The 90,640-nt window shown below is 63.6% G+C and carries 86 protein-coding genes (1 of these 86 running past the window's edge); 50 read left to right on the top strand and 36 right to left on the bottom strand.

The window, feature by feature from the left end; genetic code table 11:
* From FNA46_RS01800 to FNA46_RS01785, 4 genes are all read left to right on the top strand, one after another.
* Positions 1–1,907: alpha-glucosidase (locus FNA46_RS01800; RefSeq protein WP_142880628.1), on the top strand; the 1,907-nt coding region annotated here is incomplete at its 5' end.
* A gap of 2 nt (positions 1,908–1,909) precedes the next feature.
* Positions 1,910–2,680 carry a TSUP family transporter gene (locus tag FNA46_RS01795; RefSeq protein WP_142880627.1) on the top strand — a complete coding sequence of 257 codons (771 nt, stop codon included), beginning with the start codon at positions 1,910–1,912 and terminating at the stop codon, positions 2,678–2,680.
* Between the two features lie 230 nt (positions 2,681–2,910).
* Entirely contained in the window at positions 2,911–4,404 is a 1,494-nt protein-coding gene (gene glpK, locus FNA46_RS01790; RefSeq protein ID WP_142880626.1) for a glycerol kinase GlpK, read from the top strand.
* Between the two features lie 93 nt (positions 4,405–4,497).
* Complete coding sequence (locus FNA46_RS01785; protein ID WP_142880625.1) at positions 4,498–5,319, top strand: HpcH/HpaI aldolase family protein; 822 nt, start codon at positions 4,498–4,500, stop codon at positions 5,317–5,319.
* Here FNA46_RS01785 and FNA46_RS01780 read toward each other — a convergent pair.
* Together FNA46_RS01780 and rocF are read right to left on the bottom strand one after the other, a co-directional pair.
* Positions 5,313–6,383, bottom strand: coding sequence for an ornithine cyclodeaminase (locus FNA46_RS01780; protein WP_210245842.1), 1,071 nt, complete (start codon positions 6,381–6,383; stop codon positions 5,313–5,315). The two genes, FNA46_RS01785 and FNA46_RS01780, sit on opposite strands and share 7 nt — an antisense overlap.
* A 21-nt stretch (positions 6,384–6,404) precedes the next feature.
* A complete protein-coding gene (gene rocF, locus FNA46_RS01775) occupies positions 6,405–7,325 on the bottom strand; it encodes an arginase (protein ID WP_142880623.1) in 921 nt (306 codons plus the stop codon).
* 121 nt (positions 7,326–7,446) lie between these two features.
* Here rocF and FNA46_RS01770 point away from each other — a divergent pair, with 121 nt between their 5' ends.
* From FNA46_RS01770 to FNA46_RS01755, 4 genes are all read left to right on the top strand, one after another.
* Positions 7,447–7,884 carry an Lrp/AsnC family transcriptional regulator gene (locus FNA46_RS01770; RefSeq protein ID WP_142880622.1) on the top strand — a complete coding sequence of 146 codons (438 nt, stop codon included), beginning with the start codon at positions 7,447–7,449 and terminating at the stop codon, positions 7,882–7,884.
* A gap of 87 nt (positions 7,885–7,971) precedes the next feature.
* Entirely contained in the window at positions 7,972–8,589 is a 618-nt protein-coding gene (locus FNA46_RS01765) for a TetR/AcrR family transcriptional regulator (RefSeq protein ID WP_185969685.1), read from the top strand.
* 58 nt (positions 8,590–8,647) lie between these two features.
* Positions 8,648–10,246: a GMC family oxidoreductase gene (locus FNA46_RS01760; protein ID WP_142880620.1), complete on the top strand. Its 1,599-nt coding sequence runs from the start codon at positions 8,648–8,650 to the stop codon at positions 10,244–10,246.
* A complete protein-coding gene (locus tag FNA46_RS01755; RefSeq protein ID WP_142880619.1) occupies positions 10,243–11,649 on the top strand; it encodes a coniferyl aldehyde dehydrogenase in 1,407 nt (468 codons plus the stop codon). Before FNA46_RS01760 ends, FNA46_RS01755 begins: the two co-directional genes overlap by 4 nt.
* A gap of 39 nt (positions 11,650–11,688) precedes the next feature.
* Here FNA46_RS01755 and FNA46_RS01750 read toward each other — a convergent pair whose 3' ends face one another.
* Positions 11,689–12,294, bottom strand: a complete 606-nt coding sequence (locus FNA46_RS01750; RefSeq protein ID WP_142880618.1) for a LysE/ArgO family amino acid transporter — start codon at positions 12,292–12,294, stop codon at positions 11,689–11,691.
* A gap of 95 nt (positions 12,295–12,389) precedes the next feature.
* Between FNA46_RS01750 and FNA46_RS01745 the strand changes: the two genes are divergently transcribed.
* Positions 12,390–13,295 (top strand): LysR family transcriptional regulator ArgP, encoded by a 906-nt coding sequence (locus FNA46_RS01745; RefSeq protein ID WP_142880617.1) that lies wholly within the window; start codon positions 12,390–12,392, stop codon positions 13,293–13,295.
* On the opposite strand, the gene FNA46_RS01740 is transcribed toward FNA46_RS01745, so the two are convergent.
* The 4 genes from FNA46_RS01740 to FNA46_RS01725 form a co-directional block, all read right to left on the bottom strand.
* On the bottom strand, positions 13,296–13,655 hold the full coding sequence (locus tag FNA46_RS01740; protein WP_142880616.1) for a hypothetical protein: 360 nt from the start codon (positions 13,653–13,655) through the stop codon (positions 13,296–13,298).
* 63 nt (positions 13,656–13,718) lie between these two features.
* Entirely contained in the window at positions 13,719–15,425 is a 1,707-nt protein-coding gene (locus tag FNA46_RS01735; protein ID WP_142880615.1) for a methyl-accepting chemotaxis protein, read from the bottom strand.
* Between the two features lie 312 nt (positions 15,426–15,737).
* Entirely contained in the window at positions 15,738–16,685 is a 948-nt protein-coding gene (locus tag FNA46_RS01730; protein ID WP_185969684.1) for a MerR family transcriptional regulator, read from the bottom strand.
* Between the two features lie 343 nt (positions 16,686–17,028).
* Positions 17,029–17,853, bottom strand: coding sequence for a p-hydroxycinnamoyl CoA hydratase/lyase (locus FNA46_RS01725; RefSeq protein WP_142880613.1), 825 nt, complete (start codon positions 17,851–17,853; stop codon positions 17,029–17,031).
* 321 nt (positions 17,854–18,174) lie between these two features.
* Between FNA46_RS01725 and FNA46_RS01720 the strand changes: the two genes are divergently transcribed.
* From FNA46_RS01720 to FNA46_RS01680, 9 genes are all read left to right on the top strand, one after another.
* The gene (locus FNA46_RS01720; protein ID WP_142880612.1) at positions 18,175–18,678 is read left to right on the top strand and encodes a MarR family winged helix-turn-helix transcriptional regulator; all 504 of its coding nucleotides are present in this window, start codon (positions 18,175–18,177) and stop codon (positions 18,676–18,678) included.
* Positions 18,679–18,720: 42 nt separating this feature from the next.
* The gene (locus FNA46_RS01715; protein ID WP_142880611.1) at positions 18,721–19,179 is read left to right on the top strand and encodes a site-specific integrase; all 459 of its coding nucleotides are present in this window, start codon (positions 18,721–18,723) and stop codon (positions 19,177–19,179) included.
* A gap of 178 nt (positions 19,180–19,357) precedes the next feature.
* Positions 19,358–20,104 (top strand): FadR/GntR family transcriptional regulator, encoded by a 747-nt coding sequence (locus FNA46_RS01710; protein WP_142880610.1) that lies wholly within the window; start codon positions 19,358–19,360, stop codon positions 20,102–20,104.
* Positions 20,105–20,140: 36 nt separating this feature from the next.
* Positions 20,141–21,115: a sialic acid TRAP transporter substrate-binding protein SiaP gene (locus FNA46_RS01705; RefSeq protein WP_142880609.1), complete on the top strand. Its 975-nt coding sequence runs from the start codon at positions 20,141–20,143 to the stop codon at positions 21,113–21,115.
* 72 nt (positions 21,116–21,187) lie between these two features.
* A complete protein-coding gene (locus tag FNA46_RS01700; protein WP_142880608.1) occupies positions 21,188–21,760 on the top strand; it encodes a TRAP transporter small permease in 573 nt (190 codons plus the stop codon).
* A 3-nt stretch (positions 21,761–21,763) separates the two neighbouring features.
* Positions 21,764–23,170, top strand: coding sequence for a TRAP transporter large permease (locus FNA46_RS01695; RefSeq protein WP_142880607.1), 1,407 nt, complete (start codon positions 21,764–21,766; stop codon positions 23,168–23,170).
* 8 nt (positions 23,171–23,178) lie between these two features.
* The gene (locus tag FNA46_RS01690) at positions 23,179–24,228 is read left to right on the top strand and encodes an L-idonate 5-dehydrogenase (RefSeq protein ID WP_185969683.1); all 1,050 of its coding nucleotides are present in this window, start codon (positions 23,179–23,181) and stop codon (positions 24,226–24,228) included.
* A gap of 10 nt (positions 24,229–24,238) precedes the next feature.
* Positions 24,239–25,465: a mannonate dehydratase gene (gene uxuA / locus FNA46_RS01685; protein ID WP_142880605.1), complete on the top strand. Its 1,227-nt coding sequence runs from the start codon at positions 24,239–24,241 to the stop codon at positions 25,463–25,465.
* Between the two features lie 2 nt (positions 25,466–25,467).
* Entirely contained in the window at positions 25,468–26,868 is a 1,401-nt protein-coding gene (locus tag FNA46_RS01680) for a mannitol dehydrogenase family protein (RefSeq protein WP_185969686.1), read from the top strand.
* Positions 26,869–26,895: 27 nt separating this feature from the next.
* Here FNA46_RS01680 and recQ read toward each other — a convergent pair whose 3' ends face one another.
* Positions 26,896–28,758 carry a DNA helicase RecQ gene (gene recQ / locus FNA46_RS01675; protein ID WP_142880603.1) on the bottom strand — a complete coding sequence of 621 codons (1,863 nt, stop codon included), beginning with the start codon at positions 28,756–28,758 and terminating at the stop codon, positions 26,896–26,898.
* A 61-nt stretch (positions 28,759–28,819) separates the two neighbouring features.
* Here recQ and FNA46_RS01670 point away from each other — a divergent pair, with 61 nt between their 5' ends.
* Positions 28,820–29,395, top strand: a complete 576-nt coding sequence (locus tag FNA46_RS01670; RefSeq protein ID WP_142880602.1) for a DUF1349 domain-containing protein — start codon at positions 28,820–28,822, stop codon at positions 29,393–29,395.
* A gap of 49 nt (positions 29,396–29,444) precedes the next feature.
* Here FNA46_RS01670 and FNA46_RS01665 read toward each other — a convergent pair whose 3' ends face one another.
* The 5 genes from FNA46_RS01665 to FNA46_RS01645 form a co-directional block, all read right to left on the bottom strand.
* Positions 29,445–30,296 (bottom strand): dipeptide ABC transporter ATP-binding protein, encoded by an 852-nt coding sequence (locus FNA46_RS01665; RefSeq protein ID WP_142880601.1) that lies wholly within the window; start codon positions 30,294–30,296, stop codon positions 29,445–29,447.
* On the bottom strand, positions 30,293–31,144 hold the full coding sequence (locus FNA46_RS01660) for an ABC transporter ATP-binding protein (RefSeq protein WP_142880600.1): 852 nt from the start codon (positions 31,142–31,144) through the stop codon (positions 30,293–30,295). Before FNA46_RS01660 ends, FNA46_RS01665 begins: the two co-directional genes overlap by 4 nt.
* Positions 31,145–31,146: 2 nt before the next feature.
* A complete protein-coding gene (locus FNA46_RS01655) occupies positions 31,147–32,055 on the bottom strand; it encodes an ABC transporter permease subunit (RefSeq protein WP_142880599.1) in 909 nt (302 codons plus the stop codon).
* 15 nt (positions 32,056–32,070) lie between these two features.
* Positions 32,071–33,075, bottom strand: a complete 1,005-nt coding sequence (locus FNA46_RS01650) for an ABC transporter permease subunit (protein ID WP_142880598.1) — start codon at positions 33,073–33,075, stop codon at positions 32,071–32,073.
* Between the two features lie 162 nt (positions 33,076–33,237).
* A complete protein-coding gene (locus FNA46_RS01645) occupies positions 33,238–34,833 on the bottom strand; it encodes an ABC transporter substrate-binding protein (protein ID WP_142880597.1) in 1,596 nt (531 codons plus the stop codon).
* A gap of 586 nt (positions 34,834–35,419) precedes the next feature.
* On the opposite strand from FNA46_RS01645, the gene FNA46_RS01640 reads away from it, so the two are divergent.
* The 7 genes from FNA46_RS01640 to FNA46_RS01610 all read left to right on the top strand — a co-directional run bounded on the left by FNA46_RS01640 (position 35,420) and on the right by FNA46_RS01610 (position 45,391).
* The gene (locus tag FNA46_RS01640) at positions 35,420–36,487 is read left to right on the top strand and encodes a LacI family DNA-binding transcriptional regulator (RefSeq protein ID WP_142880596.1); all 1,068 of its coding nucleotides are present in this window, start codon (positions 35,420–35,422) and stop codon (positions 36,485–36,487) included.
* 199 nt (positions 36,488–36,686) lie between these two features.
* Positions 36,687–37,955 (top strand): ABC transporter substrate-binding protein, encoded by a 1,269-nt coding sequence (locus tag FNA46_RS01635; RefSeq protein WP_142880595.1) that lies wholly within the window; start codon positions 36,687–36,689, stop codon positions 37,953–37,955.
* A 112-nt stretch (positions 37,956–38,067) separates the two neighbouring features.
* Complete coding sequence (locus FNA46_RS01630) at positions 38,068–38,976, top strand: carbohydrate ABC transporter permease (RefSeq protein ID WP_142880594.1); 909 nt, start codon at positions 38,068–38,070, stop codon at positions 38,974–38,976.
* Positions 38,973–39,794 carry a carbohydrate ABC transporter permease gene (locus tag FNA46_RS01625; protein WP_142880593.1) on the top strand — a complete coding sequence of 274 codons (822 nt, stop codon included), beginning with the start codon at positions 38,973–38,975 and terminating at the stop codon, positions 39,792–39,794. The genes FNA46_RS01630 and FNA46_RS01625 overlap by 4 nt, the downstream gene beginning before the upstream one ends.
* A 10-nt stretch (positions 39,795–39,804) precedes the next feature.
* Positions 39,805–42,048 (top strand): glycoside hydrolase family 2 protein, encoded by a 2,244-nt coding sequence (locus FNA46_RS01620; RefSeq protein WP_142880592.1) that lies wholly within the window; start codon positions 39,805–39,807, stop codon positions 42,046–42,048.
* 14 nt (positions 42,049–42,062) lie between these two features.
* A complete protein-coding gene (locus tag FNA46_RS01615; RefSeq protein ID WP_142880591.1) occupies positions 42,063–43,142 on the top strand; it encodes an ABC transporter ATP-binding protein in 1,080 nt (359 codons plus the stop codon).
* Between the two features lie 224 nt (positions 43,143–43,366).
* Positions 43,367–45,391, top strand: a complete 2,025-nt coding sequence (locus FNA46_RS01610) for a putative bifunctional diguanylate cyclase/phosphodiesterase (protein ID WP_246102773.1) — start codon at positions 43,367–43,369, stop codon at positions 45,389–45,391.
* A 389-nt stretch (positions 45,392–45,780) separates the two neighbouring features.
* Here the strand turns inward: FNA46_RS01610 and FNA46_RS01605 are convergent, their stop codons facing one another.
* From FNA46_RS01605 to FNA46_RS01580, 6 genes are all read right to left on the bottom strand, one after another.
* Positions 45,781–45,927 (bottom strand): DUF1127 domain-containing protein, encoded by a 147-nt coding sequence (locus tag FNA46_RS01605; protein ID WP_142880589.1) that lies wholly within the window; start codon positions 45,925–45,927, stop codon positions 45,781–45,783.
* A gap of 208 nt (positions 45,928–46,135) precedes the next feature.
* Complete coding sequence (locus FNA46_RS01600) at positions 46,136–46,795, bottom strand: helix-turn-helix domain-containing protein (protein ID WP_142880588.1); 660 nt, start codon at positions 46,793–46,795, stop codon at positions 46,136–46,138.
* Between the two features lie 159 nt (positions 46,796–46,954).
* The gene (glnT, locus tag FNA46_RS01595; protein WP_142880587.1) at positions 46,955–48,262 is read right to left on the bottom strand and encodes a type III glutamate--ammonia ligase; all 1,308 of its coding nucleotides are present in this window, start codon (positions 48,260–48,262) and stop codon (positions 46,955–46,957) included.
* An 82-nt stretch (positions 48,263–48,344) separates the two neighbouring features.
* On the bottom strand, positions 48,345–49,673 hold the full coding sequence (locus FNA46_RS01590) for an FMN-binding glutamate synthase family protein (RefSeq protein WP_142880586.1): 1,329 nt from the start codon (positions 49,671–49,673) through the stop codon (positions 48,345–48,347).
* A gap of 14 nt (positions 49,674–49,687) precedes the next feature.
* The gene (locus FNA46_RS01585; RefSeq protein ID WP_142880585.1) at positions 49,688–50,374 is read right to left on the bottom strand and encodes a GltB/FmdC/FwdC-like GXGXG domain-containing protein; all 687 of its coding nucleotides are present in this window, start codon (positions 50,372–50,374) and stop codon (positions 49,688–49,690) included.
* 1 nt (position 50,375) lies between these two features.
* The gene (locus FNA46_RS01580) at positions 50,376–51,281 is read right to left on the bottom strand and encodes a class II glutamine amidotransferase (RefSeq protein ID WP_142880584.1); all 906 of its coding nucleotides are present in this window, start codon (positions 51,279–51,281) and stop codon (positions 50,376–50,378) included.
* Between the two features lie 244 nt (positions 51,282–51,525).
* Between FNA46_RS01580 and FNA46_RS01575 the strand changes: the two genes are divergently transcribed.
* The 13 genes from FNA46_RS01575 (at position 51,526) to FNA46_RS01515 (ending at position 64,532) form a co-directional block, all read left to right on the top strand.
* Positions 51,526–53,841 (top strand): bifunctional salicylyl-CoA 5-hydroxylase/oxidoreductase, encoded by a 2,316-nt coding sequence (locus FNA46_RS01575; protein WP_142880583.1) that lies wholly within the window; start codon positions 51,526–51,528, stop codon positions 53,839–53,841.
* Between the two features lie 7 nt (positions 53,842–53,848).
* A complete protein-coding gene (locus FNA46_RS01570; protein ID WP_142880582.1) occupies positions 53,849–54,634 on the top strand; it encodes an SDR family NAD(P)-dependent oxidoreductase in 786 nt (261 codons plus the stop codon).
* A 22-nt stretch (positions 54,635–54,656) separates the two neighbouring features.
* A complete protein-coding gene (locus FNA46_RS01565) occupies positions 54,657–55,076 on the top strand; it encodes an acyl-CoA thioesterase (RefSeq protein WP_142880581.1) in 420 nt (139 codons plus the stop codon).
* On the top strand, positions 55,069–55,464 hold the full coding sequence (locus tag FNA46_RS01560; protein WP_142880634.1) for a RidA family protein: 396 nt from the start codon (positions 55,069–55,071) through the stop codon (positions 55,462–55,464). The genes FNA46_RS01565 and FNA46_RS01560 overlap by 8 nt, the downstream gene beginning before the upstream one ends.
* A 32-nt stretch (positions 55,465–55,496) precedes the next feature.
* Positions 55,497–55,922: a cupin domain-containing protein gene (locus FNA46_RS01555; RefSeq protein ID WP_142880580.1), complete on the top strand. Its 426-nt coding sequence runs from the start codon at positions 55,497–55,499 to the stop codon at positions 55,920–55,922.
* Entirely contained in the window at positions 55,922–56,770 is an 849-nt protein-coding gene (locus FNA46_RS01550; protein ID WP_142880579.1) for a fumarylacetoacetate hydrolase family protein, read from the top strand. Before FNA46_RS01555 ends, FNA46_RS01550 begins: the two co-directional genes overlap by 1 nt.
* 2 nt (positions 56,771–56,772) lie before the next feature.
* Positions 56,773–57,564 (top strand): SDR family NAD(P)-dependent oxidoreductase, encoded by a 792-nt coding sequence (locus tag FNA46_RS01545; protein ID WP_142880578.1) that lies wholly within the window; start codon positions 56,773–56,775, stop codon positions 57,562–57,564.
* Between the two features lie 179 nt (positions 57,565–57,743).
* Entirely contained in the window at positions 57,744–58,673 is a 930-nt protein-coding gene (locus FNA46_RS01540) for an ArsR/SmtB family transcription factor (RefSeq protein ID WP_142880577.1), read from the top strand.
* 123 nt (positions 58,674–58,796) lie between these two features.
* Entirely contained in the window at positions 58,797–60,308 is a 1,512-nt protein-coding gene (arfA, locus tag FNA46_RS01535) for an arabinosylfuranosidase ArfA (RefSeq protein WP_142880576.1), read from the top strand.
* A 7-nt stretch (positions 60,309–60,315) separates the two neighbouring features.
* Positions 60,316–61,386: an ABC transporter ATP-binding protein gene (locus tag FNA46_RS01530; RefSeq protein ID WP_142880575.1), complete on the top strand. Its 1,071-nt coding sequence runs from the start codon at positions 60,316–60,318 to the stop codon at positions 61,384–61,386.
* An 89-nt stretch (positions 61,387–61,475) separates the two neighbouring features.
* The gene (locus FNA46_RS01525; protein ID WP_142880574.1) at positions 61,476–62,750 is read left to right on the top strand and encodes an extracellular solute-binding protein; all 1,275 of its coding nucleotides are present in this window, start codon (positions 61,476–61,478) and stop codon (positions 62,748–62,750) included.
* A gap of 79 nt (positions 62,751–62,829) precedes the next feature.
* Complete coding sequence (locus tag FNA46_RS01520) at positions 62,830–63,708, top strand: carbohydrate ABC transporter permease (RefSeq protein WP_142880633.1); 879 nt, start codon at positions 62,830–62,832, stop codon at positions 63,706–63,708.
* Entirely contained in the window at positions 63,705–64,532 is an 828-nt protein-coding gene (locus FNA46_RS01515) for a carbohydrate ABC transporter permease (protein ID WP_142880573.1), read from the top strand. Before FNA46_RS01520 ends, FNA46_RS01515 begins: the two co-directional genes overlap by 4 nt.
* A 12-nt stretch (positions 64,533–64,544) precedes the next feature.
* Here FNA46_RS01515 and FNA46_RS01510 read toward each other — a convergent pair whose 3' ends face one another.
* From FNA46_RS01510 to FNA46_RS01450, 13 genes are all read right to left on the bottom strand, one after another.
* Positions 64,545–65,402: a F0F1 ATP synthase subunit gamma gene (locus FNA46_RS01510; protein ID WP_142880572.1), complete on the bottom strand. Its 858-nt coding sequence runs from the start codon at positions 65,400–65,402 to the stop codon at positions 64,545–64,547.
* Entirely contained in the window at positions 65,399–66,949 is a 1,551-nt protein-coding gene (locus FNA46_RS01505) for a F0F1 ATP synthase subunit alpha (protein ID WP_142880571.1), read from the bottom strand. Before FNA46_RS01505 ends, FNA46_RS01510 begins: the two co-directional genes overlap by 4 nt.
* On the bottom strand, positions 66,942–67,679 hold the full coding sequence (locus FNA46_RS01500; RefSeq protein ID WP_142880570.1) for a F0F1 ATP synthase subunit delta: 738 nt from the start codon (positions 67,677–67,679) through the stop codon (positions 66,942–66,944). The genes FNA46_RS01505 and FNA46_RS01500 overlap by 8 nt, the downstream gene beginning before the upstream one ends.
* Positions 67,680–67,691: 12 nt before the next feature.
* Positions 67,692–67,937 carry a F0F1 ATP synthase subunit C gene (locus FNA46_RS01495; protein ID WP_142880569.1) on the bottom strand — a complete coding sequence of 82 codons (246 nt, stop codon included), beginning with the start codon at positions 67,935–67,937 and terminating at the stop codon, positions 67,692–67,694.
* Positions 67,938–67,939: 2 nt separating this feature from the next.
* The gene (locus tag FNA46_RS01490; RefSeq protein WP_210245841.1) at positions 67,940–68,641 is read right to left on the bottom strand and encodes a F0F1 ATP synthase subunit A; all 702 of its coding nucleotides are present in this window, start codon (positions 68,639–68,641) and stop codon (positions 67,940–67,942) included.
* Positions 68,641–68,943 carry an N-ATPase subunit AtpR gene (locus FNA46_RS01485; RefSeq protein WP_210245840.1) on the bottom strand — a complete coding sequence of 101 codons (303 nt, stop codon included), beginning with the start codon at positions 68,941–68,943 and terminating at the stop codon, positions 68,641–68,643. The genes FNA46_RS01490 and FNA46_RS01485 overlap by 1 nt, the downstream gene beginning before the upstream one ends.
* The gene (locus FNA46_RS01480) at positions 68,930–69,250 is read right to left on the bottom strand and encodes an AtpZ/AtpI family protein (protein WP_142880567.1); all 321 of its coding nucleotides are present in this window, start codon (positions 69,248–69,250) and stop codon (positions 68,930–68,932) included. The genes FNA46_RS01485 and FNA46_RS01480 overlap by 14 nt, the downstream gene beginning before the upstream one ends.
* Positions 69,247–69,693, bottom strand: a complete 447-nt coding sequence (locus FNA46_RS01475) for a F0F1 ATP synthase subunit epsilon (protein ID WP_246102754.1) — start codon at positions 69,691–69,693, stop codon at positions 69,247–69,249. The genes FNA46_RS01480 and FNA46_RS01475 overlap by 4 nt, the downstream gene beginning before the upstream one ends.
* Positions 69,693–71,141, bottom strand: coding sequence for a F0F1 ATP synthase subunit beta (gene atpD / locus FNA46_RS01470; RefSeq protein ID WP_142880565.1), 1,449 nt, complete (start codon positions 71,139–71,141; stop codon positions 69,693–69,695). The genes FNA46_RS01475 and atpD overlap by 1 nt, the downstream gene beginning before the upstream one ends.
* 201 nt (positions 71,142–71,342) lie before the next feature.
* Complete coding sequence (locus FNA46_RS01465; protein ID WP_142880564.1) at positions 71,343–72,608, bottom strand: ABC transporter substrate-binding protein; 1,266 nt, start codon at positions 72,606–72,608, stop codon at positions 71,343–71,345.
* A 1-nt stretch (position 72,609) separates the two neighbouring features.
* Positions 72,610–73,656: an aldo/keto reductase gene (locus tag FNA46_RS01460; RefSeq protein WP_142880563.1), complete on the bottom strand. Its 1,047-nt coding sequence runs from the start codon at positions 73,654–73,656 to the stop codon at positions 72,610–72,612.
* Between the two features lie 4 nt (positions 73,657–73,660).
* Positions 73,661–74,005: a TIGR04076 family protein gene (locus FNA46_RS01455; protein ID WP_142880562.1), complete on the bottom strand. Its 345-nt coding sequence runs from the start codon at positions 74,003–74,005 to the stop codon at positions 73,661–73,663.
* Positions 74,006–74,015: 10 nt separating this feature from the next.
* Positions 74,016–74,729, bottom strand: coding sequence for a GntR family transcriptional regulator (locus FNA46_RS01450; RefSeq protein ID WP_142880561.1), 714 nt, complete (start codon positions 74,727–74,729; stop codon positions 74,016–74,018).
* Positions 74,730–74,829: 100 nt separating this feature from the next.
* On the opposite strand from FNA46_RS01450, the gene FNA46_RS01445 reads away from it, so the two are divergent.
* From FNA46_RS01445 to FNA46_RS01405, 9 genes are all read left to right on the top strand, one after another.
* Positions 74,830–75,630 carry an ABC transporter ATP-binding protein gene (locus tag FNA46_RS01445; RefSeq protein ID WP_142880631.1) on the top strand — a complete coding sequence of 267 codons (801 nt, stop codon included), beginning with the start codon at positions 74,830–74,832 and terminating at the stop codon, positions 75,628–75,630.
* A complete protein-coding gene (locus FNA46_RS01440) occupies positions 75,627–76,370 on the top strand; it encodes an ABC transporter ATP-binding protein (protein WP_142880560.1) in 744 nt (247 codons plus the stop codon). The genes FNA46_RS01445 and FNA46_RS01440 overlap by 4 nt, the downstream gene beginning before the upstream one ends.
* Positions 76,367–77,278, top strand: a complete 912-nt coding sequence (locus FNA46_RS01435; protein ID WP_142880559.1) for a branched-chain amino acid ABC transporter permease — start codon at positions 76,367–76,369, stop codon at positions 77,276–77,278. The genes FNA46_RS01440 and FNA46_RS01435 overlap by 4 nt, the downstream gene beginning before the upstream one ends.
* Positions 77,275–78,258, top strand: coding sequence for a branched-chain amino acid ABC transporter permease (locus FNA46_RS01430; protein ID WP_142880558.1), 984 nt, complete (start codon positions 77,275–77,277; stop codon positions 78,256–78,258). The genes FNA46_RS01435 and FNA46_RS01430 overlap by 4 nt, the downstream gene beginning before the upstream one ends.
* 5 nt (positions 78,259–78,263) lie before the next feature.
* On the top strand, positions 78,264–79,733 hold the full coding sequence (locus FNA46_RS01425) for an aldo/keto reductase (RefSeq protein ID WP_142880557.1): 1,470 nt from the start codon (positions 78,264–78,266) through the stop codon (positions 79,731–79,733).
* A 169-nt stretch (positions 79,734–79,902) separates the two neighbouring features.
* Positions 79,903–80,442, top strand: coding sequence for a gluconokinase (locus FNA46_RS01420; protein WP_246102751.1), 540 nt, complete (start codon positions 79,903–79,905; stop codon positions 80,440–80,442).
* Positions 80,443–80,555: 113 nt separating this feature from the next.
* The gene (locus FNA46_RS01415; protein ID WP_142880556.1) at positions 80,556–81,506 is read left to right on the top strand and encodes a DUF1403 family protein; all 951 of its coding nucleotides are present in this window, start codon (positions 80,556–80,558) and stop codon (positions 81,504–81,506) included.
* Positions 81,507–81,508: 2 nt separating this feature from the next.
* Complete coding sequence (gene scpB, locus FNA46_RS01410) at positions 81,509–82,162, top strand: SMC-Scp complex subunit ScpB (protein ID WP_142880555.1); 654 nt, start codon at positions 81,509–81,511, stop codon at positions 82,160–82,162.
* Between the two features lie 140 nt (positions 82,163–82,302).
* Positions 82,303–84,174, top strand: a complete 1,872-nt coding sequence (locus tag FNA46_RS01405; RefSeq protein WP_142880554.1) for an adenine deaminase — start codon at positions 82,303–82,305, stop codon at positions 84,172–84,174.
* Between the two features lie 96 nt (positions 84,175–84,270).
* Here the strand turns inward: FNA46_RS01405 and FNA46_RS01400 are convergent, their stop codons facing one another.
* The 4 genes from FNA46_RS01400 to FNA46_RS01385 form a co-directional block, all read right to left on the bottom strand.
* Positions 84,271–85,341 carry an ABC transporter ATP-binding protein gene (locus FNA46_RS01400; RefSeq protein ID WP_142880553.1) on the bottom strand — a complete coding sequence of 357 codons (1,071 nt, stop codon included), beginning with the start codon at positions 85,339–85,341 and terminating at the stop codon, positions 84,271–84,273.
* A 7-nt stretch (positions 85,342–85,348) separates the two neighbouring features.
* The gene (locus FNA46_RS01395) at positions 85,349–86,137 is read right to left on the bottom strand and encodes an ABC transporter permease (protein WP_425468653.1); all 789 of its coding nucleotides are present in this window, start codon (positions 86,135–86,137) and stop codon (positions 85,349–85,351) included.
* Between the two features lie 4 nt (positions 86,138–86,141).
* On the bottom strand, positions 86,142–86,969 hold the full coding sequence (locus tag FNA46_RS01390; RefSeq protein ID WP_142880551.1) for an ABC transporter permease: 828 nt from the start codon (positions 86,967–86,969) through the stop codon (positions 86,142–86,144).
* A 186-nt stretch (positions 86,970–87,155) separates the two neighbouring features.
* On the bottom strand, positions 87,156–88,196 hold the full coding sequence (locus tag FNA46_RS01385) for an ABC transporter substrate-binding protein (RefSeq protein WP_142880550.1): 1,041 nt from the start codon (positions 88,194–88,196) through the stop codon (positions 87,156–87,158).
* 538 nt (positions 88,197–88,734) lie between these two features.
* On the opposite strand from FNA46_RS01385, the gene repA reads away from it, so the two are divergent.
* Both repA and repB read left to right on the top strand, forming a co-directional pair.
* The gene (repA, locus tag FNA46_RS01380; RefSeq protein WP_142880549.1) at positions 88,735–89,922 is read left to right on the top strand and encodes a plasmid partitioning protein RepA; all 1,188 of its coding nucleotides are present in this window, start codon (positions 88,735–88,737) and stop codon (positions 89,920–89,922) included.
* Between the two features lie 72 nt (positions 89,923–89,994).
* Positions 89,995–90,640: the 5' portion of a plasmid partitioning protein RepB gene (repB, locus tag FNA46_RS01375; RefSeq protein ID WP_142880548.1), read on the top strand. 338 nt of this gene lie beyond the right edge of the window; only the first 646 of its 984 coding nucleotides appear in the window; its start codon is at positions 89,995–89,997; its stop codon lies beyond the right edge, outside the window.

Raw genomic sequence — 90,640 nt, 5'->3', positions numbered from 1 at the left:
TGTTCGTCGGTCACGGCGAAGAGCGGATGGACATGTATCGCGGCAACTTCGAGATCGAGGATTACGTGGTGGAGCGCACGGCCCTCCCCCATGTTGAGATTGAGGGCAATCGCGTCGAGTTTTCCGTGGCGCGCGGGCTTGCGCCCCGCTTCGCGCTGACGGTGGACGGTCATCACATGCTGACGCAGGCGCTTGATGCCTCGATCAATCGCCTGTGGATCCGCATCGTCGCCGAAAGCGACGAGCATGTCTGGGGTGGCGGCGAGCAGATGTCCTATTTCGACATGCGCGGCCGGAGGTTTCCGCTCTGGACCTCGGAACCCGGCGTCGGTCGTGACAAATCGACGGAGATCACCTTCAAGTCCGACGTGACGGGCAAGGCCGGCGGCGACTATTACAACACCAATTACCCGCAGCCGACCTATATTTCGTCGCGCAGATATGCGCTGCATGTGGAAACCACGGCTTACTCCGTCTTCGATTTCCGCCGCGATGGTTTTCACGAGATCGAAGTCTGGGCCGTACCGCAGCGGATGGAAGTCTTCGCCGCTCCGACCTTCGTGGATCTCGTCGGCCAGCTGTCCGAGCGCTTCGGCCGTCAGCCGCAACTGCCGGAATGGGTCTATGGCGGCGCAATTCTCGGTCTTAAGGACGGCGAGAACTCGCTTGTCCGCATGGAAAAGATGCGGGCAGCCGGCGTCAAGGTGTCCGGCCTCTGGTGCGAGGACTGGGTGGGACTTCGCCACACCTCCTTCGGCGCGCGCCTGTTCTGGGACTGGCAGGCCAACGAGACCCGCTACCCCAATCTGCGCCAGAAGATATCGGAGCTGAAGGCCGAGGGCGTGCGCTTCCTCGGCTACGTCAATCCCTATCTCTGCGTCGACGGTCCGCTCTATCCGATTGCCGATGCCAAGGGCTATTTCGCCAAGGATGAGCATGGAAAGACGGCGCTCGTCGACTTCGGCGAGTTCGACTGCGGCGTGGTGGATTTCACCAATCCGCAGGCCGCCGACTGGTTTGCAGAAGAGGTCATCGGCAAGAACATGCTGGATTACGGCCTGTCCGGCTGGATGGCCGATTTCGGCGAATATCTGCCGATCGACGTCAAGCTCGCCAATGGCATCGATGCCAAGCTGATGCATAATGCCTGGCCGACGCTGTGGGCCGAAGTGAATGCGAGGGCGGTGGCAAGCCGCGGCCAGACGGGCGACGCGCTGTTCTTCATGCGCGCCGGCTTCACCGGTGTGCAGGCCCATTGCCCGCTTCTGTGGGGCGGCGACCAGTCCGTCGATTTTTCGCGTCACGATGGTCTCGTCACCGTCATTTGCGGTGCGCTGTCCTCCGGCCTTCTCGGCAATGCCTATCACCATTCGGATATCGGCGGTTACACCAGCCTGTTCGGCAATGTGCGCACCGGCGAACTCATCATGCGCTGGGCGGAAATGGCGGCCTTCACCGCCGTCATGCGCAGCCATGAGGGCAACCGTCCGCGCGACAATCTCCAGATCGATCAGGACGAGACGGTTCTGGCCCATTTTGCCCGGATGACGACGATCTATGTGCATCTGGCGCCCTATCTCAAGACGCTCTCTGCGGAAGCGGCCAGAACCGGCCTTCCCGTTCAGCGCCCGCTCTTCCTCCATCACGAGGAGGACCGCGACACCTATGCGATCCAGGATGCCTATCTCTATGGCCGCGACCTTCTCGTCGCGCCGGTGTGGCAGGCGGGCGAGAGCGAACGGACAGTCTATCTGCCGAAGGGCGAGACCTGGGTGCATGTCTGGTCCGGCGCGGCGTTTGACGGCGGCCAGACGGTCACGGTTGCTGCGCCGCTCGGAGAGCCGCCGGTCTTCGCCCGCAAGGGTGCAGAGCAGGCGACCTTGTTCGACGCCTTGCGGACGCTCTGACCATGGCGCCTGGCAGTCTCGCCATCCTGCTCACGATCGCCGGTTTTGCCGCCTATACCCAGACGCTGACGGGATTTGCCCTCGGTCTCATCATGATGGGTGGTGTAGGCTTGAGCGGCGTCATTGCGCTTCCCGATGCGGCGGTGCTGGTCAGCATTCTGGTCATCGTCAATGCGGCGCAGGTGCTGGCCAAGGGCTGGCGGGACATCGCCTTTCGCCAGTTCGCGCCGGCGCTTGCCGCCAGCCTGCTGTTTCTCGGCCTGGGCTATGTCGTGCTGAACCTGATGGCGTCTGCCTCGCTCGATTGGCTGAAGGTGGTGCTGGGCGTGGTAATCGTGCTCTCCAGCATCCAGCTGTCCCTGAAGCCGGCGCCGCTCGAGACAATGTCCGGACCGCTTTCCTTTGCCGGGTTCGGTGCGGTGGCGGGCGTGATGGGCGGGTTGTTTTCCACGGCCGGGCCGCCGCTGATCTATCACTTCTATCGCCAGCCGCTGAGGCCCGCCTCGGTGCGTGAGACGCTGGTGGCGATCTTTGCCATCAATGCGGCGATCCGGCTTGTGATGGTGGCCGGTGCGGGGCAATGGCCCACCTCCGGTTTCTGGTGGGGCCTGCTGGCGATTCCGGTCGTGATGCTGGCCACCTGGGCGGCCAGGCGCTATCCGCCGCCGCTTTCGCCACTGGCCATGCGTCGCCTTGCCTTTCTTCTGCTGTTTCTCTCCGGTCTTTCGCTGGCGGTACCCGCCATTCTGAAGCTCGCGGCCGGGCACGGGTGAGCAGCGTTTGGACGTCTGCAAAAGGGGCTTCGAACGGGCGCCAACTGTGATACCAAGAGGCCGGATATCGGGAGGAGACTGCGAGAAAGGACCGGTGTGACCACGGGGGCGGTGAGGCCGCCTTGCGCGGATCGTCCGGCTTGATCGCCTCTTCCCGGCCTTGACATGCCGGCCGCATCGATGGCCGGCGCCCATGATCTGAATGCCATGACGGAAACGGGATCTGCCGCATGAAGGACTTCATTCTCTCGATCGACCAGGGGACCACCTCTACCCGCTCGATCATCTTCGACCGCACCTACAAGAGCCGCGGCGCTGGCCAGCAGGAATTCCCCCAGCATTTTCCGCAATCGGGCTGGGTGGAACATGAGGCCGAAGACCTGTGGACGACGACGGTGGAAACGGCCCGCAAGGCGATGGCAGCCGCCGGTGTGACCGCAGCGCAGATCGCGGCGATCGGCATCACCAACCAGCGCGAAACGGCGCTCGTCTGGGACCGCCGCACCGGCAAGGCGATCCACAGGGCGATCGTCTGGCAGGATCGTCGCACCTCCGAACGGTGTGCGGAGCTGCGCGCGGCCGGCCATTCCGATCTGGTTGCGGAACGTACCGGCCTGCTGATCGATCCCTATTTCTCCGCCACCAAGGTGGCCTGGCTGCTGGACAACGTTCCCGGCGCGCGCGTAGCCGCCGAACAGGGGCATCTCGCTTTCGGCACGGTTGACAGTTGGCTGATCTACAAGCTGACCGGCGGGCGGCGGCATGTGATCGACGTCACCAACGCGTCGCGCACCATGCTGTGCAATATCGGCACCGCCGACTGGGACGAGGACCTGCTGAAACTGTTCAACATTCCGCGCAGCATGCTGCCGGAAATCCTGAGCAATATCGACGGTTTCGGCGAGACGGATCCGGAGATCTTCGGCGGTGCGATCGCCATCCGCGGCGTTGCTGGCGACCAGCAGGCGGCAGTGATCGGCCAGGCCTGCTTCACGCCGGGCATGATGAAATCCACCTATGGCACCGGCTGCTTTGCCCTGCTGAACACCGGCGCCGACCGTGTGGCCTCGAAGAACCGCCTGCTCACCACCATCGCCTATCGCCTGAACGGCGAGATCCATTATGCGCTGGAAGGATCGATCTTCATCGCAGGCGCGGCTGTCCAATGGCTGCGCGACGGGCTGAAGATGATCGGCAAGGCCTCCGAGACCGCCGAGCTTGCCGCCAAGGCCGATCCCGGCCAGCGCGTTTATCTGGTGCCCGCCTTCACCGGCCTCGGCGCGCCCTGGTGGGATGCGGAGGCACGTGGCGCGATGTTCGGCATGACGCGCAACACCGGCCCTGCGGAATTTGCCCGCGCGGCGCTCGAATCGGTCTGCTTCCAGACCCGCGATCTGCTCGGCGCGATGCGCAAGGACTGGCCGGGCAATGCCGATATGCTGCTGCGTGTCGATGGCGGCATGTCGGCCAATGACTGGACGATGCAGCGGCTGGCCGACATTCTGGGCGTTGCCGTCGATCGCTCCGCCTCGACGGAAGTCACCGCGCTCGGGGCTGCCTGGCTTGCCGGCCACGGCGCCGGCATCTGGCCGGATCGCGACGGTTTTGCCGCCGAATGGCATCTGGAACGGCAGTTCGTGCCCTCCATGGCGTCGAGCGAGCGCGCGGACCTGCTGACCGGCTGGGATTCCGCCGTGCGCGCGACACTCGGCTTCGGCAAGTAAACGGGGGATAGGCGAGCGCCGTTCGCGGGGCTATGGTTCGCCGGTCCGTTGCCCGGTCGTCTGGCCGGGCCCGTTTGTCTGCAGGAGTGTTCGATGTTCAAGCCCAATCACCTGAAAGCCCGGCTGCTCGCTGGCGAAACCGCCTTTGGCTGCTGGGTTGGCGGCGGCACGCCGACCAATGCCGAGATCCTCGGCCATCTCGGCTTCGACTTCCTGCTTTCCGATCACGAGCACGGGGCGGGCGAAACCCGGGAAATCACCGAGGCGCTGAGAGCCATCGAGACCACCCCGACGCCGGCTGTGGTGCGCGTGCCTTGGAACGATCATGTCTTCCTGAAGCGCGTCATCGATGCGGGTGCGCAATCGGTGATGATCCCCTCCGTCGATACGCCGGAGGCCGGACGCGATGCGGTGAAGGCCTGCCTTTACCCGCCGCAGGGCATTCGCGGCTATGCGGCAAGCGTGGTCCGCGCCTCCAGCTATGGCACCGAGCCGGGCTATGTGGAAAAGGCCAATGCCAACATGCTGGTCATCCTGCAGCTCGAATCCTACACGGCGGTGGAACATGCTGCCGAGATTGCCGCCATCGAGGGCGCCGACGTGATCTTCATCGGCATCAACGATCTGGCCGGCTCTATCGGTCGGCTGGGCCAGACCGGTCATCCGGAAGTGCAGGCGCTGGCGCGTCGCGCCGAACGCGAGATTCTCGCCGCCGGCAAGGTTATGGGTACGGTACCGAATGCCGGGGCCAACGTGCATGAACTGCTGGAGCGCGGCTACCGATTCATTCCCGGCCCCTATGACGTGGCGCTGCTCAGAGACGCCGGATTTGCGGCCATGGCGGAATACCGCACCATCCAGGAGGCCCGCGCCCGCGGCGAGGCACCGCCCGTGGTGAATGCCAGTTCCTATTGAGGCGCCGCAGCCTGCTGCGTCAGCGCCTGTCGTCTGAGCAGCATGCCGAACAGATCGCGCGGCTCGTCGGGATCGGCGAGCAGGTCGAGCGTGTCGAAGCGCCCGGTTTCGCTGAGCTTGTCGCGCACATAGCGCAGCGCTGAAAAATCCTCCGTTGCGAAGCCGACGCTGTCGAACAGCGTGATCTGGTCTGCCCGCGTGCGGCCCGGCGCGCTGCCTGCAATGACCCGCCAGAGTTCGGTCACGGGGTGATCCTTGTCGAGCTGCTGGATTTCGCCCTCGATCCGGGTCTGCGGGGGAAACTCGACAAAAATGTCCGAGCGCAGCAGAATGTCCCGGTGCAGTTCCGTCTTCCCGGGGCAATCGCCACCGACCGCGTTGATGTGCATGCCGGCGCCGATCATGTTGTCGGTCAGAATGGTCGCGTTCTGCTTGTCGGCGGTGACGGTGGTCACGATGTCGGCACCTTCCACGGCCTGTTCCGCCGAGCCGCAGATCTCGATCGAGAAGCCGAGCGCGGAGAGGTTGTCGCGGCAGCGTCGGCTGGCCGCCGGGTCGATGTCATGGAGACGCAGCCGGTCGACACCGAGCAGCGCCTTGAAGGCGAGCGCCTGGAATTCGCTCTGCGCCCCGTTTCCGATCAGCGCCATGCAGCGGGCATTGCTGCGGGCAAGATGGCGTGCCGCCACCGCCGAGGTGGCCGCTGTGCGCAGCGCCGTCAGGATGGTCATTTCCGAGAGAAGCACCGGATAGCCGCTGTCGACGTCTGAGAGAACGCCGAAGGCGGTCACCGTCTGGCGGCCGCTTTTGGTGTTCTTCGGATGGCCGTTGACATATTTGAAGCCGTAGAGCCGGCCATCGCTGGTCGGCATCAGTTCGATCACACCGTCGCGGGAATGGGAGGCGACGCGCGGCGTCTTGTCGAAACTTTCCCAACGGTGAAAATCCGCCTCGATGTAACCAGCGAGTTCCCGCAGGAACCGTTCCGTGCCGATCGACAGCACAAGGTCCATCATGGCTTCGACGCTGACGAAGGGAACGAGGTTCAGGTTCTCAGGCATGATGTCTCCCAGGGGCTTCGGGTTTCAGTAACTTCGGGTGGGGCGATCCATGACCTTGCGGCCCATCAGGCTTGCGGTGAGATCCACCAGCAGGATGGCGGTGCGGCCGCGCTCATCGAGGAAGGGGTTGAGTTCCACCAGGTCGAGGCTGGTCACGAGGCCGCTGTCATGCAGCATTTCCATCACGAGATGCGCTTCGCGGAAGGTTGCGCCGCCCGGCACGGTGGTTCCGACCGCAGGTCCGACCGCGGGATCGAGGAAATCCACGTCGAGGCTCACATGCAGCAGGCCGTTGGCGGCGCTGACCTCGGCCAGGAAGCCGCGCAGCAGGGCGGCCACCCCATGCTCATCGATGGCGCGCATGTCGTGGACGGTCACCTCCGTGCGGGCAAGGGCTGCCCGTTCGGCGGGATCAACGCTGCGGATGCCGATCATGCAGACATGGGTGGCGGGTACGGTGGCGGCAAGATCCGGCAAATAGGGTGAGAAGCCGGGTTGCCCGGTGAAATAGGCAACCGGCACGCCATGCAGATTGCCGCTTCGCGTGCTGTCCAGTGTATGGAAATCCGTATGCGCATCGAGCCAGAGCACGAAGAGAGGCCGTCCCTCCTCGGTAGCCCGCCGGGCAATACCGCTGACGGAGCCCGCCGAAAGCGCATGGTCGCCGCCGAGGAAGATCGGCATGCCATCGACGCTCTCGCGATAGGCGGCCTCGGCAATGGCTTCGATCCAGCCGCGGATGAGGGGCAGGTTGCGCACGGTGGCGTTCGGGTGGGCCGGCGGATCGACGCTGAGGGGCGCGAGATTGCCGAGGTCCGACACCGTGTGGCCGAGCTCGCTCAACGCGGTGACGATGCCGGCGGTGCGCAGCGCGCTCGGTCCCATCTCGCAGCCGAGCTGCGAAGCGCCGTCCTGCAACGGAACGCCGATCAGTTTGCAATGCATGGGCAATCTCCTTCCTGAACAGGAAACCATGGTGGGGTGGCAATTCGAAGTCTGTGAATTGTCAATTTCAGCAGTATAGCTTATCAATGTGGCAGTTATTTCTGCCAGAATGGGGAACGGGTTGGACGATCTGGACACACGACTGATCACCTTGCTCCGCCATGATGCGCGGCGCAGCGTGTCGGATCTCGCGATTGCGCTCGGCGTTTCGCGCGCCACCGTGCGGGCGCGGATGGAGCGGTTGGAGGCGAGCGGCCGCATTCTTGGCTATACCGTCATCCTGCGGGCTGATGCGGTGGATCTGCCGGTGCGTGGCATCATGATGATCGAGATCGAGGGGCGTGTGACGGATCGGGTCATCAATGCGCTCGGCGGATTTCCGGAAGTGTCCGAGATTCACACCACCAATGGCCGCTGGGACCTCATTGCGGAACTGGGGGCCGCAAGCCTTGCGGAACTTGATGCGGTGCTGCGGCGTATCCGTCTGGTGCCCGGCATCACGGCAAGCGAAACCAACCTGCTTCTGGCGACGCCCCGCAGCACGCGCGCGAGACTGTGACAGGATCCCCTTTGCCAAATATTGCTGTTCCTTATAATGGATGGGAGCGCGCGGGAGAGGCGCAATCCGGCAAGGAATGAGGTCGGCATGGAGATGGAGCGCAGGTCCGGCAGCAAGCGCGAGGAGAACCGACAGCGCAACAGGGAGGCCATCAAGGCGGCGGCCTGGACCGTGTTTGCCACAAAGGGTCTCGACGCCTCCACCGTGCGCGACATCGTTGCGGCCAGCGGCGTTTCCATCGGAACCTTCTATAACTACTATGGGACCCGCGAGGCGGTCTTCCACGAAATCCTCGATGATCTCGCCGACCAGATCCGCAGCCTGAGCGGTGAAGCCCGTGCCCACGAAAGCGAGATCGAGCCGATGCTGGCCCAGAGCTATCGCGGCTTTCTCGAATTCATCCTCGGGCTGGATGGCGCGCTCGATTTCTGCGCCCTCAACCAGCACCATATCCGGTCTCGCCTGTTCACGCTCACGAGCACCGGTGGCCTGTTAAGTGATATTGAAAGAGATATGGTCCGGGTCATGCCCGCAGCGACGCTCTCGGCCAGTGAACGCACGCAAGCCGCCTGTCTCATCGTGGCGAATGCGCTGGAAGTGCTGCTGCAGTCCCGCAATGGCCAGCCGCTGGATATCGATGACACCAGCCGCTTCATCACCCGGCTGATCGTGCGTGGCATCGGCAGCTGGGACCGCCAAGATTAAAATTGACGCATCCGTCATTTTTGTTAGCCTTGCCTGTGCGTGGGAGGACGCAGGGATCATGAACGAGGCAGATTACATCATCATCGGCGCCGGACCCGCCGGGGCAGCGCTGGCTGCCCGGCTTGCGGCATCCCCATTGTCTCCAAGGATCATCCTCGTGGAGGCGGGCGGTGGACGCCCGTCACTGCTGTCGCAGGTGCCGGCCGGCATCGCGCTCAGGGTTCCCTTCCGCAACGGCGAGAATTATGCGCTGCAGACAGTTCCGCAACCGGGGCTGCAGGGGCGGCGCGGGTATGTGCCGCGCGGCCGCGGCCTGGGCGGATCGAGCCTGATCAATGCGATGATCTACGTGCGCGGTCAGCCGGAGGATTACGACCACTGGGCTAGTCTCGGTTGTGCCGGATGGTGCTTTGCGGATGTCTTGCCGCTGTTCAAGCGGGCAGAGGCCAATCTGCGCGGTGCAGACGCCTGGCATGGGGCGGAGGGCCCGCTTGTCGTCTCCGATCTTGCCTCGCCAAGTCCGGTCTCGCAGGACTTTATCCAGGCCGCCCTTGCCTGCGGCCTTGACGAAAATCCTGATTTCAACGGTCCGCAGCAGGAGGGCATCGGTCTCTATCAGGTGTTCCAGAAGAAGGGCCGGAGGCTGAATGCCGCTCGTGCCTATCTGGGCAATCCACCCTATCCCGCACATCTGGAGGTGCTGACGAAGACACGGGCGCTGCGCATCGTAATCACCGAGGGACGCGCCACCGGTGTCGTGGTGCATGGGCCGGGCGGTGAGCGCCGGCTTGAGGCCCGGCGGGAGGTGATCCTCTGCGGCGGTGCGATTGCTTCTCCGCAACTGCTGATGCTGTCCGGCATCGGCCCGGCGGCGCATCTCGTCCGCCATGGCATTCCGGTGATCCGCGATGTCCCGACTGTCGGCGAAAACCTGCAGGATCATCTGGATTATACGCTGAATGTGGCGCTGCGCGGCCGAGGCCTGCTGGGCTACACACCGACAGTGCTCGGCGAAATTCTTTCCGGCGCCCTTCCCTACCTGCGGCGGGGCACCGGCATCCTGTCCAGCAATGTTGCCGAGGCGGGCGGTTTCATCCGCAGTCGCCCGGACATAAACCGCCCCGATCTGCAGCTGCATTTCTGCACGGGACTGGTGGATGATCACGGCCGCCGCTTCCATGCCGCAACCGGTGCGGCGCTGCATGTCTGCGTGCTGAGGCCGCAGAGCCGGGGCACGGTACGGCTTGCCTCCGCCGATCCGCACCGCGCCCCCGAGATCGATCCACGCTTCCTGTCGGAACCTGCCGATCTCGATCTTCTGGCGGCAGGCGCCCGCATCGTCCACCGCATCTTTGCCGCCGAGCCGCTGGCCCGCCATCGTGGCCGCGTGCTCTATCCGGTGGATGTGCACGACGAGGCGGCGCTGAGGGCGATGATCCGGGCGCGGGCCGATACCATCTATCATCCCGTCGGCACCTGCAGGATGGGCGCCGACCCCGCCTCCGTCGTCGATCCCAGCCTGAGGGTCAGGGGCATCGCCGGGCTGCGGGTGGCCGATGCCTCGATCATGCCGACACTGATCAGCGGCAACACGCAGGCACCCACCGCGATGATTGGCGAGAAGGCGGCCGATCTCATTCTGGAAGGACAGCCATGAACGGGCAGACGACAATGCGCGCAATCTTCGACAGGCAGCATGCGGCCTCCCGGCGAGAGCCCGCGCCGGATCTTGCCGCGCGCCGTGCCGCGTTGCGGCGCCTGGAAAAGCGCCTGGTCGCCAATGCCGATGCCATTGCCGGGGCCATCGCGCAGGATTTCGGGCACCGCTCCCATGACGAGACGCGGCTGCTGGAACTGCTCCCGGCCATTCGGGCCCTGCGCCACGCCCGGCGCCATGTGGCGGGCTGGATGCGGCCGAGGCGGCGCGCCGTCGATATCGTGTTTCAGCCGGCCCGCGCGGAGGTGCGCCATCAGCCGCTCGGCGTGGTTGGCATCATTTCGCCTTGGAATTACCCGCTGCTGTTATCCGTCGCACCGCTCACGGATGCGCTGGCGGCAGGTAATCGCGTCATGCTGAAGCCGTCGGAACTGACGCCAGCCTTCTCGGCGCTGCTGTTCCGGCTGATCGACGAAACCTTTTCACCGGACGAGGTCGCCGTCATGACCGGCGGTGTGGAGGTTGCCGAAGCCTTTTCGGCGCTTCCCTTCGATCACCTGCTCTTCACGGGGTCGACGGGTGTCGGGCGTGCCGTGATGCGGGCCGCCGCCGAGAACCTGACGCCGGTCACCCTTGAGCTTGGCGGCAAGTCGCCCGCGCTCGTGGCGCCGGATTATCCGCTGGACAAGGCCGCAGGCTCGATTGCTCTTGGGAAAATGCTGAATGCCGGCCAGACCTGCATCGCTCCCGATTATGCGCTGGTGCCGAAGCATCAGGTGCAGGCCTTTGCCGAGGCGATGATCCAAGCCATGCGCCGCCGGTATCCGACGCTCGCCGACAATCCGGACTACTCTGCACTTCTTTCCGCCCGGCAGCGGCAAAGGCTGGCAGCGGCGCTGGAGGAGGCGCTGAACGCCGGCTGCACGATCCTGACGCATGGAGAAACGGTCGACGCGGCTTCGGCAAAGATGGCGCCCTCGGTGGTGATCGAACCACCCGCCGGGAGCCTGCTGATGCGCGAGGAAATCTTCGGTCCCGTTCTGCCTGTCATCGGTTATGCGGATCTGGACGAGGCTCTCCACCATATCCGCGCCCATCCACGTCCGCTGGCCCTCTATCTCTTCACCCATGACCGGCAGGTGCAGGAGACGGTCCTGTCTTCGGCGATTTCCGGCGGCGTGACTGTCAACGGCACGCTGCTGCATGTCGCGCAGGACAATCTGCCTTTCGGCGGCATCGGTCCAAGCGGCATGGGGGCCTATCACGGGGAGGCCGGCTTTCGGCGCTTCAGCCATGCGCGCGCGGTGATGACGATCGGTCCGGTCAATATGTTCGAACGGCTTGGGCCGCCCTGGGGCTTGCTGTCGCGCTGGCTGGCCCGTGTGCTGGGCGGCATCCGTTAGCAACGCCATCAACGGCGTCATGCCGCCGGTGCCCCGGTCTCACGACCCCATGACAAGCTTCAGCGCGATCAGCCACATGACCAGCCCGATGCCGGCTTCCAGCACCCGCCAGCTTGCCGGTCTCTGGAACACGGGGCGCAGCCAGCCGGCGCCGAAGCCGAGCGAGAAGAAGAAGGTGAAGGAGGCCGCCGTTGCGCCCGCAGCGAAAGCGGCTTCTGCGCCGGCAAAGCGTGTCGAGACCGTGCCAAGCAGCACCACGGTGTCGAGATAGACATGCGGATTGAGCCAGGTCAGCGCCAGACAGGTGGCAACCGTCGGGCCGAAGGCGGTCTTTGCTGCTCCCTCCGGGCGGAGAACCGAGGTGGAGTGCCAGGCCGACCACAGGCTGCGGGCGCCATAGGCCAGCAGAAAGGCTGCGCCCCCCAGCCGCATGGCCGGATCGAGCCAGGGCAGCAGGGCGGCGATCTGCCGGAAGCCCGTCACGCCGATCGCGATCAACAGCGCATCGGAGAGCGCGCAGGTGAGGCAGACTGCAAGCACGTGCTGCCGCATCAGGCCCTGACGCAGGACAAATGCATTCTGGGCGCCGATGGCGAGGATCAGGCTGAGGCCAGTGCTGAAGCCGGTAACGGCGGCAGATATCATGAGGCAGTGTCTCCGTGGTGATGCCGCCATAGCGTGCGCACGGCTTTCGCGCTACTTAATCCTCCTAATCCAGATGAAGCGGAGCTAATGACATCATGCTCGACTATCTCTCGCTGCGCGCCGTCGCCGCAGTGATCCGCACCGGCAGTTTCGAGCGTGCCGCACGGCAGCTACATGTCACGCCCTCGGCCGTTTCCCAGCGCGTCAGGCAGTTGGAGGATCGGCTGGGGACCGTGCTGGTGGTGCGGGGTACGCCCTGCACCGCGACGGAGAAGGGGGCCTGGCTCTGTCGGCACATGGATCAGGTGGCGATGCTGGAAACGGATCTTCTCGAGAAGCTGCCTGCTCTGGATGGTGGCAGCGTCGACACCCGACCGGTGACGGTGCGGATCGCCACCAATGCCGACAGCCTCGGCACGTGGTTTCTGGAGGCGGTCGCGAACTTCAGCCGCGAGACGGGTTATCTCGTGGATATCGCTGTCGATGATCAGGACCATACGGCCGCCTGGCTGGAGCGCGGCGAGGTGCTGGCGGCCGTGACGGGGATGAGCCGGCCGGTGCAGGGGTGCCGGCAGAGCCCGCTCGGCATCCTGCGCTACCGGGCGACGGCCTCTCCCACCTTTATCAGCCGCCACTTTGCAGATGGGGTGACGCGGGAGCGTCTCGCGCGTGCTCCGCTTCTGACCTTCAATCGCAAGGACGGGCTGCAGCTCCGCTGGCTCGCCGAAACAATGGACATAGACACCTCCCCACCCACGCACTGGCTGCCGTCGACGCAAGGATTTGTCGAGGCGTGCCTGAGTGGCATGGGGTGGGGCATGAATCCGGATCTGCTGACCGCCGGCCACCTTGCCTCGGGCCGTCTGGTGGAGCTTGTCGCCGGCACGCCCGTGGATGTGCCGTTGTTCTGGCAGGTGAGCCGGCTGGCGGCCGCGCCGCTGGAGGCGCTGACACGGCATGTGCTGTCTGTTGCCCGGTCGCGCCTGGTTGCGTCTGGCTGATCAGCTGAGACGCTGGAGCTGCACAGGCGATGGCAGGCCCTGCCCGCTTCGGGCGTCGCAGATTGCCTCCGCCATCGAGAGCACTCGTTCCATGGTCTTCGGCAGTTCGAGCGGACGCGTGTCGTCGGTGAAGGCGCCATGCATGGCATCCGAGATGCGCACCGCCGTGCCGCTGACTTCGGCCACGAAGCGGGATAATCCATCGCGATCGATGCGTTCTCCGGAAAACTGCTGCGCAACTGCATAGGCAGCGATGTTTTCCAGTGCCATGATCCGTCCGACGAGCAACAGGTTCTGGTTGACCAGCCGCTCCATGATCTCGCTGGCGATCTCAAGGCGCATTTCGATGTCGTTCTGCATCTCCGTCCTTCTGCCCCGCCGCCGGGTGCTGTTGACGCCTTACATGGTGACGATGGGTGGGTATTATGCAGCCCGGCTGGAATAGGGGCCGGACGAGCGTGAAAGGCTGGAGGCGCCGTCCTGCGTCAGGCGAAACTGGCCAATCATCTGGCTGAGCTTATGGGTTTCCGAGGTCAGGGTCGAGGCGGAGGCGCTGCTCTGTTCGACCATGGCCGCATTTTGCTGCGTGGACTGGTCCATGCTGTTGACCGCGCCATTGACTTCGGTGAGTCCTGTCGACTGTTCACGCGCGGCGGTAGAAATGGCCTCCACATGATCGTTGATCTCGACGATCAGCTGGCTGATCGCCTTGAGGGCCCCACCGGTATCGCTCACCAGTTTCACGCCGCTCGCCACCTCCGTCGTGGAGTTCTGGATGAGGTCCTTGATTTCCCGCGCCGCCTTGGCAGAGCGCTGTGCAAGTTCGCGGACTTCCTGCGCGACAACAGCGAAGCCGCGGCCCGCCTCGCCGGCACGCGCGGCTTCCACCCCTGCATTCAGCGCCAGAAGGTTGGTCTGGAAGGCGATTTCATCGATGACGCCGATGATTGAGGAGATCTTTCCGGAGGAATCCTCAATGCGGCTCATCGCATCGACGGCTCGCGACACCACGGCGCCGGATTGCTCGGCACTGATCTTCGCCTTGGAGGCCACGTCCCTGGCGTCCTGTGCGCGCTGGGCGGAGGAAGATACATTCTGGGTGATTTCTTCCAGCGCCGCCGCCGTTTCTTCCAGATTGGCAGCCTGGGATTCCGTCCGCTTGGAGAGGTCCGCAACGCCCTGGCTGATCTCCCGCGTGCCATTGCCGATCAGCATGACGCTTTCGGAGATGCGCTGGAAGGTTTCGCACAATTGCCGCACCGACCGGTTGAGGTCATGCCGGAGAAACTCGAACTCCGGCGCAAAGGGCTCGTTCAGCTGGAAGCCGAAATCGCCGGAGCAGAGACGCTTCAGGCTTTCCCCAAGGGCAGACACGGTGTTGACGCGCTTGGTCACGTCGGTGGCGAATTTCACAATCTTCACCACCTTGCCCTCAAGATCGAGGATCGGGTTATAGGAGGCGGCGATGATGATCTCGCGCCCGTCGCGCGTCACGCGCTTGAACTCGGCGGCCTGGTAGCGCCCTTCCACGAGTTCCTTCCAGAACGCGGCGTATTCGGCGCTGGCGGCGAATTCCCGGGTCACGAACATGCTGTGATGCTTGCCGCGGATTTCGTCCACCGAGCCGTACCCCATGGTGTCCAGGAAGTTGCGGTTGGCACCGATGATCTGACCGTCGACGGTAAATTCGATGATCGCCTGCGAGCGGCTGATTGCGGCAATCTGCGCGGCGTAATCGAGGTTCAGCAGGCGCTCCTTCGCATCGGCCCATTCCACGACGAAACCGATGGTCTTGCCACCCTTCTTCAGGGGGGTGACGAGCAGGTCAAACATGCGGTTGGCGATACGGATCGTGGCGGCGTGACGCTCCCGCAGGCTCGCCAGCATGGAGCGCTGGTGCGAGGGGTTCTTATGGAAGACGTCGATATTGCTGCCGATCAGGGTGGCAACGGAAAAGCGGGGCAGATCTTTCTTGAGATCATTCTCCGCCTCCTGAAGGAGATCGACCACGGCAGGGTTCATGTAGATGATGTTGAGCTGGGCATCGGCCACCATCACATTGGCCTTCAACGCATCAAGCGCCGAGAGCTTTGCCGTATTCCTGCTTCCGATGATCGATTCCAAACCCATGCCCTACCTCCGGCCGACCTGACGCGCACGGGCACACCTCGCCCGTCGCAGCCAGAAATATAGACAAAATGAAAACAAGTCCCTAATTTAGGTGTATCTTGTATATTTATCCGGCGGTTTTACGCCTGCGCCGGTGGAGATGCCCCGTAGCTGCGTTTCGATCCTGCAAGGATGAGATCGCGCTGGCACAGAAGGACGCGGTGCTCGGCCTGCATGGCTCTTTCCAATGGAACATCCAGCAGGCGTCGCGTCCTCCCCGAAGGAATGGCGCTGTGCCCTGGGGGTAACGCGCTGTATGCCTTGAACTGGATTTCAGTCCGTCAGCTGTGCGCGTTGCGCTGCGGCGCGCGCTGCGTCTTCGAAGCTTGCCACATCGGTGAAATGGCGAACGCCGTCCATTTGGCGAATGTCGGTAAAGCCCGGGCCGCCGATCCAGAGTTCCACCGTGTCGTCCAGCTTGCTGCGCAGCGCCACAAGCTTGGGTTCCAGCACCCTTAGCCGACCGTAAAGGCTGCTCAGGCAGATGATGCCGGCCTTCGAGGCGCAGGCGGCGCGAATGATTTCTTCGACCGGCAGGTCCGGACCAAGGTAGAGCGCGCCAATGCCGGCCTGCCGGGCGAGCAGGGTGATGAGCATGGAGCCGATCTCATGCTGCTCTCCCTCCATGGTGGAAACCACGGCCCGCACCGGCATCTGGTCCGGCGGCAACGCGTCGAGGCAGGCGGCCAGCATGGTGCGAACCTCGGCGGAGACCATGTGTTCGGAGGCAATCGACAGCGAGCCGTCGCTCCACTGGCGACCGACTTCCCGCATCAGGGGCGCGATTGTCTCCTTGGCAAACTGGGCGGGGCCTTCCGCCGCCAGATGCGCGGCAAGCTGCGCCTTCATGCCGGCGGCGTCCATCTGCAGGATGGCGTCCATCAGCGGAGCAAGTGAGGCGCGCTTTTCATGGGCGCGCACCAGCGCCGCCAGTTCCGCCGGCGGAAGATCAATGATCGAACCGATCCGGTGCCCGGCATCCGTGCACTGCTTCAGGAGCTTCAGATGTTCGACCTGCCTCGGGGTAAAGTAGCGGCGTCCGGTATCGGTGCGTTCGGCGAGCTGGCGTTCATAGCGCCGCTCCCATGCATGAAGTACAAGCTTGCTGATGCCGACCATCCGCAATGCATCCGACATGCTGATGCGGGACATCACTCTGCTGCCGTAACCGGCGGGCCGTCCCATTTCGGGCTCGTGCACGCGAATTCCCCCGAACTTCATGCTGCTTCCAGACATGCTTATTAAGATAAACGACTGATATTAAAAACGAATAATGGTAACTATCAACAGGTCTCAACCGCTGCTGGTCCCTTTGATGCGACAAGAGGCGGCAGCCATGCCGGCTTCCGAAGGCCCCAAACGCGCAAGGCCGCCGAAGGTTTCACAGCCAGTATAACTTTTTTGGATAAAATGGGCAGTGGCATGGTTCGAGACTCGGCGCGGTCCAGGCGGCGTCGAGCGGTCGGTGGCCCTGAAACGAAGATCGCCGCCGGCATGAGAACCGGCGGCGATCCATTCTGATGGGCTTCGTCAGGCTGGCCGCCATGGCGGCCGTGGCTGCGTGTCAGTTGCGCGACTTGTCGTAGGCGCCGAGGCCCGGCTTGTAGCTCTTCTCATCGATGAACTGGCGGATACCTTCCTTGCGGCCCTCCGGGTCGTAGGAATTGGCGGCTTCCTGCGCCCGCACGAGATAATCCTCGGCATCGTCATAGGTCATGACGCCGACGCGGCGCACGGCATCCTTGGTGGCCTTGAGGGCGACCGGGTTTTTCTCAAGAAGCTTTTTGGCGACCTCCGTCACCCTTGCCTCGAGGTCCGCCAGTGGCAGGCTTTCGTTCACGAGCCCCCAGTCGGCGGCTGTCTTGCCGTCGATCGGCTCGCCGAGCATGGCGTGATACATGGCCTTGCGGAAGGGAAGGAGTTCGACAGCCACCTTGGTGGCACCACCGCCCGGCAGGATGCCCCAGTTGATTTCGGAGAGGCCGAACTTGGATTCATTGGCGGCAAAGGCGAGGTCGCAGGCAAACAGCGGGCCATAGCCGCCACCGAAGCACCAGCCATTGACCATGGCGATCGTCGGCTTCTGGTACCAGCGCAGGCGGCGCCACCAGCCATAGCTTTCCCGCTGCGAGCGGCGGACGCCCTTCAGACCCTCGCCTTCGCTTTCGCGAAAATATTCCTTGAGGTCCATTCCGGCGGTCCAGGCGCTGCCCTCGCCCGTCAGCACCAGTACGCCCACATCCTCGCGGAATTCCAGTTCGTCCAGCACCTGCATCATGGTGCGGTTCAGCGTCGGGCTCATCGCATTGCGCTTGTCCGGACGGTTGAAGCGTACCCAGGCGATGTTATCGCGCACTTCGTAGGCTACGGTATCGACGTCATTGGCCATTGTCGTGTTCCTTGGTCATCTGTTCGGTTGCAAGGCATCGCTTTTCTTGCAGCGGATGCCCGGGCCGCCGGCAAAGAAGCGCGGCCCTGTTTAAGACGGACCGAAGGGCGGTAACGATGTGGCACGCAAAAGCTGCGATCGATCCGCCGGCGATCCTTGAAAATCCATTCCATCCCGTGAGACATAGGTCTCGCTATGCGTGCCGCTCCTCCCCAGGCTCGGGTCGCCCGACGCAGCTGCCATATCGGTCGCCGCGTCGATTGACTGCTATGTTGCATAACAATATTGTCGAGTAGGGAAGCGGCGTCAAGAGGAGAAACGATGGACGAGACAACTTCGCGGCCGAAGCGCGCGCTGGTGCCGGATACGAAGGCCGCTCTGGAGGATATCCGCCAGACGCTGAGCCAGCTGGTCGGCTATCACCTGCGCCGTGCCTCCGTCTATGACATGAATGGCGCAGTGGCGGCGCTGGAAGCCGTGGATGCGCGTCCGATCACCATGAGCGTTCTGGTCTCGATCGTCGAGCAGCCGGGCCGGACATCGGCCGACATCTGCCGTATCCTGGCGATCAAGCGCGCCAACATTGTCGGTCTCCTGCAGGCGCTCGAATCGCGCGGCCTGTTTACCCGTCGCGACGACCCGGCGGATCAGCGCCTCCAGCGCCTCTATCCGACGCCGGAGGGCATCGAGGCTGCGCGGCACTGGCTGAGCCTGGTGCAGGCGCATGAGGATCGTATTCTCGCACGCCTGTCGGCCGGCGAGCGGGCGGAACTGCGCCGCCTGCTGGCGCTGGTCTGGGCAGACGAGCGGACGGAAGACGGCTGAAGCGGCGAGCGCGGTGCTGCGGCACGATCAGGGGGGAGCGGAATGGCGGTCATGCACCCCGATGATTTCCTGGCGATGCTGGAGGCGCTGGACCGCGGCACGCTGCGCGGTCTGCGTGATCGCGCCATGCTATCGCTGGTCTTTGCTGGCGGCTTCACGGGTGGCGAGGTGGTGGGACTTGATGCGGGACGGGACCAGACGCGTGACGGCCGGGGCTGGATCGAGGCGCGTGACCGCGGGTTGCAAGTCACGCTTCTGGACAGACGAGGCCTGCGCCGCGTGGAGATCGCCCGCACGGCATCTGATGCCAGCTGCCCCGTTCATGCGGTTGAAAGCTGGCTGTCTTTTGCCCGCATTGCGCGGGGTCCGCTGTTTCGTCGCGTCACCGGCGAGGGCCGTAAGGTCGGATCCGAACGCCTCGGTGAACGCGAGGTGGCGCGTCTCCTCACGCGCCTGACGACTGTGGCGGGTGTCCGGATGCTGCCGCGCCCACCTTCATGACGCCTGCGACTTGCCGTGGGTGATAGGCTCTTTCATGAGCGCCGTGGCTGACGCGCCATTTCAAGTTTCATGATCGCTTGACAGAAAACCACCGGCTGGCCTACAACACGTATATTGGTATGACCACTTGGCCACCTGATGTCTTGGCCGGTCGATTGCGTGCGGGATCAAAGGGACCATGATCTTCTCTGCCGTGGAGTCGCGCCGCCTGTATCGGCAGGTGGCGGACCAGATGCGAAGCCTGATCGAGAGCGGCGAGCTTGCCGAAGGCTCGCGCCTGCCGGCCGAACGGGAGCTTGCGCAAATGCTGGGCGTATCGCGGCCGACGGTGCGTGAGGCGCTGATCGTTCTCGAGGTGGAAGGCTTCATCGATATCCGCATGGGGTCGGGCATCTATGTCAATCCGCGCAAGCGGATCGGTCTCGACGTGCCGCCGGATGATTTCGAAGGCCCCTTCGAACTGCTGCGCGCCCGTGCCGTGGTGGAATGCGCCGTGGCGGAAGAGGCCGCACGGCTTGCCCAGCCGGACCACGTGGCGGCGCTCGATGCCAATCTGGCCGCGATGGCGGCGGCGCTGGAGGATCGTCGCGAGGCCCTTGCGCTCGACCGGGGCTTCCATGTGATCGTGTCGAGCATCATCGCCAACGCCACGCTGAACCGTTTCATCGGCGACATCCACGACATGCGCATGACCCCCTATTTCGAAAAGCTGGCCAGCTATTTCGAGAACGGCGACACCTGGCGCGCCGCGATGGAAGAGCACCGGGCGATCCGCGATGCGATTGCCGCACATGATCCGGCCGCCGCGCGTGCCGCGATGCGCGCGCATCTCGACCAATCACAGATCCGTCTGTCGAAGAGTTTCGAGGAGGAAACCGTCGACAGTTCTATACCGGCCGCATGGAGGCGCGCCGGGGGCGGCTAGACCGTCCGCACGACATCACCATGGGAGGAGAGAGTGATGAAGTTCAGTCTGACAGCAGCATTGGGGGCAACCGCCGTCATCCTGGCATCCGCGTTTGGTGCGCAGGCCCAGACGGCGCTGAAATGGGCGCATGTCTATGAGACATCCGAGCCGTTCCACACGGAATCGGTCTGGGCGGCCAAGGAAATCGAAAAGCGCACCAATGGTCGCTACAAGATCGACGTGTTTCCCGCGTCGCAGCTCGGCAAGGAGGCCGATCTCAACCAGGGCCTGAAGCTCGGCACGGTGGACCTGATCATCTCGGGCTCCAGCTTCGCCGCGCGTGAATATGCGCCGATCGGCGTCACCTATTACCCCTATACCTTCCGCAGCCCCGAGCATCTGATCGCCTATACCAAGAGCGATGTGTTCAAGCGGCTGGCCGCAGGTTACGAAAAGGCCTCCGGCAATCACATCACCGCGGTCACCTATTATGGCACGCGCCACACCACCTCGAACCGGCCGATCAGCAAGTGCGCCGATCTGGCCGGGCTGAAGATGCGCGTGCCCGACGTGCCGGCCTATCTCGCCATGCCGCGCGCCTGCGGTGCCAACACCACGCCGATCGCCTTTGCCGAGGTCTATCTGGCGCTGCAGAACGGCACGGTCGAGGCCCAGGAAAACCCGCTCACCACCATCGAGGCCAAGAAGTTCTACGAGGTTCAGAAGCACATCGTGCTGACCGGCCACATCGTCGATCATCTGAACACGCTGGTCTCCAAGTCGCTCTGGGCAAAACTTTCCGACGAGGACAAGGCGATCTTCACGCAGGTGACGCAGGAGGCGGCCGAGCGCAGCACGAAGATCATCGAGGAGCGTGAGAAGGGGCTGGTTGCCACCTTCAAGGAGAAGGGCATCTCGGTGACCGAGGTCGACAAGGCCGATTTCGAGGCCAATGTCCGCGAAAAGGTTGCGCTGAAGGATTTCGGCTACAAGCAGGAGGATTGGGAAGCGATCCGCGCCATCAAGTGAGCCGTGCGTGCCGGCCGCTGCCACGTGCCGGCACGCATTTCCCTTCGATTTCCCATTTGCCGGAATTTGATCATGACCAATGAGGTTCACACGCCGGTCACGGCGGAGGAGCTGGCGCATTCCTTCGAGGACGCTGCGCCGGCGGCTGATATTTCGGGCTATGCCGTCGAGGATTGGGTGGCGCTGGCCATCTTCTGGATCATGACGGCCTGCGTCTTCCTGCAGTTCTTCACCCGCTATGTGCTGAACAATTCCTATGCCTGGACAGAGGAGATCGCCATCAACTGCCTGATCGGCGTCGTCTTCATCGGCTCGGTGATGTGCGTGCGCATCTCCCGCCATATCCAGGTGGACGTGCTCTATCATTACCTGCCGAAGACGTTTGCACGCGGGTTGTCGATCATGGTCGATCTCGTGCGCATCGCCTTCTTCGCCTATGCCTGCTGGCTGATGTGGCGTTATGTCTCGATCGTTGCCGATGAGCGCATGGTCACCGTCGATCTGCCGCGCAGCGTCGTCTTCTACAGCGTGATGGCCGGCTTCGTGCTGATGCTGGTGAGGTCCGTGCAGGTGTTCGTCGAGAACCAGCGCCGCGGCTACTCGGTGCTGGAACGGCCGGACGCCTTCCTGCCGCAGGAGGATTGAGCCATGCTGCTGCTTGTCGGATCCTTCCTGGCCTTCATGCTGGTCGGCGTTCCCGTGGCGATTGCCATGGCGGTCGCCTCGCTGCTTTACCTGGTCTTCTATGGCGTGGCACCCGACATCATCGCTGCCCAGCGCATGATCGCCGGTGTCGAAAGCTTTCCGCTGCTGGCGGTTCCCTTCTTCATCCTGGCCGGCAATCTGATGAACACGGCCGGGGTGACGGGCCGCATCTATGCCTTCGCCGTTGCCCTTGTCGGCTGGATGAAGGGCGGCCTCGCGCAGGTCAACATCATCGGCTCGGTGATCTTTTCCGGCATGTCCGGCACGGCGCTCGCCGATGCGGCCGGCATCGGCACCATCGAGATCAAGGCCATGAAGGATCATGGCTATCCGGTGGATGCGGCCGTCGGTGTCACGGCCGCCTCGGCGACGCTCGGGCCGATCTTTCCGCCGAGCCTGCCCTTCGTGATCTACGGCATGATGGCCAATGTCTCGATCGGCGCCCTGTTCATGGCCGGGATTCTGCCCGGCATCGTGATGACGGCGCTGATGATGCTGACGGTGGTGTTGTTTGCCTATCGTCGCGGCTGGGGCTCGGATGCGCCTTTCGAGCGCCGTCGGCTGTTGTCCGCCGGGCTGGAGGTCGTGGTCGTCCTCTCCTTTCCGCTCGCCGTCTATCTTCTGATGGCGGCAGGGCTTTCGATGAATATCGCGGTCGGTCTTGCGCTTCTTGCGCTTCTCGCGCTCGACTGGCACTTCGATTTCTCGGCCGTGATGGCGCTGATGACGCCGGTGATCCTGATCGGCGGCATGACCATGGGCTGGTTCACGCCGACGGAAGCGGCGGTCGCAGCCGTGCTCTGGTCGCTGTTCCTCGGGCTTGTCCGCTACCGGACCATGACGTTTGCGAGCCTTGCCCGCTCGACCTTCGACACCATCGAGACGACGGCCTCGGTCCTGTTCATCGTGACGGCCGCCTCCATCTTTGCCTGGCTGCTCACCGTCAGTCAGGCGGCGCAGCTGCTGTCCGATGCCATCCTCAGCATCACCACCAACAAATGGGTCTTCCTGCTTTTGGTGAACCTCCTGATGCTGTTCGTCGGCTGCTTCCTCGATACGATTGCCGCGATCAGCATTCTCGTGCCGATCCTGCTGCCGCTGGTGCTGAAATTCGGCATCGATCCCGTGCATTTCGGGCTGATCATGACGCTGAACCTGATGATCGGGCTGCTGCATCCGCCGCTCGGCATGGTGCTGTTCGTGTTGTCGCGCGTGGCGCGGCTTTCGGTGGAGCGGACGACCATGGCAATCCTGCCCTGGCTTGTGCCGCTTTTCGTCGCCTTGCTGCTCATCACCTTCGTGCCGTCGATCACGCTCTGGCTGCCGAAGGAAATGGGGCTGATCCGCTGATGGGAGCAATGGCGACAGAAACCCGTATCGCGCGGCTTCACGGTGTCCGCGACATTCGCGTGGAAACCATGCCGCTTGCCTCCCCCGGTCCGGGGGAGGTTCTCCTGAAGATGGCGGCCGGCGGCATCTGCGGCTCCGATCTCCATTATTATCAGGATGGCGGCTTCGGGCCGATCCGCGTGCGCGAGCCGATCATTCCAGGCCACGAGGCGGCCGGCCATGTGGTGGCGCTGGGGGATGGCGTCTCGCATCTGGCGCCTGGGGATCTGGTGGCCGTCAATCCGAGCCAGCCCTGCGGTCACTGCCGGTTCTGTGCGAAAGATCTTCCCATCCATTGCCTCGACATGCAGTTCATGGGTAGCGCCATGCGGCTGCCGCATGCGCAGGGGCTGTTCCGCGACTGGATGGTGGTGCCGGCGCGTCAGTGCCTGCCGGCCGGGACGCTGGTCAGCCCGCAGGAGGCGGCCTGTGCCGAACCGCTGGCGGTCTGCCTGCATGCAGTGTCGCGCGCCGGCGATCTCTCCGGAAAGCGGGTCCTCGTCACCGGCTCCGGTCCCATCGGCGCGCTGGTGGCGGCGGCGGCGCGGCATGCGGGGGCGGCCGAGGTCATGGCGACCGATCTTGCCGATGCGGCGCTTGCCCGGGCGGCCGCCATGGGGGCGACCGGCACCATCAACGTGGCCGAGCGGCCGGACCTCCTCTCCGCCTACGAGGCCGACAAGGGGCAGTTCGATATCGCCTTCGAGTGTTCTGCGGCCGAGCCGGCGCTGCGGTCCGCGATTGCCACGGTTCGCCCGCGCGGCACCATCGTGCAGGTGGGCGTGACGGGCGACATCCGGCTGCCGCTCAATGCGCTGGTCGGCAAGGAGATCACGATGATCGGCTCGCAGCGTTTCGACAGCGAGTTTGCCGAGGCCGTTTCCCATATCGCCACGCGCCGTATCGATGTGCGCCCCATTCTCACCCACAGCTTTCCGCTGGAAGAGGCGGATGCCGCCTTCCGGCAGGCGGGCGACCGCATGGTCGCCTGCAAGGTTCAACTGCATTTTCTCTCCTGAGGTTTTTGACATGAGACATACCTGGCGCTGGTTTGGCCCGATCGATCGGGTGAGCGTGACGGATGCCGCCCAGGCGGGGGCGGTCGGCATCGTCAGCGCGCTGCACCACATTCCGACCGGCGCGGTCTGGCCGGTCGAGGAGATCGCCCGCCGGCAGGCGGAGATCGCCGCCGCCGGCCTCGTCTGGGACGTGGTGGAAAGCGTGCCGGTGTCGGAAAGCATCAAGACGCAGACCGGCGACTGGAAGACCCATATCGCCAACTGGCAGGAAACCCTGCGCCGGCTGGGCGAGGCCGGCATCCGCACGGTTTGCTACAATTTCATGCCGATCCTCGACTGGACGCGTACGGAACTGCGCTGGAGCGCCCGGCATGGCGCCAAGGCAATGCGCTTCGACCGCATCGACTTTGCCGCCTTCGACCTGCACCTGTTACAGCGCCCCGGCGCCGAAGGCGATTACGATTCGCAGACGCGGGCGGCGGCAGCGGATCGTTTCCGCGCCATGGACGATGACCGTCGGGCCGCCCTGTCGCGCAATATCGGCGCCGGCCTGCCGGGTTCTGCCGATGGCTACAGCCTGCCGCAACTGCTCGGCCTGCTCGAAACCTATGCCGGCATCGATCGGCAGCGCCTGAAGCAGAATCTCTTCGATTTCCTGGCCGAGGTCGTGCCCGTCGCCGAACAGGCCGGCATCAACATCTGCGCGCATCCGGACGATCCGCCATGGGCGCTGCTCGGCCTGCCGCGCATTCTTTCCACCGCCGAGGATTATGCCGACATGCTGGCGGCGGTGGATCACCCGGCCAATGGCATGACCTTCTGCACCGGCTCGCTCGGTGCGCGCGCCGACAACGATCTGCCGGCCATGGCGCGCCGGTTCGCCTCGCGCATCCACTTCGTGCATCTGCGCAATGTGCGCCGCGAGGAAGAGCGTACCCCCTGCTCCTTCTTCGAGGACGAGCACCTGGAAGGCGATACGGACATGGTGGCGGTGATTGCCGAGTTGCTGGCCGAGGAGGCCCGGCGCAGGGCGGAAGGCCGCGCCGATCACCAGATTCCCATGCGCCCCGACCACGGGCAGGAAATTCTCGACGATCTCACGCGCGGCGCGCAGCCCGGCTATCCCGCTATCGGCCGTCTCAAGGGGCTTGCCGAACTGCGCGGCATCGAACGCGCCCTCTCCCACCGGACCTTCGGCCTCGCCGCCACCGGCCAAACCGCATCAGGATTGTCATGAGCATGCAGCCCCTCACCTCCGCCACGCCCCTGCCCGCCGGCGTCCTTTCCCCCGGCTTCGACCGGCAGCGCTTGAAGCCGGGCATCGTGCATCTCGGCTTCGGTGCCTTTCACCGCGCCCATCAGGCCGTCTACACCGATCTCGCGCTTGCCGAGGAATTTGGTGACTGGGGCATCATCGGGGTCAGCCTGCGCTCGCGGCAGGCGGTGGAGGATCTGCGCCGGCAGGACCATCTGTTCACCGTGACGGCGCGCGATGCGAGCGGCCCGCAGATGCGCCTCGTCGGCTGCGTCATCGGCGGTATCTCCGCAGCCGATGAGCGTGACGCGCTGCTTGCCCGCCTCGAAAGCCCCGACATCCGGATCGTGACGCTGACGGTGACGGAAAAGGCTTATGGCCTCGATCCCGTGACCGGCGGCCTTGACCTCACCCATCCTGCCATCGCCGCCGATCTTGCCCATCCGCAGGCACCGATCGGCGCGATCGGCTTTCTGGTCGAGGGATTGGCGCGGCGCCGGGCGGCGGGGCTTGCCCCCTATACCGTTCTCTGCTGTGACAACCTGCCGACCAATGGTCGTGTCGTACGGCGGCTCGTGCTGGAGATGGCGACCCGGCGCGACCCTGCTCTGGCCGATTGGATTGCCGCCGAGGGCGCCTTCCCCAGCACCATGATCGACCGCATCGTGCCGGCCGCCACCGCGGAGACGCTGTCGCGGGCGGCCGAACTGCTGGGCGCCGAGGACCGGCTGGCGCTCGATACCGAACCCTTCCTGCAATGGGTGATCGAGGACCGCTTCGCCTGCGGCCGGCCCGCCTGGGAAAAGGCCGGTGCGCTGTTCGTGGAGACGGTCGAGCCCTATGAGAAGATGAAGCTCCGGCTTCTGAATGGCGCCCATTCGATGCTTGCCTATCTCGGTCAGGTGAAGGGGCTGCCCTTTGTGCGCGACGTGATGGCGGTGCCGGAACATGCCGCGCGGGTCCGTCGCCACATGGCCGCCGCCGCCCGCACACTCGATCCGGTGCCGGGCATCGATCTCGAGGCCTATCAGGCGGAACTGATCACCCGCTTCAGCAACCCGACAATCGCCCACAAGACCAAGCAGATCGCCATGGATGGCAGCCAGAAGATGCCGCAGCGGATCTTTGCCGCCACCGTCGATGCGCTGGCGCAGGGGGATCACGCGCTGGAGTTCGCCGAGGCAACGGCCTTCTGGATCGCCTATATCCGCACCACCGACCTCCTGGAGGATCCGCGGGCGGACGAGCTTCGCGCCGCCGCTCGCCTGTCAGCCGAGACCGGATCCCCGGATGCCTTCTTTGCCTTGCCGGGCCTGTTTCCGGAGGCGCTGGTTCAGAACGCCGCCTGGCGCGCGCGCGTGGCAGAGGCGCTGAAGGCCATCTGACCACCGATCACCGACGGCGCGCAGACATCACGCGTCGTCATGCTCCCGGATCAGGTCGAGAAACGTCTCGCCATAGCGTTCCAGCTTGGAGGGGCCGACCCCGGAAATGCCGAGCATCGCCTCCGGCGTCATCGGCCGTTCCCGGGCAAAAGCAACGAGCGTGGTATCCGGAAAGATCAGATAGGGCGGCACGGCAAGTTCGCGCGCCAGTTCCATGCGGGCGCTGCGCAGCGTCTCGAACAGCGCCATGTCGTCGCCCTCAAGCGCCGAGCGGGCATGGGCGGAACTGGCAGATGCAGTGCGGGCAGCCTTGCCCTTGGTCGGGCGGTCGACGCGGAAGCGCACTTCCCGTTCCCGCTTGAAGACGGCGCGGGCGGTTTCCTCAAGCTTCAATGCGCCGAAGGCCGCGTGGTCGACGCTGATCAACCCGGCTGCCAGCAATTGTCGGAACACCGATTGCCAGGTCTTGGATGCCAGATCCTTGCCGGCGCCGAACACCGGCATGTCCACATGGCCGAAGCGGGTCGTCTTGTCGTTGACGGTGCCGAGCAGCACGTCGATCAGGTGGCCGGTGCCGAAGCGTTCGCCGGTGCGATAGATGGCGGCGAGCGCCTTGATCGCGGCCTCCGTGCCGTCCCAGGTCTCGACCGGTTTCAGGCAGGTATCGCAATTCCCGCAGCGGCCGGCATGCGCTTCGCCGAAATGCGCGAGGATCGCCTGTCGCCGGCAGCCGGGTGTCTCGCAGATGGCAAGCAGCGCATTCAGCTTGGCGCGCTCCACCCGCTTGATGTCGTCGCTCGATCCGCCTTCGTCGATCATCCGTCCGCGCTGGATGACATCGGCCATGCCATAGGCCATCCAGACTTCCGAGGGCAGTCCGTCACGGCCGGCGCGGCCGGTTTCCTGGTAATAGGCCTCCACCGAGCCTGGCAGGTCGAGATGGGCGACATAGCGTACGTTGGGCTTGTCGATGCCCATGCCGAAGGCGACGGTTGCCACGAGGCAGAGATCTTCTTCCTTCAGGAAGGCATCCTGATGCGCGTCGCGCTTCTCCCGCTCCATGCCGGCATGATAGGGCAGCGCCCGGATGCCCTGCTCGTTCAGCCAGTCGGCGGTGTCTTCCACCTTGGCGCGCGACAGGCAGTAGACGATGCCGCTCGATCCCTTGTGGCGCGACAGGAAGCGCAGCAATTGCTGGCGCGGCTGGTCGCGCTCGACGATCTCATAGGTGATGTTCGGCCGGTCGAAGGAGGTGGTGAACACCTCCGCGCCCTGCAGCCCCAGACGCTCGATGATATCCTCGCGGGTGTGCGGATCGGCGGTGGCCGTCAGCGCCACGCGCGGCACGCCGGGATAAAGCGTCGCCAGCTGGCCGAGTTCGCGATATTCCGGCCGGAAATCATGGCCCCATTGCGAAACGCAATGCGCCTCGTCGATGGCAAACAGGGCAATCTTCGTCTGGTCGAGCATCTCGCGGAAGCCCGGCGTCACCGTGCGCTCGGGTGTCACATAGAGCAGGTCGAGTTCCCGGCGATCGAGCGCGCGCCGCACCGCGACGTAATCCTCGCGGGTCAGCGAGGAATTGAGCGCTGCCGCCCGAACCCCGAGCTGTTTCAGCGCCTCCACCTGATCGCGCATCAGCGCAATCAGCGGCGAGACGACGATGCCGACGCCCTCCCGGCAGAGCGCCGGGATCTGGAAGCAGAGCGATTTGCCGGCTCCCGTCGGAAACAGCACCACGGCATCGCGACCGGCCGTCACTGTGGCCACCACCTCCGCCTGCCGCCCGCGAAAGGCCGTATAGCCATAGACCTCGCGTAGCACTGCGAGCGGATGCCGGCCGCCTTCGGTCTCGAAAAGACGGTCGGTATGGGGCATGGATCGAGGCATGGCTTCGCTTTCTTGACTAGTCAGTGTTTATCTACAGGGCAAACAGCAAGGGAGGAAAGAGATGTTTGATGCCTGCGAATGGCTGAACGCACCGCGACGGTGGTCGCTGACGGAAAAGGGTCTGCAGGTCACGACCGATGCGAAGAGCGATTTCTGGCAGAAGACCTATTACGGTTTTGCGCGCGACAGCGGGCATTTCTTCGGTCTCGCCCGCACCGGCGGCTTCACGGCCCAGATGCGGATCCGGGCGCGTTATGACCAGCTCTACGATCAGGCCGGCCTGATGGTGCGCATGGACGAGAACCACTGGCTGAAGGCGGGCATCGAGTTTTCCGATGGCGTGGCCTGCCTCGGCAGCGTCCTGACGCTCGGCCAGTCCGACTGGGCGACAGGCCCCTATGCCGGCGATCCGTCCGACCTTTATCTGCGGGTGACGGTCGATGCGGGCTGGCTGCGGCTGCAATATTCCGCCGATGGACACCACTGGCCGCTGATGCGGCTCTCGCCTTTTCCGGTGGCCGAAACCTATCGGGTCGGTCCGATGTGCTGCACGCCGGAGCGAGAGGGTCTCGAGGTTCTGTTTTCCGATTTCACGGTCACCGCGCCGTCCGGCAAGGACCTGCACGATCTCACCTGAGTGAGGGAGAAGCCGGCGGCAAAGGCCGCCGGCTTGCGAAAGGCATCGATCAGGCAATGGCCTTCTTGCGCGCGATGCGGGCGCGGATCGACTCCACGTCCGCCCTCGGCGTTGCGGCAAACAGGGTGCGTGTATAGGCGTGGCTGGGTGCCTCGAACACCGCGTCGCGGGTGCCATATTCCACCGCCTCGCCATAATACATCACCATCACCTCGTCGGCGATGTATTTGACCACCGAGAGGTCGTGACTGATGAAGACATAGGTCAGGCCGAATTCTTCCTGCAGGTCGGCGAGCAGGTTCAGCACCTGCGCCTGCACCGAAAGGTCCAGCGCCGACACCGGCTCGTCCAGCACGAGAAGTTTCGGGTTCAGCATCAGCGCGCGGGCAATCGCGATGCGCTGGCGCTGGCCGCCGGAGAACATGTGCGGATAGCGGTTGTAATGCTCCGGACCAAGGCCGACCTTGACCAGCATCTCGGTCGCCCGCTCGCGCCGTTCGGCCGCCGACATCGTCGTGTTGATCGCCAGCGGTTCCCCCAGCACGTCGCCGATCTTCTGGCGCGGATTGAGCGAGCCATAGGGGTTCTGGAAGACGATCTGCACCTTGCGGCGCATCTCGGCCGAGAGATGCCCGGGGCGGGTATCGACCGGCTTGCCCTCGATCAGCAGTTCGCCGGCCGTCGGCTGGTCGATGAAGGTAAGGATGCGCGCCAGCGTCGACTTGCCGCAACCGCTTTCGCCGACGATGGCAAGCGTCTTTCCGGCGTCGAGCTTGAAGGAAACGCCCTTCACCGCATGCACGACCTTCTCCGGTTTGAAGAGGCCCTGCGGCACGTGGTAGTCCTGCTTGATGTTGCGGATTTCCAGCATGGGAACCGCGTTGTTTTCCGTCGCCGTCATCGTGCGCCTCCGGCCAGTTCGTCTGCCGTCATGAAATCCGAGACCGTGCTCAGCCGCTTGCCGGTGGCATTTTCCGGCAGGGCGGAGAGCAGCGCGCGGGTATAGGCGTTTTTCGGCGCCTCGAAGAGCGAGAGCACATCGGCCTCCTCCATCTTGCGGCCCTTGTACTGCACGATCACGCGGTCGGCGGTTTCGGCCACCACGCCCATGTCGTGGGTGATCATGATCAGACCCATGCCGTGCTCGGCCTGCAGCGACATCAGAAGGTCGAGGATCTGCTTCTGGATCGTCACGTCGAGCGCGGTGGTCGGCTCGTCGGCGATCAGCAGTTTCGGATTGCAGGCAATCGCGATTGCGATCATCACGCGCTGGCACTGGCCGCCCGACATCTGGTGCGGGAAGTGGTTGAGCCGCTCTGCCGGGTTCGGCAGGCCGACCTGGGTGAAGAGTTCGATGGCGCGCGCGCGGCGTTCTTGTCTCCCCATCCCCATGTGGATGCGCAGCACTTCCTCGATCTGGAAGCCGACGGTGAAGCAGGGATTGAGGCTGGCGATCGGCTCCTGGAAGATCATCGCCATGTCCTTGCCGATCAGCTTGCGCCGTTCGCCATCGGAGAGCGCCCGGATGTCGCGCCCCTGGAAGAGCATGCGGTCCGCGGTGATCTTCGCGGTCCAGGGCAGAAGACCCATGACGGCGAGCATGGAGACCGATTTGCCGGAGCCGCTTTCGCCGACGATGGCCAGCACTTCGCCCTCGTCGACCGAGAGCGATACGCCGTCCACGGCCTTGAACCAGCCGGTCGCGGTTTCGAATTCGACGGTGAGGTTTTGAATGTCGAGAAGCGCCATGATCAGGACCTCTTCATTTTCGGATCGAGCGCATCGCGCAGGCCGTCGCCCATCAGGTTGATGGCGAGAACGGTGATCAGGATGGCAAGGCCGGGGAAGGTGACGACCCACCAGGCCCGCAGGATGAATTCGCGCGCTTCGGCGAGCATCGTGCCCCATTCCGGTGCCGGCGGTTGCGCGCCCATGCCGAGGAAGCCGAGCGCTGCCGCATCCAGGATGGCGTTCGAGAAGGAAAGCGTGGCCTGCACGATCAGCGGTGCCGTGCAGTTCGGCAGGATGGTGCGGAACATCAGGCGGAACGGACCCGCGCCGGAAATGCGGGCGGCAGTCACGTAGTCACGGGTCTTCTCGGCCATCACGGCGGCGCGCGTCAGACGCACGAAATGCGGCTGCAGCGTCAGCGCGATGGCGATCATGCCGTTCGTCAGGCTGGGGCCGAGGATGGCGACCAGAACGAGGGCAAGCAGCAGCGAGGGAAAGGCGAGGATGATATCCATCAGGCGCATGATGACGGTATCGACCCAGCCGCGGTAATAGCCGGCGATCAGGCCGACCAGGATGCCGCCGGTCAGCGACAGCGTCGTCACGAAAAGACCGATGAACAGCGAATACTGCGCGCCGTAGATGAGGCGCGAGAGGATATCGCGGCCCACCGCATCGGTGCCGAGCAGATAGCTGGCATTGCCCTTCTCCACCCAGACCGGCGGCACGAGGACGGCGTCGCGATATTGTTCGAACGGCGAATGCGGGGCGATGAAGGGCGCGAAGACCGCGACGATCACCAGCGCGATGAAGACGAAGAGACCGATCACCGCGCCGCGGTTTTCGGAGAAATAGAACCAGAATTCCGCGAGCATCTGGCGGCGAAGGGCCGCGCTGCTCACGGGCTGGGCCTTGGTCGTGTCTGCCATGGGATTTCTTCCTTCTTAGTGGCGGATGCGCGGGTTGATGAGGCCGTAGAGCACGTCCACGATCAGGTTCACCACCATGATGATGCCGGCGATCAGAAGCAGGCCGCCCTGGATGACGGGATAATCGCGGCGGAACACGCTATCCACCATCCACTTGCCGATGCCCGGCCAGGAGAAGATGGTTTCGGTCAGGATGGCGCCGGCGAGCATCACGCCGATCTGCAGGCCGATCGTGGTGATGACCGGGATCATGGCGTTGCGCAGCGCATGCAGGCTGACGACGCGGAACGGCGAAAGGCCCTTGGCGCGCGCCGTGCGGATATAATCCTCCGACAGCACTTCCAGCATGGCCGAACGCGTCTGGCGGGCGATCACCGCAAGGGGAATGGTGGCCAGCACGATCGAGGGGAGGATCAGGTGGCTGACGGCAGAGGCGAAGGCCCCCTTCTGGCCGGACAGCAGCGAATCGATCAGCATGAAGCCGGTGACCGGCTTGAAGAAATACATCAGCGAAATGCGGCCGGAGACCGGGGTCCATTGCAGGATGCCGGAAAACAGGATGATCAGCAGCAGGCCCCACCAGAAGATCGGCATGGAATAGCCGACAAGCGCAATGCCCATCATCGACTGGTCGATGGCCGAGCCGCGCTTGATGGCGGCGATCACGCCGGCGGGAATGCCGATCGCGATAGCGATCAGAATGGCGCAGAATGAAAGTTCAACGGTCGCGGGAAACAGCGCCATGAACTGCTTGAGGATCGGCGTCTTGGAGACGATGGACGAGCCGAAATTCCCCTGCAGCACGCCGCCGAGATAATCGAGATACTGGATGACCATCGGCCGGTCGAGGCCGAGCTGGGCGCTGATCTGCGCGTGGCGCTCCGGCGACATGACGCGTTCGCCGGACAACAGCGCGACCGGATCGCCCGGCAGCAGCCGGATGAAGGCGAAGGCGATGATCGACACCCCGATGAAGGTCGGGATCAGCACGGCGAGGCGCCGCAAAAGGAAGCCAAACATGGATGGACCTGTTCTTTTTTCTGAGAGCTGGGTCTGGCCGGCCGGCATATCGCCAGCCTTTGTCCAGCCCCGGACCGCGCGCCTTTCCCTGAGCGCCGATCCTTGCGGAAAAGCCGCGGAATGTCGCCATTCCGCGGCCCGTCTTTGTCCGGTAAAACCGGATTACTCGGTGATGTCGACGTTTTCGAAGGTGAAGTCGCCGAGCGGGCTCTGGGTGAAGCCGGTTACGCCCTTGCGCATCGGAACGACCGAGAGCGAGTGATCGAGCGTGGCCCAGGGGGCTTCGCGCTTGAAGACGACCTGTGCTTCTTCGTAGAGCTTGGTGCGTTCGGCCTGGTCGGAGGTGACCTTGGCCTTCTTCACGAGCGCGTCGAACTCCTTGTTGCACCACTGCGCGCGGTTGTTGCCGCCGACGGCATCGCAGCCGAGCAGGGTGTCGAGGAAGTTGTCCGGGTCGCCGTTGTCGCCGGTCCAGCCGAGCATGGCGGCACCGTCACGGTCTTTGGCCTTCGAACGCTGCAGGTATTCCGCCCATTCGTAGGACACGATCTCGACCTTCACGCCGATCTTGGCGAAATCATCCTGGATGATTTCGGCGGCGCGGCGCGCGTTCAGCATGTAGGGACGCGACACCGGCATCGCCCAGACCTTCATCGACAGGTCCTTCACGCCGGCATCCGCCAGCATCTTCTTGGCCGCGTCGAGGTCGTAGCTGTCGTCCTGGACCTTGTCGTTATAGGACCACATGGTCGGCGGGATCGGGTTCTTGGCGGGCTTCGCCATGCCCTGGAACACGGCGTCGACGATGGCCTTCTTGTTGATGGCCTTGTTCAGCGCCTTGCGCACTTCCGGCTTGTCGAACGGAGCCTGGGTCGTGTTGTAGGCGAGGTAGGCGATGTTGAGGCCTTCCTGCTCCATGACCTTCAGGTTCGGATCGGCCTTCATCGACTGGACGTCGGCAGCGTTCGGATACGGCATCAGGTGGCATTCGCCGGCCTTCAGCTTCTGGTAGCGAACGGCGGCATCCGTGGTGATGGCGAAGACGAGATCATCGATCTTCGGTGCCTTGCCCCAGTAGTCGGCATTCTTCTGGTAGCGGATCACCGCGTCCTGCTGGTAGCCGACAAAGGTGAACGGACCGGTACCGACCGGCATCTGGTTCAGCTGTTCCTTCTTGCCGGCCTTGTCCAGGCTGTCGGCATATTCCTTCGACATGATCGAGGCGAACGGCATCGCGATGTTGGCGAGGAAGGGAGCTTCCGGACGGTTCAGCACGAACTTCACCGTCAGGTCATCGACCTTTTCCACCGACTTGATCAGCTCCGGGAAGCCCATGCCGGCGGCATATTCCCAGGACGTGCCGGGCACGTACTGGTTCCACGGGTTGTTCTTGTTGATCTGGCGGTCGATCGAGAAGACGACGTCGTCGGCGGTCAGCGTGCGGGTCGGCTTGAAGAAGTCGGTCGTCTGGAACTTCACGCCCTTGCGCAGCTTGAAGACATATTCCTTGCCGTCCGGCGACACGGTCCAGCTTTCGGCGAGCGCCGCAACCGGCTTCGTCGTGCCCGGTTCGAATTCGAGCAGGCGGTTATAGACCGGGTGCGCCGAGGCGTCGAAGGTCGTGCCGGCGGTGTAGAGGCCGGGATCGAAGCCTTCCGGAGAGCCTTCGGAGCAGAAGACGAAGGTCTTGGCGCTCGCGGCGGTGGACAGGAAGGATGCTGCCAGCAGGGCGGCAGCGAAACCGAGTTTGTATTTCATGAAGTTGTCTCCCATCGGCCGTGGGGTACAACCCGCCCGGACCGTTTATGTGGATATTGATAGCGCGCAGCGTTCGGTGTTCTTGTTGTTTCCCTGGGTGCTGGCTCACCAAATGACTTCTTTTCAGCCATGTCTGCGTTCGAAAACCGCTCCAGGCGGACCTCCCGTTCGCTGACAGGCTTTTCTCATACGATTAGACGAGCCTTGTAAAGACGGCATGGCAGGTTCCCGCCGGCGAATAGTATTATTTTTTTGGGTACTTTCCAGATCGGAAAAAATTTGACGCTTCGAGGAAATAAAATTTCGTACTTTTCCGCGCTGCAGCAAAAACATCCTGTCCTTGATCTGCAATTGGAAATGGAAGCATGATCTCGATGCGGCTGCCGGAGGCAGGCTTTCGGGAGCGCTTCGCGTCAACCGCCTTGCGCGATGCCGGGTCCGCGGCTCTTTCCGTCCGATATCGAAATCTCCCCCCTTCTTTCAAAGCCCTCTTCCGTGGTGCCATCCTCATGCGCTATGGGAACAGCTTGGGAAAAATTTACTAAACGCGCTGCTGCCTGCCGCGTGTAGCCTGCCGGACAAGATCATGGTGACGATCAAGGAGATTGCGAAGGCTGCGGGCGTCTCGCCCGCCACGGTATCGCGCGTGTTGAACTACGATCCCTCGCTCTCCATCTCCGCAGCCAAGCGCCAGGCGGTGATCGAGACCGCGGAAGCGCTGAACTACGATACGCCGCGCAACCGCAATCGCACGCAGGCCGGGCCGCTGCAGCTGCCGAACCGCGTTCTTGCGATTCCCCGCGTGGCGATCGTCCATTTTCTCGAACCGGCCGAGGAACTGGCCGATCCCTATTACATCGGCGTGCGCCTTGGCATCGAGAACCGTTGCCGCGAGCTGCGCATCGAGCCCGTGAAGGTCTTCCACTCGCAGACGCTGGCCGCCGATGCGCTGCTGCAGAGCGTGTCGGGAGTGATTGCCGTCGGACGTCATTCGAGCTCGGAGATCGACTGGCTGACCCAGCATTGCGGGCATCTGGTATTTGCCGATTTCGTGCCGCGCCTCGCCGAGATCGACCATGTCTGCTGCGATCTCGGCCTTGCCACCCGCAAGATCCTAGACGGATTGTTTGCTGCCGGCTATCGGCGCATCGCCTTCATCGGCGCGCATGATCCCGTGAGTGCCGACGGGCGGCGCTTCGGCGAGCGGCGATGCAGCGCCTATATTGCCTGGCAGCGTGAGCATGGCCTGTTCGACGCCCGCCTGATGGCGCTTGCCGATCATGGCGACCACGGCCAGAACCTGAAACTGGAAGCGGGCTACGAACAGGCGAAAGTGGTGCTTGCCCAGCCGGAGCGGCCGGATGCGCTGATCACCGCCAACGATAACATGGCAATTGGCGCCTATCGCGCCATCCAGGAGGCGGGGCTTTCGATCCCCGGCGATATTGCCGTTGCGTCCTACAACGATATTCCGGTGGCTCAGTTTCTGAGCCCGCCGCTGTCGACCATGCGCATCCTCAGCGAAGCCATCGGCGAGACGGCGGTCGATCTGTTGATCGAGCGCATCCAGGGGCGCAGCTATCCCAAGCATGTTGTCATTCCTGCCGAAATGATCTGGCGCGACAGTTCTCGCGCGCCCTCGCAGCCGGTCTGACCGGCGCTTTCTGTTGCCTTGGTTCCTGCCTTTGGCAGCCTCTGATGCGGTGCTTCACAGGCGCCGCCGGCATCGCCGTATGCCTTCGCATCTGCAAAAAATATTTAGTAAAAGTTTTCTTGCGTCTGCTCACCTTTTGCGATTAGGTCTCGTGTGACGGGCGAAAATTCCGTCGCTGGGAGTTTTCTGGGAGGGAAACATGGACAATCTGACTTGGCGCGGCCTTGGCCTGCGCGCGGCGCTGGCATGCGCCGGCCTGATGGCGGCGGCACCGGCCTTTGCCGCGGAAATCACCATCTGGTGCTGGGATCCGAACTTCAACGTCGCCATCATGCGCGAGGCCGGCCAGCGCTATACGAAGACGCATCCGGATGTCACCTTCAACGTGGTGGATTTCGCCAAGGCGGATGTGGAGCAGAAGCTGCAGACGGCGCTGGCCTCCGGCACCACGAGCGCACTGCCGGATATCGTCCTGATCGAGGATTACGGCGCACAGAAATATCTGCAATCCTTCCCCGGCGCCTTCGCGCCGATGAGCGGCAAGGTCGATTACAAGGGCTTTGCGCCCTACAAGGTCGAGCTGATGACCGTGGACGGCAAGGTCTACGGCATGCCCTTCGATTCCGGCGTGACCGGCCTTTTCTACCGCCGCGACTATCTGGAACAGGCCGGCTTCAAGCCGCAGGACCTGCAGGACATCACCTGGGATCGCTACATCGAGATCGGCAAGGCCGTCGAGGCCAAGACCGGCAAGAAGATGACGACGCAGGAACTGAACAATGGCGGCATGACGCGCATCATCATGCAGTCGGGCAATGGCTGGTACTTCGACAAGAAGGGCAAGCTCGCCGTCAACGACAATGCCGCGCTGAAGGGTGCGCTCGAAACGCAGGCCAAGATGATCAAGGCCGGCCTCATCAAGCCGGCGACCGGCTGGAACGATTATGTGAAGGCCTTCACCTCCGGTGACGTTGCCTCCGTGGTCACCGGCGTCTGGATCACCGGCACCATCAAGGCGCAGGCCGATCAGGCCGGCAAGTGGGGCATCGCGCCGATCCCGAAGCTTGACATCCCGGGCGCCGTCCATGCCTCCAACCTCGGCGGCTCCAGCTGGTATGTGCTGGCAAGCTCCAAGCAGAAGGAGAAGGCGATCGACTTCCTCAACGAGGTCTATGCCAAGGATCTCGATTTCTACCAGAAGATCCTGACCGAGCGCGGCGCCGTTGGCTCGCTGATGGCGGCCCGCACCGGTGCGGCCTATCAGCAGGCGGATGCCTTCTTCGGCGGCGACAAGGTCTGGCAGAACTTCTCCGACTGGCTCGGCAAGGTGCCGGCCGTCAACTACGGCATCTTCACCAACGAGCTGGACACCGCCGTGACCGCCAACCTCCCCGCGCTGGTCGACGGCAAGCCGGTGGATGCCGTGCTGAAGGCGATCAACGACCAGGCAGAACTGCAGATCCAGTAAGCAAGATCCGGCGGCCTCCGTGCCGCCGGCTCCTCCCGGGACATGCGGCGCGCGCGCCGCCTGTCCCGGCCGAAGGGCAAAGATCCGGCAGGGGCGGTGACAGGACGTTTCGATGGCAATGACAGGATCCGGGACACGAGCCGGCGGCTTGAGGCGGTATTATGACGTGAACGGGTGGCTGTTCGTCGCCCCCGCCCTCCTCCTCATCGGCACGCTGATGCTCTATCCGATCGTCAGTTCGCTGATGCTCTCGGTCTATTCCGGCCGTGGCATGATGATGCGCTTCGTCGGTGCCGGCAATCTGGTGCGGCTCTACAGCGATCCCGTCTTCTGGACGGCGCTGTCGAACACCATCGTCTTCTTCGTCATCCAGGTGCCGATCATGATCGTGCTGGCGCTCGTCATGGCCAATGCGCTGAATGATCCGCGCCTCAGGTTTTCCGGCCTGTTCCGCACGGCGATCTTCCTGCCCTGCATCACCTCGCTGGTGGCCTATTCCATCCTGTTCAAGAGCATGTTTTCCGTCGATGGCATCGTCAACCGCACCATGATGGCGATCGGCGTGATGGACCAGCCGATCAGCTGGCTGACCGACCCGTTCTGGGCCAAGGTTCTGGTGATCATCGCGATCACCTGGCGCTGGACCGGCTACAACATGATCTTCTATCTGGCGTCGTTGCAGAACCTGGACCGTTCCGTGGACGAGGCGGCCCGGATTGATGGCGTGCCCGCCTGGGGGCGTTTCTTCTTCCTCACGGTGCCGATGCTGAAGCCGGTGATCCTGTTCACCACCATCACCTCCACCATCGGCACGCTGCAGCTGTTCGACGAGGTCTACAGCCTGACCGAAGGGACCGGCGGCCCCTCGAATGCAACGCTGACGCTGTCGCTCTACATTTACAATCTCACCTTCCGCTTCATGCCGAATTTCGGCTACGCGGCCACCCTGTCCTATGTGATCGTGGTGCTGGTGGCGCTTCTCTCCTTCCTGCAGTTCTATGCCGTGAGGGAGCGTCGATGAGCCCGCGTCTTCTCCGCCGCGCCGGCAGTGCCCTGCGCTATCTGCTGCTGTCGCTGGCGGCCTTCCTGTCGGTCTTTCCGTTCTTCTGGATGGCGATCGGGGCGACCAACACCACGGCCGACATCAACAAGGGCAAGGTGAGCCTCGGCTCCGCGCTGTCTGCCAATATCGCCTCCTTCGTCGCGGCCGTCGACGTGCCGCTGATTCTCTGGAACTCGGTGAAGATTGCCGTATTCGGCACGGCGCTGACGCTGCTGGTCTCGTCGCTGGCCGGCTACGGCTTCGAGATGTTCCGCTCGAAGCTGCGCGAGCGCATCTATGCGGTTGTGCTTCTGACGCTGATGGTGCCGTTTGCAGCGCTGATGATTCCGCTGTTCATGATGATGGCGTCAAGCGGCCTGATCGATACCCATATCGCGATCATCCTGCCATCGATCGCTTCCGCCTTCATCATCTTCTATTTCCGTCAGGCGTCGAAGGCTTTCCCACGCGAACTGCGGGACGCCGCCAAGATCGATGGCCTCAGGGAATGGCAGATTTTTCTGTTCATCTACGTGCCGGTGATGCGCTCCACCTATGCGGCAGCCTTCGTCATCGTCTTCATGATGAACTGGAACAACTATCTGTGGCCGCTGATCGTGCTGCAGTCGAACGAAACCAAGACGATCACGCTGGTCGTCGCCTCGCTCGCCTCCGCCTATTATCCCGATTACGGCACGGTGATGATCGGCACCATTCTCGCCACCCTTCCCACCCTTTTTGTGTTCTTCGCCATGCAGCGCCAGTTCGTTCAGGGCATGCTTGGCTCGGTGAAATAGGAATATCCTCATGCGCATGACCACGCTTTTCAACGACAACTGGATTTTCAGCCACGGTTTCGAGCCGGCCGCCCGCACTGCCCTTCTGGCGGGCGAGGCGATCCGCCTGCCGCACAATGCGGTCGACCTGCCTTTCAACTATTTCGACGAAACCATCTACCAGCGGCCCTTCACCTATCAGAAGATCCTCGCCTGGCAGCCGGAGTTCGAGGGCCGCGAGGTTTCCGTGGTCTTCGATGGCGCGATGGCCAATGCCGAAGTGTTCGTCAACGGCGAGTCCGTCGTGGCGCACAAGGATGGCTACACACCTTTCGAGGCGCGCCTGACCGGCCGGCTGCAACCGGGCGACAACCTGATTACCGTGAAGATCGACGGCAGTGAAAACCCGGAAATCCCGCCCTTCGGCGGGCGGATCGATTACCTCACCTATGCCGGCATCTATCGCGATGCCTGGCTGAAGGTCACGACGCCGGTGTCGATCGGCGCCATCAAGGTCGAGACGCAGGAGGTGCTGAGCGAGAAAAAGGGCGTGACCGTCCGCGTCGATCTCGCTCATCCGGCCGGCACGGCGCTCTCCGGCACGCTGCATGTCGCACTGAAGGATGGTGCGCGCCTCATCGCCGAGGCCTCGGCTCCGGTCGAAGGCGCGCGCCAGACCGTTGCCTTCGCCGGGCTGGAAGGGCTTTCGCTGTGGGAGCCTGAAAACCCGCAGCTCTACACGGCCGAGGTCCGGCTGGAAACGGAGCAGGGCATCGACACCCTGACCGCCACCTTCGGTTTCCGCACGGCGGAATTTACCGTCGATGGCTTCAAGCTGAACGGCAAGCCGCTGAAGATCCGCGGCCTCAACCGCCATCAGGCCTGGCCCTATTCCGGCTATGCCATGGGCCGCCGCGCGCAGGAGCGCGATGCGGAGATCCTGAAGAACGACCTGAAGTGCAATCTGGTGCGCACCTCGCATTATCCACAGTCGCCGTGGTTCCTCGATCATTGCGACCGCATCGGTCTCCTGGTGTTCGAGGAAATTCCGGGCTGGCAGCATATCGGCGGCGAGGCCTGGAAGGCCGAAGCCGTGCGCAATGTCGAGCGGATGATCACCCGCGACTGGAACCACCCCTCGATCATTCTCTGGGGTGTGCGCATCAATGAATCGCAGGACAGCCACGATTTTTACGTGGAGACCAACCGCGTGGCGCGCGAGACGGATCCGACGCGCCAGACCGGCGGCGTGCGCTTCATCACGGAAAGCGAATTCCTCGAAGACGTCTACACGATGAACGACTTCTATCTCGGCAGCGAGGAGATGCCGGGCGCCAACCATTCCCGCACGCCGCTGCGCGACCAGCAGGTCTGCACCGGACTGCCGACCAAGGTTCCCTACATCGTGACCGAGTTCAACGGCCACATGTATCCCACCAAGCGGCATGACCAGGAACAGCGCCAGGCCGAGCATGTGACGCGCCATCTGCAGGTGCTGAACGCCATGTATGGCGATCGCTCGATTTCCGGTGCCATCGGCTGGTGCGCCTTCGACTACAATACCCACAAGGATTTCGGCTCCGGCGACCGCATCTGCCATCACGGCGTTATGGACATGTTCCGCGAGCCGAAATTCGCTGCCTTCGCCTATGCCAGCCAGTGCGAGCCGGAAGACGGCGTTATCCTGAAGCCTGTGACGTTCTGGGCACGCGGCGAGCGCAACATCGGCGGCATCATGCCTCTGATTGTGCTGACCAACTGCGATGAGGTGGAATTCGTCTATGGCCCGAACATCCGCAAACGGGTCGGTCCGGATCGCGAAACCTATCCGCATCTGCCGCATCCGCCCGTCATCATCGACCGTCGCCATTTCTCAGCGCAGGAACTGGGCAGTTGGGGCATGGCCTGGGAAGGCGGCGAGATCACCGGTTACCTGAACGGCGAACCCGTCGCTTCGGTGAAATTCGCCGGCGGCGCGGTTCCCGCCACCCTTGACGTGAAGGCAGACGAGCATAGCCTTCCCGCCGCCACCAAGGATCAGGTGCGCGTCCTCGTTCGGGCGCTCGACCAGATGGGCAATCTCCTGCCCTTCCTGGATGAGCCCGTGACGGTGAGCGTGACGGGGCCCGCAAAGATCCTCGGGCCCGCCACGCTGGTTCTGACCGGCGGGGCTTCCGGCTTCTGGCTGGAATCGACCGGCGGCGCGGGCGAGATTGTGGTGACGGTAACCTCGCCGCGCTTTGCCTCGCAGGTTATTCACCTGACGGCCGCGTGAGGGAGAGACGCACCATGGCCGAGCTGTCGCTGAAGGGCATTCGCAAGACCTACGGCTCGCTCGAGGTGATCAAGGGGATCGACCTCGAGATCGAGCCGGGGGAATTCACCGTCTTCGTCGGCCCCTCCGGCTGCGGAAAGTCGACGCTGCTGCGGATGATTGCCGGTCTGGAGGATATCTCTGCCGGCGATCTGACCATCGGCGGCGCGCGGATGAACGAGGTCGATCCCTCCCGGCGCGGCATTGCCATGGTCTTCCAGTCCTATGCGCTCTATCCACACCTGACGGTGCGGCAGAACATGGGCTTTGCCCTGCGTTTCGCGGGCGTTCCAAAGTCCGAAATCGACCGGCAGGTGATGGAGGCGGCGCGCATTCTGGAACTGGAACCGCTTCTGGAGCGCAAGCCCGGCCAGCTCTCCGGCGGCCAGCGGCAGCGCGTCGCCATCGGCCGCGCCATCGTGCGCCATCCGAAGGTCTTCCTGTTCGACGAGCCGCTTTCCAACCTCGACGCCGAACTGCGCGTCCATATGCGCTTCGAGATCGCCAAGCTGCACAAGAAGCTCGGCACCACGATGATCTATGTGACGCATGACCAGGTGGAGGCGATGACGCTGGCCGACAAGATCGTCGTGCTGCGTGCCGGCGTGATCGAGCAGGCCGGCACGCCGCGCGATCTCTATGCCGATCCGGACAACCAGTTCGTCGCAGGTTTTATCGGTTCGCCCCGGATGAATTTCCTGCCGGCGGAAATCGTTACGCAGGGCGCTCAGTTTGCATTGCGGCTGCAGGGAATGGAGGCATTGTTTCCCCTGCCGGCGCTGAGCGCCTCTCTTTCTGCTGGTCAGCGCGTCACCGCCGGACTGCGTCCCGAGGCCTTCCACCGCGACGGCGACACGACGGTGTCGCTTGCGGTTGAGATGCTGGAATATCTGGGGGGCGAGACGCTGGTGCATGGGCGTATCGCCCCGACAGGCGACATCATCACGGCCAAGGCAGATGCGAAAGACATGCTGGCCGGGCAGGAACGGGTTCGCGTCGCCTTCAACGCGGCAGATATCCTGCTGTTTGACGCAGACGGCGCCCGTATCCGCTGACAGGCGTCAGCGAACCCTTACCCGCCTGCATCCACATAAAATTTAGAATGTTATGGAATAGCTGCCGATGCCACCTCTGGCCTATTGCGGGCTACGTCCTTATTGGTCACAAAATGCGTCATCGGGCTTGCTGACTGTAAACGTGGATGCGTGCCTGTGGTATAAGTTGAAATCCTGCTTCGCGCAGGACGGGAGACACGGCCGGAAGGATTGCGCAGGGCTTGGTGACACGGGGGAACCAGACGAACGGCTTTACCGCCACGTCCATTGATGAATGGGTGGACGCGCATCTTCTTCGACTGGCATTCCGCAACAATCTGGCCAACATCAGCGTCAATCTGGCTGCAGCCATCGGTCTCTTCCTGATTGTCATGCCGTCTGCAGACAAGGGTTTCGGTTTCAGTGCCAGCTGGCTTTCCGCGATCCTTGTCCTGTCCGCCCTGCGCTATGTCCATTCTCTCTGGGTCATGCGGCGTCTGCGTGAGGAGCCGCTTCTTTTCGGGGACCCGCAGCAGTTCTATCTGGCCGGCTATGCCGCGGGCCTTCTGACGGCGGTTGCCCTGTGGGGCGCGATGACCGGTGTTGCGATCAGCAGCAATGTCGACGAGATCCGCTATGCCGTGCTGGTCATCATTTCAGCGCTGGCTGCGGGTGCGACGGGCATTCTGGCGCCGCAACTGGTCATCGGCCGCATCTATATCGCGGCCATGCTGCTTCAGGGGTCGGCCGCACTCACGTTCAGCACCGCCCCGAATTACCTGCTGGCCATCCTGGGCGCGATCTTTGCAGTGGTGATGCTGATTGCCCACCGCAACAACCATCAGGTTCTGCGCCAGAGTTTCGAGCTGCAGTATCGCAACAACGAACTGGTGGCGCGGCTGGAAACCGAGCGCAATCTTCTGGAGGATCTCAACGCCACGCTGGAGACGCGCGTGCGCGAACGCACGGTCGAGCTGAAACAGCTTGCCGAGCAGGATCCACTGACCGGCGTGCTGAACCGCAATGGCCTGATGCGCTGGTGCGATGATGCCGAGACGATGGCGACCAGCGACGTCGATCCGGATCTGGTGGCGATCTTCATCGATCTGGACCGCTTCAAGCAGATCAATGATGGTTTGGGCCATACCATCGGCGATAAGGTGCTGGTCGAGATTGCCAGACGGCTGCAGGTGTCGCTTGGGGATAACGGGGCGCTCGGGCGCTGGGGCGGCGACGAGTTCGTGGCGATTGCCACCGCACCGCCCGGCCATCCGCTCGACTGGGCAAGCGAGCTTGCAAGCCGCATGCGTTATGCCGTGGAAGAGCCCATTCATGTGGCGGGCCGCCAGCTGCAGATCGGCTTCAGTGCAGGTGTGGCTGTCACGGCCAAGGGACGCATCAGCATCAGCGACGCCATCCACTATGCCGATCTTGCAGCCGGCGACGCCAAACGCAAGGGGCGCGGCCTGACGCAGGTCTACAAGGAAAAGCTGCTGGCCGAGCAGGAGCGGAACTTCGCGATCTGCCAGGCGCTGAAGACGGCCATTGCGCAGAATGAACTCTCCGTGCTGTTCCAGCCTGTGGTGGCGGCTGAGTCGCATGCGGTCGTCTCCTACGAGGCGTTGCTGCGCTGGAACAGCCGTGACTATGGCCCGATCAGCCCCGACGAGTTCATTCCGATTGCCGAGGATACCGGGGAGATCGTGCCGCTTGGCAATTTCGTGCTCGACGCAGCCCTCGGGCAGTTGGTCCGCAGCGGCTATCACGACAATCCACTCAAAATGGCCGTCAATGTCTCGCTGCGGCAGCTGATTGCGCCGGGCTTTCTCGAAGCCGTACGCAGCAGCCTCGCTCGACACGATGTCCGACCCGGCGATCTCGTTCTGGAAGTCACCGAGTCGATCTTCGACACGCGCCAGCAGCCGATCATCAGCTTCGTGCTGCATCAACTGGATTCCTACGGCGTCGAAATCCATATCGACGACTTCGGTACGGGTTATTCGTCGCTCTCGCGTCTGCACGAATTGCCCATCCATGCCCTCAAGATCGATCGCTCCTTTGTCCATGCGCTTGATACGCATGGCAAGGCGATCATCGAGGGAACGGCGCTGATTGCCCGAAAGCTCGGTATACACATCATCGCGGAAGGGGTGGAAACGCCACTTCAGGCGCGGCAGTTGGAAGAGCTGGGGATCGAATACCTGCAGGGCTACCTGTTCGGCCGGCCAAGTCCGAAGCTCATGGAAAGCCATCGCATCCAGAGCGCCTGAACGGCTCTTTTCTTCCCATGGAAAGATCTCAAAACGAAAAAGCCTGCCGCGGGAGGAGGTGCGGCAGGCTTTCCGAAAAGAACCGAACAGCGACTGGGAGGAGGAGTGTCGCTGTTCCCCGGGCGTCCCATGGGAGGAGGAGGAGTGGGTTGCCCGGACCCGAAGCGCTTCGGGAGGAGGAGTGTCGCGCTTCGTTGAAAGGAGTAATATCCCCGATCGCGCTGCTTTCCTAGGCGTAATGCTGCAGTGCAGCTATGCGTCAGGCGCAAGTCTGCTTCACTGTGTCCCGAAGCGGTACAGCGCGAGCGCCGGATGGCCCTTGGGAAACGCAAAACGCCCGCACGGGATGCGCGGGCGTCGGGCGAATGTGCGAAATGAGATGGCGCAGATCAGAAGGCGACCGAAGCGCGGGCGACACGTTGGATATCGCTGCGGGCGATGCCGAGATCGTTGAGTTCGCGGTTCGACATGCGGCCAAGTTCGGTTACGGTCTGGCGATACTTGCGCCAATTGTTCAGGGTGCGTGCTACGTTCATGATGATCCCCTTTCCTGAGGTTCGATTGACGTCAGCAACTCGTTTGGTTCCGGCGTCGTTTGATGTCCCTGATATAAACCTTTCCTGTGCCCAAAACAGACACGATCCCTCATGACACCCATGCGCAAGCTGCAACCCTTGAGACATTCCTGTCTCAATCTGCATCGCGATGCAGCAGATGCTGCCCTGTACGGGTGAGTGGAGAGGATCAGCCCTGCTGGGGATAGGAGATGATCGAGAGGTAACGCGCGGGAAGCTTCACCAGCACTTCCGGTCCATGCGGGGCATCGGCATCGAAGAACAGGCTGTCGCCAGGCTCCATGCGGTAGAGGCTCTCGCCGTGTCGGTACACGACTTCCCCCTCCAGCATGTAGAGGAATTCCATCCCGGCGTGCTGGAAGGTGGGGAAGATGTCGGATTCGGCATTCAGCGTGATGAGATAGGGTTCCACCGTGACCCCGGCCGTGTTGTTCTCCACATAGCCCAGCAGACTGTAGTGATGGCCGGCGCGGGTGCCGCGTCGCTCCAGGTGAACCCCCTCGCCCGCCTTGACGAAACTTGCGCTCTTCGGCTCCTCGAAGCCGCGGAAAAAGGCTGTGATCGGCACGCCGAGAGAGCGGGAAAGCGCCTGCAGGGTGGTGAGCGACGGTGAGATATTGCCGTTCTCGATCTTGGACAGCATGCCGGCCGACATGCCGGTGGCTGCCGCAAGATCCGACACCGTGATGCCCAGCGTCTTGCGATAGCTGCGGACCTCGTGACCGATGGCCATCTCCAGCGTATTGGCACGCGGCTCGCGCACGGCGTGCGGATCCTGCGCCAATGCGGCTGTCGCGGCAAGACCGCCGCCCTTCATGCGCTTGGCCATGCGTTTCCTTCCCCCCGAGTGTACGCCTTACGAACCTGCCCTGCTGGCACGAGCATCTTCAGAAGGCACATTCTTAAGCATGGTGCACATGCAAAGTGCAAGTCACGGTCCGATCAGACGTGATTGGGAGTGTGCGCGACCTGTGTTGGTGAGGGCTGTCTACACATCCAGCGTGTTCTCATGCTCCCAGCGGCTGAAATGGGCGCAATAGCGGCTCCATTCCTCCTGCTTGAGCCTGAGATAGGCCGCACACAGATCCCGTCCGAGAGCTGCCTGCAACGCGGTATCCGCCTCGAGCGCCCGCAGTGCATCGAGAAGGTTGAGTGGCAGGCGCGGTGCATCCGTGACCAGATGTCCGTCGCGATACATGTCGATGTCGTGGTGCGGGCCCGGATCGGCCGCACTCTCGAGGCCGCCGAGACCGGCCGCGATGATCACCGCCTGCAGGAGATACGGATTGACCGCGCCATCCGGCAGCCGCAACTCGAAGCGACCCGGGCCCGGCACGCGCACCATGTGGGTGCGGTTGTTGCCGGTCCACGTCACGGTGTTGGGAGACCAGGTGGCGCCCGAAAGCGTGCGCGGCGCATTGATGCGCTTGTAGGAGTTGACGGTGGGATTGGTGATGGCGGCCATGGCGGTGGCATGGCGCATGATGCCGCCAAGGAAGGTCTTGCCCTTGGCCGACAGGCCGAACGGCATGGCGGGGTCGGCAAAGGCATTGTCCCGGCCCTGGGCATCCCAGACCGATACATGGCAATGGCAGCCATTGCCCGTCAGTCCCTGAAAGGGCTTGGGCATGAAGGTGGCGCGCAGGCCATGCTTTTCCGCGACCGATTTCACCATGAATTTGAAGAAGGAATGCCTGTCGGCCGTCTTCAGCGCATCGTCGAATTCCCAGTTCATTTCGAACTGGCCGTTGGCGTCCTCGTGGTCGTTCTGGTACGGCTTCCAGCCGAGTTCGAGCATGTAGTCGCAGATCTCGGCGATCACGTCATAGCGGCGCATCAGCGCCTGCTGGTCGTAGCAGGGTTTTTCCGCCCGGTCGAAGCCATCGGAGATCCGGTCACCGTCTGCAGCAATCAGGAAGAACTCGGCCTCCACGCCGGTCTTGACGCTGAGGCCCAGCGCGGCCGCCTTCTTGACCTGGTTCTTCAGTGCCACGCGCGGTGCCTGTTCCACAGATCTTTCGTCCATCACGCAATCGGCGGCAACCCAGGCAACGTCACGCTTCCATGGCAGCTGGATGACGGAGGCAGGATCGGGCAGTGCAAAGAGATCCGGGTGGGCCGGCGTCATGTCGAGCCAGGTGGCGAAGCCCGCAAAGCCTGCACCGTCCCGTTGCATGTCGGCGATGGCCGCGCGCGGCACCAGCTTGGCGCGCTGGGCGCCGAACAGGTCCGTATAGCTGATCATGAAATAGCGAATGCCGCGCTCGGCGGCGAAATCTGCAAGATGCTGTGTCACGTCGTTCCCCTGTTTTTATGGATTGAGACACAATCAGCGATGAAAAAGGCCGCCTTCCCGAAGAAAAGGCGGCCGGCAGTTTTCAGAAGCCTCCCTTGCCCGGATACCAGTCGGTGCCGGCAAGCGGTACCTTCGCCATGGCGGCGGCCTCCATCGTCAGCGCACAGAGGTCTTCCGGCTCCAGATTGTGCAGCCTGTTCTTGCCGCAGGCGCGGGCAATGGTCTGCGCCTCGAGTGTCATGACCTTGAGATAGTTGGCGAGGCGCCGACCGGCGACGACTGGATCGAGCCGTGCGGCAAGCTCGGGGTCCTGCGTCGTGATGCCGGCCGGGTCCCTGCCTTCGTGCCAGTCGTCATAGGCACCGGCGGTGGTGCCGAGCGCGCGGTACTCTTCCTCCCATTTCGGGTCGTTGTCGCCGATGGCAACCAGCGCCGCCGTGCCGATCGAGACCGCATCGGCGCCCAGTGCAAGCGCCTTCGCCACATCGGCGCCGGAGCGGATGCCGCCGGAGATGATCAACTGCACTTTGCGGTGCAGGCCGAGATCCTGCAGGGCCTGCACGGCGGGGCGGATGCAGGCGAGCGTGGGCATTCCGACATGCTCGATGAAGACATCCTGAGTTGCGGCTGTGCCGCCCTGCACGCCGTCCAGCACCACCACATCAGCCCCGGCCTTCACGGCAAGCGCCGTGTCGTAATAGGGACGCGCTCCCCCAACCTTCACGTAGATCGGCTTTTCCCAGTCGGTGATCTCGCGCAGTTCGAGGATCTTGATTTCCAGATCATCCGGCCCGGTCCAGTCCGGATGGCGGCAGGCGGAGCGCTGGTCGATGCCTTTCGGCAGGGTGCGCATCTCCGCCACCCGGTCGGAAATCTTCTGCCCCAGCAGCATGCCGCCGCCGCCGGGTTTGGCCCCTTGCCCGACGACGATCTCGATGGCATCGGCACGGCGCAGGTCGCGCGGGTTCATGCCGTAGCGGGAGGGAAGGTACTGATAGACCAGCACCTGGGAATGGCCGCGCTCCTCGTCCGTCATGCCGCCATCGCCGGTCGTGGTGGAGGTGCCGGCCAGGGTCGCGCCACGCCCCAGTGCTTCCTTGGCATTGCCGGACAGCGCGCCGAAACTCATGCCGGCAATGGTGATCGGGATCTTCAGCTCGATCGGCTTCCTGGCGAAACGGGTGCCGAGCACCACCGAGGTCTCGCACTTCTCGCGGTAGCCTTCGAGCGGATAGCGGGAAATGGAGGCGCCGAGGAACAGCAGATCGTCGAAATGCGGCACCTTGCGCTTGGTGCCGCCGCCCCTGATGTCGTAGATGCCGGTTGCTGCCGCCCGGCGGATTTCCGCCAGCGTATGGTCATCGAAGGTGGCAGACTTGCGCGGCGGGGTCGGCGGATTGTGATAGCTCATGAACGCCCCTTGCCTCAGTATGCGTCGGCATTGTCGATATGGAAATTGTAGAGTTTGCGGGCGGACCCATAGCGCCTGAACTCTTCCGGCTGCACGCCGGTGACGCCCGCCTTTTCCAGAAGCCTGGCCAGCTTTTCCAGATGCTTCGGCTTCATCGGCTTCTCGATGCAATCGGCGCCGAGGCTTTTCACCGAACCGCGCACGAAAAGCTTTGCCTCATAGAGGGAATCGCCCAATGCCTCGCCGGCATCACCACAGACGACGAGATGGCCTGACTGCCCCATGAAGGCCGACATGTGACCGATCGATCCGTGGACGACGATATCGATGCCTTTCATCGAGATGCCGCAGCGGGAGGCCGCATTGCCCTTGATTACCAGCAGCCCGCCGCGCCCGGTGGCGCCCGCATATTGCGAGGCATCCCCCTCCACGATCACGGTCCCGGACATCATGTTTTCCGCCACCCCCGGCCCGGCCGAGCCATGGACCGTGACGGTTGCGCCGTCGTTCATGCCGGCACAGTAATAGCCGACCGATCCATGCACCTCGACCGAAACCGGACTGTCGATGCCGACCGCGACAGCATGATGCCCGCGCGGGTTCACCACCTCGAAGCGGGTGTCGTTCGTGCCCTGCTCCAGCCCGTGCAGCGCGCTGTTCAATGCCCGGAGTGGCGTTGCGGAGAGATCGAAAACAGGCATGTCAGGCGGCCTTCTCGTGGTCCCAGAAATAGACGGTGGCGGGCTCCGGCTCCCAGACGCGTGCGGCCTCGATGTCCGGAAGGTTGACGAGGGCCCGATATTCGGAGCCGAAGGCGACGTAACGGTCGGTTTCGGCCATCACGGCCGGCTTGCAGGCAATCGGATCGCGCAGCACGCCGAAGCCGGTCCGGGTGCCGACGACGAAGGTGAAGAAGCCGTCGAGATCGTCCAATGCGCCGGTCAGAGCTTCGCCAAGATCCTTGCCGGAGGCCATTTCGGCGGTGAGATAGGCGGCGGCGACCTCGGAATCATTGTCCGTCTCGAAGGTCATGCCGCTCCGCACAAGCTTACGGCGCAGGTTGTTGTGATTGGAGAGCGAGCCGTTGTGGACCAGACACTGATCCGGTCCGGTGGAAAAGGGATGGGCGCCAAGCGTGGTGACCGCACTTTCGGTTGCCATGCGCGTGTGGCCGATGCCGTGCGTACCGCCCATGGCCCGGACGCCGAAGCGGGAAACGACATCGCCCGGCAGCCCCACTTCCTTGAAGATCTCGACACTTTCGCCAGCACCCATGATGCGGATTGACGGCCGAAGCTTCTCCAGCAAGGCGCGGATGTCGCCCCGGCGGTCCGCGGCGATCTCGATCACCGCATGCGTGTTCTTCTCCGTCACCGTGGCGGGCAGGCCGGCTGCGGAAAGCTCTGCTGTCAGATTGGCAAAATCCGCGCCCGGTCTGGCCGATTGCACGGTGATCTTGGCGATTCCCGGCCGAGGCGTGCCGTAAATGGCGATTCCGGCGGAGTCCGGCCCCCGATCCGTCATGGTGATCAGCATGTCCGAGAGAAGATCACCCAGCTGTGGTGTAAGGCTCTTGTCCTTCAGGAACAATCCCACAATGCCGCACATCCGCGTTCTCCCTGATATCGCTGCCTGTATGCGTAGCAGCGTGGCGGACTGAAATCAATCATAGGGAATAAAAGTTGCCTTATAAGAATTATTCGGTGCTTCTGAAAGCCTCCGACGTGGCCGATCTCAGACAGTGTTCGATGGTGCGGCTGGACAGTTGACAGGCCTCGGGTCTCTAGATACTTTAACCTTAAAATAAATCGAAGCCCTTCCGCGATCGAGGGGCGCGACCACGGAGGGTTTCATGCGTATCGTCTGCATTGGCGGGGGGCCTGCGGGGCTTTATTTTGCGCTTCTGATGAAGAAGCTGCATCCGGACCACACGGTCACGGTGGTGGAGCGGAACCGTCCCTATGACACCTTCGGATGGGGGGTGGTGTTCTCCGACCAGACGATGCAATCGATGCGCGCCTGGGATGGCGAAAGTGCCGCCGAGATCGAGGACGCCTTCAACCACTGGGACGATATCGAGGTTCTGTTCAAGGGAACCCGTCAGCGCACCACCGGTCATGGTTTCGTCGGCATCGGCCGCCGCAAGCTGCTGAACATCCTGCAGGCGCGCTGCGAGGCGCTGGGCGTAGAGCTGGTCTTCGAACGGGAAGCCGAGAGTGATCTGGATTTCCCTGAGGCTGATCTGGTGATCGCCTGCGACGGCGTGAACTCCCGTATCCGCGCCCGTTACGCCGAGGTGTTCCAGCCCGACATGGTGGTTCGTCCGAACCGCTATATCTGGCTTGGTACCCACAAGCTGTTCGACGCCTTCACCTTCGATTTCCGCAAGACGGATCACGGCTGGTTCCAGGCGCATATCTACAAGTTCGATGACAAGACCTCGACCTTCATCATCGAAACGACGGAAGAAGCCTACCAGGCTCACAAGCTCGGCGAGATGTCGCAGGACGAGTCGATCCGGTTCTGCCAGGACCTTTTTGCCGAGACGCTGGAGGGCGCGGAGCTGATGACCAATGCGCGCCATCTGCGCGGCTCTGCCTGGCTGAACTTCCAGCGGCTGATCTGTGGCACCTGGAGCCATTTCAACGGCAACAGTCACGTGGTCCTGATGGGGGATGCCGCCCACACCGCCCATTTTGCCATCGGCTCCGGCACCAAGCTCGCGATTGACGATGCGATCGAACTCGCGAACCAGTTCAACAAGGCCGGCCACGGCAAGGGCAGTATTGCCAATGTCCTCAAGATCTATGAGGAGATCCGCCGCGTCGACGTCGCCCGCATCCAGAATGCGGCCCGCAATGCCATGGAATGGTTCGAGGTCGTCGGCCAACGGTATGCGGACACGCTGGAGCCGGAACAGTTCATGTATTCCATGCTGACCCGCTCGCAGCGTATCAGCCACGAAAACCTGCGCCTGCGCGACAAGACGTGGCTGGAAGGCTACGAGCGCTGGTTTGCCGCAAAACAGGGCCTCAATGTGACGGAAGGCGAGCGCTGCCTGCCACCGATGTTCACGCCCTACAAGCTGCGTGATCTCACACTGCCGAACCGCATCGTCGTCTCGCCCATGGCCATGTATTCTGCCAAGGACGGTCTGATCGACGACTTCCATATGGTGCATCTCGGCAGCCGCGCGCTGGGCGGCGCGGGTCTCGTCTTCGCCGAGATGACCTGCGTGTCGCCTGATGCCCGCATCACACCCGGCTGCCTCGGCCTCTGGAACGATGAGCAGATGGAAGGCTGGAAGCGGCTTGTCGCCTTCGTCCACGGCAATTCCAGTGCCAAGGTCGCCGTTCAGCTTGGCCATGCCGGCCGCAAGGGCGCGACCAAGCTTGCCTGGGAAGGTATCGACCAGCCGCTCGAAAGCGGCGACTGGCCGCTCCTGTCGGCCTCGGCGCTGCCGTACCTCAAGCACAGCAAGGTGCCGAAGGCGATGGACCGGGCCGACATGGACCGCGTCAAGGCCGATTTCGTCGCCGCCACGAAGCGTGCGGCGGAAGCCGGCGTCGACTGGCTCGAATTCCACGCCGCCCATGGCTATCTGATGTCCAGCTTCCTGTCGCCACTGACCAACCGGCGCGAGGACGAATATGGCGGCAGCCACGAGAACCGGGCGCGCTATCCGCTGGAAGTGTTCAAGGCGGTGCGCGAAGCCTGGCCGGCCGACAAGCCGATCTCGGTGCGCCTCTCCTGCCACGACTGGTTCGAGGGCGGCAATACGCCGGAGGATGCGGCGATCTTTGCGCAGATGTTCAAGGATGCCGGCGCCGACCTCATCGACTGCTCGTCGGGTCAGGTATGGAAGGAAGAGCAGCCGGTCTATGGCCGTCTCTTCCAGACACCCTTCTCCGACAAGATCCGCAACGAGATCGGCATCGCAACCATCGCGGTCGGAGCCATTTCGGAAGCAGATCACGCCAATTCGATCATCGCGGCCGGTCGTGCCGATCTCTGCGCTGTTGCCCGTCCGCATCTGGCAGACCCCGCCTGGGCGCTGCACGAGGCAGCCAGGATCGGTCTGACGAACGTGGCGTGGCCGAAACAGTACATGTCCGGCAAGTATCAGTACGAGGCGAACCTCGCCCGTGCCGCAACGCCTTCGAAGTGAGGCGGACGTGGCGCACTCGCTTCAGGACAGGCATGTTCTCGTCACCGGCGCCGGTTCCGGCATCGGTGCGGCCATCGCACGCCGGCTCGCGCGCGACGGCGCCCGGTTGACGCTGGCCGGCCGCCGTGCGGAACCGCTGGAGGCTCTGGCCGGCGAACTCGGCGGCGAGCGGGCCTTTCCCCTCGCCGGCTTCGATGTCACCGATGCGCAGGCCATCGCGGCGGGGCTGGAAAAGGCGCGTGCGAACTTCGGCCCCGTCTCGATCCTCGTCAACAATGCCGGCGAAGCGCCGAGTGCGTCTTTCGAGAGGACGAGCCTCGACCTCTGGTCGAAGGTGCTGGCCGTCGATCTGACCGGCGTCTTCCAGGTGACGCAGGCAGTCCTGCCGGATTTGAAGGCGCATGGGACAGGTGCCCGCATCATCACCATCGCCTCGACCGCCGGGCTGACGGGCTATGCCTATGTCTCTGCCTATTGCGCCGCCAAGCATGGGGTGATCGGGCTGACGCGGGCGCTGGCGCTGGAGCTTGCCCGCAGCGGCATCACCGTCAACGCGGTCTGTCCGGGCTTCACCGACACTCCGATCATTGCCCGTTCGATCGAGACGATCATGCAGAAGACGGGGCGCAGCGCCGAGGAGGCGCTGGCCGAATTCACCAGGTCAAATCCGCAGGGACGTCTCGTCGCCCCCGAGGAGGTGGCCGATAGCGTCGCGTGGCTTGCCGCACCGGGCGCCTCTGCCGTGACCGGGCAGGCGATCGCGGTCGCCGGCGGCGAGATCATGGCCGGATAACAGGAAAATCGGGAGAAACCCCATGCCCTTCACCATTTCAAAGCCGATGCGGTTCGGCGATTGCGACCTGACCGGGATCGCCTATCACCCCGCCTACCTGTCGATGCTGGTCGACGTCAACGAGGCAATGTTCGCCTCCTTCGGCATCACCTGGAAGGAGATCATGTTCGAGCGCAAGCTCGGTCTGCCGACCGTGACGCTGAACCTCGAATTCAAGAAGCCGGCCGTTTATGGCGACGTGCTGGATTTTGCCGTCACGGTGCGCGCCATCGGCCGCGCCTCGCTCGATCTCGAAACGGTGGTCACCGTGGACGGCGACATCATCTGGACGGTGCGCCAGCGCATCGTGATGACCTCGACGATCGATCACAAGTCCCATCCCTGGCCTGACGACATCCGGGCAGGCCTTACCCGTTATCTGGAGCCCCGTCATGATGCATGAAATCATCCAGCCCGAAGGCTGGGCCAAACCCATCGGCTATTCCAACGGCATCAGTGCCCGTGGCCGCATCGTGCAGGTCGGGGGGCAGATCGGCTGGGATGAACAATGCCAGTTCCATTCCGACGACTTTGTCGATCAGGTGCGCCAGACGCTGACCAACATCGTCACCGTTCTGGCGGCTGCGGACGCCAAGCCGGAACATCTGATCCAGATGACCTGGTATTTTACCGACCGCGACGCCTATCGCTCGCGCATGCGCGAGGTCGGCGAGGTCTACCGCGCCATCATCGGCCGGCATTTCCCGCCCATGGCCGCCGTACAGGTGGTGGCGCTGATGGAAGACCGCGCCAAGGTCGAGATCCAGGCGCTCGCCGTCGTGCCGGACTGAGCGCGATATCCATTTAACCCGAGGAGGACAACATGAACACCAAGGTTATGCCCGTCGTCACCCGCAAGGGGCAGGAAGACACCGGAACCGGCCAGTCCGGCGGCTGCGTGCGCGTCTCCGGCGTCAGCCCCCAGCATACGCCGGCCACGAAAATCTGGTTCGGCAAGGTTTCCAACGAACCCGGCTACCGCTCCTATCCGCATCACCATGGCGAGGCCGAAACCGGCGGATATGTGCTGAAGGGCAAGGGCCGCATCTACTTCGGCGAGAACTGGCAGGAATATCTCGACATGGAAGAGGGCGACTTCATCTTTGTGCCGCCGCACTGGCCGCATATCGAGGTCAACATGTCGACCACCGAAGAACTGGTGTGGCTGACCACCCGCACCCCGGACAATATCGTCGTCAACCTGCCCGACGTCGATGACAGCATCCTCGTTGGCTACAGGCGCGCCTGATGAAACTCCTCCGTCATGGCCCGGCGGGCGCCGAAAGACCCGCCCTTCTCGATGCGGACGGCAAGATCCGCGATCTCTCCGGCATCGTTGCCGATATCGCCGGTGACACGCTCTCCGACGAAGGCCTCGCACGTCTGCGGGCCATTGATCCGGCGAGCCTTCCCGAAGTCACCCCCGCGCGCATCGGCGCCTGCGTCGCGCGGCCCGGCAAATTCATCTGCGTGGGCCTCAACTATGCCGACCACGCGAAGGAAACCGGCAAGGCGCCGCCGGAGGAACCGATCCTCTTCATGAAGGCTACCTCCGCCGTGGTCGGCCCGAATGACGATATCGAGATCCCCCGCGGTTCCACCAAGGCGGACTGGGAAGTCGAACTCGGCGTCGTGATCGGTACACGCGCCAAATATGTCTCCGAGGACAAGGCGCTTGAACATGTGGCGGGCTATTGCGTCGTCAACGACGTGTCCGAACGCGCCTTCCAGTCGGAGCGCGGCGGCCAGTGGACCAAGGGCAAGAGCCATGACACCTTCGGCCCGATCGGCCCCTGGCTGGTGACGCGCGACGAGGTGGCGGACCCGCAGAACCTTGCGCTCTGGCTTGATGTCGACGGCGTTCGCCGCCAGACCGGGTCCACTGCCACGATGATCTTCGGTGTCGCTCATCTCGTCAGCTATATCAGCCAGTTCATGACGCTGGAGCCTGGCGACATCATCGCCACCGGCACGCCACCCGGTGTCGGCATGGGCATCCGTCCCGAGCCGGTCTTCCTGAAGCCCGGTCAGGTGATCACGCTCGGCATAGACGGTCTGGGCAGCCAGCATCAGGCGACCATCGAGGCGAGGGACTGACCATGACCGATCTCGCAGGCAAACTCGCCATCGTCACCGGCGGTGCACGCGGACAGGGCGAGGCGGAGGCCCGGCTGCTGACCGCCAGGGGGGCGGCCGTCATCATCGCCGACGTTCTGGCCGATGAAGGGCGCGCGCTCGCGGACGCCCTGCAGGCAGAGGGCCGCGAGGCCCGCTTCGCCTTTCTCGACGTTTCCGACCCGACGAGCTGGGATGGGATCATCGCGCTTGCCCGCGACTGGAAGGGGCGCATCGACATCCTCGTCAACAATGCCGGCATCATCAACCGCACGCTGGTGGAGACGACGGCGCTCGACGCCTGGGAGCGGGTGCTGAAGGTGAACCTCACCGGCGCCTTCCTCGGCATCCAGGCGGTGGCGCCGCTGATGGCCAAGGGCGGTGGCGGCTCGATCATCAACATCTCGTCGAACAGCGGCTTTTCCGGCCATTACGATCCGGCCTACACGGCGAGCAAATGGGGCCTGCGCGGTCTGACCCGCAGCGCTGCCATGGAGTTTGCGACCAAGGGCATCCGCGTCAATGCGATCTGCCCCGGCCTGGTGGTGACCGGGCTCAATGCCGGCAGCCCGCATCTGAGGCCGATGATCGAGATGACGCCGATGAAGCGCAGCGGCAAGCCGGAAGAAATTGCCGAACTGGTGCTGTTCCTCGCTTCGGACGCCTCCAGCTTCATCACCGGCGAGGATTTCGTCATCGATGGAGGCTTCACGGCCGGCGCCGCCTATCGCCGCGTCGCCGTCGAAACCGGCATCTACAAGGATGCGACCGACTGAAATCGAGTGCCGGCGGCTTTCCCCTGGCCGCCGGCAGCGCCTCCCCCGCCGATATCCGCGCCCTCCGTTGCGGCCATTCGAAAAATCGTCTCGCCGCGTGCACAGCTGATCGACAGCTGCCCTCCGTTCCTTTAAATCAGATAGCTCGATACACATCTGTCTGGGCCGGATAACAACGCATGACCACCAATTTTCTGCTGATCGATGCCGAGAAGGAATTCGACGTCCTGAAGGCCGCCGCCTCGCTGGTGCGCGTCCAGATCCTCAAGGTGCTGCATGAATCCAACGGCCTGAATGTCAACGAGATCGCCGATCGGCTGCAGCAGCCGCAATCCTCGATTTCCGCCAGCGTGGCGGTGCTGGAGGCGGCCGGACTGGTCCGCACCGAAACGAAAAAAGCGCGCAAGGGCAGCCAGAAGATCTGCTTTGCCACCTGTGATGAGCTGATCATCTCCTTCCACAAGCCGGAAAAGGCGGCGGATGCGAACCTGATCAGCGTGTCCATGCCGCTTGGCCTCTATACCCAAAGCTCCGTCACGGCCCCCTGCGGTATCTGTTCGCCCGATGGCATCATCGGTCTCCTCGATGTCCCCGATACCTTCATGGACCCGGACCGGATGAAGGCGGCGCTGCTTTGGTTTACCTCGGGCTATGTGGAATATCAGTTTCCCAACAACGCCAAGATTCAGGGTCGCACCATCGAGGAGATGGAGTTCTCCATGGAAGTCAGTTCCGAAGTGCCGGGCACGCACAGCAACTGGCCCTCGGATATCACGCTTTCGGTCAACGGCGTGGAACTCGGCGTCTGGACCTCGCCCGGCGATTTCGGTGACAAGCGCGGCACCTATACCCCCGATTGGTGGAAGCTTTCCGGCTCGCAATACGGCATGCTGAAGACTTGGCGGATCACCAATGACGGCGCCTTTGTCGATGGCAAGCGCATCTCAGATGTTTCTCTGAAGGATCTCGATCTGTCAGCGCATCGCTCCATCCGCCTGCGCATTGAGGTCAAGCAGGATGCCCGCCATCCGGGTGGTCTCAACATCTTCGGACGCGGTTTCGGCAATTACGACCAGGAGATTCTGCTGCGGCTGCGCACCGCCGTGTGAAATCCGACAATCGATCAAAAGTATGATTTTAGACGTTGACATCAGGTCGACCTCCGATAACAATATCATAAAATAGAGTTTGTACCAAAATTTTTGATACAAACTTGCATGGGAGGAGACCTTATGAAAACGCGTGTTTCCGTCCACCGGGATTTCCGGATTGGGCGCATTGACGATCGTCTGTATTCTGCCTTCATCGAGCACATGGGCCGCGCCATCTATGGCGGCATCTATGAGCCGGGCCATCCGGAAGCCGATGCAAACGGCTTCCGCAAGGATGTGCTGAAATTCGTGCAGGACCTCAAGATCCCGGCGATCCGTTATCCCGGCGGCAATTTCGTCTCTGCTTATCGCTGGGAAGACGGGATCGGCCCGCGCGACCAGCGGCCGATCCGCCTCGATCTCGCCTGGCGCTCCAAGGAAACCAACCAGATCGGCATCAACGAGTTTGCTGCCTGGGCCGGCATGGCTGGCATCGAGATGATGCTTGCCGTCAACCTCGGCTCGCGCGGCCTCGATGATGCGCGCAACTTCCTCGAATACGTGAATTTCCCGGGCGGCACGGCGCTGAGCGACCTGCGCCGCAGCCATGGCGCCAACGAACCGCACGGCGTCAAGATGTGGTGCCTCGGCAACGAGATGGACGGCCCCTGGCAGATCGGCCACAAGACGGCCGTGGAGTATGGCCGTCTCGCCAACGAAACCGCCAAGGCGTTCAAGGGCTTCGACCCGACCATCGAGGCGATCGTCTGCGGCAGTTCCAACGACCGCATGCCGACCTATCCCGAATGGGAGCGCGAGGTTCTGGAGGAGTGCTACGAGAATGTCGACCACATCTCGCTGCACAAATATTTCGGCAACAACAGCCGCGACACGCTGAACTATTTCGGCAAGATCGAGGAAACGGGCCGCTACATCCAGACCATCGGCGGCGTCATCGATTACGTGAAGGCGAAGAAGCGCGCCAAGAATGATGTCGGCATCTGCTTCGACGAATGGAACGTCTGGTATCATATCCGCGAGGAAGACGGGCAGCGCATCAAGAGCTGGGATTGGCCGGAAGCCCCTGCCCTGCTCGAGGAAACTTACAATTTCGAGGATGCGCTCTTTGTCGCCGGCCTGCTGAACGAGTTCATCCGTCGCTCCGATCGCGTCCGCATCGCCTGCATCGCCCAGCTCGTCAACGTGATCGCGCCGATCCGCGCCGAGAAGAACGGTCCGGCCTGGCGCCAGACGATCTACTACCCCTACCAGTTCGCCTCGCTCTATGGTCGCGGTGAGGCGCTGAACGTCGCCGTCGATTGCCCGACCTATGACTGCAGCACGGCCGATGACGTGAAATATCTGGACGTTGCCGGTGTCTACAATGCGGACGAGAGCGTGGTCACGCTGTTCGTGCTGAACCGTCACCTGACGGAAACGGCGGAACTCGATGTCAGCCTGATCGGCTATTCCAGGCCGGAACTTGCCCTGCATCTCGTCATGGAAGGCCATGATCTGCGCATCGGCAACGGCCCTGATGCGCCGGATCGCGTCGTTCCCGTCACCGGCAGCGGCGTTGCCGTCGAGGATGGCGCGCTGAAGGGCAGGCTTGCGCCGCTTTCGTATCATGTCTTGCGCGTGAAGGTTCAGTGAGGCGGCCATGGGTGTCCGCCTCACCAATGTCGCCAAGACGTTTGGCAGTTTCCACGCCCTGCGCGATGTCTCCATGGAAATCCCGACGGGCAGCTTTGCCGTGTTCGTCGGCCCTTCCGGCTGCGGGAAATCCACGCTGCTGCGCATGATCGCAGGTCTGGAGGAGACGAGCGGTGGCGAGATCGTCATCGACGACCGTGACGTGACCGCCGTCGAGCCCGCCGAGCGGCAGGTTGCCATGGTGTTCCAGAACTATGCGCTCTATCCGCATCTCTCCGTGTTCGAGAACATGGCCTTCAGCCTGCGGCTCGCCCGCCGGCCGAAGGAGGAGGTGAACAGGCGGGTGCAGGAGGCCGCGCGGATCCTGCAACTCGGGGAGCATCTTCCTAAGAAGCCCTCGCAGCTTTCGGGCGGCCAGCGCCAGCGCGTGGCGATCGGCCGCGCGATCGTGCGCCAGCCGAAGGTCTTTCTGTTCGATGAACCGCTGTCGAACCTCGATGCGGAACTGCGCGTGCAGATGCGGCTGGAACTGACACGACTGCACCGCCAGCTGGGCGCCACGATGATCTACGTCACGCATGACCAGGTGGAGGCCATGACACTGGCCGACCTGATCTTCGTGCTGAAGGGCGGCGTGGTGCAGCAGGCCGGCGCGCCGCTTGCCCTCTACGACGATCCCGACAACCGCTTCGTGGCGGGCTTCATCGGCTCGCCCTCGATGAACTTCCTGCCGACGGTGATCGCCGCGCGCGAGGGACACCGGGTGACCTTGCAGCTGGAAGGCAGCGAGCACGCTTTTACGGCCGACCTTTCCGGCCAGGCAGCCGTCGGCCAGGCGGTCGAGATCGGGGTGAGGCCCGAGCATTTCAGGATCGGCGGCGCGGGGCTGCCGGTGCAGGTGGAGGTCGCCGAGGAGCTTGGCGACGTCTCCTATCTCTATGCCCGCACGGCAAGCGGGCGGGAAATCGTGGTGCAGCGGCAGGGGTCCCGCGACCGGCTGGACGGTCAGACCGTCCAGCTTTCTGCAGAACCGCGGCACGTGCTGGTCTTCGATGGTGAAGGCCGCAGGCTTCGCTAGGGCGCGAGGAGGCGTCCGGTGAATGGGATCACCTGTCCGCATCGGACCGGGCAGAGCATGATCATGTGAGAAAAACGGGAGGAGAAACGATGAGACTGATCAAGACGATACTTCTTGGCACGGCGCTCAGCCTTGCCGCCCTGCCGGCGCTTGCCAAGCAGGATATCATCTGGTGGGACTTCCTGTCCGGCGGCGACGGCGTGCGCATGAAGGCGCTCATCGATGCCTTCAACAAGGAACATCCGGACATCCAGATCAAGGGGACGACGCTCGAATGGGGCGTGCCCTTCTACACCAAGGTCCGTACGGCCTCTGCCGTTGGCGAAGGCCCTGATGTAATGACCTACCACCTGTCTCGCGCGCCGCTCGGCCTCGAGGAGAAGGTCCTGAGCGAGATCACCCCGAAGGATCTTGAGGATGCCGGCCTCAAAACCGGCGATTTCTTCGATGCGCCGATCAAGGCCGCCACCCATGACGGCAAGCTCTATGCGGTGCCCTTCGATATCCACGCGCTCATTCTTTATTATAATGCCGACATGCTGAAGGGCTCGCCCTATCTCGATGCCAACGGCAAGCTGACCGGCATCAAGACGCTCGCCGATTTCGAGGCGGCGCTGGCCTGGCTGAAGGGCAAGGGCGTGCCGACGCCGGTGACCTATCAGTCCGGCGGCGATGCAGGCGTCTGGCGCGTCTTCTACACGCTTCTGTCGCAGCAGGGCGGTGAATTCGTCACCAATGGCAAGGTGCTGGATGGCGACAATGCCGAGAAGGCTGCCAAGGTGATCGACACCATGTCGCGCTGGCGTGAAAAGGGCTGGGCGCCGGAACAGGCGGAATACCAAGCTTCCGTGGCGCTCTTCTCGGCCGGCAAGTCCGCCTTCCAGCTGAACGGCGTCTGGGAAGTGCCGACCTACAAGGACCTGGAAAAGAACGGCAAGCTGGGCTTCAAGTGGAGCGCCGTGGAAATTCCGCCCTTCATGGGCAAGCGCGCCACCTGGGCGGATTCGCATGCCTTCGCCATTCCCAACGAGGGCGCCAAGACCGTGTCCGGCGAAAAGCGCGCCGCGGTCATGAAGGTGATCGGCTGGATGGAAAAGCATGCGATCGGCTGGGCCGATGCCGGCCATATCCCGGCCTACAAGGCGGTGACCGAAAGCGCGGACTACAAGGCGCTGCAGCCGAACGCCACCTATGCGACGCTGGCCGAGGCGGCAGCCTTCGATCCGCAGACCCGCATCACCGGCGTCGCCTCGCCCGCCTATGATGCCTCGCTCAACATCATCGCCCCGGCCATCCAAGGCTATATGAGCGGTGCGGATGCCGTCCAGCAGATCAAGACCGAGCTTCAAGGCAAGCTCAAGTGATCTGCCTTCGCCCTCCGGTTCCCTTCGCCGGAGGGCGATTTTCGCACGCCCTGACATGCTGGAGGTCGCAACCGTGGCAATGATCGAAAACCGGCGCAAGAAGTCGCTGATTGCCCTGACCATGGTCACGCCCTTTGTGGTGACCTTTTCCGTCTTCTTCCTCTACCCGATGCTGGACATGATCCGCATCAGCTTCACCGATGCGCCGCTTGTGGGCGCGGGGCACTGGGTCGGCTTCGACAATTATCTGAAGCTGTTCGGCGACCGGCTGTTCACGCTGTCGCTGAAGAACAATGCCTATTTCGTGGCGCTTACCGTCATCCCGACCACGGTGATCGCACTTCTGATCGCGCTTGCCATCAACCGCCTGTCGGGCTTTCGCCAGACGTTCGTCATGAGCCTGTTCTTCATGCCCTATGTGCTGCCTGTCTCGGTGGTGACGGAACTGTGGGCCTGGATGCTCGACCTGCAGTTCGGCGTGCTGCAGCCGGTGATCGCGCTGTTTACCGGCAAGCCGGTCGCCGTCTTCAAGAACCCCTACTGGGTAATGCCGATGGTGGCGGTGGTGACGATCTGGTGGACCAACGGCTTCAATGTGCTGCTGTTCATCGCCGGTCTGCGCAATATTCCAAGCGAACTCTATGAGGCGGCCTCGCTGGATGGCGCGACCACCTGGCAGAAATTCTCGCGCGTCACCTGGCCGCTGCTTTGGCCGGTCACGGCCCTGGTGCTGACCCTGCAGCTCATCCTGCAGCTGAAGATCTTCGACCAGATCTATCTTCTGAGCGGCGGCGGTCCGTTCAACTCGTCCTACGTGCTGCTCCTGAAGGTCTATCGCGAGGCCTTCCAGTCCAACAATGGCGGCTATGCCTCGGCGGTGGCGACGGTGCTGTTCCTGCTGATCGTGGTCATTTCCGTCCTGCAATTCCAGCTTCTGCGCATCCGGAGAGCCTCATGAGCCCGATGAGACGCCTCGAAAACATCGTGTTGACCGTGCTGACCCTGATGGCGGCGCTGGTGTGGATCTTTCCGCTCTACTGGGGCTTCCTGACCTCGATCCGCTCGGAGGAGAACGCGGCCGGCAGCGTCTCCATCCTGCCGGACGAGTTTCAGCTGAAGGCCTATCTGGATGCGATCTTCAACACCAAGCTGATGCTCTGGTATGTGAATTCCATCGGAACAGCGACCATCGTCACCGTGCTTGTCATCCTGATCTCGATGCTCTGTGCCTACGCGCTCTCGCAGATCCGCTTTCCCGGTCGGCGGCTGCTTTACGGCCTCGTGCTGGGCAGTTTCATGGTGCCGGGGCAGACGCTGGTCGTTACCCAGTTCATCCTGATGAAGGACCTGAACCTCATCAACACCTGGGCCGGCATCATCCTGCCGCAGCTGATCGCGCCGATCGTCATCATCGTCTACAAGCAGTTCTTCGACGGTGTGCCGAAGGAAATGCGGGAAGCCGTGGTGCTGGATGGCGGCGGCGAATATACGATCCTGTTCAAGGTCTTCCTGCCGCTCAACTGGGGCATCACCACCGCCATGTCGATCGTCACCTTCATCGGCGTCTGGAATGCCTTCTTCTGGCCGTTCCTGGTGGTTACCTCGGAGGACATGATGACGGTGCCGGTCGGCATCACCCAGGTCAACGATGCCTTCGGCATTCATTATGCGCGGCTGATGGCGGTCGCCATGCTGGCGGCCATGCCTGTCATCCTTGCCTATGTCATCTTCCAGCGGCGCGTCACCGATGCCATCATGATCTCGTCCGGCGTGAAGGGGTAAGGCCGGCCCTGTTCAGGCGGATGCCGAGGACAGAATGCTGGTGCTGAGTTCGCTGATTTCGTTGCTGATCTCCTCCTGCCGCTGGCGGCGGGCGGAGGCGGTGAGCGTCTCCAGCGTTTCCGAGACGTTGCGCTCCGCCGACATCATGGCGCGCATGCGCGTTTCATTTTCCGCGGCATAGGAGAGCACGACCGCCTCGCAGATTTCGGCGAAGACATATTCTTCCGCAAGGCTTTCGAACAGGGTTTCGGGAGAGAGATGAAGGAGGGGCGGCGTGCGGCCGGCCGGCCGGTCCAGCTGGCTGGCGTCGAAAGGAATGATCTGCCGTTCGATGATGTCTGCCATCGCCCCGCCCGGATGGGCGTAGAGCAGCGAGACGCGCTCCACCGGACCCTTGCCGATCCGCTCGTAGATTTCCTCCATGATGTGGTTGCTGAGGCTCGCTGCCTCGGCGGTGGCGGAAATCATCGGCGCGGACCATGAGGGCTGCAGATCGCGCTCCAGTGCCGCGAGAAGCCCGCGATCCCCGATCAGCAGCAATTTGACAGCCTGGTCCTGACTGTCGTTACGCAGGCGGACGAACCGGTCGAGGATGCGCCGGCTGAAGCCTCCCGCAAAGCCTTGCTCCGCACAGAGGGCGACGACGAGATGCGAGCCTTTGCGCCATCGGGCGGTAGCGGGCGTTTGTCGCGACGGAGCCACGCGGCCGATTGCGGCCGCAATGGTCGCGGCATAGGCCTGCACCCCGGCGAGATGATGGCTGGCCTCTTGCGCGCGGGCGGCCGCCATGCCGCGCATCGCCTCGATCACCGAAGACAGCTGCTCGACGGAGCGGATGCGCGCCTCGATATCGGTCAGCCGCTCGCTCATGCGGCCTCCGGTGTGGTCGGAGTGGCGCGCGCCAGATCGCTGCCCAGCATCCGCACGGCCTCGATCAGCTGTTTGCGGATCTCCTCCGACAGCATGCCGCTGCCTGCCAGCTGGTCGACGGCGGTCCGCGCCTGTGCGTCGAGATGGGCCGGCAGACGCTGGCAAAGATCCGGGATCACCTCGACGGGCATGGCATCCAGCACGCCATCATTGAGGGCGGCCAGCAGCGCCACCTGATCGGCCATGCGCAGGCCGCGAAAGCGTGGCTGGGTGAGCAGGGCGCGGATGCGCTTGCCATGCTCGATCTGCGGCTTGACCCGCGTATCGGACATGCCGCCGAAGCGGGTAAAGCTCTCCAGTTCGAGAAACTGCGAATAATCGAGCCGGATGCGGCCAGAGACATCCCGCAACGCCTTCTTCTGCGCCTTGCCGCCGACGCGGCTGACGCTGAGGCCGACATCCACCGGCGGTCGCTGGTCGAGCGCCAGAAGCCGGGTGGAGAGCACGATCTGGCCATCGGTGATCGAAATCAGGTTGGTGGGGATATAGGCCGACAGATTGCCGGCATCCGTCTGGGCAATCGGCAGTGCCGTGATCGATCCTCCGCCAAGCGCCGGCGACAGCTTGGCCGCGCGTTCCAGCAGCCGCGCATGGATATAGAAAATGTCGCCCGGATAGGCCTCGCGCCCAGGGGGCTCGCGCGTCAACAGCGCCAGTTCGCGGTGGGTGGCGGCATGTTTGGTGAGATCGTCGATGACGATCAGCACATGCTGGCCGCGATCGCGGAAATATTCGGCCATCGAGAAGGCGGCGAAGGGGGCGATCCATTGCAGGCCCGCCGCCGAGGAGGCCGCGGCCACCACGAAGATGCAGCGCTCCGGCGCGCCATGGGCGCGTACGGCCGCGATCACCCGTTCGACATCGGACGCGCGCTGGCCGATCGCCACGTAGACGCAGATCATGTCGGACTGCTTCTGGTTGACGATGGCATCGACGCCGATGGAGGTCTTGCCGGTGGCGCGGTCGCCGATGATGAGTTCACGCTGGCCGCGCCCGAGCGCAAAGAGCGCGTCCACCACCAGAATACCGGTCTCGGCCGGTTCGCTCACCAGATCCCGCTCGATGATGGAGGGGGCCGGCCGCTCCGCCGGCAGCATGTCGGTGGCCTGAATGGGCGGCCCCCCATCCAGCGGCCGTCCCAGCGGATCGACGACGCGGCCAAGCAGTGCCGGCCCCACCGGCACGGTCACCACCGTACCGGTGCCGCGTACCCGCGAGCCGGCTCGTACCGCCTCGCCCTCGTCCAGCAGCACGGTGCCGATGTCTCGGGCTTCCAGGGTCAGCGCGAAACCCAGCCGGTCGTTGTCGAACAGCAGCAACTCGTTCAGCCGCACGTCCGGCAGGCCGGAGACGCGGGCGATGCCATCCGCCACCTGTTCGACGCGCCCGAGCGAGGCTGCATCGGCCGACAGCGTGACATCGGCGAGTTGCTGCTGCTGGTGCGCGAGCCAGCCCTTCGTGCCTGTGGCGTCCGGCGTATCAGTCATGATGGATCAACCTTGCTTCGATGCGTTCGAGATCGGCGCGGAAACTGTTGCGCACCAGGGCATGCGGCGCCTCGAGTTCCAGCCCCGCGAGGAGCGAAGGGTCGGTCTCGGTGGTGAGGGTGACGGAGCGGCCGAGGATTCTTTCCAGCACGTCCTGGCAGGTTTGCCGTTCGGCATCCGTCAGCGGGCGCGCTGCGGTGAGGATCAGCGGCTGATCCGGGTTGCCCATGCCGGCGCGTGTCTCTTCCGGCAGATGGGCGACAGCCTCGGACAAGCCGTCGATGAAACCGGATACCAGCAGTTCGTAGGGCAGGCGGGCGAGAAGCTTGCGGGTGATTTCCAGCGAAAGCCGGCTGGCTTGCGTCGCAAGCCGTGTCATTTCCGCCTCCTTCAACGCGACGGTCGCGACCTCCGCATCCGCGCGGATCCTTGCCGCATCCCTGTTTGCATCGGAGAGGATCGCCTCGGCGGTCGCCCTCGCCTGCGCTTCCGCATCGGCCATCACACGCCCCCGCTCGGCGGAAAGCCTGTCGGCATTCACCTGCACTTCTGCCTCGTGGGCAAGGGCTGCCGTACGGCTTGCCTCGGCCTGCGCCAGCACCGCATCGGCCGCCTCCTGCCGCTTCCGCACGATGTCGGCCACGGGGCGAAAGAGGAAGCGGGAAAAGATCCACAGAAGGACGCCGACATTGAGCGCCTGAAGACCGAGCGTCCACCAGTCGATGTGCATGGGAACAACCCGTCACTTCACGAAGGGATTGGCAAACAGCACTAGCAGCGCGATGACGAGGCAGTATATCGCCATGGTTTCGATCATCGCGAGGCCGACGAACAGCGTGCGCGAGAGCGTGCCGGCCGATTCCGGCTGACGGGCGATGGCATCCATTGCTGCGGCAACCGCCCGGCCTTCGGCAAGTGCCGGGCCTATGGCGCCGAAGCCGACGGCAAGCGCTGCGGCAATGATGCTGATGGCGGGCAGGATATCCATGGTCAGTCTTCCTTCTGCGGCGGTTGGGGTTCCGGCTTGCCGCCCTCTTCGCCGCTGACGGCGGAGCCGAGGAAGACGGTCGCCAGGATGGCGAAGATGTAGGCCTGAACGGCACCGGTCAGCAGATCGAGTGCCATCAGTGGGATAGGCACCAGCAGGCCGGCGAGCGACAGCACGATGCCGATGACGAAGACGCCGCTCATCACATTGCCGAACAGGCGCACGATCAGCGAAAAGGTGCGGGTGATCTGTTCGATGATGTTGAGCGGGATCATCACCCAGCTCGGCTCGGCGAAGGTCTTGAGATATCCGCCAAGGCCGCGCACCCGGATGCCGAAGTAAAGGGTGGCGCCGCCAACAAGGGCCGCCAGCGCTGCATCCGTCTCGATATGGGCGGTTGGTGGTTCGACGCCGGGGATCAGCGACGACCAGTTGGCGATGAAAATGAACAGAAACAGCGTGCCGATCAGTGTACGGTACGGCGCGGGATCGACCTGCATGCTCTCGCGGATCTGCCCGTCGATGACCTCGACGATCATCTCCAGCACGGCTTGCACCGGGCCTGCCTTGATGGTCAGGCGGCGGGTGGCAAGCCACAGGCCGAGCGTCATGACGGCCATGATGCCCCAGGTGACCACCACGGGGTCCGAGACGGGGATCGGCCCGATATGAAACAGGACATCGGTCGAGAGCGGCGAGGAGATCATGAGGCCCGCCTTTCCCGCTTGAGGATCAGCGCACGGCTGAGCAGAAGGCCGGACAGGCAGGCGAGAAGGGCGACGGCCCCGATCTTCGCCATCACGGCCATGACCGCGATCAGCAGGCCGAAGCGGACAAGCTGCAGCAGGAAAGCCCGGCCAAACCGGCCTTGCGCGAAAAATTCGGTATTCCGCTTCAGCGTCAGAAAATGCAGGAGGCCGAGCGCCAGGCCGGCGGCGAAGCCGGTGAGGGCGGCAAGCGGGGCGGCAGCCGTCGCAAAAGATATCGGGATCTCAATCATGGCCATGCATCCATTTCCAGGCGGACCAGAGCCCGACCGCGGCGCCGGCGACGATCAGACCGGCAGAGAAGAGAATGCCGGTTGAAAGAAGGCGGTCGAGCCAGTGGCCGGCGAGAAGCCCGAGCAGGATCGGCACGACGATCGCCCAGCCGAGCACGCCGATCTGCGCCAGCCGACGGCTGAAGGGCGGCTCCGGATTGCTGTCCCCGGCCCTCTTGCGCTCCGCAGCCTGATGGGCGGCCTCGATCAGACGGTCGTCGCGCGGATCGGGACGCGCCGCCCTAGGCGCCGCCTTTTCCGGTTTCTTGCTCATGGGGCCCCCTCCCGGCTGTCGAAGGCCCCGCCCGTCTCACCCTGCGGATTGAGATAGTGCATCAGCTGACGCACCGCGCGCGCATGCACCCGCATCTGGGCAGTGGAGGCGCGGCGGGCGGCATCCCGTTCCTCTTCCACGAAGGCGGCGACATCGGCGGCCAGTGTGTCGAGCGCGGTGCCGAGCTTGCCCTGCCGGCAGGCGATCGCCACCTTGCTTCCCTGCGAAACCGTCATGATGCCGCCCCGCACGGCGCAAAAGCCCGCTTCGCCCGCCTCGGTCATCCAGCGCACCACCGAGACCGGCAGCGCGGTGAGGAAATCCACATGACCTGGCAGGATGCCGAAGCTGCCGCTCGCATCTTCTGCCCTGAGCGAGCGGATGGGGCTGGCCTCGACGAGCACGTCGAACGGCGTGCTGATGGTGAGGGCGAGCCTGCGCATCAGGCGGCCCTTTCGCCACTGGCGGATGCGGCACCGGCGGCCTGTCGCCCGGCCTCCTCCTTCTGCCGGGCTTCGTCGATGGTGCCGACCATGTAAAGCGAGTTTTCCTGCCAGTCGTCGCAGACACCGGAGAGGATCGCCTTGCAGCCGGCGATCGTATCGGCCAGGCTGACGGAGCGTCCGGGAATGCCGGTAAAGGCCTCTGTCACCACGAAGGGCTGGCTCAGGAAGCGCTGCAGCCGGCGCGCCCGCTGCACGACCTTGCGGTCGGCAGCGCCCAGCTCGTCCATGCCGAGCAGAGCGATCACATCCTGCAGTTCGCGGTAATGTTCGATGGCGCGGCGCACCGCCACCGCCGTATCCGCATGCTCCTTTCCCACCACATCCGCCTCCAGCAGGGTGGAGGATGAGGCGATCGGATCGACGGCGGGATACATGCCCTCGGCCGCCATGGCGCGCGACAGGACGACGGTGCTGTCCACATGCGCGGCAATGGTGGTGACGGCCGGATCGGTGAAATCGTCGGCCGGCACATAGACGGCCTCGATGGCGGTGACGGAGGCATCGCCGACCGATGCGATCCGCTCCTGCAGGGCGGCGACTTCACTGGCAAGTGTCGGCTGGTAGCCGACGCGCGACGGCAGGCGTCCGAGAAGACCCGAGACTTCCGCCCCCGCCTGGACAAAGCGGAAGATGTTGTCCATCAGCAGCAGCACGTTCTGCTGCTTCTCGTCGCGGAAATATTCTGCGATTGACAGCGCTGTCATCGGCACGCGCCAGCGCGCACCGGGCGGTTCGTTCATTTGCCCGTAGACGAGGGCCGTGCGCTCCAGCATGCGTGAGGCCGTCATGTCCAGCAGCATTTCGTGGCCTTCGCGCGAGCGCTCGCCGACGCCGGCAAAGACGGAAATGCCCTTGTAGCTTTTCACCATGGCCTGGATCAGTTCCATGACGAGAACCGTCTTGCCGACACCGGCGCCGCCGAACATGGCGGCCTTGCCGCCGAGCGGCAGCGGGGCGAGCAGATCCAGCACCTTGATGCCGGTGACGAACAGGGTGGTCTTGCCGGTCTGGGCCGACAGCGGCGGCGCGGCGCGATGGATGGGGCGACGGATCGTCTCGGGACCGAAGGCCGCGCCGTTGTCGCGCACGGTGCCGGTCACGTCGATCAGGCGGCCGAGCACGACATCGCCAACCGGCACGGTGACCGGACCTTGCGTGTTTTCGACCCGGCTGCCGCGCTTCAGGCCCATGGTGGCCTGCAATGCGATGGCGCGCACGGCAGTATCGCCGAGATGCGCCTGCACTTCCGCCAGCACGGGTTCTCCGTCGGTTTCGATGCGCAGCGCGTCATTGATGCGGGGGAGATGATCCGCCGGGAAGGCAACGTCGATGATGGCGCCGCGCACCGCGAGAACCTTGCCGTCGATGGATGCTGACTCTGCCATCCTGCCGCGTCTCCGCCACGTGAGCGATGCGTGGAAGGACCTCACGCATCAGATTGCCCGGTTGTGATGGCCTACCTTCCGCCGATGGGAGGACGTCGACATTGATGCATGTCAAAACTGACGGTGCATCGGATCGGTGCAAAGCGCGGAAACGAAGCGGGGGCCTTTCGGCCCCCGCTGGAGATCGGATGATCGGCGTCCTTACTTGGTGAGCTGTGCCTTGATCTTGGAAACCTCGTCGGCGCTCATCTCGCCGATGGTCGTCACCTGGCCGTCCTTGATCTTCCACAGACGGAAGGGGCCGGTGATGTCGCCATACTTGTCGAAGGAGACCGGGCCAATGACGCCTTCATACTTGACCGGCTTGCCGTCCTTGATCAGCTTCAGCGCCTTTTCGAATTCCGCCTTGCCGGCATGGATCGGCGTGCCGCCTTCGGCCACCACCTCGGAAATCGCGGTCTTGATGGCGGCCTTGTCCGCCTTGCCGGCCTTGGCGATGGCGAGCGCCACGATGGCACCGGCATCGTAGGAGCGGTCGGCGGCCGGCGCGCCCGGCGAAATGCCGCCGGAGAACTTTTCGTAATTGGCGTTGAAATACTCCGTCGAGGCCGTCGGGCTGGTGCCGGACGAAGTGCCGTAGGCATCGTTCAGATACTGTGCGCCGACGCTTTCGATGAAGTCCTTGGAGTTCATGCCGTCATTCAGCAGGAATTTGGCAGCGCCACCGCCGGAAAGCCAGGCGCGGGCGATCGTTGCGCCATCGACCGGCGTGCTGACGAGGTAGAGAGCGTCCGGATCGCCCTTCATCGCGGCACTCGCTTCAGAGGAATAGCTTGCCTGCTTTTCGTTGTAGGGCGTGGTGGAGGTGATCGTGCCGCCGAGCTTGGCATAGGCGGCCGTGAATTCCTTCACCATGTTGACGCCGAAGTCGTTGTTGACGTGGATGATGGCGATCTTCTTCAGGCCCTGGTCGAGAGCGTATTTCGCCGCCGCCGTGCCCTGCAGCGCATCCGACGTGATGGTGCGGAAGAACACGCCATTCGTCTTGCCGTCGCGGCCAAGCGCCGTCAGCGTCGGCGAGGACGAGGCGGGCGACACCTGCACGACGCCCGCCGGCGCCGTCACCGAGGTCAGGATCGGGATCGACACCGACGAGATGATGCCGCCGATGATGACCGGCACCTTCTTGATGTTTACGAGCTGGGTGGCCTGGTCGACGGCCACCGTGCCCTGGCTCTGGCTGTCGCGGGTGTCCATCACCAGCTTGCAGCCGCCGACGCCGCCGGCATCGTTGAAATCCTTGAAGGCCATTTCGACGGACTTGGCGCCCGCCTTGCCGTATTCGCCGGCAGGGCCAGTCAGTTCCATGACGACGCCGACGGTGATGTCGCAATCGGCGGAGAAGGCCGGGAGGGCCGAGACGGCAAGCCCAGCCAGCATGGTGGATGCAAGAACGAGTTTTTTCATGTCATTCCCCTTTGTTCAGATTGTATTTCATGATGCTGCCGTGACGTCCGTTGCGGTCGCGTTCGAGCGTGTAGACGTCACCCTCCAACTCCTTCGCCTCGGCCATCACGGCCTCGATATCGGAGAGATCCTTGTCCGACAGGGTGATGTCGGAAATGGCGAGATTTTCTGCCAGATGATCGCGGTTGCGCGCGCCGACGATGACGGCGGCCACACCGGGACGCCGCAGCATGGCGGCGCTGGCGATGGTTGCGATATCGGTCTGGTGGCGGTCGGCGATGCGCCGCAGTGTGCCAAGCAGCGCCTGGAACAGGTCCCAGCCGCCGATATCGTCGATGATCAGCTTGTATTTGGTGAGCGACCGGTTCTCGAGCGGATGCGCAGGCTCGGCAATGCCCAGCCACTTGTCGCTGAGGAAGCCGCCGGCCACCGTGCCGTAGCAGAACAGCGCGAAATCATACTGGGCGGCGAGCGACACCATGCGCTTTTCCGGCCGCCGGTCGAGCAGCGAATATTGCAGCTGCAGCGAGGCAAGCGGAATGCCGGCGGCGATGAGCGCTTCGATATGGTCGCTGTCGAAATTGGTGCCGCTGACCTTGTCGATCTTGCCGGCCTGCTGGAGCTCCTTCAGCCAGCCTGCCGTCTCCAGCCAGCCGTCGATGTCATAGGCCCACCAGTGGAACTGCACGAGGTCCAGCCGTTCGAGGTTGAGCCGCTTCAGCGAGGTATCGATGACGCCCTCGACGTAAGCCTTGCTGATGGTGGGCAGCACCGTAAGGTCCGGCACGAACTTGGTATGGACGCGAATGCGGCGCAGCGCCTCTTCACCGCGAAGGTCGCGATAGGCCAGGCGGAACTTGCCGATCAACTCCTCGACACCGGTATAGATATCGGCGCAGTCGAAGGTGGTGATGCCGGCATCAGCGAAGGCCACCATGTCGTCCACGGCGACGGCCGGATCGACGGCGCCGTGCCCGCCGGCAAGCTGCCAGCCGCCGCGGATGACGCGGGAGATTTCATAGCCGGGGGCGAGCGTGATGCGTTGCATGGGATCAGTCTTCTCTCAAGGGAACGGCAGTGGTTTCGGCATGGCTGAAGCGGCGAAGCCCGGTGCGGCGAATGCGCAGGCGCGTCGCGCAGTTCGGATCGGGACATGCGATATCCGCGTCCGTCGTCATCCAGTCATGCGGATGGGTGGGGCGCTGTTTGGCGGCCAGGAGCGGCAGCACGGAAGCGAGCGAATAGATGGAGATCCCCTGCCCCGGCGGCAGATACAGCATCTCGCCCTTCAGCTCGAAATGATCGCCGGGCTTGGCACCGCAATAAACGGGTCCGTCTTCCGGGACCACGACCTCGACATGCAGGTCGAAGAGTTCGAAGCTGTCATCCTTACTCATCGGCTTTTCCTCATGCGGCCTGATCGCCGGCATCGAGCCGGGCGCGTACGAGATCGAAGGAACGGCCGATATCGTTGGCGAGCGCCTGCATGGCCGTCTCGGCATCGCCGTTCTCGATCGCCTCGATCATCGCCCAGTGATGATCGGTCGCGGCAAGGCCACCCTGTTCGTCATGGATCTGCGCGGCGGCGCGAACCACGGGACCCGATTGCAGCCACAGGCTTTCGACAATCGGAATCAGCACATGCGAACCGGCGGCGCGATAGATGTGGAAGTGGAAGCGCTGGTTGAACTGCGAGGTGACGGGGCCGATGTCCTGACCATGCTCTTCGAAGGCATGATCGCAATCGTGATTGATCTGTTTGAGGATTGCGATGTCCTCGGCGCTGAGATTGGGCAGGGCAAGCTGGACGAGGCGGCCTTCGATCAGCACGCGCGCACGCTCCAGATCGTCCAGCCGCTGGCGGGTGATCAGCGGCACGCGCACGGTGCGGTTCGGCATGGCCTCGAGCGCCTGTTCCGAGACGAGGCGGCCGAGCGCTTCGCGCACCGGCATGGTGCTGGTCTGCAGCCGTTCGGCCAGATCAACGATCCGCAGCGGATCGCCGGCGGCAAAGCCGCCATTGATCAAGGTCTGGCGCAACTGGCCATAGACGCGATCCTGAACGGTTTCCCGTCCGACCGGCGTCAGCGCCTCGACGCTGTTCATCTGTGTTTCCGTCATCCCTGCCTCATGCATCAGCCGTTCAATTTTCCGGTTGATTTTCTTTTAGGCTTAAAGTTTGATCAAACATCATACATCAAATCAAGACCCAATTTTCATGATGACCGCAAGCGCAATTCCACAAAGCTCTGCCCACCCTCCCCCGATGATCGAGGCGAGACGCCTGACAAAGCGGTTTTTCGGCATGACGGCGGTGGACGGCATGTCGCTGACGGTCGGGCGTCAGGAGATGGTGGGTCTGATCGGCCCGAACGGGGCCGGCAAGACGACGATGTTCAGCCTGATTGCCGGCAGCATGCAGCCGACCTCCGGCGAATTGTGGATTGCCGGCCGCGAAGTTTCCCGCGAGGCGCCCGAAAAGCGCATCGGCCATGGGTTGGCCCGTACTTTCCAGATTCCAAAGCCCTTTGCCGAAATGAGCGTGCTGGAAAACCTGCTGGTTGGCGGGCAGCGCCAGCAGGGGGAAGGGTTGATCGCCAACTTTCTGAAGCCGGCGACGGTGCGTGCTGAGGAAAAGGCGCTGATCGAAAAGGCGCGTGGGCTTCTCGACTTCGTCACCCTCTCCCATCTCGAACACCAGCCGGCGCGGGTCTTGTCCGGCGGCCAGCGCAAGCTTCTGGAACTCGCCCGCGTGCTGATGGCCGATCCGGACGTGATCCTGCTCGATGAGCCGGCCGCCGGCGTCAATCCGGCGCTGCTGGAGGTCATCATCGAGCGCGTCATCGCGCTCAACAAACAGGGTAAGTCGATCCTGCTGATCGAGCACAACATGGACATGGTGTCGCGGCTCTGCACCCGCGTCGTTGCCATGGCGCTCGGCAGGCTGCTGGCGGAAGGCACGCCTGCGGACGTTGCCTCCAATCCGGCGGTCATCGAAGCCTATCTCGGAGGCGGCGCATGACGGCCCCCATTCTTTCGACCCACGGACTTGTGGCCGGCTACGAGCCGGACCTGCCGATCGTACGCGGCATTGATTTTTCCGTGTCGAGCGGCGAACTGGTGGTGCTGCTCGGTCCGAATGGTGCGGGCAAATCCACCTTCGTCAAGGCGATTGCCGGTCTGGTGCCCATCCATGCCGGCACGATGATGCTGAACGGACGCGACATCACCCATGTCAGCCCGCACCGCAAGGTGGCGGAGGGGCTGGCCTTCGTCCCGCAGACGGAAAACGTCTTTGCGACCATGACCATTCTGGAAAACCTGCAGATCGCGGTTGCGCATCTTCCGAAAGCAAAACGTGGCGCCGCCATCGAGGCGCTGTTTGCCCGCTTCCCGGATCTGGCTGCCCGGCCCTCGCGTCTGGCAGGCGCGCTGTCCGGCGGCCAACGGCAGATGCTGGCGGTGGCGCGCGCGCTGGCGCTCGATCCGCCGGTCATCATCCTCGACGAGCCCTCGGCCGGCCTTTCGCCCAAAATCGTCAGCGAAGTCTTCGACATGCTGAAGGCGATCAATGCCGGCGGCGTGACCGTGCTGCTGGTGGAGCAGAACGTGAAGGCAGCACTTGCGATTGCCAGCCGCGCCGTCATTCTTGCCGAAGGCCGCATTGCCCATGAAGGCCTGCCGGAGGAACTCGCCAGCGATCCGCTGGTCGGAAAGATCTATCTCGGCACCGCGCATGGCCATCAGGGGGCGCCCGCATGAACCCGCAATTCATCATGGACGGCCTGATTGCCGGTGCGATCATCGGCCTTGGCGCTGTCGGCGTGACGCTGACCTATTCCATTCTGCGCTTCTCGAATTTCGCCCATGGCGAGCTTTTGTCCTGGGGCGCCTATCTGGCGCTTGCGGTTGCCGGTGCGCTCGGCTTCCTGTCGGCAGGCCTGACAAAGCCCATCGCGCCCTTCTCCTTCGGCTGGGCGCTGCCCATCTCGGCCGTGATTGCGATTGGGCTGACGGGCCTTCTGGCGCTGGCGGTGGATGCCCTCCTCTTCTCCAGCTTCCGCCGTCGCGGCAGCGCGATCATCATCATGGTGATGGCAAGTTTCGGCGCGTCGCTGGCGCTGCGCAGCCTTCTGGAATTCCTGTTTACCTCGAAGCCCGCCTATTTCACCAAGGCGCTGCAGATTGCCATGAAGCTCGGCGGCGGTCTTCGCGCTACGCCGGACCAGTTGCTGATGCTGGGGGTGGCGCTGGTGGCCGTCGTCACCGTGCATCTTTTGATGACGCGCACGGATATCGGCCGCGCCATGCGGGCGGTCAGTGAGAATCCGGCACTCGCCAGCATTGCCGGCATCGATGTGCGCCGGGTGATCCGTACCGTCTGGTTCCTCGGTGCTGCCCTCGCCTGCGTCGCCGGCATCATGAGCGGGCTCCTGATCCAGATCCGCCCCTATCTCGGTCATGACCTGCTGCTGCCGCTGTTTGCCGCAGCCATCCTCGGCGGCATCGGTTCGGTGCCGGGCGCGATGCTGGCCGGCCTCATCATCGGGCTCTGCGAGGCGCTTGCCGTGCAGGCGGTGGGGGCGGAATGGCGCGCCGCCGTCTCCTTCGTCATCCTCATCGCCGTCCTCCTCGTGCGTCCGCGCGGCCTGTTCGGGAAAGCGTCATGACCCTCGATATCCTCGCCTATGCCGCCTTCTTCCTGTCGATGGCGCTGACCTATGCGATCATCTGCCTCGGGTTGAACGTGCAATGGGGCATGACCGGCCTGTTCAATGTCGGCATTGCCGCCTTTGTCGCCGTCGGCGCCTATACCTCGGCGCTGCTCACCACCCCGCCGAGCCCGGACCGTTTCGGCGGTTTCGAGCTGCCGATCTTCGTCGGCTGGCTGGGGGCGGCTGTGACCTCCGGTCTGCTCTCCTGGGCGGTCGGGGCGCTCACCATCCGGCTGCGGTCCGATTATCTGGCGATCGCCACCTTCGGCATCGCGGTTACCGTACAGCTCTGCATGCTGAACCTGCAGCCATTGACCGGTGGCCCCTTCGGCATCGGCTTCATTCCGCGCCCTTTTGCCGAGCTGCAGGACAATGCGCTTGCGTTCAGCCTCGCCAATTTCGCCGTCATGGCGATCGTGGTGATTGCTCTCTATTTGGCGCTTGAACATCTGGCGAAAAGCCCGTGGGGCCGCGTGCTGCGGGCCATCCGCGAGGATGAGATGGCGGCGCAGGCGCTTGGCAAGCGGCCGATCCGCTTTCGCCTGCAGGCCTTTACGCTGGGCGGCGCCATCATGGGGCTTGCCGGTGCGGCGCAGGCGCATTTCATCGGCTTCATCGCGCCCGACAACTACATGCCGATCCTCACCTTCCAGGTCTGGGCCATGCTGATCGTCGGCGGCTCCGGCAACAATCGCGGTGCGATTGCCGGTGCCATTCTCGTCTGGGGGCTCTGGGCGCTGTCTGCCGCTGCCGTCTCCACCTTCGTCCCGGCAGAACAGCAGGCGCGCGCCGCCTCGCTGCAGATCGTCGCCATCGGCGTCGGCCTCTGCCTCATGCTTCTCTGGCGCCCGCGCGGCCTGTTCGGCGAGGTCAGTCCGCTGACCCGCCTGAAATCGCTGCGCAGCGCCCCATCCAAGGCCCCATCCAAGGAATGACCCTCATGCACGCCCGTCCCGAACGCACCCTTCTTGCCCCCGGTCTGGAGATCAGCCGTCTCGTCTGCGGCCTCTGGCAGGTGGCCGATATCGAGAAGGATGGCACGACCATCGATCCCGAACAGGGCGCCGATGCGCTGGAGGCCTATACCCGCGCCGGCTTCGACACGTTCGACATGGCCGATCATTACGGCTCTGCCGAAATCATCACCGGCCATCTGCTGAAGCGGTTTGCGGCAGGCAGTGGTAAGCCGCGCGCCTTTACCAAATGGTGCCCCGAACCCGGCCCGATGACGCGCGACATCGTGCGGCGCGGCGTGGAAGAGCGGTTGCAGCGCCTCGGCGTCGATAAAATCGACCTCTTGCAGTTCCACTGGTGGACCTTCGAGCATCCGGCCTGGCTGGATGCGCTCCACGAAATGCAGGCGATGAAGCAGGAAGGCCTGATCGGCGCGCTCGGCCTCACCAATGTCGATGCGGCGCATCTTTCGCTGGCGCTGGCCGATGGTATCGAGATTGCCAGCAATCAGGTTTCTTTCTCGCTGGTCGATCGTCGCGCCGCGGGCACCCTGTCGGATCTCTGCGCCAAAAGCGGCGTGAAGCTTCTCGCCTATGGCACGCTCTGCGGCGGCTTTCTTTCGGAAAAGTGGCTCGGCCAGCCGGAGCCGGCCTCCATTCCCGACTGGAGCCGCTCGAAATACAAGCGCTTCATCGATACGGCCGGCGGCTGGGAGCCCTATCAGTCGATCCTGCGCGCCGCCTCCGAGATTGCGAAAAGGCATGGCGTCTCGCTGTCGAATGTCGCGAGCCGTTGGGTGCTGGAGCATCAGGCGGTGGCGGCCACCATCATCGGCGCGCGGCTTGGCGAAAGCGAGCATCGCGACGACAACCTCAATGTCTTCCGGTTCGCGCTGGATGCGGAGGATCACGCCCTGCTGGATGCGGCTTTTGCAGGCACGAAGCCGATCCCCGGCGATTGCGGCGACGAGTACCGCAAGCCTCCCTTCCTGACGGCCTCCGGCGATCTCAGCCATCATCTCGATGCCATTCCGTCCGTCTATCAGGCCGAGCCGGTGCCGGGTCGCCCGGGTCGCCTGCGGGTTTCCTCAGGCAGCATCTGGGAGCCGATCGCCGGCTACAGCCGTGCGGTCCGGATCGGTAACCGCGTGCTTGTCTCCGGCACAACGGCAACCCACGGAACCGACCGTTGCGTGGCGCCCGGCGATGCAGGCGCGCAGGCGACCTATATCCTCGACAAGATCGCGGCCTCCCTTAATCCGCTGGGCGCCAAGATGGAGGATGTTGTCCGTACCCGCATCTACCTGAAGGACGCCGAAAAATGGGAGCCGGTGTCCCGCGCCCATGGCCGCGTGTTCGGCACGGTGCTACCGGCCAATACGCTGATCGAGGCCGGCAACCTGATCGGCGATTATGAGGTGGAGATCGAGGTGGAGGCCGTGATCGACGAGGCCTGACCGTCTCGTCTGCCGCGCACCGTTGTCCTTGGCGCATCCTGCCATATGTTGACCCCTGCCATGACAGCGGGCGATGCCTGCCGTCGAGCGAAGACAGATCGCAGAGAGGATCGGAACCGCCGTCTCCAGACGGTGGAGACCGACCGTAGCAGGAAGGACATCAAGGCCGATGACGACGACGGACGAAGGACAGGCTGTTGAGCTTCCCCTGCGCATGGTGCTGATGGGGGTGGCGGGTTCGGGCAAGTCCAGCGTTGGCGAGGCGCTCGCCCGGCGCACCGGTGCGCTCTATTCCGATGGCGATGATCTGCACCCCAGGGAAAACATCGAGAAGATGAGCCGCGGCGAGGCCCTGACCGATACGGACCGCTGGCCCTGGCTGACCCGGGTCGGCGAGCGGTTGGCCGGTGCCACGAAGCCGCTGATCGTCGGCTGCTCGGCGCTGAAGCGCATTTACCGCGACCATATCCGGCAAGAGGCTGGAGGCCCGGTGGTCTTCGTGCATCTCTCCGGATCGCGAGCGGTGATTGCGGCACGCATGGGGACCCGCACCGGCCACTTCATGCCAACCACCCTGCTTGACAGCCAGTTCGCGGCACTTGAGCCGCCGGGGCCGGATGAAAATGCCGTAACCATCGATATCGATCAGCCGCTGGACGCTGTGGTGGATGCCATCCTGGCGGCCTTGCGCGATCTACCGCGGGCCTGAAAGACGCCATTGCCTCTGTCTTTGTCGGAGGTCACACTGTTTCCGGTGCATGACGGCTGATGGTGGTCTTGCACGGACTGGCGCCTTCCCCGAAGCCGTCTATGCTTCCTGTCATGAGTCCAGCAGCCGATGTGCGCCCCGTCCCTGACCCTTCCTTCCAGCTGCCCGGCTGGGCGGGCCGGCGCGTTGCCGTCACCTCGGAAGCGGAGGCCGCCTTTCTGGCGGGGGCAGCCCTTCTCGCGCTCGACCGGGTGGTCCGGGCCGATTATCCCTGGGCCGGCGCATGGCGGCAACGTCTTGCCCTGCGCTCTGCCGTCTCTGCCGTGCGCCTGGCCGGGCGCCGCGAGGATGAAGCGGCCCTGCGCGACGGCTGGGTGCTGCGCCGTCCGGCCGACGAGCCCGGGCCTTCCGGCAATCTCTATGCCGCCTGGAAGCGGCTTGCGTCCCGCCCTCCGACACTGAACGAAGCGAACCTGCGGCAGGTGGTGTCGCTGCTCGATCTCCCATGGATCGATGAACTTTCGGGATTGCCCGCGCTTTGCGAAAGACTGCGTGTTGAAACGGCAAGCGCGCCCTCCGCCATGGCCCAAGGGATGGCCAGGGTTTCGGCACTGGGCGTCCCTTACGAACTGCTCGGCTGGTGGCTGGCGGATGCGCTGCTGGCCGAGATGATGCAGTGGCCCGCCGCGGTGCCGCTTTTGATGGCGGAGCGTTTTTCGCCCCGGCTGCGCAGCGAAGGCAGCCAGCGCCGCCTCCTGCCCGGAGAGGCGAATTTCGCTTCCGCGCTCTCGCTCGTTCTCGCCGATGCCGTGCGCCATGCTCTGACGCTGGCCGGCGAGATGGATCGGCGCGCCACGCGCCTGCTGGCGGTGGCACCCAAACTGCGCGCCAAGGGGGCAGGCGATGCCATCGACCTGCTGCTTGGCGAGGATGCCGTCTCTGGCTCGCTCACCACCCCTCGCCTCTCCCGCTTCGCCTCGCGCCGACTGTTTGACCGCCTGCTCGATCTGGAGGCCGTGCGGGAGCTTTCCGGCCGGCCCAACTTTCGCATCTTCGGGATCTGACCATGGCACGCACGCCTCGTCCACCCGATGTGCTGGATACCGACCTTCCCGGTCTGTCTCCAGAGGCGCGCTGGCGTGAATGGATGAACCGGGTGGAGGCGGTGATTTTTGCTTCCTCCGAACCGGTCGGCCGGGCGATGCTGGCACGCGTCGTTGGGCGTGACTGCGATCTCGACCGCCTGATCGAGGACATCCAGGCAGGACTTGCCACGCGGCCGTTCGAAATCGTCAGCATCGCCGGCGGCTTCCAGTATCGCACCCGGCCGGCTTATGCGGCGGCGGTGCGTGTCTCGGGTGCGCCGGTGTCGGCATCGCCGGGGCTTTCCCAGCACGAGGCAACGGTGCTGATGGTGATCGGCTACTTCCAGCCAGTGACGCGCAGCGAGCTCTCCCGCATCTTCGGGCGGGAGGTGAGCCGTGACACCATTGCCGCGCTCCGTCGGCAGGATTTTATCGCCGCCGGTCCCCGCAGCCCCCTTCCCGGCGCGCCCTACACCTATGTGACGACGCCGGCCTTTCTGGCCGCCTTCGGTCTCTCGAACCTGCGCGATCTGCCGGATCTCGAAATGCTCGAGGATGCCGGGCTTTTGAGCCGCCATCTGATGCGCAAGGATGCTCTGTCCGATCTTCTGGAAGGAGAGGTCGAGGAGGAATAGGATTCTTCACGGCCAACGGGAAGAAGCGGTTGCGACAGGCGTGTCCGGCCTTTATGCCGGAAGGCGAACGTGCCCGGACGACATTTTCTCCGTCGTCCCTTCCGGCTTCCCGCCATCCCGCCTGATCAGAAGAGGTCGCCATGCGCCCTGACGTTACTCCTGTCGATATCAATCCTGACTCCGCCACTGAAATCGCTATCCGCCAACAGTTGACGCTCGTTGCGCTTGGCAAGGCGCCGGCGGATGTGGCGCTTCGCGTCGGGCGGTTGCTGGATGTCGCGACCCGCTGTTGGTCCGAGGATCAGGAGATCGTCATCAAGGATCGGCGCATCGCCTATGTCGGGCCGGCCGGCAGCTATCCGGGCGAAGTCGCCCTGCGGGTGCACGAGCCGGACCTTGCGGCCGTGCCGGGGCTTGGCGAGGTGCACAAGCATATAGAAAGCTCGCATCTGACGCCGGAATGGGAGGCGGCGCTGGTGCTGCCGCGCGGCAATACCTGGACCTGCGAGGCGAGCCACGAGTTTTCCAATGTCAACGGCGGCAAGACGCTGGAGTTCTGGCTGAAGGCCCGCGAGGCGGGCTCGCCGCTGAAGATTTTTCCCCTGCCCGGCTCGGCCGTGCCGCCAACCGGCTACGAGCATGGCGGCGGATATCTCGGCTATGACGAGCAGAAGGCCTTCCTGAAGCAGAGCCTGATGGTGGCGGGCCTCGACGAGGTGATGGACTGGCCGGCGGTATGGAACCGCGACAACCCCTCCTATGACCGGCTCTGGGGCATGATCCGCGCCACCTTCGAGCAGCGCGGTGTGGTCGAGGGGCATGCTGCCGGCATTCGCGACCTGCCGACCATCAATGCCTTTGCCGCAGCGGGCCTTGCCTCCGATCACGAGGCCTGGACCTTCGAGGAGTTCTGGGACAAGCTTTCGCATGGCCTGTTCATGGAACTGCGACCTCACAGCCTGCCGGACGTGATCACGGGGCTGCTTCAGCGTGGTCTTTCCGACTGGTCGCAGATCGCCTTCACGACGGATGATCGCAGCGCCTCCGATACGCTGAAGCTCGGCGCGACGGATTACAATGTGCGGCTTGCGATCGAGTCGGGGCTTGCCCCTGAAATTGCCATCCAGTGCGCGACGATCAACCCCGCGCGCCACATGCGCCTCACGCCCTGGGTCGGTTCGATCGCTCCCGGCCGCTATGCCGATATCGTGTTGCTGTCGAATGTCGAGCGCTTCGAGATCGCCAAGGTCTGGGCGGATGGGCGACAGGTTTCCGAGGACACGCGTTATCTGCCGGATGTGCCGCGCATTGACTGGCCGGACTGGGCGACGAAGACGGTTAATATCGGCCGGCCGCTGGTCGCTGCCGATTTCGCCATCGCCGCCGAACCCGGTCGTGCCACCATGCAGGCCGCCGTGCTGCGCCCCTTCCACTGGGCGGATGATTTTCTCGTTTACGAGCTGCCGGTTGAGGACGGGCTGGTGCAGCGGGATGCCAGCCGCAACATTACGAAATTCTCGGTAGTCGATCGCTTTTCCGGCCAGGCTGCGGTGTCGAAGATGTTCTGGATCGGCTGCGGCCCGCGGACGCCCGATACGGCGCTTGCCTGCTCCATGGCGCATGACAAGCATAACATCTGGTGCGTCGGCTCCTCCGATGCGGCCATGGCGCTCGCCGTCAACGCGATTGCCGACAATGATGGCGGCTGGGCACTGGTGCGGGAAGGCCAGGTCGTCGCGACCGTGCGCTATGAGGTGGCCGGCCTGATGACCTGCCGGGCGCCGGAAGCTCTGCATGCCGAGATGCAGGCGCTTTATGCCGAGGGCGACAAGATCGACTGGATGTACGAGCCGACCTTCAGTCCGCGCTGGTTCCCCGGCTTTCCCGAGCGGCTGGCCTTTGCCACGCTGACCTGCGCCCCCTGGCGCTGGGTTCTTGTGGCGCCCTCCGACTACGCACCGCAAGGTCTCGTCAACGTGCAGACCGGTGCGGTTCAGCCGGTGGTGTTCTGACCATGAAAAATGGCCCGTGCGCTTTCAAGCAAAATCGATGCTTGAAAGCGCACGGGCTGTCGACTGCGAAAATGACGGCGGATCAGCCGCCCGGACTCAGTCTTCTGGCGGCAGAATGCAGCACTGTTCCGGCACCGGCGAAAGGATTGCCGAACTGCCCGGTTCCAGCGGTTCGGTCAGCGGCCCGTTGCCGAGATAATCCCCGCCCGGCGTGCTGCATTGATACTGATAGGCGCGGCCGAGATAGGTGCGGATGCCGAGCGTGACGGGGATCCCCGCCGGCCTCCCCTCCCCTGCCCGTGTGACGGCAAGACCATCCGGGCGGGCCGCCAGCACGAAACGATCCGGGATTGCCCCGAAGGCATCCTGCGACAGCGTCAGCGTGGCGCCGGCATCGGTTTGCGCCGTCACCGCCCCGCCGTCGCGCGCGCTCACCCGCATCGGGATCAGGTTCTCGAAGCCGACGAAACGGGCGACAAAGCTGTTGGCAGGGCGCTGGTAGAGCACTTCCGGCCGGTCGAGCTGCATGATGCGGCCGGCATTCATGATCGCCACGCGGTCGGAAATCGAGAATGCCTCTTCCTGGTCATGCGTGACATAGAGCGAGGTCGTGCCATTGGCGCGCTGCAGCCGGCGGATCTCCACGCGCATATCGACGCGCAGCTTGGCGTCGAGGTTGGAGAGCGGCTCGTCGAACATCAGGAGCGGCGGTTCGATGACGAGTGCGCGGGCAAGCGCCACCCGCTGCTTCTGCCCGCCGGACAGCGCGGCCGGCATGCGCTCGGCAAAGCTTGCCAGTCCGACGCGCTCCAGCATCGCATCCGCCTTTTTCAGCCGCTCGGCGGCGCCGAGGCCACGCTGCTTCAGGCCGAAGGCCACGTTGTCACGCACGGACAGATGCGGAAAGAGCGCATAATTCTGGAAGACGAGGCCGATATTGCGCTGGTGGGCCGGAAGGCGGGTCAGATCCCGCTCGCCGAGCCGGATGCTGCCGCTGGTGGGCTCGAGAAAGCCGGCGACGAGACGCAGCGTCGTCGTCTTGCCGCAGCCGGAGGAGCCGAGCAGCGAGACGAGTTCGCCGGCTGCGACGGCCAGCGACAGGTCCTTCAGAACCTGCGTGGACCCATAATGGGCGGTTACGGAATCAAGGGTCAGCGATACGGTCACGGTCAGGTCACTTTGTCAGGAAGGTCAGGCCGAGGGTGGCTTCGACGATGGCCATGACGCCGACCGTCAAAACCATCAGGAGCACGGAAACGGAGGCGATGGTGGGATCGAAGAACTGTTCCATATGGGCAAGAATCTGGATCGGCAGGGTGGAAATCCCCGGCCCGGTCAGGAACAGCGAAACGGAGACGTCGTTCATCGAGGTGATGAAGGCAAGGATGAAGGCGGCGATCACGCCGGCGCTGATATTGGGCAGCACCACGGTGAAGAAGGTCTTGAGCGGCGGGCAGCCGAGGCTGATCGCGGCTTCCTCGATCGAAAAATCGAAGGAGGCGAGGCTCGCCCCCACCACCCTCACCGCATAGGGCAGCACCAGCAGTGCATGGCCGAGCAGCAGGACGAGAAAGACCGGAAGTCCGAGGCTGATGGTGACGGATTTCAGCAGTGAAAAGCCCAGCACGATTTCCGGCACCAGGATCGGCAGCACGAAGACATTCGCAAGCCAGGACGGCAGCCGGATGCGGAAGCGGTTCAGCGCATAGGCGGCGGGAATGCCGATCAGCAGCGCGAGTGCTGTTCCAAGCATGGCGATCTGCAGGCTGGTGATCGCCGTGGTGCGAAAGGCGCTGATCTCGAAGATGTTGGTGAACCAGCGCAGGGTAAAACCCTGCGGCGGAAAGGTGAGATAGCTGGTATCGCTGACGGCAGCGCCAAGGATGATGAACAGCGGTGCCACGAGGATCGCGAAGATCAGGCTGGCGGTGATGGTCAGGGCAGGATGCAGGCTGGTGCGCATAATGTCAGGCCGCCAAGGGGTTCAGGCGGCGTGCAAGCCGCGTCATGACAAGAACGATCGCGATGGTGACCACCACCATGATCGCGGCAACGGTGGAGGCGCCTGTCCAGTCGAAGGTCACCATGGCGCGCTGGTAAAGCAGCGTGCCCATCATCATCTGCCGTTCGCCGCCGAGCAGCTGCGGCGTGGCGTAAGAGGTGAAGCTGCCGGTAAAGACCAGCACCGCGCCGACAATCAGGCCCGGCATGGCCAGCGGCAGGATCACCTGGCGGAATACGGCAAACGGAGCCGCGCCGAGCGAGCTTGCCGCTTCCAGCACATCCTTCGGAATGCCTTCGAGAACGCCGGACAGGGTGAGGATCATCAACGGGACGAAGAGATAGACCATGGCGGCAATCACCGCGCCTTCGGTGTAGAGCATCGAGATCGGCTCGGCGATCACCCCGAGTGCCAGCAGCGCGCTGTTGATGATGCCGTTCTTGCCAAGCAGGATCAGCCAGGCGAAGGAGCGCACCACCACGCCCGTCAGCAGCGGAAAGACGGCGGCGATGATCATGATGCTTTTCAACCGGCCCGGCATCTGCGCCACCACATAGGCCGCAATGAAGCCGAGGACGACCGAGATCACCGTGGTGATGAGCGAGACTTCCACCGTTCGCCACAGTACCGTGCGACGAAAGCCGCTATTGAAGAAGGCAAGATAGGGGGCTGCCCAGCCCTTCGCATCGGCAAAGGTGGCAAGCAGCGTGGCGCCCACCGGCAGGATCAGCAGAAGAAGGACCAGAAGGCTCGCCGGAACGACGAGGATCCAGGGGGTTAAACGTTTCACCATCGCTTGCTCGGATGGCTCATCCAGGATCCCTTGCGGACGGATGCAGCCTTGATTGGAATGTGGAATGAACTTTGGTACGCGCCCTGCGGCGGCTTTGCGACACAATGGCGCAATTGACTGCGTCATTCAAGCAGGCGGCCCGGCTTTTGCCGGGCCATCCCGTGGGCAAATCGGGCTTTTGCACGCTCAGCGGCTAAAGATTTCGTTCCAGCGGTCGAGCCAGTCGGTCTTGGCTTCGTTCAGCTTCTGGTAATCGAGACGGTTCAGTTTGCCGATCATCTCCGGGCCGTAGGTCCACAGCTTGGCCTGATCCGGTGTCAGCCTAACCTTGGTGGAAACCGGGGCGTCGACCCCCTGCTCCGCTTCGATCTGCTGGACATCCTTCGACAGGATGAAGTTGATGAACTGGTGGGCGAGGTCGACATTCTCCGACCCCTTGGGAATGTTGACCGTATTCAGCGTTGCAATGTCACCGTCGGACAAGGCGGCCCAGGTCATGGTCGGCACGGCGGCCTTCATCGAGGCAAGCGTGAAGTCCTGGGCGATGGCAACCTTGGCCTCGCCGGTGGAAATGAGGTTCACCAGTTCGGAGCCGGTGTTGTAGTTCTTGGCGACATTGGTCTTCAGCCCGCCGACGGCTTCGAAAGCCTTGTCCGCATTGGTGAAGGGATCGACGCCGGCATGCTTGGCAGACTGCAGCACAACCATCGGGCCTGCCGTCGTGGTAATGCCGGGCAGCGTGATGGCCGACTTCAGGTCCGCGCGCCACAGATCATTCCAGGCCGTGATCGGCGGATTGACCTTGGCCGAATCGTAGACGATGCCGACGCGGCCGATGGTGTAGGCCGGACCATAGCCGCCCTGCGGATCCTTGGCGAGATCATAGAGATCGGCAAGGTTCGACAGCTTGGCAGCGTCGACCTTCTGGAACAGACCTTCGGCAATGCCGATCTGCGAATAGCTGTCGGTAAGATAGATGACATCGACGCCCTTGCCACCACGCAGCTTCAGCTTGTTGAGGCGATCGGCATTGTTGCCGGTCTCGAAAACGATGTCGCAGCCGCAGATCTTCTTGAAGGGCTCTACGATATTGGCGTTCAGCTTGTCACCGTTATAGCCCCACCAGGAGATGGTCAGCGTCTTGGCTTCAGCCATGCTGGAGGTCGCGGCAGCCAGCGCGACACCGAACGCCAGGGCCGAGGCGCGCAGGCGGGTCTGTTCAATCATGTGCGTGTGTCCTTCTAAGGGAATAAACCAAAAGGCTCGCGGATGCTCTCTTGCCCTCGGCGGCGCAATCTTAACGGGGGGCGTACCAATTTCAAGCTCAAGAAGAAGGCATGCATAATTATCATGCACTCATTCCGTTTTGCGACCAAAGATCTGTGGCTTGTCATGAAGGGGCCTGTCAGGAAAGAGCGTCGCTGACCGGCCAGGGCGCCTTCGTACAGGCCGACTGCTTGAATGGTGTGAACGTCTTGAAGTGGCCCCGCAGACTGGCCCATTCTGAGCTCAGCTTCCAGGCGAATCGGTGCCGACTGATTCTCTCGATTGCACGTGCGATTCGGCGCCTGATACCAACTCAGTGTGGTCCGAGGTGCCGTTTGCAGCGCAAAGGGGGGGTGATTCCGGCTCGGATTCCTGTGTGAGTCCGTCTCCCGGTCTTGATTCCCCGGCGCTTCGTCTTGCGCCGCCAATGGAATCGGCTCACAGTGACGATAATTGGTGGCTTATCGCCATATTATCGTGACTAAGGGCGAGCTGGACAATGAACGTGACTAAGCCGATGCGCGATCCTGTCGTCAGTTTTGCGGACACGATCCTGGATCAGGGCAGCGAGATTTCGACGAAACTTGACATGCTGCGCATCGAGAAGTTTCCGCCGAACGCGCAGAAGACGCTCCGGCAGTTTTCTCTGGCCGAGGTCGCCGATTTCGTCGGCGTCTCGCAGAGCTATCTGAAGAAGCTGCACCTGCAGGGCAAGGGCGTCGAGCCTTCCGTCACGTCGACCGGTCGACGGTATTATACGGCCAGCCAGATGAACGAGCTGCGCACGCTGCTTGATCGCGTTCCCCATCGCCGGCCCGGTGACAAGCTGCAGGTTATCGCGGTTGTCAATTTCAAGGGTGGATCAGGCAAGACCACGACCTCTGCGCACCTTGCGCAATATCTGGCATTGCGCGGTTTCCGGACGCTGGCCGTTGACCTCGACCCGCAGGCCTCGATGACGGCGCTCTATGGCATCCAGCCGGAACTGGACGAGAAGCCGTCCTTCTATGAGGCGCTGCGCTATGACGAGCAGCGGCGTTCGCTGTCGGATATCATCCAGCCGACCAACTTTCCCAATCTCGATATTGTGCCGGCCAATCTCGAACTTCAGGAATATGAGTACGAGACGCCGCTGGCCATGCAGCGCAAGGACTCCAGCGAAGGCAAGCTGTTCTATACGCGCATCGGCGCGGCTCTGGCCGAAGTGGAAGAGGATTACGATGTCGTGGTCGTCGATTGTCCGCCGCAGCTTGGCTATCTCACGCTGACGGCCCTGACGGCTGCCACCTCGGTGCTGATCACCGTGCATCCGCAGATGCTCGACATCATGTCGATGTCGCAGTTCCTGCTGATGCTGGGCGATATTCTGAAGAGCGTCGAAGGCGCCGGTGTTACCGTGACGCTCGACTGGTTCCGCTATCTCATCACGCGCTATGAACCGATGGATATTCCGCAGCAGCAGATGGTCGGCTTCATGCAGTCCATGTTCGCGCCACAGATGATGAAGAACCACATGCTGAAATCGACGGCAGTCTCCGATGCGGGCCTGACCAAGCAGACGCTGTATGAGGTGGAACGGTCGCTTTTTACACCGGCAACCTATGACCGTGCGCGCGAAGCGATGGATCTCGTCAATGCGGAAGTGGTTGATCTGATGCTGCAGGCGTGGGGTCGGCGCGTCGCGTGACGTTGTCAGCCGTACAGATGAGGGATTTATCGTTGTCGATCAACGATTTGCAGACGAAGTGGATGAGATGTCATGGCGCGTAAGGATGTCTTCGCCAACATCAACAGTGCAGAAAGCCCGCGTCCCGAGCGAAAGGCGACGCCTGGTTATGCCACGCGCGGTGCGTCGCGCTCGATGATCAGCTCGCTCGGCGAGCTTGCGGAGAAGGCGGCCAAGGCCGAGCAGATCCTGCAGGGCGAGGCGGTGGTGGAACTCGATCCGTCGCTGGTCGATGCCTCCTTCGTCTCTGACCGCATGGAAGATGACGAGGTTGCCTTGGCCGAACTGGTCGATGCGATCCGCGAGCGCGGGCAGGACACCCCGATCCTGGTGCGCCCTCACCCTTCCGCCGATGGGCGCTATCAGGTGGTGTTCGGCCATCGGCGCCTGCGGGCCGCCGCCTTGCTCGCCCGGCCGGTTCGTGCCGTCGTCAAGCCGGTGGTCGATGTCGATCACGTCATCGCGCAAGGCCAGGAAAACTCGGCGCGCGAAAACCTGTCTTTCATCGAACGGGCCACGTTCGGGCAGCAGCTGCTGGATCTCGGCTACGAACGCCGAACGATCCAGCTGGCGCTCTCGGTCGATGCGCCGATGCTGACGCGCATGCTCTCCGTCACCGGCCGTGTTCCGGCCCGCGTCGTCGCCGCCATCGGCACAGCCAAGGCCATCGGCCGCGATC

The organism is Affinirhizobium straminoryzae, assembly GCF_007004135.1.
Classification (GTDB): domain Bacteria; phylum Pseudomonadota; class Alphaproteobacteria; order Rhizobiales; family Rhizobiaceae; genus Neorhizobium; species Neorhizobium straminoryzae.
The sequence above is the reverse complement of the archived record's forward strand: the minus strand, read 5'-3'. Positions and strand labels throughout refer to the sequence as shown.

What these genes read in the sequence shown, in the direction of transcription:
- FNA46_RS01795 (WP_142880627.1), top strand. Translation starts at nt 1,910, where the DNA reads ATGGCGCCTGGCAGTCTCGCCATCCTGCTCACGATCGCCGGTTTTGCC.
- FNA46_RS01445 (WP_142880631.1), top strand. Translation starts at nt 74,830, where the DNA reads ATGACCGCAAGCGCAATTCCACAAAGCTCTGCCCACCCTCCCCCGATG.
- FNA46_RS01640 (WP_142880596.1), top strand. Translation starts at nt 35,420, where the DNA reads ATGGTGACGATCAAGGAGATTGCGAAGGCTGCGGGCGTCTCGCCCGCC.
- FNA46_RS01660 (WP_142880600.1), bottom strand. Translation starts at nt 31,144, where the DNA reads ATGGCGCTTCTCGACATTCAAAACCTCACCGTCGAATTCGAAACCGCG.
- FNA46_RS01450 (WP_142880561.1), bottom strand. Translation starts at nt 74,729, where the DNA reads ATGACGGAAACACAGATGAACAGCGTCGAGGCGCTGACGCCGGTCGGA.
- FNA46_RS01520 (WP_142880633.1), top strand. Translation starts at nt 62,830, where the DNA reads ATGATCGAAAACCGGCGCAAGAAGTCGCTGATTGCCCTGACCATGGTC.
- FNA46_RS01665 (WP_142880601.1), bottom strand. Translation starts at nt 30,296, where the DNA reads ATGACGGCGACGGAAAACAACGCGGTTCCCATGCTGGAAATCCGCAAC.
- FNA46_RS01760 (WP_142880620.1), top strand. Translation starts at nt 8,648, where the DNA reads ATGAACGAGGCAGATTACATCATCATCGGCGCCGGACCCGCCGGGGCA.
- FNA46_RS01425 (WP_142880557.1), top strand. Translation starts at nt 78,264, where the DNA reads ATGCACGCCCGTCCCGAACGCACCCTTCTTGCCCCCGGTCTGGAGATC.
- FNA46_RS01385 (WP_142880550.1), bottom strand. Translation starts at nt 88,196, where the DNA reads ATGATTGAACAGACCCGCCTGCGCGCCTCGGCCCTGGCGTTCGGTGTC.
- FNA46_RS01655 (WP_142880599.1), bottom strand. Translation starts at nt 32,055, where the DNA reads ATGGCAGACACGACCAAGGCCCAGCCCGTGAGCAGCGCGGCCCTTCGC.
- FNA46_RS01690 (WP_185969683.1), top strand. Translation starts at nt 23,179, where the DNA reads ATGGCGACAGAAACCCGTATCGCGCGGCTTCACGGTGTCCGCGACATT.
- FNA46_RS01730 (WP_185969684.1), bottom strand. Translation starts at nt 16,685, where the DNA reads ATGAAGTTCGGGGGAATTCGCGTGCACGAGCCCGAAATGGGACGGCCC.
- FNA46_RS01545 (WP_142880578.1), top strand. Translation starts at nt 56,773, where the DNA reads ATGACCGATCTCGCAGGCAAACTCGCCATCGTCACCGGCGGTGCACGC.
- FNA46_RS01765 (WP_185969685.1), top strand. Translation starts at nt 7,972, where the DNA reads ATGGAGATGGAGCGCAGGTCCGGCAGCAAGCGCGAGGAGAACCGACAG.
- FNA46_RS01745 (WP_142880617.1), top strand. Translation starts at nt 12,390, where the DNA reads ATGCTCGACTATCTCTCGCTGCGCGCCGTCGCCGCAGTGATCCGCACC.
- FNA46_RS01650 (WP_142880598.1), bottom strand. Translation starts at nt 33,075, where the DNA reads ATGTTTGGCTTCCTTTTGCGGCGCCTCGCCGTGCTGATCCCGACCTTC.
- FNA46_RS01555 (WP_142880580.1), top strand. Translation starts at nt 55,497, where the DNA reads ATGAACACCAAGGTTATGCCCGTCGTCACCCGCAAGGGGCAGGAAGAC.
- FNA46_RS01430 (WP_142880558.1), top strand. Translation starts at nt 77,275, where the DNA reads ATGACCCTCGATATCCTCGCCTATGCCGCCTTCTTCCTGTCGATGGCG.
- FNA46_RS01540 (WP_142880577.1), top strand. Translation starts at nt 57,744, where the DNA reads ATGACCACCAATTTTCTGCTGATCGATGCCGAGAAGGAATTCGACGTC.
- FNA46_RS01420 (WP_246102751.1), top strand. Translation starts at nt 79,903, where the DNA reads ATGACGACGACGGACGAAGGACAGGCTGTTGAGCTTCCCCTGCGCATG.
- FNA46_RS01725 (WP_142880613.1), bottom strand. Translation starts at nt 17,853, where the DNA reads ATGGCCAATGACGTCGATACCGTAGCCTACGAAGTGCGCGATAACATC.
- glpK (WP_142880626.1), top strand. Translation starts at nt 2,911, where the DNA reads ATGAAGGACTTCATTCTCTCGATCGACCAGGGGACCACCTCTACCCGC.
- FNA46_RS01460 (WP_142880563.1), bottom strand. Translation starts at nt 73,656, where the DNA reads ATGCAACGCATCACGCTCGCCCCCGGCTATGAAATCTCCCGCGTCATC.
- FNA46_RS01435 (WP_142880559.1), top strand. Translation starts at nt 76,367, where the DNA reads ATGAACCCGCAATTCATCATGGACGGCCTGATTGCCGGTGCGATCATC.
- FNA46_RS01600 (WP_142880588.1), bottom strand. Translation starts at nt 46,795, where the DNA reads ATGGCCAAGCGCATGAAGGGCGGCGGTCTTGCCGCGACAGCCGCATTG.
- FNA46_RS01755 (WP_142880619.1), top strand. Translation starts at nt 10,243, where the DNA reads ATGAACGGGCAGACGACAATGCGCGCAATCTTCGACAGGCAGCATGCG.
- FNA46_RS01485 (WP_210245840.1), bottom strand. Translation starts at nt 68,943, where the DNA reads ATGGCCATGATTGAGATCCCGATATCTTTTGCGACGGCTGCCGCCCCG.
- atpD (WP_142880565.1), bottom strand. Translation starts at nt 71,141, where the DNA reads ATGGCAGAGTCAGCATCCATCGACGGCAAGGTTCTCGCGGTGCGCGGC.
- FNA46_RS01740 (WP_142880616.1), bottom strand. Translation starts at nt 13,655, where the DNA reads ATGCAGAACGACATCGAAATGCGCCTTGAGATCGCCAGCGAGATCATG.
- FNA46_RS01785 (WP_142880625.1), top strand. Translation starts at nt 4,498, where the DNA reads ATGTTCAAGCCCAATCACCTGAAAGCCCGGCTGCTCGCTGGCGAAACC.
- FNA46_RS01515 (WP_142880573.1), top strand. Translation starts at nt 63,705, where the DNA reads ATGAGCCCGATGAGACGCCTCGAAAACATCGTGTTGACCGTGCTGACC.
- FNA46_RS01735 (WP_142880615.1), bottom strand. Translation starts at nt 15,425, where the DNA reads ATGGGTTTGGAATCGATCATCGGAAGCAGGAATACGGCAAAGCTCTCG.
- FNA46_RS01700 (WP_142880608.1), top strand. Translation starts at nt 21,188, where the DNA reads ATGACCAATGAGGTTCACACGCCGGTCACGGCGGAGGAGCTGGCGCAT.
- FNA46_RS01390 (WP_142880551.1), bottom strand. Translation starts at nt 86,969, where the DNA reads ATGGTGAAACGTTTAACCCCCTGGATCCTCGTCGTTCCGGCGAGCCTT.
- FNA46_RS01695 (WP_142880607.1), top strand. Translation starts at nt 21,764, where the DNA reads ATGCTGCTGCTTGTCGGATCCTTCCTGGCCTTCATGCTGGTCGGCGTT.
- FNA46_RS01550 (WP_142880579.1), top strand. Translation starts at nt 55,922, where the DNA reads ATGAAACTCCTCCGTCATGGCCCGGCGGGCGCCGAAAGACCCGCCCTT.
- FNA46_RS01605 (WP_142880589.1), bottom strand. Translation starts at nt 45,927, where the DNA reads ATGAACGTAGCACGCACCCTGAACAATTGGCGCAAGTATCGCCAGACC.
- FNA46_RS01575 (WP_142880583.1), top strand. Translation starts at nt 51,526, where the DNA reads ATGCGTATCGTCTGCATTGGCGGGGGGCCTGCGGGGCTTTATTTTGCG.
- arfA (WP_142880576.1), top strand. Translation starts at nt 58,797, where the DNA reads ATGAAAACGCGTGTTTCCGTCCACCGGGATTTCCGGATTGGGCGCATT.
- FNA46_RS01480 (WP_142880567.1), bottom strand. Translation starts at nt 69,250, where the DNA reads ATGAGCAAGAAACCGGAAAAGGCGGCGCCTAGGGCGGCGCGTCCCGAT.
- rocF (WP_142880623.1), bottom strand. Translation starts at nt 7,325, where the DNA reads ATGCATTGCAAACTGATCGGCGTTCCGTTGCAGGACGGCGCTTCGCAG.
- FNA46_RS01565 (WP_142880581.1), top strand. Translation starts at nt 54,657, where the DNA reads ATGCCCTTCACCATTTCAAAGCCGATGCGGTTCGGCGATTGCGACCTG.
- FNA46_RS01645 (WP_142880597.1), bottom strand. Translation starts at nt 34,833, where the DNA reads ATGAAATACAAACTCGGTTTCGCTGCCGCCCTGCTGGCAGCATCCTTC.
- scpB (WP_142880555.1), top strand. Translation starts at nt 81,509, where the DNA reads ATGGCACGCACGCCTCGTCCACCCGATGTGCTGGATACCGACCTTCCC.
- FNA46_RS01635 (WP_142880595.1), top strand. Translation starts at nt 36,687, where the DNA reads ATGGACAATCTGACTTGGCGCGGCCTTGGCCTGCGCGCGGCGCTGGCA.
- FNA46_RS01680 (WP_185969686.1), top strand. Translation starts at nt 25,468, where the DNA reads ATGCAGCCCCTCACCTCCGCCACGCCCCTGCCCGCCGGCGTCCTTTCC.
- FNA46_RS01715 (WP_142880611.1), top strand. Translation starts at nt 18,721, where the DNA reads ATGGCGGTCATGCACCCCGATGATTTCCTGGCGATGCTGGAGGCGCTG.
- FNA46_RS01615 (WP_142880591.1), top strand. Translation starts at nt 42,063, where the DNA reads ATGGCCGAGCTGTCGCTGAAGGGCATTCGCAAGACCTACGGCTCGCTC.
- FNA46_RS01415 (WP_142880556.1), top strand. Translation starts at nt 80,556, where the DNA reads ATGAGTCCAGCAGCCGATGTGCGCCCCGTCCCTGACCCTTCCTTCCAG.
- FNA46_RS01590 (WP_142880586.1), bottom strand. Translation starts at nt 49,673, where the DNA reads ATGAGCTATCACAATCCGCCGACCCCGCCGCGCAAGTCTGCCACCTTC.
- FNA46_RS01495 (WP_142880569.1), bottom strand. Translation starts at nt 67,937, where the DNA reads ATGGATATCCTGCCCGCCATCAGCATCATTGCCGCAGCGCTTGCCGTC.
- FNA46_RS01455 (WP_142880562.1), bottom strand. Translation starts at nt 74,005, where the DNA reads ATGAGTAAGGATGACAGCTTCGAACTCTTCGACCTGCATGTCGAGGTC.
- FNA46_RS01500 (WP_142880570.1), bottom strand. Translation starts at nt 67,679, where the DNA reads ATGCACATCGACTGGTGGACGCTCGGTCTTCAGGCGCTCAATGTCGGC.
- FNA46_RS01395 (WP_425468653.1), bottom strand. Translation starts at nt 86,137, where the DNA reads ATGCGCACCAGCCTGCATCCTGCCCTGACCATCACCGCCAGCCTGATC.
- FNA46_RS01560 (WP_142880634.1), top strand. Translation starts at nt 55,069, where the DNA reads ATGCATGAAATCATCCAGCCCGAAGGCTGGGCCAAACCCATCGGCTAT.
- FNA46_RS01465 (WP_142880564.1), bottom strand. Translation starts at nt 72,608, where the DNA reads ATGAAAAAACTCGTTCTTGCATCCACCATGCTGGCTGGGCTTGCCGTC.
- FNA46_RS01510 (WP_142880572.1), bottom strand. Translation starts at nt 65,402, where the DNA reads ATGAGCGAGCGGCTGACCGATATCGAGGCGCGCATCCGCTCCGTCGAG.
- repA (WP_142880549.1), top strand. Translation starts at nt 88,735, where the DNA reads ATGAACGTGACTAAGCCGATGCGCGATCCTGTCGTCAGTTTTGCGGAC.
- FNA46_RS01475 (WP_246102754.1), bottom strand. Translation starts at nt 69,693, where the DNA reads ATGCGCAGGCTCGCCCTCACCATCAGCACGCCGTTCGACGTGCTCGTC.
- uxuA (WP_142880605.1), top strand. Translation starts at nt 24,239, where the DNA reads ATGAGACATACCTGGCGCTGGTTTGGCCCGATCGATCGGGTGAGCGTG.
- FNA46_RS01720 (WP_142880612.1), top strand. Translation starts at nt 18,175, where the DNA reads ATGGACGAGACAACTTCGCGGCCGAAGCGCGCGCTGGTGCCGGATACG.
- FNA46_RS01625 (WP_142880593.1), top strand. Translation starts at nt 38,973, where the DNA reads ATGAGCCCGCGTCTTCTCCGCCGCGCCGGCAGTGCCCTGCGCTATCTG.
- FNA46_RS01505 (WP_142880571.1), bottom strand. Translation starts at nt 66,949, where the DNA reads ATGACTGATACGCCGGACGCCACAGGCACGAAGGGCTGGCTCGCGCAC.
- FNA46_RS01620 (WP_142880592.1), top strand. Translation starts at nt 39,805, where the DNA reads ATGCGCATGACCACGCTTTTCAACGACAACTGGATTTTCAGCCACGGT.
- FNA46_RS01585 (WP_142880585.1), bottom strand. Translation starts at nt 50,374, where the DNA reads ATGCCTGTTTTCGATCTCTCCGCAACGCCACTCCGGGCATTGAACAGC.
- FNA46_RS01525 (WP_142880574.1), top strand. Translation starts at nt 61,476, where the DNA reads ATGAGACTGATCAAGACGATACTTCTTGGCACGGCGCTCAGCCTTGCC.
- FNA46_RS01670 (WP_142880602.1), top strand. Translation starts at nt 28,820, where the DNA reads ATGTTTGATGCCTGCGAATGGCTGAACGCACCGCGACGGTGGTCGCTG.
- FNA46_RS01750 (WP_142880618.1), bottom strand. Translation starts at nt 12,294, where the DNA reads ATGATATCTGCCGCCGTTACCGGCTTCAGCACTGGCCTCAGCCTGATC.
- FNA46_RS01530 (WP_142880575.1), top strand. Translation starts at nt 60,316, where the DNA reads ATGGGTGTCCGCCTCACCAATGTCGCCAAGACGTTTGGCAGTTTCCAC.
- FNA46_RS01705 (WP_142880609.1), top strand. Translation starts at nt 20,141, where the DNA reads ATGAAGTTCAGTCTGACAGCAGCATTGGGGGCAACCGCCGTCATCCTG.
- FNA46_RS01710 (WP_142880610.1), top strand. Translation starts at nt 19,358, where the DNA reads ATGATCTTCTCTGCCGTGGAGTCGCGCCGCCTGTATCGGCAGGTGGCG.
- FNA46_RS01440 (WP_142880560.1), top strand. Translation starts at nt 75,627, where the DNA reads ATGACGGCCCCCATTCTTTCGACCCACGGACTTGTGGCCGGCTACGAG.
- FNA46_RS01630 (WP_142880594.1), top strand. Translation starts at nt 38,068, where the DNA reads ATGGCAATGACAGGATCCGGGACACGAGCCGGCGGCTTGAGGCGGTAT.
- recQ (WP_142880603.1), bottom strand. Translation starts at nt 28,758, where the DNA reads ATGCCTCGATCCATGCCCCATACCGACCGTCTTTTCGAGACCGAAGGC.
- FNA46_RS01580 (WP_142880584.1), bottom strand. Translation starts at nt 51,281, where the DNA reads ATGTGCGGCATTGTGGGATTGTTCCTGAAGGACAAGAGCCTTACACCA.
- FNA46_RS01405 (WP_142880554.1), top strand. Translation starts at nt 82,303, where the DNA reads ATGCGCCCTGACGTTACTCCTGTCGATATCAATCCTGACTCCGCCACT.